Here is a 112,465-nt window from a genome sequence, read left to right as displayed (position 1 = left end):
GGCGCTGAGCGGAGCGGAGCACGGAGACCTACCGAGGGTTCAGATGTGGCCGGGGAAGCCGTGTCAGACTAGGAGCGGCCGCCCGTACGCGTGGCGGAATGGGGATTTTGCCGTCTAGTCCACCTCCGGTCCGTCCGGAGGCGCCGATTCCCCCGTGCCGGCCGGTCGTCCGTGCCAGACTCACGCCGGTGTTCATCAGCAACGTCGACTCCGGGCTGGAGCGCATGGTGCGGGCGCGCCTGCCCCTCCCCGAGGAGATCGGTGACGTGGCGTTCGACGCCCCGACCGGCAACTGGTCGGCCCAGCTGTCCCGGATCACCGTCAACTTCTTCCTGTACGACGTCCAGCGCAGCACCCAGCCGTCGCGCTCGCCGATGCACCGCACCGCCGAGGGCGGGTCGTTGCAGCGTCGAAAGCTGCAGCCGATGGTGCAGCTGAGCTACCTGGTGAGCGCCTGGGCGGGCAGCCCGCGCGACGAGCACCAGCTGCTCGGCGACCTGGTGAGCCTGTTCGCGGCGGCCGACAACCTGCCGGAGGAGTTCTTCACCGCCCCCATGTCGACCTCGGTCCTGCTGTCGCTCGGCGACGATCGGAGCCTGCCCCGGGAGCTGTGGAGCGCTGCGGGCGGGTCGCTGAAGGCCTCCACCACCCTGCAGGTGAACGTCGGCGCCGACTCGTTCGACTGGACGGCCACCCCGCCGTCGGTCGAGCGGGTCTCGGCGATGGCCGAGCGCATGGACCGGCCGCGTGAGCGTCGCCCCGCCACCCTCGAAACCGGGGCGAGCTGACCAGATGAACCTCTCGACCGGCGGCCGTGCCGCCCTGGCCGGTTTGCTGCTCCTGGCCCTCGGCGCCTGCTCGGGCGACGACGAGCAGAGCTCGGTGTTCTCGATCAAGCCGAAGGAGTGCTTCCTGGCACCCGCGGAGGTCGAGGCCCAGATCGCCGACCTCGACGAGGTGGACTGCCAGGAGGCCCACGACCACGAGGCGTACGCCGTCGTCCCCTACCTGCTCCCCGGCGAGGAGGAGCCGAGTGACGAGTACCCCGGCGACGACACGCTGACGAAGTTCGCCGACGGGACCTGCGCCGAGCAGTACCGCGGGTACGTCGGCGTCGACTACCTCGACTCCGAGCTGTTCTTCACCTACCTGCTCCCGTCGCCGCGCAGCTGGCAGGAGGACGACCGCTCGGTCGTCTGCCTCGTCACGGCCGCGGGCCGGAAGCTCGAGGGCTCGGTCAAGGGCACCAAGCAGTGACGATGCCGCACACGACCACGCCGGACACGACCACGAGGAGGACCGCATGGGCCAGTCGGTAGTGACCGGGGCGATGGCGACGTGCTCGTTCGGCGTCGCGCCGTCGACCCTGAACTTCCTGCCCATCACCCGGGTGACCATCGAGGGCCGGCCGGCCGGCACCACGATGGACATGATGCCGATGGTCAACATCCCGCCGTTCGGGATGTGCACCAGCCTCTCCAACCCGACCGTCGCCGCCGCCACCTCCGCCGCCCTCGGCGTACTCACCCCGATGCCGTGCATCCCGACCATGGCCGGCCCGTGGAAGCCGGGCGCCCTGAAGACCACCATCGGCGGCAAACCCGCGCTGGTCTCCGGCTCCACCTGCAACTGCGCCTTCGGCGGCATGGTCAGCATCACCATGACCGGCGCCATGAAGACCACCGCCGGCTGATCCCGCCGCCGGCGGTCCGGCCCGTCGTACCTCTGGGGCCTCAGCAGTCACACCGGTGTCGGCGAACTCGCTGCTGGCGCAGGATGCTTCACGACAGGGGAGTGAGTTTCTCCGCTTGGGTGGAGAAACTCATCGCAACCCGACAGCCAGCTGATCCGACTGTCGACCAGCGGGTCCCGTCGCACCTCTGGCGCCCCACGGGTCACACCGGTGTCGAGGAACTCACTGCTGGCGCATGATCCTTCACGACAGGGGAGCGAGTTTCTCCGCCTGGGTGGAGAAACTCATCTCGCCCCCTCGCCCCCTCACCCCCGCACCCCCCGGATCCGCGACGTCCACACGAACGGCGTGCGGAGCCCGCCCTCACCCTGGGCGACGCCGCGGAGCAGCTCGTCGAGCTCGGGCACGCAGCCCTCGGCGCCGCGCTGGGTGGCGGGGTGCTCGACGATCGTGAGGCAGACCTCGACCAGGTCCAGCCAGGCAGCGAGGCCGGGGACGTGGTGCCGGGCGACGCGCGGGTGGGCGGCGATCCAGGGCGCGACCTCCGGCCGGTCCAGGGTCGCGGGGTCGGCGACCACGAGGGCGAGCGTCGGGCCGCGCTGCGCGGCGGTCAGGTGCGCGCGCTCGACGACCTGGAGGAAGCGACCGAGGTCGGCGGCCGAGTGCTGGGCGTGGGCGGCGGGGTCGTCGAGGACGGCACGCAGGGCGACGTACATCTCGATCGGGCCCACGCCGGTCGCGAGCGCCGCAGCCCGCTGCACGTGCCGGCCCTGGCGCTCGGTCGGGTGCACCCGAAGCGCGAGGATCCGGGCCTCGGGGGTGAGCGCGATCCCGATCACGTCGGCGACGTGCACCACCATCTCGGGCGAGGTGGCGAAGCGGTAGGTCTCGGTGCCGTGCGGGCGCACGCCGTACGCCTGCCACGCCCGCGCGACGGTGCTGTGCCCGACGCCGAGCTGCTGTCCGAGCAGCCGGGCCGACCAGTGCGTGGCGCGCAGCATCCGCGGCGGCGGCTCGAGGGTCGCGGTGACGATGGCCCGGTCATCGAGGCGCCGTCTCCGGCCGGCGCGCTCGCGGTCGCCGAGGGCCGGCAGCCCGCCGGCGACGTACCGGTTGCGCCAGGTGACCACGGTGGGTCGGCTCACCCCGAGAGTCGCGGCGATCGTGGAGTTCCCGGTGCCGGCGGCGGCCAGCAGCACGATCCGCGCACGCACGGCGATCGACGCGTCGCTCGCCGCCACCTCCGTGAGTCGCGCGCGGTCGCCGTCGCGGAGGACGAGGGGTACGGCGGTCGGCGCGGGCACGTGAGGATCGTGCCGTGGATCGGCCGACTGTGAAGGTACTTCTGGGACAAAAGGGTGGTCACTTCGGACTACGTTGCTCCGTTCTCGCCCGCGCCGACCGGGGGGGCCCAAGGATCTGGACCGGCAGCAATCGCTAGCGCCACCACTTCCTTTCAACCAGCGGAGATCCCATGCCTACCTACACCGCCCCGGGCGTGTACATCGAGGAGGTCGCCTCCTCCCAGAAGATCCTCAGCGCGGCCCCGACGGCGATTGCCGCCTTCGTCGGCTTCACCGAGCTCGCACCGAACGACGACCCCAACGACCCGCAGGGCCTGGCCCCGCGCCTGGTCACCAGCTGGAGCCAGTTCGAGGCGCTGTACGGCGGGTTCGCGCCCGGCTGCATGCTGCCGCTCTCGGTCTACGGCTACTTCGCCAACGGCGGCTCGATCGCCTACATCTGCCGGGTCCCGAACACCGAGCCCGCCGGTGAGCCCTCGCGCACCGCGCTGCCCGCCTCCGACCGCGCGCTGGGCCTGCCCGTCGCCGTCGAGAGCGTCGAGCCCGACGCCAGCATCTCCATCGCCATCAGCACCGACGACGCCGGTGACTCCGACGACGAGGGTCCCGCGACCTTCACGCTGACCGTCCTCGAGGGCGGCAGCCCGGTCGAGGAGTACGCCGGCCTCGACTTCGGCAAGGGTGACTCGAACGTCGCCACGAAGGTCAACGCGACCTCCACCAAGGTCAAGATCGAGCTCAACCTCGACGACGACGCCGACCTGGCCGCCCAGCTGGAGCTCATCAAGCCGGGCGTCTACCCGCTGGAGAAGTCCGCGCCCGTCCCGGTCGCCGTGACCGGCCGCAAGTTCGCCGGCTCCGAGTCGGCCCGCAACGGCATCAACGGCCTCGCGGTCGCCGACGACGTCACCATCGTCCTGGTCCCCGACCTGATCACCGCCGCCACCAAGGAGGACGGCTCGATCGACCTCGGCCTCTGGAAGGCCGTGCAGACCGCCCTGATCTCGCACTGCGAGCAGAACGGCAACCGGATGGCCATCCTCGACTCGCCTCCCGGCATGAACCCGCAGCAGATCAAGGAGTGGCGCTCCGAGGTCGCGATGTACGACTCGGCCTACGCCGCGCTGTACTACCCCTGGATCAAGGTCGAGAACCCCAACCCGACCAACGGCGACACCGAGATCCTGATGCCCCCGTCCGGCCACATCGCCGGCGTGTGGGCCCGCACCGACGACACCCGCGGTGTGTGGAAGGCCCCGGCCAACGACACCATGCGCGGCGTGCTCGACATCGAGCGGAGCATCACCCAGAACGAGCAGTCGCTGCTCAACCCGATCGGCATCAACTGCATCCGCCCGTTCGGCACCCGCGGTATCCGCATCTGGGGCGCGCGCACCCTGGCCTCGGACACCGACTGGAACTACATCAACGTCCGCCGCCTGTTCAACATGGTGGAGACCGCGATCCTGTCCGGCACCCAGTGGGCCGTCTTCGAGCCCAACGACGTCACCCTGTGGGAGGGCGTCAACCGCACGGTCAGCGGCTTCCTGCGCGGCCTGTGGACCGCCGGCGCGCTGTCCGGCGCCAGCGCCGACCAGGCCTTCTACGTCAAGTGCGACGCGGAGACGAACCCCCCGGAGTCGGTCGACGCCGGCATGCTGATCGTCGAGGTCGGCATCGCCCCGGTGAAGCCCGCCGAGTTCGTGGTGTTCCGGATCGCCCAGCACAAGCAGTCCTCCTGACCCTCGTCCCTGACTTCCGAAACGGAGCACCACCCTCATGAGCCTCATCAAGTCCGACCCGATCGTTTCCCAGAACTTCTTCCTGGAGCTCGACGGCGCCGCGATCATCCTGTCCGGCGTGTCCGGCTTCGAGCAGGAGATCGACGTCGTCGAGATGCAGCAGGTCGGTGCCAAGGGCATCGCCGAGACCGTGAAGACCCGCGGCACCGCCAACAAGACGGCCGACCTCTCGATCACCCGCATGGCCCCGCTCGACGCCATGAGCGACCCGATCTGGAAGTGGTTCACCGACATCCGCGACAAGGGCATGGCCGGCGCCAACCGCGCCGACAAGCGCAAGAACGGCTCGATCGTCCTGTACGACGTCGTCGGCACCGAGGTCGGCCGGTTCAACTTCTTCAGCGGCTGGCCGAGCAAGATCGCGACCGACGGCGTCTCCGCCGACTCCAACGACGCCCTCAAGGAGACGATCACCCTGGTGATCGAGCGCCTCGAGCGAGTCAAGTGATACTGGCTTCGTGACCCTCAAGACTTCGTACGAGTTCACCCTCCCGCGCGGTTACGTCGACCAGGACGGCCGGCTGCACCGCACGGGGGCCATGCGGCTCGCGACGGCTCGCGACGAGCTGGAGCCGCTGCGCGACCCGCGCATCACCGGTCCCGACGACCCGAGGCTCACCATCTTGGTGCTGACCCGGGTGGTCGAGAAGCTGGGCGATGTCGCGATGGTGACCGCACACGAGATCGAGGGCCTCTTCGCCGTCGACCTCGCGTTCCTCCAGGACTTCTACGGAGTGATCAACTTCGGGAGCCAGGAGGAGTACGACGCCTTGATCAGTGCCCAGGAGTCGAGCGCGCTGCTCGGGACCGCTTCGGCGGACCCGGCAGCGCGCCCGGCGCCGGAGCCCGAGCCGGCCGCCGAGGCGCCGGACGGGCTCGCACCCGAGTCGGAGCCGGGGGCGGCGGCGCCGTACCAGGTCTCGCGGCCCAACCTCCGTCGCGGCGTCGAGGAGCTCCCGCGGCGGACGCAGTAGGTCGCTCGGATGCTGCGTTATCCGACCGACGCCCTGTGGCAGGAGATCGCCTACCTGGCGTACCACCTGCACTGGAGCCTCGACGAGCTGCTCGACCTCGAGCACATGGACCGCGTGCGGATGGTGCGCGCGGTCGTCTCCCTGAACGAGCGAGCATGGCAGGTGGTACGCGATCATGGCTGACCAGGCGTCCGAGCCGCTGGGTGGGGAGCTCCCCACCGCGAGCCGGTTCCTGTTCGAGCTGGACGGCGTCGAGATCGGCGTCTTCCGCGAGATCCACGGTCTCCAGGTGACCGTCAACGTGGAGGAGTTCCGCGAGGGCGGCCAGAACGGCTTCAGCCACCGCGTCCCCGGCCGGATGACCTGGCCGAACATCGTGTTCCGACGCGGCGTCACCCAGGGCAACGCGCTCTTCGAGTGGCTCAACAAGTCCTCGGGCGAGGGCTTCGCGGCCAGCAGCAACAAGCTCACCCGGTCGACCGGCGCGATCACCGCGCTCGACCACCTCGGCACCCGGCTGCGCGCCTGGGAGCTGATCGACGTCTTCCCCGTCCGCTGGAAGGGTCCCGACTTCTCGGCCGAGAGCAGGGATCCGCTCGAGGAGGAGCTCGAGGTCACGCATCACGGTTTTCGGGCAAAGACCCAAACCTGAGCCGCTGCGCGTGACACTCTGGCAGCGATCATGACCGAGACGACGATCGAGACTCCCCCCGCGACGCCCAGCGAGGAGCCCACCCACTGGCTGGGCGCTGCTGCCGTGCGCCGGATGCGGCTGCCCGGACCGCCCTTGGGCCGGCCGCTGCCGTCCCGGATCGGCAGCCTCGCCTCCGGCGTCTCCCGGTTCGCCGCGTCCACCTCGCGCCCCGTGGAGGTACGCCGAGCGCTCGCCGGCCCCGACCCCTCCGCGTCGCTCGCCGGGTACGTCCGTCCGCCGCGCTGGTGGGTGCCGATGCCGGCCTCGCCGGAGGTGGTGGCCGCTCCGGTCGTGCGCCCGGGTCGCGCCGTCGGGCTGCGCCGCGCGGTCGCCGCCTCGACGTCGACCCCGAGCTGGCTGGCCCCCTCGCGGGCGCTGCCCACCGAGCAGCTGGGTGGCCGCGAGCTGCCCCGGGCCGCCCGCTCGATCCCCAACGAGCAGAGCTGGAGCCCCGGCGGCATCGTCAACGGCCTGCAGGCCGAGGTCGCCAACGTCCGCCGGCACACGGAGACCGTCGCTGCCGGCCCGATGCTGATGGCCGCCGACCAGGCGCGGCTGCACGCCGCCACCGCCGCTCGCAAGTCGGCCGAGGCGGCCGCTGCGCCGGCGCCCACCCCGACCGTGCGCCGTACACCCGCCGCGTCCGCGCCGCCGGCTCCCGCACCCAGCCCGGCCGCGCCCGCCACCCGGCCCGCCCCCCGGGCCCCGAGCGGCTCGGGTGCGAGCAGCCCCGCCGGACCCCGCGCGAGCTCTGGTGACGCCGGCGCGGAGGGTGAGCGCGGCGGTTCGTCTGCGGCCTCCGCTCCCACGGCTGCCTCTTCGATCTCCGGTTCGACCTCCATCCCGAGAACGAGCCCGACCTCCGCCCCGACGGCCCCGACCTCGGACCCGGTCCGCCGGTCACCGAGTGCCGGGCCGTCTGGATCGCCGGCCGGCCCGGTCGCGCCGGCCGCCCCGTCCGGCGGTTCGGGGGCGACCGCCACGGCGACCGCGCGGTCGGTCTCGGCGCCGAGCCCGGGTGCCGGAGCCCCGGACGTACGCCGCTCCGCGTGGCAGCTCTCGCCCGCCCGCCCCCGGTTCAGCAGCGTCGTTCGTCGGGCACCCGTCGCCGGCCGCGGTCCGCAGGCCGTCGAGCAGCTCGCGACCGCATCGACCAGCAGCGGCGACCGGTTCCTCGCGGCCGCCGTCTCGTCGCCGGTCGCGATCCGCGCCGGTGGCTCCGACCTGATCGCCCGTTCGTACGCCGCCGCCCCCGCCTCGCGTCGCGACCTGTGGGGCGCCACCAGCGTGGTGATGCGCCAGGCGGCGACCCGCCGTGAGGCGGCCGCTGCTGCGGCATCGGCATCGGCCGCGCCCGCGCCGACCGGCACGGCCTCAGCCCCGGCGGTGCGCCGGTCGAGCATCGACAGCGCCAGCACGGGCAGCACGAGCAGCACCGCCGCCACCGAGACGGTGGCGCGATCCGGGTCGGCGTCCGCTCCGTCCGGGTCCGCGTCCCCGACCCCGGCGCCGGGCACCCGCACGTCCTCGCCCACGGCCGGCTCGTCGGCCGGCGGTGCCGCAGGTTCGGCCGGCTCGCCCGCCTCGGCATCGCAGGCCCGGACCTCCTCGCCGGCGGCGGTCGCGGCTGTCGGCCCCACCATCCATCGGCTGCCCGCCGACCCGTCCGCTCCGGTCCCGGCGGCCGAGGCCGCCCAGGCACGTCAGTCGGCCCGGGCCGCGCACCCGAGCATCTCCGGTGCGTCCGGCGCCGCCGGCTCGCCGTCCGCGGCTGCGGTCGCAACTGCGACCCGGGCGGCCGAGACCCCGACCGCACCCGCGGCATCGGCGCCCCACCTGACCGCTCGCGCGATGCTCGCGGCGCCGCTGGGCGGTGCCCCGGGCAATCTCTTCCGCACGACCGCCCGCTCGATCCGCCGGATGTGGAGCCCCGAGGTCGTCGACACCGCGATCCGACCGGCCACCGAGATCCGCCGTTCCTCGGTCGCCCCCGGGATCGCCGCCGCGGCGGCCACCTCAGCCGCCGCTTCCGGTCCCGCCGCCGTGGCACCGCCCAGCCCGAGCCGGCCCGCTCACCAAGCGCCGTCGGCGTCCACCGCGTCCAGCACGAGCACGGCGCGCCCCGGGTCCCCGGCAAGCACCCCGAGCGCCCCGGCAAGCGCCCCGACCGGCACCGCCCCGACCGAGGTCCGGCGCACACCGGCGACCTCTGCCTCCTCGGCCCCCGCGGGGTCAGCCTCCTCGTCGTCGGCGGCCCCGGCGGCCCCGCCCTCGGCACCCACGGTCTCGACCCCCGCTGCCGCTTCCTCCGCCGCGTCGGCCTCCTCATCCTCATCCTCATCGTCGTCGGCGCTGTCGATGACGACGGGATCTGCCCCGGGCGCGCAGGCACCGCAGGCAGCGCCGGCCGCTTCGGCCACGACTCCGTCGGCGCCGACACCGGTCCGACGGGTCGCGACCCAGCAGGCGGGGCAACCGCCCCGCCCGGTCGCGTCGCTGCTCTCCGGCTCGCACGCCCACACCGCGCCCACCGGCGGCGCGATCGCGATGCCCGAGCTGATGACCGTGCGCCGGCGCGCGGCGTTCGGTGTCGATGCCACCCGGTCGCTCGCGTCCGGCTTCGCCGGCTCGGAGGCGATCCGCCCGGTCACCGGGGCGACCACGTCCGGCGCCGCGGGTGGGCCCCTCGTCACCCCGACTCCGCGCGCGCACGCCGCGCCCCCGCGCGAGGCGGCTGCCTCCGCGCCTCGCGGTCGGTCCGACGGGTCCGCCCGCCCGGCCCCCTCGAGCTCGGCAGCGTCGTCCACATCGTCCACATCGCCCGTGTCGTCTGCCCCCACGTCGTCCGCTCCCGCGGCGGGAGTTCCGGTGCTGCGCCGCACCCCCGCGTCGTCGGTGACCGGCTCCGCCGCCCCGGCGGCGCCTCACCAGCGCCTGGGCGCACCGACCGCGACGGGTGGGTCCGCGCCGGTGATCGCTCGCTCGACCAACCCGCGGGCGACCCCCGGCACCCCGGCCGGGTCCGCCGTTCCGGCGGCGGGCGCTCCGACCTACCCCACCCCGGCCGCGATCCGCGAGGTCGCCACCCCGACGACCTCGCCGAGCACCGTGCTCCGCTGGGCGCGCGTCGCCCCCGCGCCTGCGGGCGGCGGCTCCGCGGCAGCGAGCGGCGGTCCCGTGACCGGGTTCGCGCGCACCGCGCCCCCGGCCCCGGGCGGCGTACCGGTCCCCGGCCTGCTCGCCCGCGCCGACCGCGGCGGTGAGCCGCTGCGGCGTACCCCCGCGGGCCCGACCCGCACCACGGCAGGCCCGATGGCAGCCTCGAGGACGAGCGCGTCGGCGAGCACCGCCGGCCCGTGGACCCCCGCCGCCCCGCCGAGCAGCACCCCGGCCGCCGCGTCATCCGCGATGCCCACCATGCCCGCGCCCACCATGCCCGGCCTGGCCGCGCAGTCCGCGCAGTCCGGGCAGTCCGGGCAGTCCATGCAGTCCGGCCCGCCCGTGCCCGTCGTCGGCCTGATCGCCCCGCCTGGCGCCGGTCCGACCGGCGGCCCCGGTGCCGCCCCCGCCGGCCGGATCAGCCGGATGACGGTCGCCCCGCCCCGGATCAGCATCAGCCCGTCTCGCGGGGACGGCCCCGCCGCGCCCCCCGTCCCGTCGGTCGCCCGCACGTCCGGGCCGACGTCGACCCCCACCAGCACCCCGGCCGGCGCGCCCCGCTCGCTGGTCGAGTCCACCGCCCACCTGTTCAGCTCGGTCCCCGAGGGCGTCGTACGACGCCTCCTCGACGAGGGAGGAACCTCCATGTCCGGTCACCAGCACGAGTCGTGGTCGCCTGGGGGGTCGGCCCCGTCCTCGCCCGGCACGGTGGTGCGCCGCTGGTCGGCCCCGTCCGGTGGGTCGCCGGCCACGACCATGGCGGGCCAGGGTCCGGCGGAGCTCGATGACGACCTGCAGCCCGGCGGTGCCCTGGAGGCCCTCGTCGACGCGGTCGTCGAGCGGGTCGAGCAGCGCGTGATCGACGAGCTGGAGCGGCGCGGCCGGCGCCAGGACTGGGCGGCGTTCTGATGTCGGAGCTCGAGAAGGCGTTCCTGGAGACCGAGGACGGCACCCGGCTCCCGTGTCTGTACAACCCCGAGACCCTCAGCATCGGCCGCCGCAACAACTGGGTGTCCAACCCGATGCCCGGCAAGGGCGTCTCGACCCTGCAGTACGCCGGCGCCGGGTCCGGCTGGATGGCTCTGGACCTCATCTTCGACACCACCGACGTCGGCACCGCGGTCACCGCGCACACGGGCAAGATCCTCGGGCTGATGGAGATCGACCCGAACCTCCCCGGCTCGGACGAGACCACCAACAACGCCCGCCCGCCGACGGTCACCTTCCACTGGGGCGACCTGCACTCCTTCAAGGCGGTCGTGCAGGACCTGCGGCTGAGCTTCACCTACTTCTCCTCCTCCGGTGTCCCGCTGCGCGCGCAGCTGCACCTGGAGCTGATGCAGTACGAGCGCTCCAACGCCTTCGGCCCGCAGAACCCCACCTCCGGCACCCCCAAACCGAGCCGTGTGCACCGCGTGCAGCCGGGGGAGACCCTGGACCGGATCAGCGCCCGCTACTACGGCGACGCCACCCGCTGGCGGGTGCTGGCCAGTGCGAACGGCCTGGAGGACCCGCTGGCGATCCGGCCCGGCGCGCTGCTCGACATCCCGAGGCTGGAGGGCTGATGCCGCCCATCGACACCGCCCCGGTCGTCAAGGTCGAGGGCAGCACGCTGCCCCTGAAGTGGCTCGAGGGCCTCACGGCGGTCCGGGTGGAGCGGGCCATCGGCCTGCCCGGTCGGGCGACCCTGCGGTTCGTCGACAACGGGTACGCCCTGGCCTCCTCGACCACCTTCAAGGTGGGCAAGGAGGTCGAGGTGCTCAGCGGGACCAAGCAGCTGATCCGCGGTGAGGTCACCGGGATCGCCCTGGAGCAGGACGGCCTGCACACGCCGGAGCTGATCGTCACGGTCGACGACCCGACGCACCGGATGGCCGGGCGGGTCAAGAGCCGCGCCTTCCTCAACCAGTCGTACTCCGACATCATCACCAAGCTCGTCGTCGGCACCGGCCTCAGCGCGTCGGTCACGGGCGCCGCGGGCTCGCACCCGTACCTCCTCCAGGCGGGCTCCGACCTGTCGTACCTCAGCGCGATCGCGGCCCGGGCGGGCCTGGTCTGGTGGGTCGAGGACAAGAGCCTGAAGGTGGTGGCGGCGGGCACGGCCGGGTCGAGCGTCGTCGAGGTCACGCTCGGTACGCCGCAGCTGCGCTCCTTCTCCGTGCGCGCCTCGGCCGCCGGACCCGACAAGGTCTCGGTGACCGGGTGGGACCAGGCCCAGCAGGCCGCCATCACGGGCGAGGCGGAGACCAAGGCGACGGCGGAGTCGAACTTCGTCACCAACGTCCCCGGCCGCTCCGGCTCGGGATCGCGCGGCTGGACCAAGGACGTCTTGGTGGCCGACCCGCCCCCGCTGGACGCCGCCGAGGCCTCCACCCTGGCGAAGTCCTTCCTCGCCGAGGCCAGCGCCGCCGGCGTCGTCGCGCGCGGTTCGGGCGACGTGAACGGCGCCATCGCGCCGGGGGTGAAGGTCAAGGTGGTCAACGCCGGCCCGACCTCGGGCTCCTACCTGGTGTCGAAGGTCGAGCACGTCTACAACCGCTCCGGCTTCACCACCCAGTTCACCGCCGGACCGCACCGGCCCTCCAGCCTGGTCGACCTGCTGGGCGGCAGCGCCCGCCGCGACCCGGGCCTGACGATGAACGGCGTGCTGCCGGCGCTGGTCACCGACCTCGCCGACCCGGACAAGATCGGCCGGGCCAAGGTGAAGTACACGACCATCTCCGGCGAGGTCGAGTCGCACTGGGCCCGCCTGGTCACCCTCGGTGGCGGCGACAAGCGCGGCATGGTCTTCACCCCGGAGGTCAACGACGAGGTGCTGATCGCCTTCGAGCAGGGCGACACCCGGCGGCCGGTGATCCTGGGCGGGCTGTTCTCGAAGAACAAGGGCCTGCCGACCAGCGACGACGTCGACCAGAACAAGGTGAAGTTCCGCCGGATCACCTCGCGCCTGGGCCACCTGATCGAGCTGGCCGACGGGGAGGCGCCCGCCGACCAGCACATCCTGCTGACCCTGAAGGGCAAGAAGCACAAGATCCGGCTCGGCGAGGACAAGCTCGAGGTGATCGTGGACAAGAAGCCGGTCACGATCACCAACGGCCAGGCCACGATCAAGTTCACCGAGCAGGGCGACATCACCATCGAGGGCAACAACATCACCCTCAAGGCCAAGCAGAAGGTCGAGATCAGCGGCGGCACCGAGGTCGGGATCAAGGGCAACACCAAGGCGTCCCTCGAGGGGGCCCAGGTGGAGGTCAAGGCGTCGGCGACCGGCAAGATCGAGGCCGGCGGGCCGTTGGCCATCAAGGGCGCGATGGTGGCGATCAACTGATGTCCGAGATCGCCCTGCCGGGCAACACCGGCGACACCAGCGCCTTCGTCGGCCGCGGGTTCGGCTGGCCGCTGGGGGTCGACCACACCGGGTCGATCCGGCTCTCCAACGGCGTACCCGAGCTGGACCGCGCGATCGAGATCGTGCTGATGACGGCGCCCGGGGAGCGGCTGATGCGCCCGCAGTTCGGGTGTCGCATCTGGGACCTGCTCTTCGAGCCGGTCACCGCCAACCTGCTCGGCCTGATCTCCCAGGCGGTCCGCGACGCGCTGGCCCAGTGGGAGCCCCGGGTCGTCGTCGAGGACGTCCACCCGGAGCCCGACGTCGAGAACCCCTCGCTGGTCCGGATCAACATCACCTTCCGGGTGCGCGCGACCAACGATCGCCGCAACCTGGTCTACCCGTTCTACGTCATCCCGCACGACGCCGAGTGAAGAAGAGCGAGCCCCCATGCCACTGCCGACCCCCGGCCTCGACGACCGGACCTTCCAGGACATCGTCGACGAGGCCAAGCGGCTGATCCCGCGCTACTGCCCCGAGTGGACCAACCACAACGTCTCCGACCCGGGCGTGGCGCTGATCGAGCTGTTCGCATGGATGAGCGAGATGGTGCTCTTCCGCGTCAACCAGGTGCCCGAGCGGCTCTACACCCACTTCCTCAACATGGTGGGCATCGAGCCGTTCCCGCCCGCGGTCGCGAGCACCGACCTGACCTTCTGGCTCTCCGCCGTCCTCGACTCGCCCGTCGTGGTGCCCGCCGACACCGAGGTGATGACGGTCGCCGGTGCCGCGGAGCGGGCCGACGCCGTCGTGTTCAGCACCGACACCGAGCTGGTCATCGCCCCGCCCGTCCTGGAGTCCGCGCAGGTCGTCACGGTCGGCGACGGCCGCACCCGCGACGTGTGGGAGGACCTGCGGTTCAACCCCGCCGGCGTACCGGTCTTCGCCTCCGAGCAGATGACCCCCGGCGACGCGTTCTGCCTGGGCTTCCGCGACTCCCTGGCCGGCATGGTGCTGCGCATCTCGGTGTCGGCCGAGGCCGAGGGCATCGGCGTGGACCCGCGGCGTCCCCCGCTGGTCTGGGAGGTCTGGAACGGCGACGCCTGGATCGCCACCGACATCTACGAGGACACCACCGGTGGCCTGAACCGGGCCGGCGAGATCGTGCTGATGGTGCCGACCGTGCACGTCCCGATGAGCGTCGGCAACCACTCGGCGTACTGGCTGCGGACCCGGCTGCTCGCGCCGGTCAGCGGCCAGCCGACGTACAAGGCCTCGCCGCGGGTGCAGAGCATCGAGGTCGCGGCCCTGGGCGGCACGGTGCGCGCCGAGCACGCGGAGACGGCGCCGCCGGAGGTCGTGGGCCGCAGCGACGGGGCGGCGGGTCAGGTGTTCGGGGTGTCCCGGGTGCCGGTCCTGCCGCGTCGGGCCGACGAGGTGGTCCGGGTCGTCGACGGCGACCACGCCCAGGAGTGGACCGAGGTCGCGGACTTCTCGGAGTCGCGCGACGGCGACCGGCACTACGTGTGGGACAGCGGCGCCGGCACCATCCACTTCGGCCCCCGGGTCCGCTACCCCGACGGGTCGGTGCGCCAGCACGGCGCGATCCCGCGGGACGGCGCGCGGATCGAGGTGACGTCGTACCGCCACGGTGGCGGCACCCGCGGCAACGTCGGCGCCCGCACCCTCAGCCTGCTCCGCTCGACGCTGCCGTTCGTGAGCGGCGTGATGAACCTGCAGCCGGCGACCGGTGGCGTGGACGCCGAGACGGTGGCGGAGGCGAAGGTCCGCGGGCCGCTGACGTTGCGCACCGGCCAGCGTGCGGTCACCGCCGGCGACTACGAGCGGCTGACCCTGGAGGCCTCGCCCCAGGTCGCGCGGGCCCGGTGCCGCTCGGCTCGTCGCGGCAACGGCACGGTCCAGCTGCTGGTCGTCCCGCACGCCCGCGGCGACGTCGGCGGGCACCAGATCGACGACTACGCGATCTCGCAGGACCTGATGGCGGAGATCTCCGAGCATCTCGACGAGCACCGGGTGATCGGGACGGCCGTGGAGGTGACCACGCCGTTCTACCAGGGCGTCTCCGTGGTCGCCCGCGTGTACGGCGCGCCGGGGCGCCCGCCGGGCATCGTCCGGCAGCGCTCGGTCGATGCGCTGAACCGCTACGTCAACCCGCTCGTCGGCGGACCCGACGGCACCGGCTGGCCCTTCGACGCCGACCTCAACATCGCGACGGTCACCCAGATCCTGGAGTCGGTCGAGGGCGTGGACCGGGTCGAGGAGGCGCTGCTCTTCGAGTACGACCTGCGCTCGGGCCGTCGCCTCGGCGCCGCCAAGGACGTGATCCGGCTGGACCGGCAGTCGCTGTTCCTGTCGGCCGTGCACCAGGTGGTGGTGCGGTGACCTCCCTGGTCCGCGCGTCCGCGGCGCTGACCAGCGGCCATCGGCAGCCGCGACGGGCCGAGGACTGGATGCTGCGCCAGCTGCCGGTGCAGATGCTGAGCCAGGACTTCTTCGTCCGGTTCGTCTCGATCTTCCAGGAGGTCGGCACCACCCTGCTGGAGGACGCCGACAGCATCGAGCACGTCGCCGACCTCTCGGTGGCGCCGGAGGACTCGATCGCCTGGCTGGGCTCGTGGATCGGGGTGGACAGTCTCGACAACTCCATGCCGGCGGTCCTCCGGAGACGTATCGTGGCCACGGCGGCCCGCACCCTCGCGACTCGGGGGACCGTGGGTGGTCTGCGTTCCTTCCTCGAGCTGCTCAGCGGCGGTCCTGCGGAGGTCCGGGAGGGTGGCGGCGTGTGGCGAGCCGGCGACGTCCCGGACGACACCGCGTGGGTCTCCATGAGGGTGGAGGACACCGGCTCCCTGGAGCGGGAGGCGTTCGTGGACATGGTCAAGGACGAGGTCCCGGCGCACGTGCGGGCAGAGTTGTACGTCGGCCCCGAGCGGGTCTGGAGCTCCGAGGAAGACGAGGACTGGTGAGGGACACGATGAGTGCGGGCAAGCACCTCGGTGACGACTCCCCGGCGGTCGAGCAGGAAGGCGCGTCCCCGGTGGTTGAGCAGGGAGGCGCGTCCCCGGTGGTTGAGCAGGGAGGCGCGCCAGCGCCGAGCGTGTCGAAACCCCCGCACCCGACCGCCGACGACAACCCGACGATCGTGATCGCCGAGACCAAGGGCGCGCGTCGCGAGGTGATCTGCCCCGAGTGCGGCACGTCGGCCACGATCACCATCAACCGTCGCGAGGCCGAGGACTTCTGCCGGCGCTGCGACTTCCCGCTGTTCTGGACCCCCGCGGCGATCGTCCTGGACACCTCCAGCGGTCCGGCCTCCGACGCGCTGCGCCGGCTGCCCGGCACCGCGGGTCGGGTCACGGTCGGCAAGCTGGACTGCCCGCACTGCCGGGAGTCCAACCCGGTCACGGAGACCCACTGCCTGCGCTGCCAGGGCGACCTGCACCCCGTCTTCGCCGCGCCGCCCGCCCCACCGGTCCTGGCCCCGCCCCCCGACCCGGAGCCCGAGCCCGACCCCGTCCAGCGCACCCCCTGGTGGGTCTGGGCCGGCATCGCCCTCACCCTCGTCCTCGCCATCGCGCTGATCGTCTACCTCATCCAGCGCTGACCCCCCGCCGGTGGTCGAGCAGGAAGGCGCGCCAGCGCCTGACGTTGTCGAGACCCCCGCAACCAACGCGTCCACCCTCACCCGTGCCTCACTCCTGCCGAGCGAGCAACCCCGTCGCCACCATCCCGATGACCCACAGCCCCAGCACAGGCAGGTCGCCGTTGTTCAACCCGTGGCCGTCGCCGAATGCCCAGATCACGTCGCCGGCCCACGGCCCGTGCCCGGCGATCAGCAGCATCATCAGCCCGGTGAGCGCTGCCGCGACGACGAAGGCGAGGTCACGGCGCATGGGCAGGATCCTAGGGAGCCGGCACCAGGGGCGGAGACCCGCGTATCGAACCCACGCGAGACCTCCTGGAATACCGATCGACCCCGGAACGCTCGACCTGACGTGACGACCGGACTGTGGACAGCCGTTGCCGCCGTCGTGGTGGCGGTGGCCTTCGGGCTCTACCGGCAGTACGCCGACGGCCGCTTCCGCGCGCGGACGGCGAACCCGACGCAGGTGGAGGCCCCGAAACCCGGCGAGCCGACGGACGGCCTCTGGGCCAGTGTCACCTCCGCCCTCCCGGACGCCGAGCGCGGCGAGCGCGCGACCCTGCTGCAGTTCTCCAGCGCCTTCTGCGCCCCGTGCCGCGCGACCCGTCGTACCCTCGCCGACATCGCGGAGGTCGTCCCCGGCGTGGTCCACGTCGAGGTGGACGCCGAGTACCACCTGGAGCTGGTCCGCGAGCTCGGCATCCTGCGTACGCCGACCACCCTGATCCTGGACGGCACCGGGACCGAGGTCACCCGCGCGGCCGGCGCGCCCCGCAAGGAGCAGGTGCTCGCGGCGCTGCCCTGACCGACTCCACCCCGACGCACCGGGGCCTCCCCGAAATGGGGGAGAAGCAGTCGCCTCCCTGGCCTCGCTCGGCACCCGGGGAGGTCAATGGATTCATGAGCCTCCTGCCGCACCGCGCGCCGAAGCTGTGCCCGACGTGCCAGCACCCGGCGCCGGGCCTCGTGGGTCGGCTGGTCGAGCCGCTCATCTGGGCGAACGACTGCTGCCACCGGTCGGTCGACGACCCGTGGTCGTACCTCGGCGACGACGAGTGCGGGTGCCGCGATGAATCCCACGCGCGGCTGCACGTGCCCGGTACGAGGCGTGCCCACGCGTCGCGGGTCGACGCCTACTGACCGAGCATCACCCCGACCCGCTCGCGCTGGAAGCCGGGGAAGACCTGGGCGGTGGACACCCCCATCCGCGAGGAGACGACCTCGGCGAGCACGCTGCGGTAGTCGGTGGTGACCGGGAGATCGGCGTCGAGGGTGTTCTGCAGGCCGGGCCAGGTGCCGTAGTACCGGCCACCTTTGACCCCCGCGCCGGCGACGAACATGACGTTGCCCCAGCCGTGGTCCAGACCCTGGTTGGCGTTCTCCTGGACCCGGCGGCCGAACTCGCTGACCGTCACGACGGTGACCCGGTCGCCGACTGCGCCGAGGTCCTTGAAGAAGGCGGCGAGGCTGCTCGCGAGGTCGGTGGCGTTGCGCACCATCCATCCGGAGCTGGCCGTCCCCACGTCCACGTGCATGTCCCAGTCGCCGGAGTCGACGGTGACGGCCCGGACGCCCACGTTCGCGCGGAGGGTCCGGGCGACCGAGGCCAGCGACAGGCCGAGGTCGGAGTGCGGGTAGAGCGCGGAGCGGTCGGACTGGGCCTGGGCCGGGCCCAGGTCGGCCGACGGCGCCCAGCGCGGTCCGGAACGCGGAGCCCATGTCGCCCGGCGCGTGCGCCCACTGCCTGCGCATGGCGGTGAAGCGCGCGCTGGCGGAGGAGGCGCGCAGGTTGACGCCCGCCACGCCGGCCGAGTCCAGGGACGAGAACGACATCACGGCTGCCGGTCCGACGAGGGAGGTGGGCAGCGTGCTGCCGAGAGCGACCGCTCCCAGGGCGCTGCGCCGACCCGAGCCGCCGACCAGCCGGTTGAGCCACCCGACCCGGGCGGGGGAGCCGGGGTCGGCGTCCTCCAGCTCCTCCATGGCGGCGAAGTGGGACCGGTTCGCGACCGGCAGGCCGGTGGCATGGACGGCGGCGAGCCGGCCCGCGTTCCACAACGGGAGAAGCGGGCCGAGCGCGGGGTGCAGGCCGAAGAACCCGTCGGCCGCGAGCAGTCGCGCCTTCGGTACGGCGATCGTGGGTCGGGCGGCGTCGTACGCCGGGTCGCCGTGCGGCACGACCAGCGACAGCCCATCGGCGGCCCCGCGCAGGGACACCACGACGAGAGCCGATTCGGAGGTGGCGGCGGTCGCTCCGGAGGGCGAGCCGCTCATGGTGACGACGGTCGAGCCGAACATGGTGGTGGCGCCGGCGAGGGCGGAGCCCCGGAGCACTCCTCGGCGGCTGGCGCGGACGACATCCGCGTCGAGGAGGCGGTCCTCGCGGCAGTCGCAGGGCGAGACGTCGGCTTCTGCGTTCGTGGTCATGGCGGTTCTCCGTGGGCTGGATGCGGCACGTGTGGGGTCGACGAAGCGCCCGCCGGCGAGGGCAGCGGCGATGGACGCGGGGCGGGATCAGTGCTGGTAGAAGGCCGGGCTGTCGAGGAAGGTCGTGATCAGCCGCTGCCACTTGCCGCGGAACAGATCGGACGTGGCGGTGACGGTGTCCTTCGGTGCGTAGCCGGTGGCGCGGCAGCCGGCCTTCAACAACGCCTCCGTCGAGGGGCGCTGGAGGAGCTGCCGCGACAGATGGTCGACGAGGTCGCGGAAGAGCATCGAGCGCTCCGGCAGGAAGTCGACCGGCCTGGTGAACCTGATCTCCGTCGCCGGCCACCGTCCGGCCAGCTCCCAGTGCAGCGAGACGGAGGCCAGCACCCGAGTGGGCGAGGCCCACGAGCGGTTGTCCAGCGGCTGACCGTCGGGGCGTGGCCAGGTGAAGGGGGAGAGGCCGAGGGCACCGGCCTGCCAGAACGCCGTGTTGGCCGCCGAGAACTCGTTCCTCGGCCTGGTCACCCGCGCTCCGAGGAGGCGGTACGTCGCGACCACGTCCCCGTCCGCGTCGCGGACCTTGCGATCGACGGCGCCGGCGAACTCGCGAGAGCGGACCAGAGCACGCAGGACGGGCTTGATCTCGGTACCGCCGGCTAGGTAGATCGCCGCCAACCGGTCCACCAGGGAGGCGGGTACGTCGTCGGAGACGAAGACCCGCACGAGCTTGGTCGCGATCCGTCGCGCGGTCTCCGGGTGATGGGCCAGGTAGCGCAGGTAGCGCACGGTGAGTGCCTGGCCGTCGGCCGCACCGTTGGGGTCGGCGAAGTCCTTCACGCGCACGGGCCCGGTCCAGTGGTCGTCGGAGCTGTAGTACGGCTCCCAGGTGCTGTAGAGCGCGACCCGCCAGCCGGTGAGGATCCGTGCGGAGCTCTTGACGTCCTCCTCGGTGTGGTGGCCGATGCCGACGGTGTGCAGCTCGAGGAGTTCTCGGCCGAGATTCTCGTTGGGGTGGGTCCGGGTGGAGCCGGCGTTGCCGAGGTACATCAGCATCGCCGGGTGCAGCACCGCTGCGACGAGCAGGTCGTCGAAGCGGCCCAACGCGCCGGCCCGGATCCGCTCGCCGTAGTCGGCGCGGAATACCGCCACGTTGTCCGCAGTGAGCGGGACGTGGAGGTGGTTCTCCCAGAACTTCGTCATCACCTCCAGCACCGGCCGGGGCGATTGCATCCGCCGGACCATGGTGCGCGAGCCGACGTCGTACCCGACCTCCAGCGAGTGCCGGACCAGGTCGCGCTGGCGCCGGAAGACAACGGCCGCGGGCAGGGCCAGGTCGGGCCACCAGCTCTGGAAGCCGTTGGCGCTGCCGTCGTACGCCGTCACCAGCTGCTGGTCGAACCAGGCCAGGTGGGAGCCGGCCTTCCGGACCTCAGCGGTGAGCGCGGGGGTGATCCCGAAGCTGAACCGGTTGACCAGGTGCCGGGCGGGTCGCGACAGCACCTGCGTCTCCCGGTAGCGGCCCGGGGCGTATCGACCCCTGCCGCGGCGGCGTGAGGGCATGGCGAGATCGCTCGACATGGGCGTGTGCCTCCCCTTGGCGTTCCACCTGTTCCCGGGGCGATCCGAGGGTGCGTCGCCTAGGAATCGACGGTAGATCCGGACAAGTGAGGCAGACCCTCGGTGACGGCGTTCTCTCCCGAAAACTGGGGAGGCCGGATTAACACGGGTGTAACACGTTCTACCATCTCGAATCGTGGTACGACCGTCCAACATTCGAGACACGGATTCAGCGTTGGCTGGGCCCGCCCTCTACCTTGGTGGCATGTCCTCGACCTGGCTGACCAAGCGACGCGCAGTGGATCACTGCCGCGTGCGCTCGTCGCTGTGTCGGACGTCCTGACGGGGTCGGCCCGCAACTGCTTTAAGTCGAGCAAGTCACTGCAGTAACATCGCAGCCCTCGACGCCGACCGATCCCGTGCTTCGCACCCGGGCCGTCCCTGCAGGAGAACATCATGAGCACTGCCATCGATCGTCACGCCGTTGCCTCGGCGCGCATCGACGCGCGCGGTCCGCAGTTCACTGCCGCGGTCACCGCGCTGGTGCTGATCGCCGTCCTGGCCCTGCCGACTCCGGCGGCGACCGTGCTCATCGGCATCCAGGCCGTCCTGTTCGCCCTCGGAGCGGGCCTGGGCGTCCAGCACGCGCCGACCGCGTGGGTCTTCCGACGCGTGGTCCGCCCCCGGCTCTCCGGGACCACCGAGTTCGAGGACCCGCGGCCGCCACGGTTCGCTCAGGCGGTCGGCCTGGTCTTCGCGGTCGTGGCCTTCGTCGGCTTCGCCTCCGGCGTGACCGCCCTCGGCGTGGTGGCGACCGGCTTCGCGCTGGTGGCCGCCCTGCTCAATGCCCTGTTCCGCTTCTGTCTGGGCTGCGAGCTCTACCTCCTCCTCAAGCGAGCGCGTCTCTCGATGGTCGAGTAGCGAGCGCCAGCGAGCGTATCGAGACCCCCGCACCCAAGAACCGACCTGAAACCCAACAGACCCCGCGTCGAGCACGACGCAACAGAAAGGTAGAAACATGACTCGCGAGAACTCCCTCGTCTCGACCCAGTGGGTCGAGGACAACCTCGGCAAGGACGGCATCGTCTTCATCGAGGTCGACGAGGACACCACGGCGTACGACAAGGGCCACATCAAGGGCGCCATCAAGCTCGACTGGACCACCGACCTCCAGGACCAGGTCCGCCGTGACTTCGTGAGCAAGGACCAGTTCTCGGCGCTGCTGTCCGAGCGCGGCGTCTCCAACGACGACACCGTCGTGCTCTACGGCGGCAACAACAACTGGTTCGCCGCCTACGCCTACTGGTACTTCAAGCTCTACGGCCACCAGGACGTCAAGCTCATGGACGGCGGCCGCAAGAAGTGGGAGCTGGACTCCCGCGAGCTGGTGTCCGAGCTGCCGACCCGCGCCGCCACGACGTACTCCGCCTCCGAGCAGGACCTCTCGATCCGCGCCTTCCGCGACGACGCGGTCGCCGCGATCGGCGTGCAGAACCTGATCGACGTGCGCAGCCCCGACGAGTTCGCCGGTCGCCTGCTCGCCCCGGCCCACCTCCCGCAGGAGCAGTCGCAGCGCGCCGGTCACGTCCCGACGTCGCTGAACGTCCCGTGGAGCAAGAACTGCAACGACGACGGCACCTTCAAGTCCGACGCCGACCTCCAGGCGCTGTACGCCGAGGTCGGCATCGACGACAGCAAGGACACCATCGCCCTGTGCCGCATCGGTGAGCGCTCGTCGCTGACCTGGTTCGTGCTCAAGGAGCTCCTCGGCCACCAGAACGTGAAGAACTACGACGGCTCGTGGACCGAGTACGGCTCCCTCGTCGGCGTTCCGATCGCCCTGGGCGACGAGCCCGGTGTCGCCTGATGTGCGGCGCGACTGAGGGCGGCCTCTCCCTGGACGGCGTCAACGTCGCCAAGGAGGCCGTGATCCAGGGCCAGGTGCTGCGCGGTGACGACCCGGTCGGCAACGCCTACGTCCGGCTCCTCGACCGCAGTGGTGAGTTCACCGCCGAGGTCCCGACCTCCGCGTCGGGCCACTTCCGGTTCTTCGCCGGCGAGGGCGACTGGACCCTGCGCACCCTCGCCCCGAAGGCCGACCCGGTCGACCGCACGGTGCAGGCAGCCATCGGCTCCGTCACCGAGGTGACCGTCAACATCTAGGCCCCTCGGTGGTCGAGTAGCGAGCGCCAGCGAGCGTATCGAGACCCGTCGGTCGAGCAGCGGCAGCCGGTGGTCGAGCAGCGAAGGGAGCCGGTGGTCGAGCAGCGAAGGACGAAGTCCTGAGCGTGTCGAGACCCCCGCACCCGACCGCTGACAGTAAGTCGACATACGCAATAAGAGCCACTCAGACGAGCGCCGCCCGGTCACCGGGCGGCGCTCGCTGTTTCCTGATCCTGTGCCTGAATTCACCCATCTGTTCACCCATTTCCCAGCAATCCAGTCCTCGGCCTGAAAGAGTAAAGAACTGTGTTGAGAATGGGGACCACGTGAGCAACAGACAGCGCAAGCGACACTCGCTCGACCCGGTGGTCGAGCGCCGGCGACGACTGGCCGTCCAGTGGGTCGGGCTGTCGATCCTGGGGCTGGTGACGGCCGTCCTGGTCGTCCGCGCCCTACAGGCGGGCTAACTACCCCTAGCCTGGGCCTTCTAGACCAGCCGGGTTCGAGGAGTGCGTCATTGCGGACCCCACGAGGACGTCAGGTAACGAATGGGTTTCGCCAACGCCCGCCAGCATTAATTCTCTCCGCCGGAGCGCCCGGATAGCGGAACCGATGTGCGGGACTCAGTCCTCGTGTGGTTTGCTGGAGCCTCGAAGTATTCACCGGGCACCACCCTCCAGTGCCTACCACGGGGAGTCTGACACCATGAAGAAGCTCATCGCCGGTCTGTTCGCGGCCATCTTGACGACGGCTGGTCTTGTGGCCGTCACCTCGACCGCACCCGCCTCCGCGGCGTGCACGCAGTATGTCTGCAACAGCACGACCTCGACTGCCAAGCCCGCGCCGAAGACGATCAAGGCCGGCAAGGCTGCCAAGGTCCGCGTCTCGGTGAAGACCCGCGGCAACATCAAGCCCAAGGGCACCGTGATCATCACGATCAAGGGCAAGGGCGTCAACAAGACCGTCCGCAAGGCCTACAGCGGCAAGACCCTCAGCATCAACCTCGGCAAGCTCCGCAAGCCGGGCAAGTACAAGGTCACGGTGACCTTCAAGGGTGCCGAGGGTTTCAAGGACTCCAAGAAGTCGACGACGATCACCGTGAAGAAGAAGCGCTGATCGCAGACTCACAGCTCGACCGGTGGCCCCGCGGACTGACCGCGGGGCCACTGGTGTTTCTTGGCACAGTGCTTGGGCATCTGGCGCTCTCGGCCCTCGCTGATCGATAGGGTCCTGCCATGCGACGGATGCCCTCCTGGCGAATCACTCTGTTCACCGTTCTGGGACTGGCCCTCGTCGCCGGTGCCTGGCTCGGTTGGCAGGTGTGGCAGGTCAACAAGGACCTCATTGCGGCCGTCAACGAGGTCGACGTCCTGCGCTCGGCGGCCGATGCCGGTGACGTCGAGGCGATGGACCGGTCTCTGGATCGCCTCGAGCAGCGCAGCGCGAGTGCCGAGGAGCGGACCTCGGGCGTCACCTGGGCTGCCCTGACCCGAGTGCCCTGGTTCGGCGATGACGCCCGAGGCGTCCGGGTGGTCAGCTCGGTGGTTCACGACCTCGCCGCCGAGGGCGCTCGCCCCCTGGTCGGCGTCTCCCAGAGCCTGAAGGAGATCCTCCCGCGCGGTGGCCAGGTCTCGATCGATGCGCTGGTCGAGCTGCAGGCACCCGTCGGCGAAGCGGAGCGCTCACTCGCCGAGGCGGAGGACGCGCTCGCCGAGGAGGACCCCGCGGACTTCGTGATGAGGCTCCGCGACAAGTATCGCGACCTCGCCGGCACCGTGCGGAGCACGCACCGGGCGATGGCCTCGGCCTCAACTGCGCTGCAGGTCATGCCCACGATGCTGGGCGGGGACGAGCAGCGGAACTACCTCCTGGTCTTCCAGAACAATGCCGAGATCCGGGCGACCGGCGGGCTGCCTGGTGCCGTGGCGCTGATCCAGGCCGCGGACGGACGGATCAAGCTGGCACGACAGGTCGGTGCGAACACTCTGAGCAGCCCTGGGCACCCCTACCTCCCCCTCAGCGAGACCGAGGAGGTGCTTTACGGCGATCTCCTCGGGACCTATTTCGTGAACGCGAACATGACCCCGGACTTCCCGCGCGCGGCGAGCCTGATGAAGGCCGGCTGGGAGCGCGAGGCCCCGGAGCGGATCGACGGGGTGCTCGCCATCGACCCGGTCGCACTGTCCTACCTGCTCGCGGTCACCGGCCCGGTCCAGGTAGGCGACACGAGCATCACCGCCGAGAACGTCGTCGACGAGCTGTTGCACGGCGTCTACCTGCGCTACGAGGACCCGGCGGACCAGGACGCCTTCTTCCAGGACGTCGCACAGGCGGCCTTCGACCAGGTGCTCGGCGGGGCCGATGACGCCCAGGGGGTGCTGCGGGCGTTGAGTCGGGGCGCGGTCGAGTCACGGATCTACGTTCACTCCTTCGAAGAGGCTGAGCAGCAGGCTCTGGGCGGCAGTGAGGTCGCCGGCGAGCTGGTGACCGAGCAGTCAGAGCGGCCGCAGGTCACCGTGGCGCTCAACGACTCGACCGGTGCCAAGATGTCCTACTTCCTGCGCTACGACGTGCGCGTGGAGGCGACCTCCTGCGGCGACCGGACCCAGAGCTACGTCGGGAGCGCGCGTCTCGAGTCGACGGCCCCGGCTGACGCGGCCACCCTGCCCGACTACATCACCGGCGGGGGGCTCCTTGGTGCCGACCCCGGCACGCAGTTCGTCAACGTCCAGATCTTCGCGCCCCCGAACGGATCGGTGACTGACCTGCGGGTGAACTCGACCCGGATCGAGTCGGCCGTCGTCGATCAGGACGGGCGGCCGGTCGACACGGTGGCTATCCAGCTGGAGCCGGGGCAGAAGGTCCGGCTCAGCTGGCGGATGACCTCGGGTCCGGATCAGGTCGGTACGACGGACGTCTCGGTCACCCCCGGCATCGAACCCCGGAGCTACTCCTCGCAGGCGCGCTCCGCCTGCTGAGGCGGTGTCCGCGGATCGTCGCCGTACGTCTCTGGGGATGGCCGACGCAGGTGTTCGCCAGGTCGGCCGATCTTGGCAGCACCTGCGGGCCCGCTTGGGCGGCAGCACCAGGTCGGTACGACGACCTCGCATCCCGGTTGGCGGATCCCGACTGGTAGCGGGTTGTTTTGCCCGAGCGCATCACGACGACTGCGTCGAGCTGGCCGACAAACTGAGCTAGCCGAGCGTCAGGCCTTTTCGGCCTGGGGCGCGTACCCGTACCCGTACCCGTACCCGTACCCGCTGGACTTCCGGTGGGACGGCACCATGTTGAGAACGACGCCCAGGGGTCGCGCACCGACCTGGTCGAGGCGCTCGAGGGCCGACCCGAATTGGTCACGGGTCGTCTTGCCCCAGCGCACCACGACCACCGCGCCGTCGGCCTGGGAGGCGAGGAGGGCGGCATCGGTGACCGGCAGCAGTGGCGGGGCGTCGATGATGACGTGGTCGTAGTCCCCGCGGAGGCTGGCCAGCATCTCGGCCATCGCGCGCGACTGGAGCAGCTCGGCCGGGTTCGGAGGTATGGCGCCGCTGCCGAGGACGTCGAGGCCGGTCGCCTCGTGACGCTGCAGGGCGTCGCCTAGGGAGACCTTGCCGACCAGGATCGTGGTGACGCCGACGGCGTTGTCGAGGCCCAGCGCTGCCGTGGCCTTCGGACGACGGAGGTCGCACTCCACCAGCAGGGTCCGACCGCCGGTCTGGGCCAGCGTGATCGCTAGGTTGACCGCGGTGGTGGTCTTCCCCTCCTCGGGGACCGCGGAGGTCACAACGAAGACCTTGGACTGCTGATCGACGTCGACGAACTGGATGTTGGTGCGTAGCACCCGGAAGGCCTCGACGCGCGGGGCATGTGACTGCAAGTCGGTCACCAGAGGATGCTCGCGGGTGTTTGGGTCATAGGCGATGCCGCCCAACAGCGGCGCGTGGGTGCGGCTGGTGAGATCCTCGGGCGTCTTCACCGTCGTGTCGAGGAACTCGCGGAGCACCGCCAAGCCGATGCCCAGCAGTAGGCCGAGCAGGAGCCCGAGGGCCAGGTTACGCACCGGCTGGGGCGAGTAGGGGCTGCCGGGGAGAGTCGCGGGGTCGACGATGGTGGCCTTCAGTACCGCGGTGGTCGCGCCGGGCGGCGTCTCCAGTTCGTCGACGAGGTCCTGCATCTGCTCGGCGTACTTCTGGGCGATCCGCTGGGCCTCGCGGCCATCGGGATCGGCGACCCGGATGAGCAGGTTGTTCGTGTCCGGCGTCACCTCCGCCGAGACCTTGGCGGCCAACTCTCCGGCTCCCAGATCGAGGTCGAGGGCGTCGATGACGCCCCGTGCCCTGGTCTCCCCCGTGACAAGGTCCGCATACGAAGAGACTCGCTGGGTCGTGAGATTGCTGCCCTGGATCGCATCTGTCGCCGAGGTTGTGGACACGAAGAGCCGAGCTGTCGACTGGTACATCGGGGTGGCGGTGAATGTGTAGATGGCGGCGAGTGCCACCACGATCAGAGTGACAGAGACAATCATGAGCCACCGGCGTCGCAGGATACGAAGGTAGTCCCGCAGTTCCACGAAGTCTCCGTTCGTTGGGTGACCGGCACAGACCCGTCGGCGTCCGCCGACGAGTCTGTGATCGGCACTCTATCGGTGCAGACGTCGAGTGATGGCACCGTAATGGAGTGACGTGTTCAACGTCCCACCCGTAACGTGTTCGCGTCACGGGTGGGCTTTACGGCTAGAAGACCGCGCGGATTTCCCCGACCGGTACGCCCCCGCCGAAAAGCGGGAGCTCGCCCGTGGCCCGCACGGCGGCGCCATCGACACCCTCCTGCCGGTCGATCCCGGCTCTGCGTAGCACGGCGGCCATGAGCACCGGACGGACTCGGGGCGCGCCGTCGTCGGTCTTCAGTGCGAAGGCCCGACCATCCGGCAGCGCGACTGCGTAGCAGGACTCGGCTCCCGCCTTGCCGATTGCGCCGGGGATCGCGGTAAGGAGCGTTCGCTCGTCGCGGTGGGTGCCCGAGACGAACTCCGGGTGATAGCGGATCGCGTCGGCCAGTCGGCGCGCCGGGCCCTCCTGGGCGCCTGCCAGTGCGCGGAACGCGCGCGCCAGGCCGACGAGGGAGGTCGACAGTAGGGGTGCCCCGCACCCGTCGATGGCGACCGCCTCCACCTGTTCGCCGGTGAGCTCAGCGAAGGTCGCCGCGATCCGTTGTTGGAGCGGGTGCGTGAACTCCAGATATGACGGGATGTCCCAGCCGTTGAGGACGCAGGTCGCCAGCATGGCGGCGTGCTTGCCGGAGCAATTCATGTGGATCCGCGAGCGGCCGCCGCCCGCACGAATCAGCTCATTGCGGGTGGCGTCGTCCAGGGGGTAGTCGGCTGGGGTCTGCAGCACATCCTCATCGAGGCCAACAGTGGCGAGGATCCGTCGCACGCCCTCGACGTGGTAGTCCTCGCCAGAGTGCGACGCGCATGCTAGCGCCAGCAGGTCGGATGGCAGGTCCAACCCTGCTCGAACCATCGCGAGGGCTTGGATCGGCTTGTTGCACGAGCGCGGCAGGATCTGGTGCACGGTATCGCCGATCGACCAGGCGACGGAGCCGTCGGAGTCCAGCGCGACCACGGATCCGTAGTGGTGTCCCTCCACGAATCCTGAGCGAACGATCTCGGCCACGACGACGGGTGGTGACATGGGAAGAGACATTATATGAACAGATGTGCTCGCTACGGGACGAGTGCGAGGCTCCAGGCTCAGCTGTGCTGGATGTCATCCACGCAGTCCTGGCTAGCGGTCTGGCCGTACGCAACGGACGGCCACGCGCTGGCGTTGGGACGCCACAGAACGGCAGCTCCCGGGTGTCTTGTCGCCGGGGTCGTGACTGAGGTCGGAGACGTGGAAGATCCGCCATCGGCCTTCTCGACCGAACTCCTGGAGGTCTTGGCCGACTCCGAGCAGGGGACTGGCCTCGGGTCCAGTTGCACAACGCATCTCGCCATCTTCACTTGTGCAGATAGAGCTTCCGGAAAGTCCAACGACGGGGTGCTCCGCCAGACGTGAATGGCCGCCTAGCAGCTGGGCTTCCCCCAGATTGGTGATGCCCGTCGTCGGGCACGCCCTGTCTCATTGGCACATGAGCTTGCGATCGATGCACCGATCCAGGAGCGCCAACGAAGCGGACCTGCGGGAGATCCTGGACATGTTCTGCGACCCACGAAAGGCCGAGCGGAGCCGCCGCCGCTGGGATCGACATGCTGCTAGGCAGGCCGTGTGGCGCAGACTAACGATCGGTCGCTGATCGAGCGTCCTCACGACAACACAGCGATTGTGACTCTTGTCGGATTGGCTCCGCGGGCCCTTTCCCCACGACTTGGAACCCGGCGTGAGGTGGAGCATGCTCAGACGCATAGGGTGCGGACGTGCCCCACGAGTCGATCCGGAGCCGAGCCGACTATCACCGTTTTCTCGCGATGGATCTCCGCGCGCACGGTGCCCGGCGGTGGCGGCCTTGGTACGTCATTACCCAGCCGGAGCTGCGGTACCAGCGGCTCCTACGTCGAGTGGAGTACGCCGCCACGTTGCGCGGGCCGCTGGGCAAGGTCGCGTGGGCGATCACCCGCGTTCATCTATCCCGGTACTCACTGAGGACGGGCATCTCGATCCCGCCCGGCGTCTTCGGACCTGGGTTGTCGATCGCTCATTACGGCTCGATCGTCGTGAACAACGAGGCTCGTGTGGGCGCCTGGTGCCGCATCCACTCGGCTACCAACATCGGGGCGTTCGGTGGCGGAGCCCCTCAGATAGGGGATTTCGCCTACCTCGCGCCTGGAGCGGTCGCTTTTGGGAGCATCGTCATTGGTGACGAAGTTACGATCGCTGCTAACTCGGTTGCTCGCACGAATCTGCCGGACCGCACGACCGTGATGGGCGTTGAGTTTCGCGATGTTCATTCCACGCCCCGCGTAATGCCGGAGTGGATTCTGCGCGAGCTGGACAGTTGAACCCGGGCGGCACCGCATCCAACCGTGCCAGTTGGCCTCGCCGAGTTCTTCGGCCGCCGACGGCCTAGACCTGGCCCGCAGTCCGGTCTGCTCGACGCGAGATCACTTCCTGCACGTCAGACGGCCGAGTGCGGCAACGAGGCACAGGTCACCAGGAGTTGTATCGCACGGCGAGGTGAGGCTCGTGCGTCGCGTCCAGACGGTGGCTAGGCGACTGTGCGGGCAGGGCGCCCCGCAGCGTGGCGATCGCGCTGGCAGAGGGTGGTTTGCCCACCTCCACATTGACTCGCTCTGCGTAGTCGGGGCCGTGCTGCACACGGTGTGACGCGCCAGCGAGTTCCTCACAACTTGAGCAGACGTAATCAACGCCCCTTAGCCTGCTCCACGTGACCTCGTCCCCGGTGACCACGATCCCGCAACCACCCACGAATCGCGCTCACAGGTATGCCCACATCGACGCGATGCGAGCTGCTGCCGTCCTCCTCGTTGTGATCGCTCACGCAGGCATGGGAGACATCGTGCCCGGCGGGAGCGGGGTGACGATCTTCTTCTCGATCTCGGGATTCATCATCGCCCACCTTCTCTTGAGAGAGCGCGAGCGGAGCGGCCAGTTCGACTTGGGCGGCTTCTACCGCCGACGACTCCGCAAGATTGGTCCACCTTTCCTGCTGATCATCGTCATTCCCACCCTGGTCTACGCCGGCTTCAAGTCCATCAACTGGTCCGATTTCGCCAGTCAGATCTTCTTCGTCTTTAACTGGACGACGCTCGATCACGAACCCCAGGTTCTCCCCGGATCCGGGGTCGTTTGGAGCCTGGCCATAGAAGAGCAGTTCTACATCGGGTTCTCGTTGGTCTGGCTCGCCATGGTCCGCGCGAGCCGACGCCCCGAACTCCCGCTGGCAGTCGTGGCAGCTGGTGTCGTTCTCTACTCCACAGTCGCCCGCTTTGTCCTGTCGGGCGAGTCCGACAGAATCTACTTCTCGACCGACACCCGCATTGATGGCATGGCGTTGGGCATCTTGACGGCCGTTCTGCTGCGCGCGGCGACACGTCGGCAGACCTCCTGGCCGGGAACAGTGCTGGAGTGGATCAGTCGCGACGCCGCATTCGTCCTGGCCGTTGGCCTCTACCTCGCCAGCCTCTTGATCCGAGACCCGCTGTTCCGGGACACCATGCGCTACTCGCTACAGAGTGTCGCGAGCTGCATCATCATTCTCTGGGGCTTCGGCGCCCAGGCAGGGTCTCTGCGCCGTTCCGTGACGCCGCTCCTCGCCTGCCGCCCTGTGCAGATTGTGGGTCTTGCGAGCTACTCCATATATCTCGTGCATCTGCCCCTGATCCACGCGATCGACGCCTTCTGGGCCCCCAGTCGTCTCGTCGGCTTGCCAGTCTCAATCGTGGTCGGGGTTGGTGCTGGGATCGCGATCTACTACTTGATCGAGCGGCCGATCGCGGACCGGCAGAAGGAGTCGAAATGACATTCAGGGAGCGGAGTTCGCTCCTCGTGAAGCCCAAGTCTTGTCCGGCTCTCGCGTTGCTTCTCGTAGACCCGGAAGAGTAGGACTTGGCGGCAGCGGTCCATGAGTTACGAACGCCCGCGTAGCTGCCCGAGAGTGCGGTCGCGAAGGTCGTAACGTCGACATAATCGATGTTGAGGTAATCGGTCTGGATTGCCGTGGTGGGCACGGCGAGTTCAACGTCGTCCCCTCGGATGCGCCGTGCCCGCAGTCGCGACGGAACCTCTTGGATCGCTCGTCCGGGACTGCTGCCACACCCTCCGGCGTTACCAACCAGACCGCGCCGTCGTGCGTCGACTGGTTTGCGCCGCGGATCACGACTCCGAGCAGGTAGCCGGACCTCCTGCGCCGAAAGTGCGCTCAGCATGGAGGTCCCAGGTCTACGAGGGGCGGAATGCCACGTCGCGGAGATGATAATGAGCGCGCGTGCCAGGATGGCGGCCGTGCCTCCTGCCGTCCCGCAGCATTGCCCTACCCCTCGCGAGCTCGACGACCTCGAGCTCCTCGTCTCGGGGGCGCTGCACCCCACGCGTCGATACGGCGAGCCCGGCAGCCTGGTGACCCTGACCCTGCCGCCGGCCATCGACGCGGTTGTTCGCGAGGCGGGGCAGGTCGAGCTGGTCGACCCCGAGGGTCTGCCGTTGGCTCGGGTGACGGTGCCCGGTGGCGAGATCGAGCCGCTGACGCACGCGCAGTTCGGTCCGTTCCGCCATCTCTATCTCTCACCAGCCGATGCCCGTGCACGCCTGGCCGGGCGTACGTTCGTGCCGGTCACCGATGCCCTGACGACGGGCCTGGTCGAGGCGCTTCGCTCCCAAGGTCCGGTCGCGCTGGTGGCGCTGGTCGGTGCCGGCACGCCCGAGCTGTCTCCGGTCGCGTTGATCCGGGCCACTCTCCGCGCTGCCGATCTGCTCGACGACGCCGCGGTGATCGCGGTCCCGCTCGCGTCACACGACGACCCCGCGGCCGACCACGAGCTGTGCGTTCGCGTTTTGTCGAACTACGCCGGACCGGACGCTGTCATCGGGCTCGTGGGGGCGGGCGAGGACGACGAGCTGCCGCCCTCGGTGGCGGAAGTGGTCGAGCAGGACCAGCCGCCTGCTGACCGGCAGGGACTGGTGCTCTTCTTCACCGGCCTGTCCGGCAGTGGCAAGTCCACCCTCGCGCGGGCGCTGATGGACCGACTTCTGGAGCAGGGTATCCGGACGGTCACCAGCCTCGACGGCGATGTCGTACGCCGGAACCTCTCGGCCGGACTGACCTTCTCCAAGGTGGACCGGGAGACCAACATCCGCCGGATCGGCTGGGTCGCCGCCGAGATCTCGCGGCACGGCGGCGTGGCCGTCTGCAGCCCGATCGCCCCGTTCGACGAGACGCGGCAGCAGGTCCGGACGATGGTCGACGAGGCCGGGGGAGCGTTCTTCCTCGTCCATGTCGCGACCCCGCTCGAGGAGTGTGAGCGCCGCGATCGCAAGGGGCTCTACGCGAAGGCGCGGCGGGGCGAGATTCCGGAGTTCACGGGAATCTCCTCGCCGTACGAGGTGCCTGCCGACGCGGATGTCGTCGTCGACACCACCGGGCGCAGCATCGAGGACGCGCTCGAGGACGTGGTCGTCGGGCTGCGGGATGCGGGATATGTCGATCTGACGGGCCCTACGGACGCTGCGGTGGTTTCGAGGCTCGTCGCTGGCGCTCCTCGCACCTCAACCAGCGTGGGTCCTGACGGCGCACCCCTCAACGTCCTCTTCGTCTGTACGGCGAACATCTGCCGCTCGCCGTTCATGGAGCGTCTGGCCCGCCACCTCGCGGGCCCGGATGCGTCGATCGTCTTCACCAGCGCCGGCACGCACGGCTTTCGCGAGCACCCGATGGATGACGTGATGGCTGCGACCATGGGCACACGGGGTGTGGCCGACGACGGCTCGTTCGCCTCGCGGCCTCTGGACCGCGACATCCTCGAGGCCGCCGATCTGGTGCTGACGGCTGAGGCGGCGCACCGCACCTTCATCCTCGACGAGCAGCCGCAGCTGTTCCGCAAGGTCTTCACGCTCGGACAGTTCGCCGAGACCGTCGGGGTCCTCGACCCGGCGCTGTCGGGCCGGGACCTCATCGCCGAGGCGGCCCGTCGGCGCGGGGCGGCCGATGCACAGCTGGACGTGCGCGACCCCTACCGGCAAGGACCCGAGGCGGCCGAGACCGCGGCGGCCGGGATCGAGACCATGCTGCGCGTGGTCGTCCCGGCGCTGACCGGAGCCCGCGAGGCCACCGCGTGAGTGACCTGGTCACGATGACCGCCCTCTCGATCCTGGTCGCGGGATTCCTCGTCGGGATCGTGGTCGGGCTGACCGGGATGGGCGGCGGCGCGCTGATGACCCCGGCGCTCATCTTCCTGGGTGTCGGCGAGACGGCGACGGTGGTGACCGCCGACCTGACCGCGGCCGCGATCTACAAGTCCGGCGGCGCCGTGGTGCACGCTCGAGAGGGCTCGCCCAACCTGAGCCTGGCGAAGTGGCTGGTCATCGGCTCAGTGCCGATGGCGCTGCTGGGACCGCATGTCCTCGCCTGGTTCACCGATCCGGACGAGCTCGACCAGGCGCTGATCATCAGCATCGGTGTCGCCCTGCTGTTGGCGGCCTCGACGTACGCCCTGCGGCTCTACCTCAACCTGCGCCGGGTGCGTGCCGGCGGACCGACCGGCGACCCTAACCCTCCCGTGCGACCGATCCCGACGCTGCTCGTCGGCGCCCTCGGCGGCCTTCTGGTTGGCATCACCAGCGTCGGCTCGGGCTCGGTGATCATGGTGGCGCTCCTGATGCTCTACCCCGGACTGTCCGCGGTGAAGCTGGTCGGCACCGACCTGGTCCAGGCCGTTCCGTTGGTGCTGGCTGCCGCCATCTCCAACATCGCCCTGAACGGCATCGACTTCGGCATCCTGATCCCGTTGGTGGCCGGCTCGGTGCCCGGCACCCTGATCGGCAGCGCGATCGCGCCGCGGGTCCCGCAGTCCTACATCCGGCGCGGCATCGTCGTCGTGCTGACGATGTCGGGCGTCGCGCTGCTCGACAAGTCCAGCTGGTCGGTCCTCGGGGCCCACGAGACGCACCCGCTGCTGATCGCAGGCGTGGGCGTCGCGACGCTCGTCCTGGTCCCGCTGGTGTGGGGATTCCTGCGCAAGGAGCAGGGGCTTCCGATGTTCGGCGCCCCGACCGTCGCCCAGTTGGAGGACCCGGACTACCAGGCCCGCGAGAGTCAGTCGCGCCCGTAGATGTCCCGGGTGTAGACCCGATCGCTAACGTCGGCGAGGACGTCGGTACGCCGGTTCGCCACGATCACGTCGGACCGCTTCTTGAACTCGTCGAGGTCGCGCACCACCTCCGAGTTGAAGAAGAGGTCGTCCTCAAGCGCCGGCTCGTAGACGAGAACCTCGACGCCCTTGGCCTTGAGTCGCTTCATGACGCCCTGGATCGACGACATCCGGAAGTTGTCCGAGCCGGCCTTCATGATCAGGCGGTGGATTCCCACCGTCTGCGGTTCGCGTCGCAGGATGTCCGCCGCGATGAAGTCCTTGCGGGTGGTGTTGGCCTCGACGATCGCGCTGATCAGGTTCTGTGGCACCTCGCTGTAGTTGGCCTTCAACTGCTTGGTGTCCTTGGGCAGGCAGTAGCCGCCGTACCCGAAGCTCGGGTTGTTGTAGTGGTTCCCGATCCGCGGGTCCAGCCCGACACCTTCGATGATCTGGGCGGTATCGAGGCCGTGGGTGAGTGCATAGGTGTCGAGCTCGTTGAAGTACGCCACGCGTAGCGCCAGGTACGTGTTGGCGAAGAGCTTGATCGCCTCGGCCTCGGTGGAGTCGGTGAGCAGCACCGGAACGTCCTTGGACTCCGCGCCCTCGACCAGGAGGTTGGCGAAGGCCCGCCCGCGCTCTCCCCGATCGCCGACCACGATCCGCGAGGGATACAGGTTGTCGTAGAGCGCCCGGCCCTCGCGGAGGAACTCCGGGCTGAAGATGATCGCCGCGTCCGGGTGCTCCTCGCGCATCCTCGCCGTGAACCCGACCGGGACCGTCGACTTGACGATCATCGTCGCGGCCGGCGCCAGTTCCAGCACGTCGGCGATCACGGCCTCGACCGACCGGGTGTCGAAGTAGTTGCTCCGGTCGTCGTAGTCGGTCGGCGTCGCGATGACGACCAGCTCCACGTCGGCGTACGCCTCGCGCTTGTCGAGGGTGGCCAGCAGGTTGAGTGGCCGCTCGGCGAGGTACTCCTCCAGCTCGGGGTCCTCCAGCGGCGACTCGTGGCGGTTGACCATCGCCACCTTGTCGGGGTCGAGGTCGATGGCTCGCACCTCGTGGCGCTGGGCGAGGACGACTGCATTGGAGAGGCCGACGTACCCGATTCCTGCGATGGCGATCTTCACCGTCCGAGCCTACGGTGCCGTTAGGGTGGCGCGTACGACGTACCGGCGACATTCACGGGAACGTCACACGGGACCGAGCACGCGGGGACCAGCCGACGAGACCGAGCCCACCCTTCGGGACTCCGTCGACGCAGTGCTAGTGAGCCAACACACTGGGAGTTGTCCGGTTTGAGGGCGCCGGCGCGCCGGCGGATACGATGACCGCTGCTGTCCCGACGAGAGGTCCCCGTCAGTCATGACCGAAACGCACGCCGACTACCGGCTGAGTCAACTCGACCAGCTGGAGGCGGAGTCGATCCACATCTTCCGTGAGGTCGCCGCCGAGTTCGAAAAGCCAGTCCTGATGTTCTCGGGTGGCAAGGACTCCATCGTGATGCTCCGACTGGCCGAGAAGGCCTTCTATCCGGCGAAGATCCCGTTCCCGGTGCTGCAGATCGACACGGGTCTCGACTTCCCCGAGGTCCTCACGACCCGCGACAACTGGGTCAACCGCCTGGGCGTCCGGCTCGTGGTGGCCAGCATCGATGACGCGATCGCCAACGGTGTCGTCGTCGACGACGGCAAGACGAGCCGTAACCGGATGCAGATCGGCACCTTGTTGAATGCGATCGAGGAGAACGGCTTCACGGCCGCCTTCGGTGGCGGGCGCCGCGACGAGGAGAAGGCCCGCGCGAAGGAGCGGGTCTACTCGCACCGCGACGAGTTCGGTCAGTGGGACCCGAAGATGCAGCGTCCGGAGCTCTGGAGCCTCTACAACGGCCGGCTCCACGCGGGCGAGCACATGCGGATCTTCCCGATCTCGAACTGGACCGAGCTCGACATCTGGGACTACATCGGCCGCGAGGGCATCGAGATCCCCGACATCTATTTCTCCCACCAGCGCCGCGTGTTCGAGCGCGACGGCATGCTGATGAGCGAGACGCCGCTCAACCCGCTCCGCGAGGGCGAGGTCGTCGAGGAGCGCACGGTGCGGTTCCGCACCTGCGGCGACATCTCTCTGACCGGCTGTGTCGAGTCCACCGCGTCGACCATCCCCGAGATCATCGACGAGATCTCCGTCGCCACGCTCACCGAGCGCGGCGCCACCCGTGGTGACGACCGGTTCTCCGAGGCCGCCATGGAGGACCGGAAGAAGGAAGGCTACTTCTGATGAGCACCATCAAGAGCGACCGGATGGACCTGCTCCGGTTCGCCACTGCCGGCTCGGTCGACGACGGCAAGTCGACCCTGATCGGGCGCCTGCTGCTGGACTCCAAGTCGATCTTCGCCGACCAGCTCGAGGCCGTCGAGGCCACCAGCCAGTCCAAGGGGTACGACTACACCGACCTCGCGCTGCTGACGGACGGGCTGCGCTCGGAGCGTGAGCAGGGCATCACCATCGACGTGGCGTACCGCTACTTCGCGACGCCCAACCGCAAGTTCATCATCGCCGACACCCCGGGCCACGTGCAGTACACCCGCAACATGGTCACCGGCGCCTCGACGGCCGATCTAGGCCTGGTGTTGGTCGACGCCCGCAACGGCCTGACCGAGCAGTCGCGTCGGCACGCGGTCATCCTGAGCCTGCTGCGGGTCCCGCACCTGGTGCTCGCGATCAACAAGATGGACCTCGTGGACTACTCCCAGGAGGTCTACGAGAAGATCCATGCCGAGTTCACCCAGTTCGCGACCAAGCTGAACATCCCCGACCTCGAGGTCATCCCGATCTCGGCCCTGGCCGGCGACAATGTCGTGAACCGCTCCGAGAACATGAGCTGGTACTCCGGTCCCACCCTCATGCACCACCTCGAGCACGTGCACGTCGCCTCCGACCGCGACCTCATCGACGCCCGCTTCCCGGTCCAGTACGTCGTGCGCCCGAAGTCGGAAGAGCACCACGACTACCGCGGCTACGGCGGCATGGTCGCCGGCGGTGTGTTCAAGCCCGGCGACGAGGTCGTCGTGCTGCCCAGCGGCATGACCTCCAAGATCGCCGGCATCGACCTCTTCGACCGCGAGATCACCGAGGCCTTCCCGCCGATGAGCGTCACCATCCGGCTCGAGGACGACGTCGACGTCTCCCGCGGCGACATGATCGCGCGCGTGCGCAACGCGCCGCAGCCCAGCCAGGACATCGACGCGATGATCTGCTGGATGACCACCACCCCGCTCAAGCCGCGGCAGAAGCTGGCCATCAAGCACACCACCCGCACCGCCCGGGCCCTGGTCAAGGACATCCAATACCGCCTGGACGTCAACACGCTGCACCGCGACCAGGAGACCAAGGAGCTCGGCGTCAACGAGATCGGCCGCGTCCAGCTGCGCACCACCGTGCCGCTTCTGTGCGACCCGTACTCGCAGAACCGCACGACGGGGTCATTTATCCTGATCGACGAGGCGACTGGTGTGACCGTCGGGGCAGGGATGATCAACAGCGGCACCTGACTCGACCTGGCGCCGCACGCACCAGAAGTATGGGGCGCCACTGGACACCGACTCCTCGGACCTAGCCAGGCACCAGTAGTCGGACCAGCCGGCCTGACTCCGGGCCACCGCTACGCTGGACGTGTCGGTTCGGATAAGAGACCGGAAGAGAGCCATAGGGGATGCCGCAGCTCGTCGTCGCCATGCCAGTTCGTAACGGTGGGCACCACTTGCGTCGCGCCCTACGCTCCACATTGCGGGCGCTGCCCGCGGACGCTCAGTTGGTCGTCTGCGATGACGGCAGCTCCGACTCGACCCCGCAATCTCTGGGCGCATTCGCGGACAGCCGGCTCGTGATTCTCCGCAACGAGCGGTCGATGGGGGTCTCGGCCACGCTCAATCGCATCATCGACGAGACGGACAGCCAGTACGTCGCTCGGATGGATGCCGACGACGTCTGCTTTCCTTGGCGGTTCAGGCTCCAGCTGCGGCAGGCCCAGGGAGCCGCAGCGGTGTTTTCGAGCGTCGTTCTGATGCGTGGCATGCTCTTCAAGCCTCAGGCGCCGATCCGCCTCAGTACTGACGTACTCCGGGTGAGCCTCCTGATGTCCAACCCGTTGTCGCACCCGACCGCGTTCCTTACACGCGCCGCCGTCGAGACAGTCGGGGGTTATCGGGACACACCAGCGGAAGACTACGACCTCTGGCTGCGATTGCTCGCCCATGGATACAAGGTTGAGCGCTTCGCCCCGCCCACCATCGCCTATCGCATTCACGATGGTCAGGTCACGCGCTCCCCGGAATGGATGGCGAAGCGGGAGCAGGATGCGATTCTGCGCGAGTCGTACGAAGAAGAGGCAGGCGAGAATGCGCCCTGGTTCGCGCAACTGCGGCGATCGCAGATCACCTCGGAATGCGACCAGGGGGGGATGGAGCGCCTTCTCCAGATCGTGGGAGAGCGAGGCTCATCGCTGAGTATCGCGGAGCGGACCTTCTTGCGGTGGCAGACCGACCGAGTTCTCTAGCGCGGGCATCGGTTCATCGAGAACCGCGACGACTGGATGGGCGAACCAGAGCGGCTCTCGTCCGGCCAGCGAGAACGCCCCACTTTCCGACTGCAGCATGTCGCTTGGACGGGTCGATCGTGGCGCGTACCAGGAACGCGAGCGATCGGACGGCGTTGACGGTCAGGTCCGACCAGGAGGACCTGATCCCGCGTTGAAGTGCGAAGGCGACGTCGTACTGGCCGTAGGTCAGGCTCTGTCGCCAGGTCGCACGGTACGAGGTTCGGAGGCGGTAGTGAACAACGGCTGCGGGGTCAAAGCCGATGTCGTTACCCAGCTCCTGCGCCCGCCAGCACAGGTCGGTGTCCTCGCAGGCGCGGAGGCCCTCGTTGAATCCGTTGAGATCCTCCAGCAGTTGGCGTGAGACGCCCAGGTTCGCCGACGGGAGGAACGGTAGATGTCCGAACTTGGTCGGGAGCCCTTTCGACCAGTCGTGGACCCAGCGCCCCCGCCCCTGACGATTGAGCAGGTCGTAATCGAGAGGACCCCCGACGATCGCATGGCTGACGGAGAGTTCGCCAAGGCGCTGCACCCACTCCGACGAGACCACGTCGTCCGCGTCGCAGAAGAGGATCACCTCTCCGGTGGCCGATCGCCACCCGGCATTGCGTGCCGCCGACGGCCCAACGACCGCCGTTGAGTCGATCACCCGGAAGCGGGGAGGCAGGTTGGTCGCTCGGAGGGATCCCAGCGCCTCGACCGTGTTGGCTGATATCACAACCTCGAAGTCAGTGTCGGTACGTTGGTGTGCCAGCGCCTCGATCTGATCCAAGAGGTCTTGATCGAAACCACCGACAGGGACAACGACCGAGATCATGTGCGCTCCGTGCTGCTCGTGCTTAGGAGCGTCGCCGCTCCGTCCCGTTGGAATCTCCGCGCACCCATAGCTAGTCCGAGGAGAGCGGCGAGAAGAAAATCGGCGGCAGTGTAACGAAGGAGATTCGACTCAGAACCGTTGAGTACCACGAACACGAGGAGACCGACGGTCAGTGGGCCGAGTGGATGCAGGGCCTTCGATAATGAGACGCCCATGCGCAGACCACTGACAAGGATCGCGGTCGCCAAGGCCAGCCCAACGACGCCCGTCTCGACCAGGATCTCGATCGGCATGCTGTGGGCGAACGTTCCAAGTGGCTGGATGTACGACGTGGTTCCGAGACCATGCCCCCAAATTGGTGACTCGCGCCAGATGTCCACCAGCTGCACCCAGTTGACGATTCGCCAGGTGAAGCTGTCGGATGCTGCCGCTGTATTCAGCGAATAGTCGATCGACACTGACCTGAACTCTGCAATCCTGCCGAACACCGACGTTCGGGTCAGCCCGGCGAGCGCGATCAATCCCGATAGCAACAGGGTGATCCAGCGCGTCGTTGCGGAGGCGCGTGCATTGAAGAGGACGATCGCGCCGACGCCGCCTGCGAGCCCGATCACGCCACCCAGAGACTGCGTGATCAGCAACCCAAACAAGTTAAGCAGGGCCACCAGCGCAGCTGATCGCGAGCGGGTGACGATCCAGAGGCCGAGACCGGCAAGCGCTGCGACCGCGAAGTAGGCACCGGCGGCGTTGGAGTGGCTGAAGGTGCCTGCGACGCGGCCCGTCGCGTTCGTTGCCCATGGCGCGGAGGCGAGACCTCCGGCAACGCTGATGAGGGCTGCTGGCAGGCAGCTGATCACATAGAAGCGTGTGATCTCCCTGGTCGTGACTGAGCGGGAGGCCGCAAGCGCGAACAAGGCGCCAAGGGCCATGTAGCGGACGAAGTCGCCGAAGAGCACGGTCGACAAACCGAACGTGACGAAGCCTTGCAGGCTCAGGAGAGCGAGGACGTACGCCGCCGGCACCAGGAGACCGGCCGTGCTGTGATCGAACTTGCGCACCATGACGATCGGGAGCGCCAGGACCGCGACGGCAATCATGATCGAGAGGAGGGAACTGGGCAGCAGCGAGCTTGTGAACCCACCGGCACCAACGTCGGACACTGATCTCGCTGCGACGGCCGCCGCGAGAACGTCCCACCTGGTGATTGTTGGCGCTGCGGTCACATCGGCCTTATGGGGCGATGTGGCGTAGACGTCCGCTCTCGGCCGCCTCGTGACAGACCGCCGAGAGGGGACGGCCGTGCGCACTGCTGCGGTCCGATCATGCGCCCCAGCATAGGCACTCACTCCCCGCCGGGAGCTCGCGTCAACCTTCTTCACGGCTCGACCACTGGCGACGTCGCACGCGTCCGGAGCGCTTGTGCGATCGATGCGACTCCAGCGAGCTCACGACGACCTCCGGGTGCAAGCACCAGGAGAAGGCCGAATATGACGGTGCTGAGCAGGGTTCCCAAGCCGATGGCGGCGAGCGCCGTAAGGGCGCTCTGGTCGAGGACCCACGAACTAGCGGCGAACGATCCTCCGGCTGCCAGCAGAAGACGAGCGCCGTTGAGGCCGAACTGCCAGGAGTAGTCGCGGGAGATGCGGAGCATCCACACCAAGTTGAACGGCCAGGTGAGTGCCCGTCCGATCGCGTAGGCCCACGCGACCGCCTCGACACTCACGAATGCGGCGCCGAAGACGAGGACGATCTGTAGGGGCTTACTGATCGCGTTGCTGAGCAGGAGCTCCTTCGACTGATTCTCGACGAGGTAGGTCCAGTAGTTGGTCTGGCTCAAGGCTCGGAACGCGCCACCGATCGCCAAGATCTGTAGCAGCGTGACCACGTTCGACCATTGTTCTCCCAACAGCGCGGGAACCAGCCACGGCGCAGTAGTGGCGGTCACCAGGAGGACCCAGATCACCAGGCCACATAGTCCGAGCTGCACACGCAGGAGGATCTGGCTCGCGCGCTTTCCCTCCTCGACAGCGCGGTTGACGGTTGGGACGATGACGCGCACCAGCGGGTTGAACGCAGTGTTCAGTGGCGCCATGAACAATTGGAACGCGCGGTTGTAGAAGCCCAGGACCGATGGTCCGAAGTGCCAGCCGATGACCAGGGTGTCGACGTTGTCTGCGGCGTATCCCAGTAGCTGGGCACCGCCGAGGTGTCCACCGGCGCGGAGGAGTTCTCTGGAGCCGCTGTTCCTCCGAGGTCTGCTTGGTAGCCACCTCGCCATGAACAGCAGAAGGAGGAGAGAAAGGACCGCGCTCCCGACGGCCTGGAGCACCAGCGCCCAGTAACTCAGGCCCGCGACCGCTCCCACGATGCCGATACACAAGCCTGCCAGTCGCGCCACCACGTTGGCGATCACGATGTCGGTGAAGCGCATTGCTCGGGCGAGCCGGACCTGGTACTGCGCTTGAAGCCCGCTCACGAGGAGTACGAGCGCCATCGTCGGGGCCACCAGGGAAAGCCTGGGCTCATCGTAGATTCCGACCAGGAGCGGGGTCGCCACGACCAGGGCCACGCCAGCCGCGGTGCTGAGCGCGGCTGACACCCAGAAGATGTTCGATGCCTGCTGGTGACTGAGCGACTTGGCCTGGAGCGCGGCGGCGGGCATTCCCATGTCACGAAGCAGCTCGCCGAAGGCCATGAAGACAAGCACGAGTGCGAACAGGCCGAAGTCATCCGGGCTGAGTAGGCGCGAGAGGGCAATGGTCCCCGCGAGCTGGATCAGGAGCAGCGCGCCCTGGCCGCCGAGGGTCACGCTCGCGCCGCGAACGCCGCGCTGCAGGGTGTCACTCATCGCGTGTGTGCGCCCGCGCGCGCTGAGAGTGTTCGATCATGAATCGCCGAACAGGCCGAGTGATCGTCCGCCATCGACGATGAAGTTCTGACCAGTGATGAAGGCAGCACGGTCACTGACCAGGAAGGAGGCGAGTTCAGCAACGTCCTCAGAGGTTCCAATTCGCCCGAGCACGTTCTTCGCCCTCTCCTTGGTGATCTCCGATTCGAGCAGGTCGCCGCGCGGGATGACTCCCGGCGACAGACAGTTGATCGTCACGCCCATCGGCCCGAGCTCAAGCGCTGCGGATCGTGTGTAGCCGAACAGTGCGGCCTTGGTAGCGGCGTAGTCGGAGAAGCGTGCCTTGCCGCCTACACCGACGGTCGATCCGATCAGCAGAATGCTGCCGGGTGAACCGCTGGCCACCATCGTGGCGCTCGCCCGCATGGTGCACATCATGGCGGCTCGGAGGTTGGTGGCGACGATCTCGTCGATGACGTCCAGGCTCTGCTCCCATAGGAGGGCGTGAGCCTCGCGTGAGCTCCCCCCGGCGTTGTTGACCAGAATGTCCAGGTTCGGGACGCCGGCGAAGAATGCGGTGACCGCTGCGTCCGAGAGCAGATCGACCTGATGGGCCTCGGCTGAACCGTCGAGCGACTCGATCTCACGGATGACGTCGGAGAGCCGGGCGGCGTCCCTCCCCAGGACATGCACGTGTGCGCCATGGGTGGCGAGACGGATACAGATGGCCCGGCCGAGGGCCCCGCTTCCGCCAGTGACGACGGCTACCTTCCCGGCGAGTGGACGCTCGGTTTCAGTCACCACCAATTCGTAGGGCCGCGCAGTTGCGACTCGACCGAACCGCCTGCGCAGGGGTGCGGTGATGCTCGACCTGAGGCGTCGAGTCGGGCTTCGTGCCATCAGTTCCTCCTTGTTCGGGGACTCAGCGAAGGCCGAGTCGTCGCAGTACCTTGCCCCCAAGGCGACGGATCTTCTGACTCGTGGAGAGCCCAGTGCTCACGCCGAAGATTGCCGCTTGATAGGCCTTGAACTGCTCGATATCAGCAACCTTCTCGGTGAAGATCTCCACTACCACGCCATCGATGCGCGTCGCATCGGTGAGCTGAGCGATGGCGGCCGCAACCTCAGCATCCGTCCGGACAGCGGAGTAGGTGATGCCCAGTGACTCGACCCACCCCTTGGCAGTCGCGGCGTGACCGGCCGAAATGTGGCGGGCTCCCTGTTCAGCACGGTCGGGCGTCAGAGGCGCGGCGTGCATCAGTGCTCCGCCACCGTTGTTGATGAGCAGGATCCGCAGGTTCCGTGCGCGATCACGGATCCAAAGTGCGTTCATGTCGTAGAAGAACGACAGGTCGCCGACCAAGAGAAAGTTGAGGCGTTCATCTGCGGCTGCGAACCCCAAGGCCGTCGACATTGAGCCGTCGATACCGTTGACTCCGCGGTTCGACAAGACAGTGATGCTCGGATCGAGGTCGTAGAGATGCGCCATTCTGATCGGAGCGCTGTTGGCGAGGTGCAGGACACAGCCCGCTGGAAGGGACTTTAGGAACGCCGAGATGACCGCCAGCTCGCCGTAGGGTTCATCGGGCTCCGGGACAGCTAGCGCTATCTCACGGACCGCACTCGCGTAGCTGCGCCCGCGGCTCGCAGCGACTTGGGCGCCGACGGCATTGGTGAAGAAATGAGCAGCCCCACACTGGAAGACGTCAGTCAACCTCTGGAACGGGTCGACGACCTCTCCGTCCGGATGCACACGCCAGTGCTCGACCGAAGCGCCGACGATGAGCCGCTTCAGCTGATCCACGAAGAACGTGTTGCCACCGACGGTGATGACAATGTCGGGGACGAGCTGCGGAGAGCGAGAGGCGCCGCTCATCAGGAGGGCGTATGGCCGGGGGATGCGCGAGTCGTGATCGACAGCCGACAGGTGGTCCACCATAACCGCGACGTCATAGGCGTCGGCGAACTGCTTGAGAGCGTCCTCGACACGAAGATCGCGCGATGCGCCCTGACCCCAGACAACCAGAACGCGCTTTCCGTCGAGCCGCTCGGCCACTGCCGCCCATTCGTCGGGCGAGGGCTCTTCGCTACGGCGGATTACCCGTACCCGAGGCAAAGTGCTGGTCGTATAGGTGACGCCCTTGGAATGGCTGGCGATCGGAATGTTCAGGTGGACCGGCCCGCCGCCTGCGTGAGTGAGAGCGAGGAGTGCCGTGTTGATGGACCGATTGTTGTACCAGCGATCCAGATCGGAACCCCCTGCCCGGAGAAGCGCCCGGCTTCGGACGGAGTTCTTGAAGAGCTCCGTCTGATCGATCATCTGGTCCTCCATCTGACCCAGTAACTGAGGCAGTCGGTCAGCCGTCATGACCAGGAGTGGGAGACGTTGGTAAAACGCCTCGACGACCGCGGATCCCAGATTGACGGCCGCTGTCCCTGAGGTGCACAGCGTGGCAACAGGGGACCTCGACGCTTGAATCAAGCCGAGCGCGAAGAATCCCGCCGACCGTTCGTCGACGACCGAATGGAGCGTGAAGTAGTCGTCGCTCTCCAGGCTCCTCGCAATCGGGTAGTGCCGTGACCCGGGGGCAATGACGACACGGCTTACGCCGTGGCTCTTCAGGAGGGCTAGGAGCTCTAGGATCAGTGGGTCGTCGGAGTACACGGGCGCATCATTCCTCGGGGCGTTCGGAAGAAGGTGGAAGATCAGCCTGAACCGGGCTCTTGAGCCCCACAGCGAGGAAGTCCAAAGCTCTCTTGCGTTCGGACTGAAGTCTGGCGTTGACATCCGGCCAGTTGATCGACCCCTCAGAGGCGATTTGCGCTGCGTGCCGGTCTGTCACCAGCCGGTTCCGTAGCCCGAACAAACGAAGGATGGTGTCGAATCGAGCGGTGCCGCGCTCGACGTTCGGAATGACCAGGAACGGCTTGTTGAATAGGATCGCGAACACGGTCCCGTGGAACGAGTCGGTGATGATGAAGTCGGCCGAGCTGAGGTCAGTCAGCCACTCCTCCACACTCGGGTACCAGTATCGCGAGGGGTCGGCCCGCACCTGACGATAACCGGGAATTGTCATCGGCAGGATCTGTCGAGCCGGAACCCCGAGACGTTGGGCGCAGTCCTCGACGATCGCACGTTTGGTCTCGTCCCAGTCGAGGACGTAGGTGACAAGCCCTCCATCGGTTCGCTCGGCCGCAGACAATTCGTCCACGTAGCGGCTTGCGGGGATCAGCATCGTGGGATCAACCATGCGGGTTGCCTCGACCCCCCACAGTTGGCGGCATGCTGCGACTCCCGAGTCCTCGCGTACCGAGACTGAGGTGAGGGACGCAGCGGCGGATCGATGGTTCTGGAGTCGGGGTGACGGCGTGTCCACGCCGAACGACGCGGCAAAGGCGATCCGGGGGCCTGGGTGATCAGCTGGGACGCCATCAAGAAGGTAGGAGGCGACATCCCCGTAGTCGGCACGCCAAATCTGATCGCTTCCGACGACGAAGGCATCGGTCGCGCGCACGAGGTCCAGGTCGATTCGGCCACCCTCGTCATATAGGTGCGCGGTTTCCAGACGGTCGAGGAACTGCAAAATTTGCTGGTGTACATAGGGGCGCAAGGCTCGCTTGGTGGCGGGCTCTGGGGCCCAACCTTTCGGCGCCCAATGTGCGACCAGCAGCTCTGCTCGGCGCCGGAAGCGCCGTCGGAGCCTCTCTGGCGGCAAGACGGTGGTTGAGAGATCGACGGCGGCCTCGTAGCCCAGGTCCCTCAGCACCTGCTGCAACGCCCAGGCCTGGAGGATCCCTCCGTAGTTGCCGGTGGACAGCGGAAGTGTGCGCACAAGCACACGCTGGCTGTGACCGCCATTCTCGGGCCGACTGATCTGCGCCGTCATAGGCTCGCCGTGCGACGACGCGAGGCAGTGTGAGTGATCATCCTTGGACTTGCTCGAGGGTCCACGTGAGGTGATTCGCAAGGCCGGCTTCGAGCGAGACGGCGCTCTTCCACCCGGTGGCTGCCTCGAATGCCTCGGTTGATCCTCCGGTTCGGCGTACGTCGCCGTCCACAGCGTCCGTTCGTTCCACATTCAGCTCGTGTCCGGAGAGCTCCTTGATGATGGCGAGCACCTCATTCACGGTGACGGAAGAGCCGCCTGCCACGTTGTACACAGCACCTGGCGGAACCCCGTCGGCGGTGGCCGCCCGCACGTTCGCGTCGACGATGTCGGCGACATACGTGAAGTCGCGCACCTGCTCGCCGTCGCCGTAGATCGTGATGATGCCGCCGGTGACTGCTGCCCGGAGGAACCGGGTGAAAGCCATGTCCGGCCGCTGTCGCGGCCCGTAGACGGTGAAGTAGCGCAGGGACACCGTCGGCACCCCGAAGTTCTTTGCATACAGCACGCACAGGTGCTCGGCGGCCAATTTGGTGACGCCGTACGGGCTGCGGGGCATCGGCCGGTCGGTCTCGAGGGTGGGGTACGTCTCGGCGTCGCCGTAGACGGATGAGGACGAGGCATACACGAGCCGCTCGAGTCGAGGCGCAGTTCGAGCAGCCTCCAACAGGCGCTGGGTGGCCGCGATGTTTGCATCGATGTATGCCGCGAAGTCCTTGCCCCAGGAAAGCCGGACCCCAGGCTGGCCCGCCTGATGGAAGACATGGGTCACATTTCTCAGGATCAGTTCCAGATCGGCAGTGTTGAGGTCGCCCTCGACAAACGTGAACCGGTCACCATGAACCTGGACCTGAGCAAGGTTCGCCGCCTTCAGGGCGTTGTCGTAGTAGTCGGTGAAGCTGTCTATCCCGACAACCTCGTGGCCGTCGATGAGCAGCCTCTCTGCCAGGTGACTGCCGACGAATCCGGCGACACCGGTGACCAGTGCTCTCACTTCACGTTCCTTTCGAGGAGGGACCGGACTACGATTGGGAGGAACCGGGGCCCCTTCACCAGATAACGGCGCCAGAGACGATGAGGTTCGAGGGCAAGTCGCCACGTCCACTCGAGACCGAGTATCTGGATGATGCGTGGTGCGCGCTTCTTGGTTCCCGCGACGAACTCGATGGTCGCACCCGCGCCGACGTAGACGGCCGGAGGTAGGTGGGCGGCCCAGGCCTCGAACCACAGTTCCTGCTTAGGCGAACCGAGGCATACGAAGACGATGCTTGGGACCAGCGTGGTTAGCTCCTCGATCGTCCTGCGAGAGGCAGGGGCGTCGGGGGTCGAGAGGAAAGGGACGGGAAGTGCTGCAAAGGTGTCATCGGCATATGCGTGGCTCGCTTGCAGCCTGTCGAGGGCCAGTTTGCAGAGGTCCGAGTCGCCGCCGATCAGCACCACGCGCCAACCGCGGGCGAGCGCGACCGAAGCGCAGATCCCGATGAGGTCGGACCCGGAGAACTTCTGGACGTTCTTGAAGCCGATCAGACGGGCCAGCCACAAGAGGGGCGCTCCGTCAATGAGCCGCAGGACCGCGCGCTCGTAGACCTTCGCGTATCGATCGTCCTCGCCCAGGTTAATCGCATGATCAACGTTCGGCGTGACCACAAGTTCTGGCGTACCGCTCCGGCTCCAGGAATCCAGGCAGTCGACGAGCTCGTCGCGTGTACCGACGAAGAGTGGTGAGCCCCCCAAGAGAAGGTCACCTTCTAGTGACCGGCGAACGCTCACGGGCCGGGCCGGATCCGATGCCATCAACTCACGTGCCCGGAAGTATAGATCCTGGCGATGACGGCCGGCGCGGCGAGCGACTCGGCGGTGTTGCGGGCAGCATCTGAGTGCAGGTCGTGGGCGCGGACAAGCCGCGAGGCGATCTCTTTCGGGTCCCGGCTAGTGACGAAGCCGTTCACTCCGTCGTCGATGAGTGACCCGGTGTCCGAACCTGCGGTGACGACCGCAGGTAGTCCCGAAGCGAGTGCCTCGACGAGAACCCTGGGGTAACCCTCGTAACCGGGGTGGGATGTCATGAGGAACAGTGAGGCCTTCGACAACCGGTCCATGACGTCTTCGGGCGCGACCCGCCCGAGAAGCTCGAAGGGCGCAGACTCCCCGAGCTTGGCTGCGAGCTGTCGAAGGTTCTCCATCTCGGTCCCGTCGCCCAGCAGGCTGAGGCGCCATGGTCGTCGAGGGTCCAGCTCGACGAGTTGCCTCATCGTCTCCACCGCGAGCATCGGGTCCTTCGGAACCTCCAGCCGTCCGACCCACACGATCGAGAACGGCTCACGGGGTCCGGATCCGAGAATCGCTGGGTCGTACCAGGTGGGCGAGAAGCGAGCTTGGGGGTACTCGGCGGTAAGCGACGAGGCGAACTCCTCGTTGAACACGACGACGTCGTCGGCGTGCTTTACGTTGCCGCGCTCCAAACGATGGTGGATCGAGCCGAGCCTTCGCCAGACGGAGTCCGACGTCTGGCCGGTCAGGCCGCTCTCCTGCGTGTGGATGAAGTAGGCAAACTTGCGGCGGAAGATCAAACGGACCGCGACCCCGGTATCCATTCGGTGCGCCTGGGTCCAGATCGACTTCGGCAGGCGACGACGGTAGCGGAGCATTCCGGCGACCAACCGTGCTGCGTGCGGAACCCGCCGTCGCTGATTGCCTGGGTCCAGACTCGCGACCGGTAGGAACCAGATCTCGCGATCGTCGAACCTGTGCTTCTCCCACCTGCCGAGGGCCCGGCCCTCAGGACCGCCGCCGGTATCGACACCCACGATTGCGATCGACATGCCCTCGGGTGCATACCGGCAGATCCCGCGCAGGCAACTGTCGATCCCGCCCGGAGACGGTCGCGCGGCGTCGAACTGATGGACGATGAGTCGATCAACCAGGAGTGGGACGGTGTCGAACCGGATGGCGTGACTCAAGTTGTGGCCTTCATGGGGGAGGTGGTCATGGCGAAGGTCGTAGAGAGGGGAGACGTCGTCTGCTATGGGCATTGGCGGACTGATCGGCGCCACGAGTCTGGCGTTCGGAATCTCGCACGGGCGAGGGCGTAGTGGTACTCGTCAATGTGGGCTCCGGTGCGATCCACTTTCGTTCTCCGCGAGGAGGCGCGTACGCGGATGCGCACGCCGAAGAGACTAGTGCGGTGGCGCTGACGTCGTCGCGGCGAACCGTGGTCTTGTGAGCAAGAACACCGGCCATCTGCTTGCGGCTGTTAGCAGTCCGGGAGACGTGTCGAAACGGAAGGTCGAACAGCCTCTCGAGGGCTTGGCGACTACCCCCAGGAGGCGGGCACGGCCACTCGGTACACATTGCCTGGATTGCCGAGCGGGCAGGTCCTACTGAGCCAGATCAATCGCGGTCTGCGACGTCCGCTTGCGGAGTTGGTTGGAAACTGCCACTGCTCGAGGTTTACATGTCTTCTTTGCTGACGGGTGCGCTCACGAGCACGTCCTTCTGGACGTCCAGAAGGACGTTCGGTCCGCGCTGTCGACCACTGAGAGTGTGTCAGTGACTTCGAACCCAAGGAGCTCCGCCGCCACGCCGCGAATGTGGTCGGCGCCCGCATCGACACGCTTCCAAGGTCGCTACGGCCCGCCGAGCTGCCACCGAGTGCGGGTCGCCGGATTCCAGCGCGACGCGAGGTTCTTCCCCAGCGAGTGTCAGCGTTGTGTTGACGACGTTGTCGCCATCGGGACCGGCGCACGGGGCAGCCACGCCAAGGTGCTCGTCGTGCGGCATCGCCGCCACTTCAGCCAAGCCGCCTACATCGCCGCCCAAGCGACCACGGATGCCGCTGCCAAGTCGGCCGGACCTCTCCGTTGTTGAGTAGGCTGAGGTCATGCCAGATGTCGACACCGGGGTGGGCCTCGTCATGCTCCTCGTGCACTTCGCGGTGATCGTCGTGTCGATCTTCGCCTTCGTGATGAGCCTGACGTATTCGGCCGAGGCCTACGATGCCGCGGGCAAGTGGTCCAAGCAGGGCTGGACGATCGTGCTGGGCCTGGGGGCTCTGTTGTCCGTGATCGGGATCGGCCTGCCGATCTTCATCAGTCTTGCGTTCCTCATCGCAGCTCTTGTGTTCTTGGCCGATGTCCGTCCCGCTCTTGCAGGGCTAAGGCGCCGCTGAACCTGCCGCCTGATGAACAGTGGGTCTTCGAGACGGCAACAATGTGACGGGGTTCGTCAACAAGTTGTTTCGTCCACGCGTGGCGCGTGCCGTCCGCCCTTAGGGTTGGTCGCACCTGAACCGAGCCGCAGGACCATCGGCTCACCTACCCAGCTGGGGGGCTGAAGGAAGAGATGATCGGCGAATCCGAAGAGCGACCATGGGGCTCGTGGCACATCCTCGACGAGGGTGACGGCTTCAAGGTCAAGCGTATCGAGGTCAAGCCTCATGCGCGGCTCTCGTACCAGACCCACGATCACCGCAGCGAGCACTGGGTGATCGTGTCCGGCAAGGCGACCTGCGTTGTCGACGGTGAGTCCATCATCGTCGGCCCTGGCGAGTGTGTCGAGGTCGAGCTCAAGCAGCCGCACCGGATCACCAACATGGAGGACGAGCTGCTCATCGTCATCGAGGTGCAGCGTGGCGAGTACTGCGGCGAGGACGACATCGTCCGCCTTGAGGACGACTACGGTCGCAACGTCTGACCGCGGCTGAGTCGGGCGGTTGAGGTCGCCGGGACGCTGCGGGGGTTTCGACACGGTCGCTGCGCGACCTGCTCAACCACCGGTGATCGGTCTTCGACACGGTCGCTGCGCGACCTGCTCAACCACCGGTGATCGGTCTTCGACACGGTCGCTGCGCGACCTGCTCAACCACCGGTGGGTCGGTCTTCGACACGGTCGCTGCGCGACCTGCTCAATCACCGTCTTTGCTTGAAGCGACTGAGTCCCGCTCCCTGGGGGAGCGGGACTCTGTGACTTGAGGTCGCCTACAGGCTGCGGGGGTTTTGACACGGTCGGTGCGCGACCTGCTCGACCACCGGGGGTCAGGTGGCGCAGTAGCGCGCCAGCGCGACCAGGGCGTCCTCGGGCTCGAAGTCGGTGGCGGTGATCTTCGCGAGGTCCAGCACGCTGTTGCTGGGCCTCGGCGCCATCGCCTTGCCTGCGGCGTACTCGTCGGTGCTGACCGGGCTGACGTCGTCGGCCGAGCGACCGCTGAGGCGGAAGACCTCCTTGGCCAGGTCGCACCACGACATCGCCGGGCCGCCGTTGCTCAGGTTGTAGGTCCCGTACGTCGCTCCGCCGTCCAACAGGTGCCGCGTGGCGCGAGATAGCTCGCCGGTGAAGGTGAGGCGTCCGACCTGGTCGTCGACGACGGTGGGGGAGACGCCCTTGCCGGCGAGCATCTGCATGGTCCGCACGAAGTTGTTGCCGTCGCCGATCACCCACGACGTCCGCAGCAGGTAGTGGCGCGGGGCCAGTCCGACCGCGATGTCGCCGGCGGCCTTGGTCTGGGCGTAGACGCCCAGCGGGCTGAGCGGCTCGTCCTCGGTGTGCAGCTCGGCGGTGCCGTCGAAGACGTACTCCGAGGAGTAGTGGACCAAGGTGAAGTGGTGCTCGGCCGCGAGTCGCGCCAGAGTTGCGGGGGCCGAGGCGTTCGCCGCCCAGGAGATGCGTCGGCCCTCGGGCGTCTCGGCGGCGTCGACCGCGGTGTAGGCGGCGGCGTTGAGAACCAGCGCGTACTCGTGCCACGGCCAGGCGGCGACGGCAGCCGCGTCGGTGAGGTCGAGGACGGTGACTCCGTCGGCTGCGACCATGTCGACCAGATCGGAGCCGGGGAACTCCTTGTTGAGCGCGCGACCGAGCTGACCGTTGGCGCCGATGATCAGGGTCTTCTTGGGCGCCATCCGAGCGGCGTCGGCCAGGGCGGGGTTGGTGCGGTCCTTGTCGGAGATCTCCGCCTCGGCGAGCGGGATCGGCCACGGGATCGCGATCGTGGCGTCGGCCAGGTCGAGCGCGGGGTACGGCGTCGCCGGTCGCCAGTGCTCGTTGACGAGGTAGGAGTAGGTCACCCCGTCCTCGAGGGTCTGATAGCTGTTGCCGACGCCCCGGGGCACGAACACCGCGGTGGCGGGGTCGAGCTCCACGGTGAACACCGCGCCGTACGAGTCGCCCTCGCGCATGTCGACCCAGGCCCCGAAGGCCCGGCCGTTGGCGACCGAGACGAACTTGTCCCACGGCTCGGTGTGGATGCCTCGGGTCGTGCCGCGCTTGGCGTTGAACGACATGTTGTTCTGGACAGGCCCGAAGTCCGGGAGGCCGAGCGCGACCATCTTCTCGCGCTGCCAGTTCTCCTTGAACCAGCCGCGGGCGTCCTCGCGCAGGTCGAGCCGGAGCACGACGAGTCCGGGGATGGAGGTCGTCTCAAGCGAGGGGAGGCTCATCGGTCTGCTTTCGTGAGAGGTTCGCGGTCGTTGTCGCCGGTGGGCTGCGGGGGTTTCGACACGCTCAGGACTCCGTCCTTCGCTGCTCAACCAACCGGCGGGGGCTACTGGCCCTTCGCGGCGTAGGAGGCCTCGGTCTGCTGCTTGGCCGGCCGCCACCAGTCGGCGTGGTCGACGTACCACTGGATGGTGTTGGCCAGGCCGGTCTCGAAGTCGGCGAACTGCGGCTGCCAGCCCAGCTCGGTGCGCAGCTTGGTCGAGTCGATCGCGTAGCGCATGTCGTGACCGGCGCGGTCGGTGACGTGGTCGAAGTCGTCCTCGGCCTTGCCGAAGTGAGTCAGGATCATCTTCACGACATCGAGGTTGTTCTGCTCGCCGTCGGCGCCGATCAGGTAGGTCTCGCCGATCGCACCCTTGTTGAGGATGGTCCAGACCGCCGAGGAGTGGTCGTCGGCGTGGATCCAGTCGCGGACGTTGAGGCCGGCGCCGTACAGCTTGGGCCGGATCCCCTCGACGACGTTGGTGATCTGGCGGGGGATGAACTTCTCGATGTGCTGCCACGGCCCGTAGTTGTTCGAGCAGTTCGAGATCGTCGCCTGCACCCCGAAGCTGCGGACCCAGGCCCGCACCAGCAGGTCGGAGCCGGCCTTGGTGGAGGAGTAGGGGCTGGAGGGGTTGTACGGCGTCTGCTCGGTGAACCGCTCCGGGTCGTCGAGCTCGAGGTCGCCGTACACCTCGTCGGTCGAGATGTGGTGGAAGCGGACCCCGGCCTTGCGGACCGCCTCGAGCAGCGTGAACGTCCCGATGATGTTGGTCTGCACGAACGGGCTGGGGTCGCTCAGCGAGTTGTCGTTGTGCGACTCGGCGGCGTAGTGCACGACCGCGTCGTGGTCGGCGACCAGGGGCTCGACCACCGAGGCGTCCGCGACGTCACCGACGACGAGCGACACCCGGGCCTCGGGGAGCCCGGCGAGCGACTCGCGGCTGGCCGCGTAGGTGAGCTTGTCGAGGACGGTGACCGTGGCGTCGGTGTGCTCCACCAGGTGATGGACGAAGTTGGAGCCGATGAAGCCGGCGCCGCCGGTGACGAGGATGCGCTGCATGGTCAGAGTCTAGGGATCGACGGCCTGAGGCCGCGGGTTGGCTAGGGTCATCCTCATGCGCGGAATCATCTTGGCCGGCGGCACGGGCTCGCGACTGCACCCGATCACCCTCGGGATCAGCAAGCAGCTGGTGCCGGTCTACGACAAGCCGATGATCTACTACCCGCTTTCGACGTTGATGCTCGCTGGCATCCAGGACATCCTCATCATCACGACCCCGCACGAGGCGTCGCTCTTCGAGCGGCTGCTCGGGGACGGATCGCAGTTCGGCATCTCGATCACCTACGCCCAGCAGCCGAGCCCGGACGGGCTGGCCCAGGCCTTCGTGATCGGCGAGGACCACATCGGCTCTGATCGGGTCGGCCTCGTGCTAGGTGACAACATCTTCCACGGCGAGGGTCTGGGCACGCGCCTGCGGCGCTTCGAGGACCTGGACGGCGCGGCGGTCTTCGGCTACCGGGTGGCTGACCCGACGTCCTACGGCGTCGTGGAGTTCGACGCGAATGGCGTCGCACTCTCCCTGGAGGAGAAGCCCGAGCACCCGAAGAGCAACTACGCCGTGCCGGGGCTCTATTTCTACGGCAACGACGTCGTCGGCTACGCCAAGGACCTGAAGCCGTCGGCCCGTGGCGAGCTGGAGATCACCGACCTCAACCGGATCTACCTCGAGGCCGGCCGGCTGCAGGTCGAGGTGCTCCCGCGCGGGTCCGCCTGGCTCGACACCGGCACGTTCGACGACATGAACGACGCCAGCAACTTCGTCCGCACCATCGAGCACCGGCAGGGCACCAAGATCGGCGCCCCCGAGGAGGTCGCCTGGCGGCTCGGCTTCATCGACGATGACGGCCTCGCCGCCCGAGCCTCGAAGCTGATGAAGAGCGGCTACGGCGCCTACCTGATGGACCTGCTCACCCACTGAGTTCCCGGGGTCGGCGTCTCAGCTCTCAATCGGCGATCGAGCAGGAGACGCGCCAGCGCCGAGGCCACCGGTGATCGAGCAGGAGGCGCGCCGGCGCCGACGTTGTCGAGATCCCCGCAGGCCGAGAACAGACGACGAGCCACCGCTGGCAGTCGAACGTGCGACGAGGTCGCTCAGTACGCCCCGCGGCTCGAGAACACAGCCCCGAACGTCCTCGCCAGGATCGAGATGTCCTGCACCATCGACCAGTTGTCGACGTAGTAGAGGTCGAGACGGATCGCCTCGCTCCACGACAGGTCCGAGCGTCCCGACACCTGCCACAGACCGGTCATGCCGGGTCGAACGTGCAGGCGCCGCGCCGTGTCGGCCTCGTAGTTCGCAACCTCGATTGGCAACGGCGGCCGAGGGCCGACCAGGCTCATCTCGCCTCGCAAGACGTTGAAGAGCTGCGGTAGCTCATCGAGGGAGAGCCGGCGGAGGATCTTGCCTGGACGCGTGATGCGCGGGTCGTCCTTCATCTTGAACAGACCGTTCTCGTAGCCCTGCTCCGTGTGCAGCTTGGCCAGCAGCTCCTCGGCGTTGGTGACCATGGTGCGGAACTTCAGGCAGTTGAACTCGACGCCGTCCTTGCCGATGCGGGTCTGGCGGAAGAGCACCGGGCCGCGGTCGTTCAGCTTGATCTGAATGGCCGCCAGGAGCATGAGCGGGCTGAAGGCCAGGATCAGGCCGAGCGAGCCGGCGAAGTCGAAGAGTCGCTTGCCCCAGCGGGAGGCGTCGCTCCAGGCCGGTCGGTCGATATGGATCAGCGGCAGGCCGCCGACCGGTCGCACGCGGACCCGCTCGCTGGAGATGTCGGTGACGCTCGGGGCGACGACGACCTGCACGTCGTGGTGCTCCAGGTCCCAGACCACCTTGCGCATCTGGTTGGCCGAGCTGAGCGCGCCTCCGGCGAAGAACACGACGTCGGCGCCTGACTCCAGCACCACGGAGGTGGCCTCGTCGGAGTTGCCGAGCACCGGCACTCCGAGCCGCGTCTCCTCAGTGAGGTCGTACGCGGGGGTCAGGCAGCCGACCACCTGGTAGCCCAGCCACGACTCGCGTCGCAGCACCCCGGCGATCTCGTCGATGTGGGACGGGGAGCCCGCGATCAGGACCCGGTGGCGCAGCGCGCCGCGTCGTCGAGCGGTGTGCAGGGCTCGCCGTTGCACGCCGCGGCCGACCAGGAGCAGGGGCAGGGCGAGGCCGAACACCAGGACGAAGAAGCCGCGGCTCAGGTCGGCCTTGGCGATGTAGCAGCCGACCCCGACCAGTGCGGCCGCGACCAACGTGCTGTTGGTGACCCGTTTGAACTCGTCGGTGCCGTCCCCGAACACGCTCTTCTCGTAGGCGCCGAAGAGCAGGAGCACGAGCAGCCAGCCCGCGGCGATGAACGGGCCGGCGATCGCGACGTCGGCGGAGACATCGGCCGAGCTGTCGAAGAAGCGGAGCTCCTTGCGCCCCAGCACCGCGATGACCGTGCAGGCGCCGATGATCGCGAAGTCGAGGACGAAGGCGGTCACCGGCAGATAGCGCAGGCTGCGGCTGGGCGTCGCCGAGATCAAGCGCGCGCGCTGCTCGGAGAGGATCGACATATATGTCCTGGTGGTTCACCCGGGCGAGGGTGGAGCCGATGAGGAAGGGGCTTCATTGCCATCCTCATTGTGGCCGAGGGGCACGAAATGCGCATCCGAATCGACGCGTAAGACGGGTGACGTTCTCCACTTGAGATCGTGAACGCAGCGCCGCCGGCGGCACCGAGTCAAGCCCGGGTCAGGTCGGCCTCGACCATCCGTCCCACGATCTCGTCGAAGCTCACGCTGGGGTGCCATCCCAGCAGCTCTCGGGCGAGAGTGGCGTCGCCCGTCAGGTCGGACGGGTCGGCGGGACGGACGAGGGCAGGATCCACCCGGACGTGTCGCTCCCAGTCGCTGATGCCGGCGTACCGGAACGCCGCGACGACGAAGTCGCGGACGGTCCGGCCCTCGCCGGTGGCGACTACATAGTCGGTGGCCTCGTCGGCGCGGGCCGCCCGGACCATGGCGTCCACGAAGTCCGGTGCCCAGCCCCAGTCCCGGCGGGCGTCCAGATTGCCCAGGGTGATGGCGTCCGCCTCGCCCCGGGCGATCGAGGCCGCCCCGGAGGTGATCTTGCGGGTCACGAACTGCGGCGGGCGGCGCGGGGACTCGTGGTTGTAGAGGATGGCACTCGCGGCGTGCAGTCCCCGGCCCCGGTAGACCCCCGTCATCAGGTGGGCGTAGGCCTTCGCCGCGCCGTACGGGTTCACCGGACGAAGTGGGGTGTCCTCGTTCTGAGGTGAGCTCGCCGGCTCGCCGAAGATCTCGGCGCTGGACGCCTGGACGAAGCGCACCGCGGTGCCGGTCGCCTCCTGCGCCTGGAGAGCGCTCTCGAGCAGTCCGACCGCCGCCAGGCCGTTCACGCGGGCGGTGAGATCGGGCTCCTGCCAGGAGCGCGCGACCGAGCTGATCGCGGCCAGGTTGTAGATCTCGTCGGGACCGATCTCCACGAGCAGGCTGCGGACTCTGTCGATGTCGGTCAGGTCGCCTCGGTGGAGGACGACGCCCGGGCAGCTGGGGGACGGCTCGCTGGAGTAGGCGAGGGCGTGCACCTCGTACCCCTCCGAGAGGAGACGCTCGGCGAGGTAGCTGCCGTCCTGTCCGCTGACCCCGGTGATGAAGGCGCGGGGCATCTCACCAACCCTGGCGAATGGCGTCGAGGTCGGCCTCGACCATCATCGCGACGAGCTCGGGGAACGACACCTTCGGCTTCCACCCGAGCACCTCCCGAGCCTTGCTCGCGTCGCCGACCAGCGTGTCGACCTCGGCCGGCCGCATGAAGCGCGCGTCTTGCCGCACATAGGGCGTCCAGTCCTCGATGCCGACATGGGCGAAGGCCACGTCGAGGAAGTCGCGGATCGAGTGGGTCTCCCCGGTCGCGACGACGTAGTCGTCCGCCGTCGGCTGCTGGAGCATCAACCACATCGCCTCGACGTAGTCACCGGCGAAGCCCCAGTCCCGTTCGGCATCCAGGTTGCCGAGCACGACGTCGTCCTGGAGTCCGAGGTGGATCCGGGCGACGGCCTGGCTGATCTTGCGGGTCACGAACTCCGGACCTCGGCGGGGCGACTCGTGGTTGAAGAGGATGCCCGAGGACGCGTGCATGCCGTACGACTCGCGGTAGTTGATCGTCATGTGGTGCCCGAAGACCTTGCTCACGCCGTACGGCGACCGCGGCCAGAGCAGGGTGCGCTCGTGCTGGGGCGACTCCTGGACCTTGCCGAACATCTCGGAGCTCGACGCCTGGTAGAAGCGGACGTGGTCGGGCCGGTCGCCGGTGTGCAGGCGCAACGCTTCGAGGAGGTTGAGAACTCCCTTCGCGGTCACGTCGGTCGTGAGGTGGGCGTTCTCCCACGAGTAGGCGACGAAGGAGACCGCGCCCAGGTTGTAGACCTCGTCGGGGTCGGACTCCCGCAGTGCACGCAGCAGGCTGGACATGTCGGTGAGGTCGCCGTGGTGGAGCTGCACCTCGGGGAGGTGCTTCTCGACGAGCCAGCCCTTGGGGTTGTTCTGTCCCCGGACAAGGCCGTGGACGGCGTACCCCTTGGAGAGCAGGAGCTCGGCGAGGTAGAGGCCGTCCTGACCGGTGATGCCGGTGATGAGCGCGGTGGGCATGGTCGGATCATGCCAGCGTGTGCGGAACGCCGCTGGGCCCTGCGTCAAACGCCTGAACTGTGATCCTCTACCTATCTCAGGTCTTCCTCACCGAACTCTGCCGATCGCTGACAGACTCGAGCACGCACGGGGGCTAAGTCTGTTGAGTGATCCTGGAGGGGGAATCACGGTGGCGGAAGCCTGCCCGAGGTGCGGTCATGACCAGGTCCACGACCTGAAGAGGAGCGAGCGCATGAAGAGGCTCCTGCCCGGCCTGAAGCCGGAGCGCGTGACCTGTGGGGTCAGCACGGGCACGTGGCCGTGCCCCTGCCGCAGCAGGTTCCACGTCGGCATCGGCGTCTCGCGAGCCGGCTGAGCCGGCGGGGCGCTGGGGGAGGGTGCCCGGGTCGCGCACACGGGGATACACGCGACCCGGGTCTGCCGTCCGAGCTCCCTCCCAAACCCAGAGCTGGGCGGCGAGGAACATCATGACTCGGCAAAGGACACGTCGCCAACCAATCACCCGTCCTTAGAGGTAAATCCCCCAGATGGGCCCCTTGGATACTGGGGTCGAGGGGTGTCGGCTCAGCCGGCGACCGGGGTCTGCGCTGCTTGAGCTGCCTCGAAGCGCGCCCAGGCGTTCCGGGACTCGGGGTGGACGCGGTGATCGCGGCACCAGTCCTCGAACGGGGTGGTGAGCGTCTCCTCGACGCGCTCGAAGAGCTGTCCGAGGAAGAGGTCGAAGGTCGCCATGAGCGCCCGATGCCCGGGGGTGACAGGCGGCAAACCCGGCGCCTCGAAAGTGTTACCTGGAGGTGAACGGCGGGTGGGTCTGGTGTGCATGAGCGGCGTTCAGACTCGAGGCATGAGCTGGTTCCTTCTCGGGTTGGTGTTGCTCGTCTGGTGCGTCGTACCGCTGCCGCTCGCTATCGCGGTGGGGCGCTCGTTCCGGCAGTCGTCGCCGGATCAGGTGCCGCCGCTGTTGGCGGAAGCGCTTTCTCGGTAGGAGCTCGGGCTGACGCTGCTTGTTGGGTGCGGGGGTTTCGACACGCTCGGCGCTGGCGCGCCTCCCTGCTCAACCACCGGGGCGCGCCTCCTGCTCAACCACCGGGGTGCGCCTCCCTGCTCAACCGCCGGGGTGCGCCTCCTGCTCGACCACCGGGTGCTGCTCGACCAGCGAATAGGGTTCGGGCATGAAGGTCCTGGTCACCGGCGGCGCCGGCTACATCGGTTCGATCACCTGCAAGGCCCTCGAGGTCGCGGGGCACACGCCCGTCGTGCTCGACTCGCTGCTCGTCGGTCCGCGGCTGTACGTCGGGGACCGGATCTTCTACGAGGGCGACATCGCCGACCGGGCACTGCTGCGGCGGATCGTCGAGGAGCACCCCGACCTGGACGCGACGATCCACATGGCCGCGCGGATCGTCGTACCCGAATCGGTCGAGAAGCCGTACGAGTACTACCGCGACAACGTGGCGAAGTCGCTGGAGATGTTCGACGAGCTGACCGCGCTCGGCCGGCCGCGGATCCTGTTCTCCTCCACGGCGTCGCTGTATGCGCTGACACTGGACTTCGAGGTGACCGAGGGGGACCCGGTCGACCCGACCTCGCCGTACGCCCGGACCAAGCGGATGATGGAGATGGTCCTGGAGGACCTGGCTCGCGCCACCGACCTGCGCGCGGTCATCCTGCGCTACTTCAACCCGATCGGTGCCGACCCGGACCTGAGCACCGGCTACCACCTGCGCGACGCGACCCACGTCGTACCCCTGATGGCGCAGGCGGCGCTGGGCCTGCGCGACACCTTCACCCTCACCGGCACCGACCACCCGACCCGCGACGGATCGGGCATCCGGGACTACATCCACGTGTGGGACCTCGCCCGGGCCCACGTGCGCGCGGTGGAGGAGTTCGACGCGGTGCTGGAGAAGGTCGGCGAGCCGTACACCTACATCAATCTCGGGTCCGGCGACGGCGTGACGGTGCGCGAGCTGCTCGCCGCCGTGGAGCGGGTCGTCGGCCGGTCGGTGCCGGTCGTCGAGGCGCCGGCGCGACCCGGCGACGCGGCCGGTGCGTTCGCGAGCGCCGACAAGGCCGCCGACCTGCTCGGCTGGCGGACCGAGCTCAGCCTCGACGAGGCCATCGCTTCCGCCCTGGCCTGGGGCGAGAAGCGGCAGGAGATCCTCGGCTACCCGTGAGGCTCCTCGGGGCGATCTCGGGGTTGATCTGCCTGACGAGCTACAGGAGCCCTCCCTGCGCGATCGCCGAGCGATGACGGCATGACACGCATCACGGCCGGAGTGCTAGCTGGCAGCTTGCATTTTGCTAGCAGTAGCTAGCATGCTGGACGTATGGCAAAGGGCAAGGTTGGCAAGACGGTCGAGTCGCTCGGCGACTACCTGCGCGAACAGCGGACGAGCGCTCAGCTCTCGCTGCGGCAGCTGGCCGAGCTGGCCGGCGTCTCCAACCCCTATCTGAGCCAGATCGAGCGCGGACTGCGGCGGCCCTCGGCCGAGGTGCTGCAGCAGATCGCGAAGGCGCTGCGGATCTCTGCTGAACAGCTCTACATCAGAGCGGGGATCGTGAGTCCTGAGGACGGTGTCGGAGGGTCGGTCGAGCTGGCCGTCCTGGCCGACACGGGCCTCACGGAGCGTCAGAAGCAATCGCTGCTCGATGTGTACGCGTCGTTCCTGGCGCTGAACGCAGCGAGTGCGTCGGACCGATCCGACGAGCCGAGCGACGAGAACTGATCCCAAGATCTGATTGAAGGAGTTCGACATGGCCAAGACCACGTTCGACATCAAGTCCACCCTCTACGCCGGTGCCGGCGTCGCGGACCTCGCGGTCGCGGCCGTGCGCGAGTACGTCGCCGACGTACAGAAGAAGCTCGCCGACGTGCAGAAGGACGTCCAGAAGTCCGTCGCCGACCTCGACCTCGCGCCCCAGGCGCTGCGCGACCAGGCGCTGACCGTCGTCAGCGTCCGCGTGGACGCGCTGGCGAAGGACGCGAAGGCCCGCCGGGCGGCGATCGAGGCACGGGTCGCCGAGTTGCAGGGCGAGGCGAAGGTCCTCCCGACGAAGGTCCAGGGCTTCGTCGACGACAACGTCGCCACCGCGACCAGCACGTACGGCGACCTGGCCAAGCGCGGCGAGGTGCTGGTGACCCGGATCCGTCGTCAGGAGGCGACGAAGGCGACCGTGAGCTCGGCGAAGACCACGACCGCGAAGGCCAAGACCACGCGGACCCAGACCGCCAAGGCGACGAAGGCGACCGCGAAGAAGACGACCTCGACGGTGAAGAAGACCGCCGCCAAGAAGGCGACCGCTCCGAAGAGCAGCGCCAACGCCACCACCACCGCTGTGAAGAAGACCGCGACCTCCGCGGTCAAGGCCACGACCGACGCCGCCGCGAAGGTCGGCGACTGACGCCGGTGCTCTGACCTGATCGCCGCGAAGGTCACGCGGAAGTAGCAACACGACGGATGTCCCCGGGCTCGCGACGAGCCCGGGGACGTTCTCGTTGGTTGAGCAGGTCGCGCTAGCGACCGTGTCGAAACCCGCGTGCCGGTGGTTGAGCAGGTCGCGCTAGCGACCGTGTCGAAACCCGGGGAGCCGACAGGCCGCGGTGGTCACCGCCCTGCGTCGGTTGCGGGGGTTTCGACACGCTCAGGACTTCGTCCTTCGCTGCTCAACCACCGGGTGGGGTTTGGACACGCTCAGGACTTCGTCCTTCGCTGCTCAACCACCGGGTCGGGTTTGGACACGCTCAGGACTTCGTCCTTCGCTGCTCAACCACCGGGTGGGGTCAGGTGCAGCCGGCGAGGACGAAGTCGACCAGGCCGGTGACCCGCTGGCGGATCTCCGCCTCGGGGAGCTGGCGGTCGGAGCCGGCGAGGGTCAGGGTCTGCATCGTGACGGCGCCGTACAGGCAGAGGATCAGGGACTCCGTGGGCAGCGCCGGCGTCGCCTCGCCGCGCCCGATCGCGCGACCCACGATCGCGATTACCGCAGCGGTGTGCTGGTCCGCGAGCCGGGCGCTGAACGTGCCGAGCGAGGACGGGGAGGTGGCGGCGTCGACCGCGAGGCGCAGGGTGGCCCAGCCCGCGGGATCGAGGTAGTGGCGGTACAGGTTGGCCGACACCTCGACCAGGTCGCCGTGGAAGCTCCCGGTGTCGACGTCCTCGATGCCCCCGGTGCGCGCGTCGACGGCGTCGATCAGCAGCGAGTCCTTGTCCTGCCAGCGCAGGTACACCGTCGACTTGCCCACCCCGGCACGGCGCGCGACGGCGTCCATCGTGAAGCCCGACCAGCCGCGCTCGCCGTACTCCTCGAGCGCGGCGTCGAGGATCCGCTGCTCGGCCCCGGGGTTGCGCGGGCGTCCGCGGGTCTTGCGTACGACGGGCTCGGGGGACGGCACCCGGGCATTCAATCACCGCCGCTAGGGTCGCGACGTGACCTGGTTCGAGAGCAACACCCATCGCTGGGACGAGTGGGCGCTCGACGACCTGCTCGCCGCCAAGGGTGAGCAGCGGGTGAGCCTGGTGGTGCCGGCCCGCAACGAGGCCGCCACCGTCGGCGACGTGGTCACCCGGGTCCGCGAAGCGCTGGTCGAGACCGTCGCGCTGGTCGACGAGATCGTGGTCATCGACTCCGACTCGACCGACGACACCTACGACGTCGCCACCGACGCGGGCGCGGTCGTGCACCGCTCCGCCGAGATCCGCCCCGACCTCGGATCGGTGCCCGGCAAGGGCGAGGCGATGTGGAAGTCGCTCTTCGTCACCAGCGGCGACGTCCTGGTCTTCATGGACGCCGACCTGCTCGACTGGGACACCCACTTCGTGCCCGGGCTGCTCGGCCCGCTGCTGACCCGCCCCGAGGTCGAGCTGGTGAAGGGGTTCTACGAGCGGCCGGGTCGCGACGAGCTCGAGGGGGACACTGCTTTCGAGGGCGGGCGGGTCACCGAGCTGGTCGCCCGGCCGCTGATCGCGCTGCTCTTCCCGCCGCTGGCCGGGCTGGTGCAGCCGCTCGCCGGCGAGTGGGCCGTACGCCGTTCGCTGTTCTCGTCGCTGTCGGTCCCCACCGGGTACGCCGTCGAGCTCGCCGCCCTCATCGACACCTGGCGCGCGCACGGGCTGGACGCGATCGCCCAGGTCGACCTCGGTCGCCGCGCGCACCGGCACCAGGCGCTGCGCGACCTCGGCGCGATGGCGACCCAGATCCTCACCGCGAGCTGGGCCCGGTCCACGCACAGCCACCACGCCGACGAGATCCCGCTGACCCAGTTCGGGCCGGGAGTCGAGCCGCGGCAGCACGCCGTACCCGTGATCGAGCGACCGGCTGCGGTGGGCGTATGACGCTCAAGCTGGGTCGCCACCGGTTCCCCGACGACGCGACGCTGATGATGGCGATCGTCAACCGCACCCCCGACTCGTTCTACGACAAGGGCGCCACCTGGGCCGAGGACAAGGCCCTCGACCGGGTCGCGCAGGTCGTCGACGAGGGGGCCGAGATCGTCGACATCGGCGGCATCAAGGCCGCACCGGGGGAGAGCATCTCCGAGGACGAGGAGAAGCGCCGGGTCGTCGACTTCGTCGCGCGGGTCCGGGCGTCGTACCCCTCGCTGGTGATCTCGGTCGACACCTGGCGCGCCTCGGTCGGACGGGCGGTCTGCGAGGCCGGCGCCGACGTGCTCAACGACGCCTGGGGCGGGGCCGACTCGGGCCTCGTCGACGTCGCGGCGGAGTACGACGCCGCCATCATCTGCACCCACACCGGCGGTGCGACGCCGCGGACCCGCCCCTACCGGGTGGAGTACGACGACGTCGTGCGCTCGGCCATTGCGGACACCGTCGGCTACGCCTACCGGGCCGTCGCCGCCGGCGTCGACTCGCGCTCGGTCGTCATCGACCCGGCCCACGACTTCGGCAAGAACACCTTCCACTCCCTCGAGCTCACCCGCCGGCTCGGTGAGCTGGTCGAGACCGGCTGGCCGGTGCTGGTCTCGCTGTCCAACAAGGACTTCGTCGGGGAGTCGCTCGACCTGCCGGTCGGGGAGCGGCTCACCGGCACCCTCGCCGCAACGGCCGTCTGCGCGCTCGCCGGCGCCCGGATCTACCGGGTCCACGAGGTCGTCGAGACCCGGCAGGTCGTCGACATGGTCAACACCATCGCCGGGCGGCGCCTGCCCGCGCGCGCGATCAGGGGGCTGCAGTGAATCTCGATACGCCCGCTCGTTCCTCGCGGGCTACTCGATCACCGAACCCGGCGACGCCCGCTCGTTCCTCGGGGGCTACTCGATCACCGAGAGTCGTGCTCGTTCCCGGGGCGCTCGCGCTGCTGCCGGAGTACGCCGGCCTCTCCGACCCGGTGCTCGACCTGCGGCTGGCGTGCCTGGACGCGGTCACGTGGCTGGGGCCGGAGGTCGTCGTACTGGGTGATCCGCAGGGAATTCGGGTGGGTGAGGCCCTGCTGTCGGCTGCGGGGGTCTCGACACGCTCGGCCCTGGGGGGCCTCGCTGCTCAACCACCGGCTCGACCACCGGGGAGCTACCTCGTCGTCGGGAACGGGTCGGCGTGCCGGTCCGAGAAGGCGCCCGGCCACCTGGACGAGCGCTCCTTCGACTTCGACGACTCGCTGCGGGCGGCCCTGGTGTCGAGTGACACCGATTGGCCCCATTTCGCGCTCGGCAGGGGCCTTCTGGCGTCACTCGACGGGATCCGCGAGCTGTTCCGGCTGCTCCCGCCCGGGACCGAGGCGCAGGTGGACTACGACGACGACCCGTTCGGGGTGCAGTACTGGGTGATGAGGTGGACATGCGAGTTCTGATGGGTCTCGACGGGCTCGACCAACGGGGACCGGCGCCCGACCTCGACGAGGTGTACGCCGTCCCGCGGACGCCGTGGCTGCGGGCCAACATGATCAGCACCCTGGACGGCGCCGCGACCGGCTCGGACGGTCGCAGCGGGTCGATCGGCAACCCGGCCGACCGGCTGGTCTACGACACCCTGCGCCGGCTGGCCGACGCGATCGTGGTGGGCGCGGGGACAGCGCGTGCGGAGGAGTACGGGCCGGCCGACGTACCGATCGTGGTGGTGAGCCGGCGGGCGGAGGTGCCCCCGCTGCTGCGTGGTGCCGCGCCCGGCCGGGTGCTGCTCGCGACCTGCGCGAGCTCCGAGGGGATCGCCGCGGCACGCGAGCTGCTCGGTGACGAGCACGTCCTCGTCTGCGGCCAGCACCGCGTCGACCTGCGTCTCCTGCGCGGCCGACTGGTCGCGCGCGGCTGGTCGAGCCTGCTCGCCGAGGGTGGCCCGCACCTGCTCCGCGACCTGCTCGACCAGGGCGTCGTCGACGAGCTCTGCGCGACGATCGTGCCGCGACTGGTCGGCGGCGAGCATCCGGGGATCACCGTGGGCCCGCCGGTCGACGTACCCCTCGTGCTGACCAGCCTCCTCGAGGCGGACGGGACGCTGCTCGGCCGCTGGCAGACTTCGTGAAAGAATTCACAAACTCGCCGGAACCCCTGGTTCCCGGCGTACGGTCGTCAAGGTGGGCACGCCAGACCTCCTGACCTCCATCCTCGCGTCCGACCTCGCCGATCCGGCCGGTCTGATGCCGGCGCGACAGCAGATGGCACTGTCCCTGGGGTGGCACATCATCCTGGCCTGCTTCGGGGTGGCCTTCCCGGCGATCATCTTCACGATGCACCTCATCGGCATCCGCCGGAACGATCCCGACGCGCTGGTCCTGGCTCGCCGATGGGCCAAGGTCTCCGCCGTGCTGTTCGCGATCGGTGCGGTCTCGGGCACGGTGCTCAGCTTCGAGATGGGCCTGCTCTGGCCCGGCCTGATGGGCACGTACGGCGACGTGCTGGGACTGCCGTTCGCGTTCGAGGGACTGGCGTTCTTCCTCGAGGCGATCTTCCTCGGCATCTACCTCTACGGCTGGGGCCGGATGCCCCCGAAGCAGCACCTGCTGATGGTGCTGCCGATGGCCGTCACGGGCGTCATCGGCACCTTCTGCGTGATCGCCGTCAACGCCTGGATGAACGCACCCGTCGGCTTCGACGTCGTCGACGGCGAGGTGACGAACATCCGCCCCTGGGCGGTGCTCCTCAACCCGGACGCGTTCTGGCAGTTCCTGCACATGTGGGTCGCGGCCTACATGGTCGCCGGCTTCTCGATCGCCGCGGTGTACGCCGTCGGCATGCTCCGCGGCCGGCGCGACCGCCGGCACCGGCTCGGCTTCACCGTGGCCTTCGCGTTCGCGAGCGTCTCCGCGGTGCTGCAGCCGTTCGTCGGCCACCTGCTGGGTGGTCGGCTCGCCGTGACCCAGCCGGCCAAGCTCGCGGCGTTCGAGCTGGCGATGGAGACCGACGACGGACCGTCGCCGCTGCGGCTCGGCGGGCTGCTCGTCGACGGCGAGGTCCGATGGGCCATCGACATCCCGCGGCTGGGCTCGCTGATCGCCCGCAACTCCTTCACCGAGCCCGTCCAGGGGCTCGACACCATCCCGGCCGCCGACCACCCGCCGATCAACATCACCCACCTCGCCTTCCAGTCGATGGTCGGGATCGGCACCCTGCTGATGGTGGCCGTGCTGCTCTTCTGGTTCGCCCGCTGGCGCGGGCACGACCTGCTCGCCGGTCGCTGGTACCTCCGGTTCGTCGCCGTCTCGGGCGTGCTGGCGATCGTGGCGATGGAGGCCGGCTGGATCGCCACCGAGGTGGGCCGGCAGCCGTGGATCGTCTACGGGTTCATGCGCACCCCCGAGGCCGCGGGTGAGAACTCCGGCCTCTGGTGGCTCTACGGCGCGACGTTCGTCGTCTACACCGCGATGACGATCGGCGCGATCGTCGTACTCCGCTCGATGGCGCGGCGCTGGCGGGCCGGTGAGGAGGACCTCCCGAGCCCCTACGGCCCGCAGCTGCAGGAGACCGACCGATGACCCTGGAGATCGCGGTCGCCGCCGCGCTGTTCGCCGGCGTACTCGCCTATGCCCTCTTCGGCGGCGCCGATTTCGGGTCCGGCTTCTACGACCTGACCGCCGGCGGGCCGTCCCGCGGTGCCGAGCTCCGGACGCTGGTCGACCACAGCATCGGACCGGTCTGGGAGGCCAACCACGTCTGGCTGATCTACGTGCTCGTCACCTGGTGGACCGCGTTTCCCGAGTCGTTCGCCTCGACCATGTCGACGCTGATCCTGCCGATGCTGTTCGCGCTGCTCGGCATCGTGCTGCGCGGCTCGAGCTTCGCGTTCCGCAAGTACGCCGCCACGCTGACGCAGGCCCGGTTCTTCGGCGCCGTCTTCGCCCTGTCGTCGGTCGTCACGCCGTTCTTCTTCGGCACGATCGCTGGCGCGATCGCCTCCGGGCGGGTCCCGGCGTCCGGCCGGGGGGAGCTGATCGGGTCCTGGGTCAACCCCACCTCGCTCTTCGGCGGCGTGATCGCCGTCGGCACCTGCGCCTTCCTCGCCGGCTGCTTCCTGACCGCCGACGCCGCACGAGGCGGGTCGACGCGGCTCGCCGAGCAGCTCCGGGTGCGGACCCTGCTCGTCGGCCTGGCCACCGGCGCGGTCGTGCTCGGTGCCCTGGTGCCCCTGGAGCGCGACGCCCCGACGCTCGCCGACGGCCTGGAGACCCAGGCGGCCCCGCTCATCGTGCTGTCCTCCGTCGCCGGCGTCGGCACCCTCGTCCTGCTGGTCCGACGGCGGTACGCCGTCGCCCGGCTCACCGCCCTCGTCGCCGTCGCAGCGGTGGTCGCCGGCTGGGGCGTCGGCCAGTACCCCTGGCTGCTCGTCGACCAGGTCACCATCGAGGACGCCGCCGGCGCCGACGCCACCCTCGCCGCGCTCCTCGTCGCCGTCGGCATCGCCGCCGTCCTGGTCGTCCCCTCCCTCGCCTACCTCTACCGACTCACCCAGACCGAGGCCTGGACCCGCCCCCACCACTGACCACCGGTGGTCGAGCAGGAGGCGCGCCAGCGCCGACGTTGTCGAGACCCCCCGCACCCGACAAGCGACCTCGACCCGAAGCGCGGCGACCGACCTCCTCCACAACCACCCGACCCCGGAGTTTCAGCACCGCCTCGACGAGGGCACGCCACCTCCATGGCCTGGACCTACATCCTCGAGTGCGCCGACGGGTCGCTCTACGTCGGCAGCACGACCGACCTCGAACGACGCCTCACCGAGCACAGCTCCGGAGAGGGCGGCGCGGCGTACACCCGGCCTCGCCGGCGGCGGCCGGTCCGCCTGGTCTGGTCCGTGGAGGTCCAACGGATCGACAGCGCGTTCGCGCTGGAGAAGCAGATCCAGGGGTGGGGCCGCGCCAAACGGCTTGCGCTGATCGACGGGCGGCTCGATCAGCTGCCCGACCTGGCACGCGGACGGGATCGGGGACCGCAGGGATGAGTCGGTGGACGTCGGCGCTCGGGTGCGGGGGTCTCGACACCGTCGGGCGCAGAGCGCCCTCCTGCTCGACCACCGGGCGGGGGTCTCGACACCGTCGGGCGCAGAGCGCCCTCCTGCTCGACCACCGGGCGGGGGTCTCGACACCGTCGGGCGCAGAGCGCCCTCCTGCTCGACCACCGGGCGGGGGTTGCTCAACCACCGGATCGCCGGGTGGTGGGTAGCCTCCTCCGTGTGAGCGACGAACTGCTGGTCCGACGGACCCCGGGCGTGGTCGAGGTGACGTTCAACCGCCCGGAGCGGCGCAACGCCTTCACACGGGCGATGTACGCCGAGCTGCGCGAGCTGTGCGACGAGCTCCGCGCCGACGCCGACGTACGCGCCCTCGTGCTGCGCGGGGCCGGTGGGAAGGCGTTCGCGGCGGGCAACGAGATCAGCGACTTCGTCGACGCCGACGCGGTCGCCTACGAGGGCTGGATCCGCGAGCTGCTGGAGGAGCTGTTCGCCCTCCCGCAGGTCACGGTCGCGGCCGTCGACGGGGTGTGCGTCGGCGGCGGGCTGGCCGTCGCGTCCCACTGCGACCTGCGGCTGGCGACGCCGGGCAGCAGGTTCGGCTACCCGATCGCGCGCACCCTGGGCAACGCGCTCTCCGCCTCGATCGTCTACCGCACCGCCGCCGTCTTCGGGGAGGCGCTGACCCGCGAGATGCTGCTCGCGTCCCGGCTCGTCGACGCCGACCGGGCGTACGCCGTCGGCGCGCTGCTCGCGGTCGTCGACGACCTGGACGCCGAGCTCGCCGTACTCCTCGACGGGATCCGGGCCGCCTCCGGCGTGACCCTGCGGACCACCAAGGCGCAGCTGCTCTCCCGGGCCCGGGTCGCCGAGGCCGCGCCGCGCGACGACGAGGCGATGCTGCGCGACGTCTACACCGGACCGGACTTCGCGGAGGGGGTGCGGGCCTTCCTCTCGAAGGAGAAGCCCGCCTTCCGATGAGCCGGGCCCGCTCGATCCTCGGCGCCCTCGAGCGGCGCTGGGACAGCGCGCGCCGGGCCCGCTGGGGCGACAAGCTCCCGCGCGACTTCCGGATCGTCGCGTACGTCGGCCACGGCCGCGCCCATCCGTTGGTCATCGGCCCCGCCATCGTCCGCGGCCGGGTGCTCGACGACGCCGAGCCCGCGGAGACCATCGTGGGCGAGAGTCCCTGGGCGGCGGTACGACGCAGCGTCGCCGGCTTCCTGACGACCGAGCTGCCGGGCGTGCACCTGCGGATCGAGGTCGGTGGCGGCGCCGTCGAGACGTTCACCGACGGGGACGGCTACTTCCAGGCCGAGCTGGACGACTCCGTGCTGGAGTCGCCGTGGACCGAGGGCACGGTGACGTTGGCCTCGCCGTACCGCGGGGTCGAGCAGGCCAGCGCCGTCGCCCGGATCCGGGTCGACGACGGACGAGCCGAGCTGGGGGTGATCTCCGACGTCGACGACACGATCCTGGTGACCGGCGTGCAGCGGACCGGGACGATGATCCGCCAGACCCTGACCGGCTCGGCGCTGACCCGGACGTCGTTCGCGGGTGCGCCCGAGCTCTACCGGGCGCTGGCCGGAGCGGACCTCCGCAACCCGTTCTTCTACATCTCCTCCAGCCCGTGGAACCTGCACGACTTCCTGCTCGGCTTCCTCGCCCACCGGGGCTTCCCGGCCGGCCCGGTGCTGCTGCGCGACCTGGTGACCGGCGGGCACAAGCGCGACCGGATCCACGAGGTGCTGACCCTCCACCCCGACCTGCAGTTCGTGCTGATCGGCGACTCCGCCGAGCACGACCCGGCGATCTACGCCGAGACGGTCCGCCGCTACCCCGGCCGGATCCTCGCTGTGTGCATCCGCGAGGTGCGCCTGGACCCCTTCGACGGACGGGTCGAGGCGGTCCTGAAGATCTGGGACGAGTCGGTCCCGTTCGTGCTCGCCCCCGACTCCGCCGCCATGGCGCGGGAGCTGGCGCGGCTGGGGCTGCTGAGCGGCCCGGACCTCGCTGCGGTCGTGGCTGCGGCGAGCGACGACTGAGCGGCGGTCGGTCCGCCTCCTGCTCGACCACCGGGAGCACCGGGGGAGGCGTAACGCGGGTGGGTCGGGGTCGTTGATCGAGGTACGAGCGTGGGCGGTGCCTCGAGGCCCGTGGGGGTGATCTCGACGCACCGCCTCGCTCGGCCAGCGTCCGTCAGTCGGCCGCGCGGGACAGCGAGGCGTGGGCCTCGACCAGCGACGGGCCGTACCAGGTCAGCAGTCGGCCGCTGACCAGCTCGGCCGGGACGGCGAAGACACCGTCGGCGGCGGAGAAGGCGTACGGCTCGTCGGGCAGCAGTACGACGTCCGCTCCGCAGGAGTCGATGTCGTCGACCGACACGTGCGGGTAGCGGTCCGCGTGCGAGCCGAAGACGTTCTCGAGACCGAGCCGGTGGGCCAGGTCGCCGGCGAACGTGCGGGAGCCGACGACCATCCACGGATCGCGCCAGATCGGGATCGCGACCCGGCGGCGTACCGGTGGGAGCGGGCCGCGCCACAGCTCGCGCGCGATCGCGAGCCAGGGCGGCCGCGGCCAGTCGAGCACGTCGTCGAAGAGCTCCTCGAAGCAGGCGATCGCCTGCGGCACGGTCTCGACCACCGTGACGTGGACGCGTACGCCGGCGTCGCGCAGCCGTCGTACGTCGAGCTCGCGGTTCTCCTCCCGGTTGGCGATCACCAGGTCGGGGGAGAGGGCGCGGATGGCGGCCAGGTCGGGGTTCTTGGTGCCCCGGACCCGGGTGAGCGGCTCCCGTCGATCGAGCTCGTCGAGATTCGCCGGGTGGGTGCACCAGTCGGTCGCGCCGACCAGCGCCTCGGGCCGGACGCTCGCCAGCGCCTCGGTGATCGAGGGCACCAGCGAGACGACGCGCCGCGCGCTCATCGCAGGAGGGTCATCGCAGGGCGATGGACCCCGACAGCATCGGCTCGAACGACAGCTTCTCGTGCTCGGCGACCCGGGCGTCGACCAGCGCGGCGACGTCCTCCGGCCACGGCGAGGTCTTGCGGGTGGTCATGTCGATGTGGAGGAAGATCTCCTCCATCACGTAGCTCAGCTGCTTGCGGGTCTCGTCGACCAGGTAGACGACCGCATGGATCGCGCGCTCCGAGCGGCCGATCAGCCGCACCCGGACCGACACGGTGTCGCCGGTGAGCAGCTCGTTGACGTAGGTCAGGTGGTGCTCGGCGGAGAAGACCGCGAAGCCCCGGTCGACCCAGTTGGTCGGGATGCCGACCTCGGTGAGCGAGTCGTCCAGGCCCTCGCTCGCGATGCCCACGTAGTGGCGCACGTTCATGTGCCCGTTGATGTCCTCGAAGGCCACCGGCACGCGGCGCTCACTGTAGGCGGGGAGGTCGGCCAGCTGGTCGTACGTCGGCAGGGTGGTCACGACCGTGAGATTAGCGGTGCCCGGCATCACACGTTGAGTCGGGCCTGCCGGCGGTTGAGTCGGGATTCCCGGCGGTTGAGTCCGCCGGCCCGCGGGGTGGTCTCGATACGCCCCGCTCGTTCCTCGCGGGGCTACTCGACCGTCGAGGTGGGTGTCGTTCCTCGCGGGGCCACTCGACCGACGAGCTGGGTGTCGTTCCTCGTGGGGCTACTCGACCGTCGAGCTGGGTGTCGTTCCTCGCGGGGCTACTCGACCGTCGAGCTGGGTGTCGTTGGTCGAGTAGCGAGCGCCAGCGAGCGTATCGAGACCCGGCGTCCAGGGGCTCAGACGTTGCGGCGGTAGGCGCCGCCGACCTCGAAGAACGCCTCCGTCACCTGACCGAGCGAGCAGACCCGCGCGGCGTCCATGAGGACGGCGAAGACGTTCTCGCCGGAGGTCGCGGCCTCCTTCAGCCGGGCCAGCGCGGCCGCCGCCTCGTCGGTGTGGGTGGCCTGGAAGTCACGGACCCGGGTCAGCTGCGACTCCTTCTCCGCCGACGTCGCGCGGGCGAGCTCGACGTGGTCGGGGGTGCCGTCGTCGCCACCGGGCTTGCGGAACGTGTTGACGCCGATGATCGGCAGCGAGCCGTCGTGCTTGCGGTGCTCGTAGAGCATCGACTCGTCCTGGATCCGGCCGCGCTGGTAGCCGGTCTCCATCGCGCCCAGTACGCCGCCGCGCGCGTTGATGGCGTCGAACTCCGCGAGCACGGCCGTCTCCACCAGGTCGGTGAGCTCGTCGATGATGAACGAGCCCTGGAGCGGGTTCTCGTTCATCGCCAGGCCCCACTCGCGGTTGATGATCAGCTGGATGGCCAGGGCGCGGCGTACCGACTCCTCACCCGGGGTGGTCACGGCCTCGTCGTAGGCGTTGGTGTGCAGGCTGTTGGCGTTGTCGTAGATCGCGATCAGCGCCTGCAGGGTGGTGCGGATGTCGTTGAAGTCCATCTCCTGTGCGTGCAGGGAGCGGCCGGACGTCTGCACGTGGTACTTCAGCTTCTGCGAGCGCTCGCCGGCGCCGTACCTGTCGCGCATCGCGACCGCCCAGATCCGGCGGGCGACGCGGCCGATGACGGAGTACTCCGGGTCCATGCCGTTGGAGAAGAAGAACGACAGGTTGGGTGCGAAGTCGTCGATGTCCATGCCGCGCGCGAGGTAGGCCTCGACGTAGGTGAAGCCGTTGGCCAGGGTGAAGGCGAGCTGGCTGATGGGGTTCGCCCCGGCCTCGGCGATGTGGTAGCCGGAGATGCTCACCGAGTAGAAGTTGCGCACCCCCTGCTCGATGAACCACTCCTGGATGTCGGCCATGCAGCGCAGACTGAACTCGGTGGAGAACAGGCAGGTGTTCTGGCCCTGGTCCTCCTTGAGGATGTCGGCCTGCACGGTGCCGCGGACGGTGCGCAGTGCTTCGGCCGGCGCGATGCCACGCTCGCGGGCCTGGTCCATCACGGTGTTGAGGTAGAAGGCGAGCACCGTCGGCGCCGGGCCGTTGATGGTCATGCTGACCGAGGTCGTCGGGGAGAGCAGGTCGAAGCCGTCGTACAGCTGCTTCATGTCGTCGAGCGTCGCGACGCTCACCCCCGACGTGCCGACCTTGCCGTAGATGTCGGGGCGCTCGTCGGGGTCGCGGCCGTAGAGCGTCACCGAGTCGAAGGCGGTGCTCAGCCGGGTCGCCTCGTTGCCCTCCGAGAGCAGCTTGAAGCGGCGGTTCGTGCGGGCCGGGTCGCCCTCGCCGGCGAACATCCGGGCCGGGTCCTCGCCCTCACGCTTGAACGGGAAGACGCCCGCGGTGAACGGGAAGAAGCCGGGCAGGTTCTCCCGGCGGAAGAACCGGACCAGCTCGCCGTGGTCGGTGAAGCGGGGTACGGCGACCCGCGGCACGACGTTGCCCGAGAGCGACTCGCGGCCGGGCTTCTCGGCGTACGCCTGGACGACGGAGGGCCACTGCTCGAGCTGCGCGCGGAGCTCGGGCGGGACGAGGGTCTCGATACGCTCGCTGGCGCTCGCTACTCGACCAGCGAGGTCGGCGAGGTCGGCGGGGTCGGCGTCGTCCTCGTTGGTCGAGTAGCCCTCGCGAGGGACGAGCGAGGGCGTATCGAGACCCGCCAGCTCGTCGGCCACCAGCCGGAACGCCTGAGCCTGGCGGGCGGCGGCGGCCAGCTCCTCGGTGCGGGCGTGGTAGCCGCGCACGGCCTCGGTGATCTCGGCCAGGTAGCGGACCCGCTCCTGCGGGACGACCGCGCGGATGCCGGAGGAGTGCTTGACGTCGACCGGCTCCAGGGTGCCCTCGCCGAGCGGCAGGCCCTGGTCGCCGAGCAGGCCGCGCAGGTGCTGGTAGAGCGCGGTGACGCCGTCGTCGTTGAAGGTCGCGGCGCTGGTGCCGAAGACCGGCATGTCGGTGGGCTGCTGGCCGAAGGCCTCGCGGTTGCGGACCAGCTGGCGCCCCACGTCGCGCAGCGCGTCCTGCGCGCCGCGGCGCTCGAACTTGTTGATCGCCACGACGTCGGCGAAGTCGAGCATGTCGATCTTCTCCAGCTGCGAGGCGGCGCCGAACTCCGGCGTCATCACGTAGAGCGCCGTGTCGACGAACGGCACGATCGCGGCGTCGCCCTGGCCGATGCCGGGGGTCTCGACGACGACCAGGTCGAAGCCGGCGGCCTTCAGGACGGTGATCACGTCGGCGAGCTGGGCGGGGATCTCGTGCGCGCCGCGGGTGGCGAGGCTGCGGAAGAAGACCCGGTCGCCGTCGAGGGCGTTCATCCGGATCCGGTCGCCGAGCAGCGCCCCGCCGCCCTTGCGCCGGGTCGGGTCGACGGCCACCACCGCGACCCGCAGCTTGTCCTGCTGGTCGACGCGGATGCGTCGTACGAGCTCGTCGGTGAGGGAGGACTTGCCGGACCCGCCGGTGCCGGTGATGCCGAGGACCGGCGCGTGGCTGCGGCCGGCGGCGTCGCTCAGCGCGGCGAGTACGTCGGCGGGCAGCCGGCCCTGCTCGGCGGCGGTGATCGCGCGGGCGATGGCGAACCGGTCGCCGCTGAGCACCTGCTCGGCGCCGACCTGCTTGGCCGCCCACAGGTCGGTGTCGCAGCTCTTCACGACCGAGTTGATCATCCCGACCAGGCCCATCCGCTGGCCGTCCTCGGGGGAGAAGATGGTGACGCCGGAGCTGCGCAGCCGCTCGATCTCGTCGTGCACGATCACGCCGCCACCGCCGCCGACGACCTGCACGTGGTCGGCGCCCTGGGCCCGCAGCGACTCGACGAGGTACTCGAAGTACTCCACGTGCCCGCCCTGGTACGACGACACCGCGACCCCCTGGACGTCCTCCTCCAGTGCGGCGTCGACGACCTCCTGCACGGAGCGGTTGTGACCGAGGTGCACGACCTCGCAGCCCTGGCTCTGGAAGATCCGCCGCATGATGTTGATCGAGGCGTCGTGGCCGTCGAACAGGCTGCTCGCGGTGACGAGCCGGACGGGGTGCTGGGGTACGTGCAGGTCGGTCATTGGCTGCCTTCGGGGAAGATTGGATGTCCAACTATTCGATGGTAGGACGTCCAGGCTTTACGGGGAAGTAGCCGGGGGTGGGAGTCACCTGAGTCCCAGGTTCATCACGGTATGCAGATCAGTTGGCAGTTCCCACGGTGGGTACGCCGTGGGGAGTGCGGGCTCGTCTGCATACCGTGATGAACCTGCGAGCGCTCCCCCACACATACTCGATTTAGATGACGACGCCGGCTGCTCGTCGCCCTACCGTCGAAGACAGGGTGTCCGACGGTCACCGGGTGTGGCGGGCAGTTCTGGAGGGAGCGGCTCGTCACGGGCGACCTGCGATCGTCGGCCCTACTGGCCGGCTCCGGGGTTCCGCGTTTCCCGTGGTACGAGCTCCGGAGCCGGCCGTTCAACGCGACCTGGCCGTCGTCGCCTCAGTCGACCAGGTCGCCGGCGTCCGCCCGAACGGCGCCGAGGAGCTCGGTCAGCGCGGCCACCTGCTCGGCGCTGATCCCGGGCCGCTCGAAGACCTGGCCGTTGAGCCCGTCGGTGGCGGTCTCGACGACCGCTCGGCCGGCGTCGGTGATCGAGGCGACGATGACCCGGCGGTCGTCGCTGCGGCGTACCCGCTCGACGTACCCCTGTCGCTCGAGGCGGTCGACGGCGCTCGTGACGCTGGTCGGGTGCACCTGGAGCAGCGACCCGAGCCGGGTCATCGGCATCCCGCCGGCCGAGGAGAACGACAGCAGCCGCAGCACCTCGTAGCGGGCGAAGGTCAGCCCGAGCGGGCGGAGCACCGCGTCGATGCGCTCCATCAGCAGCTGCTGGACCCGTACGACGGAGGTCACCATCGCCATGCCGTCGGCGGCGTCGGCCCAGCCGTGGCGGGTCCACTGCCGGTGCGCCTCACGGATCGGGTCGCGGTCGGGGCTCACGGTCGACAGCGTAGGCGGACGCGAACCCCGGTCCGACGACCTGCGCGGTGACGACCCCTGAGGTCGCCGATCCCGGTCACCGGAATGTGGGCCGGTGACGGGCCCGAGGGCCCGCGGCCCGTGCCAGGGTGACGGCGTGCAGGTGGGGATGACGCTGCCCGTGATGGAGCCGGACCTGTGGGTGACGGACGGTGTCCTGGAGACGTGGGCCCGGGCGATCGACGAGGGACCGTTCTCGTCGGTGTGCTTCGGGGAGCGGATGGCCTTCGACAACCCCGAGACGCTGACCCTGCTCGGCGCGGTCGCCGCCTGGACCCGGCGGGTGCGGATCGCGACCACCGTCGTCGTACCCCAGCTGCACGACCCGGTGCTGCTCGCCAAGGCCCTCGCGACCGGCGACCGGCTCAGCGGCGGCCGGCTCAGCGTCGGGCTGGGCGTGGGCGGCCGGGTCGAGGACTACCTCGCGGTCGGCGCGGACCCGGTGACCCAGCGGATGCGCGAGCTGGGGGAGCGGGCCGCCGAGATGCGGCGGGTCTGGAGCGGGGAGCGGGTCGGCGAGGGGGTCGGACCGGTCGGGCCGCCCCCGGTGCGGGCCGGGGGTCCGGAGCTGCTCGTCGGGACGACCGGTCCGAGGACGATCCGGTACGCCGCCGGGTGGGCCGACGGGCTCGCGGGCGTCACCCTCGACCTGTCCACGCAGGGCGTCGGTCGGCTGTTCGACCTGGCCCGGGTCTCCTGGGCCGAGGCGGGCCGGCCGGCACCCCGGCTGACGACGTCGTTCTGGTTCGCCCTGGAGGAGACCTCGGGTGGCCAGGCCCGAGCGCAGGTGCACCGGCACCTGCGCCACTACCTGAGCTGGCTGCCGGCCGACCTCGTCGACGCGATGGCCCCGACGACCGGCTTCGCCGGCACCGTGCCCGAGCTGATCGCGCTGCTGCGCCGCTTCGAGGACCTCGGCGCCGACGAGGTCCAGCTGATCCCCACCAGCGCCGACCCCGCCCAGGTGGCGATCGTCGCCGAGGCCGTGGGCAAAACTCTCGGTTGACCAAGTGCGGAGGGCGGGGTCGCCCTACCGTGTGCGGATGCGCAACGACTGGGTCCCCGCCTCCGCGGCGCTGCTCGTCACCGGGGCCATGGCGCTGGCTCTCGCCTCGCTGCTGACGCCGACCGGCTCCAGCGGCTCGGAGACGCTCCGGATGGTCCGCGAGGACGACAGCCGCTGGCTGGCCGTGTCCGCGATCTACTTCCTCGCCGCCGCGATGCTCATCATCGGTCTGCCCACCTTGCTCGTCCTGGTCCCGGACCGGGGGCGGTACGTCGGCATGGCCGCCATGGTCTCGCTTGCCGTCGGCTTCATCGGCATCGCCGGTTACGCGATGCTGCTGGCCTTCTTCCGGGCCCTGGCCGTCACCGACGCGATCCGCGACGACAGCATCGACGCCGTCTCGGAGGAGACGGGGCTGCGGGTCTTCCTCTACGGCTGGATCGTGGCGTTCTGCCTCGGCGAGCTGCTGCTCGCCGCGGCGCTGCTGCGGGCCGGTTCGGTGCCGATCTGGGTGCCGCTGCTGATGCTGCTGCACGTGGTGACGATCCCGCTCAACCCGCTGCTGCCCGACAACGTATCGAGGGCCACGATCCTGGCCTTCGCGCTGGCCCTCGCCGCCACGGGCATCCGGGGCGCGAACCCGGCCCCGGCGCTCAGACCGCGCTGAGCGCTCGGAGGGCCGTCGCCAGCTCGCCCACCTGGGCGAGCGGGGCGTCGTACCCCGGGAAGTAGCAGCAGACCCGCTCGGCCACCCCGCCGAAACGGCGGCCGATCTCGGCGGCGCACTCCTCCGGGGTGCCGCGCACGCCGATCGTCGCGACCATCTCGTCGGTGACCAGCGCCATCATCGCGGCGATGTCGCCCTGCTTGGACAGCGCGTTCAGCTCGGGCTGCAGGTCGCCCCAGCCCTCGACGTCCAGGACGGAGCGGTACGCCGGGGTCGAGCCGTAGAACGCCAGCAGCCCCCGGACCCCGAGGGTGGCCGCCTCGAGCTCGGCCGGGGTGCGACCCATCGCCAGGATCGCCTGCGGGAAGATCCCGACCGCCTCGCGCCCGGACCGCTCCAGCCCCTCCTGGACGGCCGGCAGCGTGCGCTCGACGAAGTGGCGGCGGCTGTGGAACGGCATCACCAGCAGCCCGTCGGCGACCTCCGCGGCGGTCCGGGTCATCACCGGTCCGAGTGCGCCGAGCAGTACGGGCGGGGCGCCGTACGGGTTCGGGCCGGGGACGAAGGTCGGCGGCATCAGCGTGTGCTGGGTGTGCTCGCCGCGGAACTCCAGCGGGGTGCCGTGCTGCCAGGAGCCGAGGATCGCCTTGACCGCGCCGACGATCTCCCGCATCCGCGCGGCGGGCGGCGACCAGGTGGCGCCGTACCGCTTCTCGATGTGCGGGCGGATCTGTGACCCCAGCCCGAGCCGGAAACGGCCCTTCGACATCAGCTGCAGGTCCCAGGCGGTGTGCGCCAGGTGCATGGGGGAGCGCGGCATCGCGATGGCGACGTTGGTCATCAGGTCGGTGTCGACCACGCCGGCGGCGGCCGCCAGCGGCAGGAAGACGTCGTGCGGGCCCTCGAAGGTGAACAGGCCGTCGACCCCCGCGGCGACCAGCTCGCGGGCCCGGTCGGCGGCCAGGTCGGGGCGGGCATCGAGCTGGACGTCGAGGAGCATGGCCAGATCCTTACCCGGGGTGCGGCGAAACGCGGTGAGCGTCCCGGTCAGTCGTCGTCGGCGGCCAGGTCGGCGTGCGCGTCGCGGAGCTGGCGCTTGAGGATCTTGCCGGACGGGTTCTTGGGCAGCGCGTCGGCGACGACGACGTACTTGGGGGCCTTGTAGCCGGCCAGGACGCCGCGCGCGTGGTCGAGCACGGCCGCCGGCGTGAGCTCCGCTCCCGGCCGGGGTACGACGACCGCCGCGACCGCCTCGACCCAGCGCGGGTGGCTGATGCCGAAGACGGCGACCTCGGCGACCCCGTCGAGGGTGTAGATCGCCTCCTCGACCTCGCGGCTGGCGACGTTCTCGCCGCCGGTCTTGATCATGTCCTTCTTGCGGTCGACGACGTAGAGCCGGCCGCCGTCGTCGACGTACCCGAGGTCCCCGGAGTGGAACCAGCCGCCGCGGAACGCCTCGGCGGTCTTCGCCTCGTCGCGGTGGTAGCCGAGTGTCGCGTGCGGGGAGCGGTGCACGATCTCGCCGACGGTCCCGGCCGGGACCTCGCGGTCGGTGTCGTCGACGATCCGGGTCTCGACGTTGAGCGCGGCGCGGCCCGCGGAACCCGGGTGGGTCAGCTGCTCGTCGGGGCCCAGGATCGTGGCCAGCGGCGCCATCTCGGTCTGGCCGTAGAAGTTCCACAGCGCGACGTCCGGGAGTCGCCGCTGGATCTCCTTGAGCACCTCGACCGGCATCGGCGACGCGCCGTAGTAGCCCTTGCGCAGGCTGGACAGGTCGGCGTCGTCGAAGCCTTCCGCGCGGAGCAGGGCGATCCACACGGTCGGCGGCGCGAAGAACTTGGTCACCCGGTGCTCCTCGATCGCGCGCAGGATCGCGGCCGGGTCCGGGCCGGGCAGCACGATGCTGGTCGCACCGAGGTAGACGTCGACGCCGAGGAAGCAGTCCAGCTGCGCGCAGTGGTAGAGCGGCAGGGTGTGCAGCTCGACGTCGTCGGCGCTCATCGAGCCGTCGAGCGCGCAGGAGACGTACTGCCACAGCAGCGCGCGGCTGGTCAGCACCGCGCCCTTCGGGCGCGACTCGGTGCCGGAGGTGAACATCATCCGCACCGGGTCGTCGTCGCCGACAGGGACGTACGGCGGGCGGCCGGCGTGGTCGAACCACTCCTGCGCGTCCGGCCAGTGGCCGCCCCCGATGCCGGCGCGCACCCGCACGCTGCCCTTCGTCGCCGCCGCGAGGGCCGCCTCGGCGGTGTCCAGCAGCGCCGCCTCGACGACGAACGCCGCCGCCTCGGAGTGGTCGAGGATGAACGCGATCTCGTCGCCGCCGAGCATGAAGTTGACCGGCACCAGCACCACGCCGACCCGGGCCGCGGCGAAGTTCAGCACCGCGAACTGCCAGCAGTTGTGGCTCAGCAGGGCCAGCCGGTCGCCTTTCACCAGTCCCTGCTCGACCAGCGCGGCGGCGGCCCGGTCGACCACCTCGTCGAGCTCGCGGAACGTGAACCGCTGCTCGCCGTCGACCAGTGCGAGCTTGTCGGGTGAGCGCCGCGCCGTACGACGGGGGAGGTCGCCGAGGCTGTGCTGGCGGGCGTGCTGGACGTCGCTCTCGAGGTCGGTGTGGGCCACGTCACCCACCCTAGGCGCGGCGGGCCAGCACCGTGGCCGCGGCCGCGGCCACCACCCAGACGCCGGCCACCGTCAGCAGCGCGCCGCGGAACCCCACCTCGCCCGGACCGCCGCCGTACACGGTCATCAGCGCGACGCTGCTGGCACTGCCGACCGAGAAGCCGACGTAGCGCAGCACCTGGTTGAACGCCATCGCGCTGCCGGTCTCGGCGCGCGGCACGTGCGGCACCATCAGCGCCGCCAGCGAGGAGAAGGTGAAGCCGCTGCCGAGGCCGCCGACGGCCATGCAGGCGAGCACCTGCCAGAGGTGGTCGTGCTCGAAGGCCAGCAGCACGGTCGCGGCGAGGAAGACCAGGCAACCGGTCGGGAGCAGCACCGCGTCGCCGAAGCGCCGGCCGACCGCCTGCGCGAGCCGGCTGCCGGCGACGCTCATGACCGAGTACGGGACGAGGATCAGGCCGGCGACGGTCACCGGCGCGCCGAGCCCCCAGCCGGGCACGTCGGACTGCACGATCACGATCACCAGGGTCAGCAGGCTGTACATCCCCACGCCCGCCACGAACGCCACCAGGTTCGGGCCCGCGAGACCGGGACGCACGGCGAGCCGGAGGTCGACGAGCGGATGGGTGCTGCGCAGGGTCCGGCGGACCCAGGCCGCGAGGAGGAGGACCCCGGCGGCGGCCGCGGCCGTCGTACGCCCCGACGTCCAGCCCCAGGTCTCGCCGCGGCTCACCGCGAGCAGGACGCCCACCAGGCCGAGCCCGACCAGCGCGGCCGCCGGCCAGTCGACCGGGCTCGGCTCCTCGCCCTCCGTGCGGGGCACGAAGGCCCAGGCCATCAGCACGGTGACGGCGGTCAGGGCGGTGCCGAGCCAGTACGCCGCCGCGAGCCCCCAGCTCTGCGCCACCAGTGCCGTCAGCGGGTAGCCGAGGCCGGCACCCGCCACCGTCGACACCGACAGGAACGCGAGCACGGCCGGGAGCCGGTGGCCGCTCCACACGTCGCGGGCGACGGCGAACGCCAGCGGCACCAGCGCGAGCCCGACCCCCTGCAGGGTCCTGCCCACGAGGAGGGACGGCAGGCCGAACGGCAGTGCCGCGAGCGTCGTCCCCGCGCTGACCGCGAGCAGGCCCGCGAGGATCGTCGGGCGCCGCAGCCGCCCGCTCCCGAACCGGCCCACGACGGGCGTGCTGACCGCCCCCGCGACCAGGGTCGCGGTGAGCGTCCACTGCGCGTCCTCGAGGGGTACGTCGAGGTCGGCCGCGATCTCCGGCACCAGCGGGGCGCCGAGGCTGCTGACCACGGCCGTGACCGTCGTGATCAGGACCAGGGTCACGAACGTGAGTCGCCTGGTCACTCCGCGACGCTAGCCGCCCGGGTCCGGCCTCAGGTGAGCAGGGTGGCCAGCTTGTCGACCGCGCGGTAGCCCGTCGGGACGCCGGTGAGGACGGCCGCGCGCGAGTCGCTGTGCTCGGTGCGCAGCGGCAGGATGGCCTGGTAGGCGGGGGAGTCGTACCAGGCGAGGGCGGCCTCCCGGTCGGGGAAGGCGATGATGACGACGTCGTCCGGCCACTCGCCCTCGACCGCGTCGATGCGGCCCCCGTGGACGATGAAGTGGCCGCCGTACGGCGCCAGGGTGGCGTCGATCTGCTCGAGGTAGGTGACGATCTCGGGTCCGAGGTCGACGTCGCGGAGGTGGGCGATGGCGTAAGCGGGTGTGGTCATGCGTCGAGTCCACCCCGGTGGGGTCAGGACGTCGATGACCTCGGAGGTAGTCGGCGTCGGGCGCGAGCACGTCGTACCGTCGGCGCATGACGGAGAGCGCCCAGCAGGCGGGCGAGATGATCCGGGGCTGGCGCCGGCGTCGACACCTGTCCCAGCTGGAGCTGGCCCACCGCGCCGGGGTCTCGGGCCGGCACCTGAGCTTCGTGGAGACCGGCCGGTCCCAACCGACGCCGGCGATGATCCTGCGGCTGTGCGACCAGCTCGCGGTGCCGCTGCGCGAGCAGAACCGGGTGCTGCTCGCGGGCGGGTTCGCCCCCGCGCACCCCGAGCTCGACCTGGCCGACCCACCGATGACCGACGTCGCCGCCGCCATCGAGGGCATCCTCTCGGCGCACCTGCCGTTCCCCGCCCTGGTCGTCGACCCGGGCTGGGACCTGGTGTCGGCCAACGACGCGATCTACGCGCTCCTCGACGGCGTCGCGCCGCAGCTGCTCGAGCCGCCCGTCAACGTCATCCGGCTGACCCTGGCCCCCGACGGGCTGGCGCCGCGCATCGTCAACCTCGACGAGTGGCGCGAGCACCTGCTCGCCCGGCTGGCCCACGAGCACGACCTCTCGGGCGACCCCCGCCTCGTCGCCCTCCTCGAGGAGCTCGGTCCGGCCGGGACGGCAGCCTCGCGCTCGCCCGGCCTGGTGGTCCCCCTGCGGCTGCGCGGCGACGGTGGCGAGCTCGCGTTCCTCTCCACCACCACCGTGTTCGGTACGCCGCGCGAGGTCACGCTCTCCGAGCTCGCCATCGAGGCGTTCTACCCCGCGGACGCGGCGACGCGTGCGGCGCTGGTCGCCGACGGTGGTTGAGGAGGTCGCGCAGCGACCGTCGTCCCGGTGGTCGAGCAGGTTGCGCAGCAACCGTGTCGAAACCCGGTGAGCCGAGGTACGGCGGTGGGTTGCCGTCACCTGTCGGCATCAGGCTGGTTCGAGGACTTTCAATGAAATAGGGGGCTCGTCGTCTGCTCGGGTCGTCGTACCTGGTCGCGGCTGCTTCTCGGCTCACGGTTCCTTCGGGTCGACCGTTGTGGTCACCGCTGTGGAAGAAGAACCTGGACTGTCGGTGGCTCCGATTACATTACTGGTATGGCCAACGGTGAGCTGCTCGACTGCGACGACGCATCCGCGTTGCTCGCGTTCGTGCGCGCTGAGCGGCAGGCCGAGGCCCGGGCCGCTGCGAATCTGATGGCGTCGGCGGTTGCCTGGGCGGCGATGCACTCCACCGAGTCCCTCGACGAGGCCGCGAGCCTGGTCCCGGGCAGTCAGGAGCCGGTCGCGATCGCCGGCGAGGGTGCCCCGTTGGTGGCGGAGTTCAGTGTGTTCGAGTTCGCCGCCGCCCTCGGTCTGTCCACCGATGCCGGACGGATCTACCTCGGTGATGCGGTCGAGCTGGCGCACCGGCTGCCGAGGCTCTACGGCCGGGTCCAGGCGCTGGACCTGCCGGCGTGGAAGGCGCGGCGGATCGCCAAAGCCACCAGTGACCTGCCGATGGAGGGTGCGGCCTACGTGGACGCGCACCTGCACACGGTGGCGCACAAGGTCTCGATCGCCCAGCTCGACCGGACTGTCGAGGAAGCCCGGGTGACCTTCGACCCGGCTGAGGCGCAGGCTCGCCAGGTCGCGGCGCACGAGGCCCGGCACTTCGACATCGAGTCCCAGCAGGTCTCCTTCGACGGCACCGTCGACGTCCACGGCACCCTCGACCTGGCCGACGCCCTCGACCTCGAAGACGCCGTCGCCCGCCGCGCCCGCGAGTTCGGCCAGCTCGGTCTCGACGTGGCGCTCGACATCCGCCGCTCGATCGCGGTCGGCGACCTGGCCCGGCGCCAGCTGTCGCTGGAGCTCAACGCTGAGGATCCGCGGCGGAAGCGGCCGCGGCAGGTGGTGCTGCACGTGCACCTCTCCGAGGCCGCCCTCGGCGACCCCACCGGCGACGACCTGCACCTGGCCCGGGTCGAGGAGACCCGTTCGTTCGTGTCGGCCGAGCAGGTGAAGACGTGGTGCGCCAACGGCGACACCCAGGTGATCGTGAAGCCGGTCATCGACCTGGCCGGTCACGTCCACGTCGACGCCTACGAGACCCCGGACCGGCTCCGCGAACGCCAGGTCCTGCTCCAACACTCGTGTGTGTTCCCGTGGTGTCGCAAGCCGGCCCGTCGGTGCGACTGCGACCACATCGACCCCGCCGCGCGGGGCGGACCTACCTGCGACTGCAACATCGCCCCGCTCTGCCGCCGACACCACCGAGCGAAGACCCACACCCGGTGGCGCTACGACAAGCTCGACGACACCACCTTCGTATGGCGAAGCCCCAACGGTCTGCTGTTCAAACGCGACCACACCGGCACCATCCCGCTCGACACCCTGCAGCCCTGACCGGCACCGCCCGCCCGTCAGGGCTACAGGCGCGCCCCGTGACAGATGGCGATGCTGCGCGGGTCACCAGGCGGCAGTAAAGCGCCCCACCTCGACCGGCATCACGCACCCGCATCGCCAGGTCGACAAGCCATCCGCGACGGTGACCACGAGGGTCGACCCGAAGGGATCGTGAGCAGACAAGCAGCCGCGACCAGGTACGACGACCCGAGCGGACGACGAGCCCCTTACTTCACTGAAAATCTTCGAACCAGCCTGGTGTCGAGCGGATGACCGCCACCCACCGCGTACTCGGCGCTGTCCCTTGGCTCACCGGATCTCGACAACGTCAGGCGCTGGCGCGCCTTCCTGCTCGATCACCGGGGGCCAGGGGCCGGCGTCAGGCGGTGCCTCGGCGGACGAGCGAGGGCGGGAAGATCACCCGCATGGCGGCGGCGGGACGCTCGCCGTCGACCTGCTCGAGCAGCAGGCGGGTGGCCTGCTCGGCCATCTCGCGGATCGGGTTCCGGATGGTGGTGAGGGGCGGGTCGGTGCGCTCGTGGACGCCGAGGTCGTCGTACCCGATCACGGCGACGTCGTCGGGCACTCGGCGGCCGAGGGCCTTGAGGGTCTTCAGGGTGCCGGCGGCCATCAGGTCGGAGGCGACGACGATGCCGTCGAGGTCGGGGTGCCGGGCGAGCAGCGCGGCGGCCGCGCGCTCGCCGCCGGCCTCGGTGAAGTCGCCGTGCTCGACCGCGTCGTCGGCGAGACCGGCGTGGCGCATGGCGGCGTACCAGCCGTCGAGGCGGTCGACGCTGGCGGTCATGTCGGCGGGCCCGGCCACGGTGCCGATCCGGATGCAGCCGCGGTCGATGAGCGCCTGGGTGGCGGTGCGGCCGCCGGCGACGTTGTCGGTGTCGACGTAGGCGACCTTGTCGGCGCTGGTCCACGGCCGACCGACGAACGCGCACGGCAGGTCGAGGGCGGCGAGGTGGTCGGCGAGGCTGTCGCTCTGGTGGTGGGAGACCACGAGGGCGCCGTCGATGTGGCGGTTGCGCAGGTAGCGCAGCATCCGCTGCTCCTCCTCGCCCGGGCGCGCCAGCAGGAGCACCAGCTGTACGTCGCGCTCCGCCAGGACCCGGGTAGCCCCGCGCAGGGTGTGGGCGAAGAACGGGTCGGTGAAGACCCGCTCGTCGGGCTCGGGGACGACGAGCGCGACGGAGTCGGTACGCCGGGTCACCAGGCTGCGGGCCGCCGGGTTGGGGGTGTAGCCGAGGGTGCGCACCGCGGCGTCGACCGCGTTCTGCGCGGTGGCGCTGACCCGGTTGCCGCCATTGATGGCCCGCGAGGCCGTCGCCCGGGAGACGCCGGCCAGCCGGGCGACCTCGTCGAGGGTGGGCGAGCCCCCGGGTCCGTGGCCGCCGCGGGAGTTCACCCGCGCCACGCTACCGACCTCACGGGGTCCCCTCGCGCAGCTGTCCGGTCCGGGCGGCCTCGGCGTAGAAGCGAGCACTGGCCTTCGGCGTGCGCACCTGGGTGTCGTAGTCGACGTGCACGATGCCGAACCGCTGCCGGTATCCGTAGGCCCACTCGTAGTTGTCGAGCAGCGACCACGCGAAGTACCCGCGCACGTCGACGCCCTGCTCGATGGCGTCGTACGTCGCCCGCAGGTGCGCGTCGATGAACCCGAGCCGCCCCTGGTCGTCGACCGTCCCGTCGGGACCGACCTCGTCGTCGTACGCCGCGCCGTTCTCGGTGATGTAGAGCGGCGGCACGTCGTAGTCGTCGCGGAGCCGCACCAGCAGGCGGGTCAGCCCCTCGGGCTGCACCTCCCAGTCCATCCCGGTGACCGGCAGTCCGCGCCGCGGGAAGCTGATGTCGTCGCCGCCCGGGAACGGTGGCCGGACCGGCCGCGGCGCGTGCTCGATGCGCGACCCGAGCAGCTGCGTCCGGTCCTCCACCGGGCGCCCGCTCGCGGCGTCGCCGTGGTAGTAGTTCACGCCGAGTACGTCGAGCGGCGTGCTGATGAGCGCGAGGTCGCCGTCCTGGACGAAGTCCTGCCACTGCTTGCCCTCGAACGTCAGCCCCTCGGTGTCGCCGGCCAGGTCGTCGGCGTAGCGGCCGCGGAGGATCGGGTCGAGGAAGACCCGGTTCCAGAAGCCGTCGATGCGGCGGGCCGCGTCGACGTCCGCGGGCTCGGTGGTGTCGAAGGGCTCCGCCACGGTGAGGTTGAGCGTGATCCCGAGCTGCGCCGTCGTCTCGCGTCGGCGGAGCTCGTCGACGACCAGCCCGTGCCCGAGCATCAGGTGGTGGGCGGCGACCACCCCGGCCACGCCCTCCTGGCGACCCGGGGCGTGCTGGCCGCCGGTGTAGCCGAGGAACGCGGAGCACCAGGGCTCGTTCATCGTGGTCCAGTACGGCACGCGGTCGCCCAGGGCGTCGTGCAGGGTCAGCGCGTAGTCGGCGAAGCGGTAGGCCGTGTCGCGGTTGGTCCAGCCGCCGACCTCCTCGAGCGCCTGCGGGAGATCCCAGTGGTACAGCGTGAGCCACGGCGTGATGCCGCTGCCGAGCAGCTCGTCGACGAGGCGGGCGTAGAAGTCGATGCCGGCCTGGTTGGGCGCGCCGCCGTCGGGGCGGATCCGCGGCCACGCGGTGGAGAACCGGTAGGCGTTGAGGTGGAGCGAGCGCATCAGCGCGACGTCCTCGGGGACCCGGTGGTAGTGGTCGCACGCCACGTCGCCGCTGTCGCCGCCGAGCACCGCGCCGGGGACGCGCGAGAAGGTGTCCCAGATCGACGGCGTACGGCCGTCCTCAGCCGTGGCGCCCTCGATCTGGTACGCCGCGGTCGCAGCTCCCCAGAGGAAGTCGGGGGGGAAGACCAGCAGCCCGGGGGTGGTGGGCGTGGTCGTGGGGGAAGTCATCCCTTCACTGCTCCTTGCATGATGCCGGCGACCAGCTGACGGCCGGAGAGGACGAACAGGACCAGCAGCGGGATCGTGGCGAGCCCGGTGCCGCAGAGGACGAGCGCGTAGTCGGTGGTCTGGCCCTGGCCGCTGATGGCCAGCTCGTCCAGCGCGACCTGGAGGGTCTGGTTGTCCTTCAGCGCGACGAGTGGCCACATGTAGTCGGTCCAGACGGTCATGAAGGTGAAGAGGAACAGGATCGCCATCGCCGGGCGTGCGGCCGGGACGGCCACCGTCCAGAAGGTGCGGATCATCGAGGCGCCGTCGACCCGTGCCGCCTCGATCAGCTCGTCGGGGATCGCGTCGAGGAGGTACTGCCGCATGAAGAACACGCCGAACGCCGTGACCAGGGTGGGGAGGGCGACCGCGAGCAGCGTGTCGTACAGGCCGTAGTCGGTGATGATGATGAACAGCGGCACGATCGCGAGCTGGGTCGGGACCGCCATCGTCAGGATGACGAAGCCCATCAGGGCGTTGCTGCCGCGGAACCGCAGCTTGGCGAAGCTGTAGCCGGCCAGCGTCGCGAAGAGTACGACGGATGCCGCGCAGGCGGTCGAGACGATGATGCTGTTGACCATCGCCTGCCAGAAGTCGATGGTGTCGAAGACCCGGCGGGCGTTGTCGAGGAAGTGCCCGCCCGGGACGAGCGGCGGGGGCATCTCCATCGCCTCGGCCTTGGTGTGCGAGCCGATCACGAACGACCAGTAGAGCGGCAGCGCCGAACCGACGACGAAGGCGGCGAGCAGCCCGTAGACCACCCAGCCCGGACGGTCGACCAGCCTGCTGCGCGCGCTCATGCGGGGGAGGCTCATGCGTTCCTCCTGGTGAGGTAGCGAGTCAGGGCGAAGTTGAGCAGCGCGATCCCCACGATGATCAAGAAGAGGATCCATGCGGCCGCGGAGGCCCGGCCGTAGAAGCCGTCGACGATGCCGCGGTCGTAGATGTAGAGCGCCGCGGTCATGTACTGGTGGTCCGCGCCGCCCTCGCGGCTCATCGAGTCGTCGAAGAGGCGGGGCTCGGTGAAGATCTGCAGGCCGCCGATGGTGCTGGTGACGATGACGAAGATCATCGTCGGGCGGATCATCGGCAGCGTGATCGACCGGAACTGGCGGACCCGACCGGCACCGTCGAGCGCGGCGGACTCGTAGAGGTCGCGGGGCACGGCCTGCATGGCCGCCAGGAAGATCAGGGTGTTGTAGCCGGTCCAGCGCCAGTTGACCATGCTCGAGATGGCGAAGTGGCTCCACAGGCGGTCGACGTGCCAGCGGATGGGCTCGAGACCGATCTCGCGGAGCGTGGCGTTGATCAGCCCGGACTGGTCGGCGAAGAGGCTGCCGAAGATGAGGGCGGCGGCGGCCGGCGCGACGACGAACGGCAGCAGCACGCTCATCCGCCAGAAGGTGCTGGCGCGGAGCCGGTTGTCGAGGAGCGCCGCGATCGAGACGGCGACGACGATCTGCGGCACCGACGACATCAGGAAGATGCTGAAGGTGTTGACCAGCGCCTTGCGGAAGATCGGGTCGGTGAGGACGAACTCGAAGTTCTCCAGGCCGGTGAAGTCGCCGCGCTGGCGGTAGATCTTGTCCCAGTCGTGCACCGACAGGTAGCCGGTGTAGAGCAGCGGGAACAGCCCGACCAGGGCGAACAGGAGGAAGAACGGCGAGATGTAGAGGTAGGGGGAGAACTTCAGGTCCCAGCGCGACAGACGCCGGCGGCGGATCAGCCGGCCGTCGGGCGGCTCGGTCGCGGTCGTCGTACTCCCGGACTCGGTGCCGGCGCCGGGGCCTGGTCGGTCATCGGTGAGCATCGGCGTCCTTCCTGGGTGGTTCCGCTGGTGCACGGGTTCGTGCGGGGTGTGTCGGGCCGCCCGGGGGAGAGCCCCGGGCGGGCCGACGGTCCGGTCACTCCAGCATCGTGATCACTGGAGCGAGGCGACGTCCTGCTCGAAGGTCGCCCACGACTTGTCGGGAGCGACGCCCTGGTCGACGCGGTTGATGGCGTCCTGGAACTTCTGCAGGACGTCGGAGTAGAGCGGACCGTGGTACGGCTGGACGGTGATCGCCGCGGCCCGGTTGGAGAAGATCTCGCCGGCCGGAGCCCCGTTGAAGTAGTCGTCCGTGGCCGTCAGGACCGCCTCGGACGTCAGCGCCTCGACCTGCGACGGGAAGTTGCCGGTCACCTCGAAGACCTTGGTCTGCTGCTCGGGAGCGGTGATCCAGGTGATGAACTCCTTCGCCTCGGCCTGGTGGGTCGAGACCTTCGGGACGGTGAGGTAGGAGCCGCCCCAGTTGCCGCCACCGCCCGGGAAGACGTCGGCGATGTCCCAGACGACACCCGCGGGTGCCGGCTCACCGGTGTTCTCCTTGATGTTGGCGCGCATCCAGCCGGGGCAGGCGACGGTGGCGTTCCCCGGCTCCTTGAAGGCGGCCGTCCAGTCGGGGCTCCACTGCACGGCCTTGCTGCCGAGGTCGGTGTGCGAGGTGACGGTGTCCCAGACGTTCTTCAGCTCGTCCGACCCGATGTCGATGGTGTTGTCGGCCTGCTCGAAGGGGAACTCGACCTGGTTGAGCATCGCCTGGGCGATCGAGCCGCTGGCGTCGTAGAAGTTGGCGTCCGAGCTCTTCTTGAACTCCTCACCCAGGGCGAAGTAGTCGTCCCAGGTGCCCATGCGGGCGGCCACCTCCTCGCGGTCGCTCGGCAGACCGGCGGCCTCGAACAGGTCCTTGCGGTAGCAGATCGCCTGGGGGCCGGCGTCGGTCGCGTAGCCGAGCAGCTGTCCGTCCTCGGTGGTGGCTCCGGCGGACTTGAAGTCCAGCCAGCGGCCCTCGACCTCGGACGAGGACAGGTCGACCCAGACGTCGGGCGCGGCCACCACGGCCGGCATGTAGTCGCCCTCCACGGCGACGACGTCCGGGAGACCCTTGCCGCCGGCCTGCAGGCTGGTGGTGATCTCGGCCTTCCAGTCGTCCCACTTCGACACCTTGGTCTGCTCGACCTGGGTGTCGGGGTGGTCCTTGTTCCACTGCTCGATCAGCGCGTCGTAGCCGAACTCGCCGAAGGTGGTGATGGTGAGGGAATCGCCGGCGGCGAGGTCCTCCTGGTCTGCGGACTCCTTCGGATCACTGTCGCCACCGCACGCGGCGGTCAGTCCGAGGACGAGGACGCCGACAGCGGCGGCCGCGAGGGACCGGCGGGCCGGTCGAGGGATTCTGTTGCGCACGGTGACACTCCTGACTTGCACGAATCATTGGCAGTGTCGATCGGAGGTCCCGGGTCGGACGTGGAAGGGTGTGAGAGCGCTTCCACTGATCGACAGTCGTCACGATGACATGGGTCACATTTGATGTCAATAGGAGCCCCGAATTGCGGCGTAGAGGGTCGGTTAGGTGTGGAAACGCTTCCACTAGACGTGTTCGCGCTGGCGTCGTACGGTGCTTTCACCCATTCACGACGGATCGTCCGGCACGTGCCTGCCGGTGAAGGGAAGTCCAGTCATGTCGTCTGTGACCTTTCAGCATGCGGAGCGGATCTATCCCGGCTCCGAGACCCCGGCGGTGGCGGATCTGAACCTGGAGATCGGGGCCGGGGAGTTCATGGTCCTCGTCGGTCCCTCGGGTTGTGGGAAGTCGACCTCGTTGCGGATGCTCGCGGGTCTGGAGGAGGTCACGGCCGGCGAGATCCTGATCGGGAACAGGGCGGTGACGCACCTGCCGCCCAAGGACCGCGACATCGCGATGGTCTTCCAGAACTACGCCCTCTATCCGCACATGTCGGTGGCCGAGAACATGGCGTTCGCGTTGAAGATGGCCGGAGTCTCCAAGGACGAGCGGCGGGTCCGGGTGGCCGAGGCGGCGCGGCTGCTCGACCTGGAGGCCTTCCTCGACCGCAAGCCCAAGGCGCTCTCCGGTGGTCAGCGCCAGCGGGTCGCGATGGGGCGCGCGATCGTGCGTCAGCCGCAGGTGTTCTGCATGGACGAGCCGCTGTCGAACCTCGACGCCAAGCTCCGGGTCTCGACGAGGACCCAGATCGCGGCGTTGCAGCAGCGGCTGGGGATCACCACCGTCTACGTCACGCACGACCAGGTCGAGGCGATGACGATGGGCGATCGGGTCGCAGTGCTCAAGGACGGGATCCTGCAGCAGGTCGACACCCCGCTCGCGCTCTACGACCGGCCGGCCAACCTGTTCGTCGCGGGCTTCATCGGCTCACCCTCGATGAACCTGCTCTCGGCCAAGACCTCCGGGGCGGGGGTCGCCACCGTCGACGGGTTCTCGATCCCGATCGACCGGGACGCGGCCGCACGTGCCTCGGGGGCGATCACCCTCGGCGTACGCCCCGAGTCGTGGCGCCTCGCCGCCGACGGTGAGGAGGGCTACCCGGTCAGGGTCGCGGTCGTCGAGGAGCTCGGTGCCGATGCGTTCCTCTACGCCACCCCGGCAGAACCGGCCCCCGACGCCGCCGGCGAGGGCGGGCTGCTCGCCCAGGTCGTGGCCCGCATCGACGCCCGGATGTCACTGAGCAAGGGCGAGGTCGTCCGCCTCGCCACCAGCCCCGAGAAGGTGCACGTCTTCGACACCACCACCGGCGCCCGCCTCACCCCCTGACCCCGCTCCATCAGGCAGCCGCGGGCGGTGGGGCCGGCGCGGCACCCGGTGGCCGGCGCGGTCGCTAGGGTGCGCGACATGGTGAGAGTGCGGCGGCTGGTTCACACAACGTGGCTGCGCCTCGTCGACCTCCTCGACCACGCGCGCTGGGTCGTGCTCAGCCTGGTGCTCGCCTGCGTCGGGCTGCTGGGCGTCTGGACGGAGGTGCCCCGCGTCGTCAACATCGGACTCGCACTGACCTCGTTCGGGCTGCTGTGGGGCGAGTGGCAGCGGCACCTGCAGAGCGTGCGCTCGCTGACGTTCATCGACCGGGTCGGGGACGGCTACGACGATCTCGCCGCGACGTACCGGGGCTCGACGAGGTACAGCCTGGTGAAGGCCAACCAGCACCACGTCGTCCTCGATCGCGTCGCGAGCGCCGCGATCGCCGCCGACGGGGTCACCGGCACCGTGGCCAGTGAACGGTACGTCCTGCCGCACGAGCTCAGGGCCGGGGTGCAGTACCGGCGCATGCGGATCAAGCGCCGCGACACCTACAACGGCCCCCTGCTCGGGCTGGACAGCGATCTCGGCAGCGCCGAGGTGCTCGCCACCGATCGCTGGAAGCTGCTCCCGGCGCGGTACTGGGACCACCTCGCCTCCGACATCATGGCCAGCAAGATCGCGCTCCGCTCCGGTCGGGTCGTCCCCCAGCTGGGTCGCTCGCTGTACGTCGACCGGGCCGGCCGACTGCGCGATCTCGGCGAGAGCTGGCTGCTGAACGGGATCGGTACGTCGCTGCTCGCCATCACCAGCGACCGGCGAGTCGTGGTCGTGTCCCAGTCGGAGCTCAACGAGTCGAGCGGGGGACTGCTGGCGCCCTCGGGCAGCGGCTCGCTGGAGCCACGCGACCTGCACGGCGCGAGCTCGGCCGGGCTCGCGGCGATCGTGGCCAACGGGGCGCTCCGGGAGCTGAGCGAGGAGACCGGCATCGTCGCGTCGGAGGTCGTCGAGACCGCCTTCCTCGGCTTCGGTCGCTGGGTCGAGAAGGCCGGCAAGCCCGAGCTGTGGAGTGTGGCGTGGCTCGCCATCGACTCGCACCAGGTCCGCCGCAAGCGGATCCTGAACCAGGAGCGGCCGTTCACGACCAGCGTCGAGGCGCTCCGGGTGTCGGACCCGGTCTCCTGGGATGCGGACCGTCCGGAGGAGGTGCTCCGCGAGGCCGAGAGCCTGCTGCTCTCCGTGCCGTTGCTGATCGGCCTGCGGCTCCTGGTCGAGGCGTACCAGGACCCCGACTCGGTCGCGGGAGACCTGGTCCGCCGGGCCATGGCAACCGCTCCCTGAGCCACCGGCCACCCCGCCCACCTCGCCGAGTCAGCAGAAACAGCCGGCCGAGTCGGGGGTGACCTCGACGCACTCGTCGTCGCGGCAGAACTCCAGGCACTGCTCCAGCGACAGCTTGCGCGGCGGGATCAGCTTCTCGAAGTTGTCGGAGGTGGCGGACCGGATGTTGGTCTGCTGCTTCTCCTTGGTGATGTTGACGTCCATGTCGTCGGCGCGGGAGTTCTCGCCGACGATCATGCCCTCGTAGACCTCGGTCGTCGGCTCGACGAACATGGTCCCGCGCTCCTGCAGGTTGGTCATGGCGTACGCCGTGGCAGCGCCCTTGCGGTCCGCCACCAGGGAGCCGTTGGTCCGCGAGCGGATCTCGCCGGCCCACGGCTCGTAGCCCTCGGAGATGCCGTGCGCGATGCCGGTGCCGCGGGTGTCGGTGAGGAACTGGGTCCGGAAGCCGATCAGGCCTCGGGCCGGGACCAGGAACTCCATGCGCACCCAGCCGGTGCCGTGGTTGGTCATCTGCTCCATCCGGCCCTTGCGGGCGGCGAGCAGCTCGGTGATCGTGCCGAGGTACTCCTCCGGCGCGTCGATGGTCAGGCGCTCGAACGGCTCGTGGACCTTGCCGTTGACCTCCTTGGTGACCACCTGCGGCTTGCCGACCGTGAGCTCGAAGCCCTCGCGGCGCATCTGCTCGACGAGGATGGCCAGCGCGAGCTCGCCGCGGCCCTGGACCTCCCAGGCGTCCGGGCGCTCGGTCGGGAGGATGCGCAGCGACACGTTGCCGATCAGCTCGGAGTCGAGGCGGTCCTTGACCAGGCGAGCGGTGACCTTGCCGCCCTTGACCCGGCCGACGAGCGGCGAGGTGTTGGTGCCGATGGTCATCGAGATCGCGGGCTCGTCGACGTGGATGAGCGGCAGCGCGATCGGGTTCTCCGGGTCGGCGAGGGTCTCGCCGATGGTGATCTCGGGGATGCCCGCGATGGCGACGATGTCGCCGGGTCCGGCGGACTCGCCGGGCTTGCGCTCGAGGCCCTCGGTGATCAGGAGCTCGGTGATCTTGACGTTCTTGACCTCGCCGTCGCGACGCATCCAGGCGACGGTCTGGCCCTTCTTAAGGGTGCCCTGGTGGACCCGGACCAGCGCGAGCCGGCCGAGGAACGGCGAGGCGTCGAGGTTGGTGACGTGGGCCTGCAGCGGCGCGCCCTCGTCGTACGTCGGCGCCGGGATCGTCTCCAGGATGGTCTTGAACAGCGGCTCGAGGTCGCTGCCCTCCGGCATGGTGCCGTTCTCCGGGCGCTCCAGGCTGGCGATGCCGGCGCGGCCCGAGGCGTAGACGACCGGGAAGTCGAGGGCGTCCTGGCTGTGGGACTCGTCGAGCAGGTCCATGAACAGCTCGTAGGTCTCGTCGACGACCTCGGCGATCCGGGCGTCCCCGCGGTCGGTCTTGTTGACCACCAGGATCACCGGCATGTCGGCGTTGAGGGCCTTGCGGAGCACGAAGCGGGTCTGGGGGAGCGGGCCCTCGGAGGCGTCGACCAGCAGCACGATGCCGTCGACCATGGACAGCCCGCGCTCGACCTCGCCACCGAAGTCGGCGTGGCCGGGGGTGTCGATGATGTTGATGACCATCGGCTGGCCGCCGCCGGCGGGACCCTCGTAGTGGACCGCGGTGTTCTTCGCGAGGATCGTGATGCCCTTCTCGCGCTCCAGGTCACCGGAGTCCATGACCCGCTCGGCGACGCTCTCGGCCTGGTGGGCGGTGAAGGCGCCGGCCTGGCGCAGCATCGCGTCGACGAGGGTGGTCTTGCCGTGGTCGACGTGCGCGACGATGGCTACGTTGCGCAGGTCGGTGCGCTGAGTGTTTCCAGACATGGCGGTACGACGTCACTTCCGGTGGGGTGCGAGGACCCGAACGGGCCTCGTCGAGTCTACCGGCGCGCGCCGCTCCCGCCGATTCAGCGGACGGCGCCCTCGGCGAACAGGGCCGTGATCTCCGGCACTCCGAGCCGGGCGTACGGCGCGAAGGCGGCCGCGAGCGAGCCGTCCGGCCAGTACCTGCCCTCGCGGAGCTCGCCCCTCTCGGTCCAGCTCCACCGCCAGATGCCGGCGCTGCGTCGTACCTCGTTGCGGTGCCGGGGCGGCTCGACGGGAGGCAGGTCGTTGAGCTCGCGCCAGGTCGTGCCGAGCATCGCCACCAGGGTCGTCTCCGCGAGCGGGCCGGGCGGCTGGAAGGTCGCGATCTGGTGCTGGTCGCCCTCGTCGTCGAGGCGGGAGATCCGGGTCCAGAACTGATCGCTTCGCACGACGTACGCCGTGCCGTCCGCCGCGGCCAGCCGGCAGTACGACGGCGCGTGCACCTCGATCCGCCCGCCCAGCTCGGCGACCGCGGCGACGGCGTCGGGGGTCAGGAGCCGCTTGGAGGTGGTCGCCTCCTTCTCCTGGGCCCGCTCGTCCTCGACCTGCCACTGCTGACGCCAACCCTCGTGACGCAGCGCCGTCTTGTCGGGCAGCCGGCCCGCGGCGAGCGACGCGAACAACAGCTCCGGGGGCGCGCTCGACCAGTAGTCGAAGAACACCGCGGTGACCCCCAGCTCGGCCAGCGTGCGGTCCGCGAGGCGCAGGACCCGCGCCTCGCCGTCGGCGTACATCCCCACCCAGTCGCCGCGGCGATCGCCGATCCAGATCACCCAGCTGCCGGTGCCGCCCGCGACGGACACGCCGGGGGAGAGGTGGGCGAGGAACGTCCCGAGCGTCGTCTCGCCCGGCACGTCGACCACCCGCTCGTGGGACTCCGTGTCGTCGCCCATCGCCACGCTGTCGCGATCCACCGTCACCTGCATGCGACCTAGTCTGCCTACTCTGGACGTATGCCTCGGATCGCCACGAAGGACCGCGTCGGCCTCGACCAGCTGCTGGAGTTCGTCCGGCCACGCCACCGGATGCTGCTGGTCACGACGAAGGCCGACGGCTCGCCCCAGATCTCGCCGGTCACGGGCGGCGTCGACGACGGCGGGCGGATCGTGATCTCGACCTATCCCGACCGGGCGAAGGTGACCAACCTGCGCCGGCGTCCGGCCGCGACCGTGCTCGTCCTCTCCGACGAGTGGGACGACGCGTGGGTCCAGGTCGACGGCACGACCGAGGTGCTCGACATGCCGGACCGGGCGGCCGAGGACGGACTGGTCGAGTACTTCCGCTGCATCTCCGGCGAGCACCCCGACTGGGACGACTACCGCGCGGCGATGGGGCGCCAGGGCAAGACCCTGCTCCGGATCACCCCCGAGTCGTGGGGCCCGATCGCCACCGGCGGGTTCCCGCCGGACCGCGCGCCCGCCTGAGCCTTGTCGCTGTCGGCGCTCGGGCGGAGGCTGGGGGCATGAGGTGCTCGTTCCTGCCGCCGTACCTGATCCGCCGGCTCGCCGTCACGCTCGGCCCGGCGGCGTACGACCTGACCCTGATCGAGGACGACCGGATCCGCTCGCTGCGCGCACGGGGGCCGGCGTCGACCGTGGTCGGCGCGGCCGCCTGGACGGTGCACGACGCCGGCGGGTCGACCGACCTCCCCGGCCGGGCCGTGCGTGCGGCGGGAGAGCCGGCCACCGGTGACCCCGCCGTCGACGAGGCGGCGACCGGAGGGGCGGGCGCGCTGGACCTGTTCGCCGAGGTCTACGGCCGCTCGTCGTACGACGACGCGGGGGCGCCGGTGTCGATGAGCGTGCACTACGGCCAGCGCTACGCCAACGCGTTCTGGGACGGCACCCAGCTGGTCTTCGGCGACGGGGACGGCCGGGTCTTCGACCGGTTCACCAAGCCGGTCGACGTGCTCGGGCACGAGCTGACGCACGCCGTGACCGAGCACTCCGCGGGCCTGGTCTACGAGGGCCAGTCCGGCGCGCTCAACGAGTCCGTCTCCGACGTCTTCGCCTCCTGCCTCAAGCAGCGGCTGCTCGACCAGAGCGCCGACCAGGCCGACTGGCTGATCGGGGCCGGGCTCTTCCTCCCCGGCATCGACGCGCGCGGCCTGCGCGACCTGGCCGCGCCCGGCACGGCGTACGACGACCCGCTGCTCGGCCGCGACCCGCAGCCGGGTCACCTCGACGACTTCGTCGACACCGAGGACGACAACGGTGGCGTGCACATCAACTCCGGCATCCCCAACCGGGCCTTCCACCTCGCCGCGACCGCGATCGGCGGGCGGGCCTGGGAGGGGGCGGGCCGGATCTGGTACGCCGCGCTGACCGGTGGCCGGGTCGGGCCGCGGACCGACTTCGCCGCCTTCGCCTCCGCCACCGTGGCGGTCGCCGGTGAGCACACCGAGGCGGTCCGGGCCGCGTGGTCGGGCGTCGGGGTGAGCCCGGGCAGCGGGGTGGCGGCGGTCCGTCGTACCGGCGGGTTCGCGGGCCTGGTCGCCACCGGCCGGGTCGACCTGGACTCGGCCGACGACCGGTGCGCAGAGGTGCGCGACCTGCTCGACCGGGTCGAGCTGGGTGCGGTCCGGGCCGCCGACCCGCGACCGGACATGTTCGTCTACGACTTCGACCTGCCGGCCGGCGGCGCCCGGGTCCCCGAGCAGGCGCTCACCCCCGAGCTGCGCCGGCTCGCCGAGCTGCTGCTCCGCGACGACGGGTGAGCGTCAGGCGAGCGCGCGGTCCAGTGCGGCGGCGACGTGCAGCGTGGTGCTCGGGAAGACCGGCACGTCGACGTCGGCCTGCCGGATGAGCAGCTCCAGCTCGGTGCAGCCGAGCACGACCCCGCCGGCGCCGGCGTCCCACAGCTCCTCGATGACCGAGACGACGGTACGACGCGAGTCGCTCTCGACCCGGCCGTGCACCAGCTCGTCGTAGATGATCCGGTTGACCTCGTCGTGACGCGCGGGATCGGGGACGTGGACGCTCAGCCCGTGCGAGGCGAGCCGGTCGGTGAAGTACGGCCGCGACATGGCGAACGTGGTTCCGACGAAGCCGATCGAGTGCACGCCCGCGGCCACAGCCGCGTCGGCGACCACGTCGCCGAGGTGCAGCAGCGGGATGCCGACCGCGTCGGCCACCTGGTCGGCGACCAGGTGGAAGGTCGTGGTGCACAGCAGCAGGAAGTCGGCGCCGGCGCGCTCGACGCCCTGCGCCGCCGTGGTGAGGACGGCGGCGACGTCGTCCCAGCGCTCGGCCTCCTGAAACGCGGTCACCTCCGCGAAGTCGACCGAGCTGAGCACCGTCCTGGCCGAGCTGAGCGCGCCCACGCGCGCCTCGACCCCCCGGTTGAGCGCTTCGTAGTACGCCGCCGAGCTCTCCCAGCTCAGCCCGCCCACGAGTCCGATGGTCTGCACGGGCTCAGTCTGTCAGCTCGAGGACGGCTCGGTTGAGCAACCACAGACTCCGGGCCAGCTCCTCGGGGGTGGGGCGGTCGGAGTCGGTGGCGAGCCAGCGACCCATCACCCGGGCGATCCCGCCCGCGGCGTAGGAGGCCGCGACCGGGTCCGCGTGCGGGAACGCCTCCTGGACCCTCCCGACCAGCCAGTCCTCGAAGGCGGCCTGCACCTGGACGTACGCCGTCGGCTCCGCGGAGAGACAGGCGTACTGCCCCCGCTCGGCGTGCAGCCGCACCAGGGCCGCGGCGAGGACCTCGGGTCCGTCGGCGGGGACGCACATCTCGGCCCGTGTCTGGTCGAGCCGGTGCCGGATGGTGGCCCCGAGCAGGTCGGCCATGGACGGGAAGTGCTGGTAGAAGGTCGGCCGGCTGATCCGCGCCCGGGTGCACAGCGCACCGATCGTCAGCTCGGCCCAGGACCCCTGCTCGAGCACCTCCTCGACGGCCGTCACGAGGGCGGCGCGGGTTCGCGAGACCCGGACGTCGGCGGACGTGGTCGACATGGCGTCACCCTATTCGCTCGGCCGGAGGTCACTGTCGACCTCCATCTTACAAATGTAAGATAAGTCCCGTGCTGAACGTCCTGCTGCCGCCCACGGCCGCGCCGCCAGCCGGACGTCGGCACCGCGCTCGGCTCGCCTCCGCGCTCAGGGAGACGGCGCTCGTGCTCGCGCTGTTCGGGCTCTACAACCTCGGCCGGCTGGTCGCCACGAGCCGGCTCGACGGCGCCGACGAGCACGCCCGGGCGCTGCTGGACGTGCAGGCGACCCTGCGACTGCCGTCGGAGGCGGCGGTGCAGGAACGGGCGCTGGCGGTGCCGCACCTGATCGGCCTGGCCGATCACTACTACCTGCTCCACTTCCCACTCACGATCGGCGTCCTGGTCTGGCTCTACGTGCGGCACCGGCCGGGCTACCTCTGGGCGCGCCGCTCCCTGGCGCTCGCCACCGGCGTCGCGATGCTGGTGCACATCTGGCTGCCGACGACGCCGCCTCGGCTGCTGGCCGGACTGGGCATGGTCGACACCGGCCGGGTCGGCGGCAACAGCGCGTACGTCGGGACGCCGGTCTCGGAGCTCGCGAACGAGTACGCCGCCATGCCCAGCCTGCACGTCGGCTGGGCCGTGCTGCTGGCCGTCGTCCTGGTGCAGGTCGGCCGGAGCCGATGGCGCTGGCTGTGGGTGCTGCACCCGCTGACCACCCTGCTGGTGGTCGTGGTGACGGCCAACCACTACTGGCTGGACGCCGCCGTCGGGACGGCGCTGGTGCTCGGTGCGCTGGCGCTGATCGCTCGGGTCAGAGTTCCCGGTGGATTTTATGCTGCGCGGCTTGGGCGCGGGGGCGGAGGACCAGCTCGTCGATGTTCACGTGCGGAGGCCGGGTGACCATCCAGGTGATCGCGTCCGCCACGTCCTCGGCGGTCAGCGGCTCGGCGACGCCGGCGTACACCGCGTCGGCCTTCTCCCGGTCGCCCTCGAAGCGGACCAGCGCGAACTCGTCGGTCTTCACCATGCCGGGGGCGATCTCCATGACCCGGACCGGCTGGTCCCACAGCTCCAGGCGCAGGGTCTCGGTGACGACCTGGGTGCCGTGCTTGGCGGCCGTGTAGCCGGCGCCGCCCTCGTAGGCGATCCGGCCGGCGGTCGACCCGACGTTGAGGATCGCGCCCGCGCCGCTGGCGATCAGGGCGGGCAGCAGCGCCCGGGTGACCTGCATCAGGCCGATGACGTTGACCTCGTACATCCGCCGCCACTCGTCGCCGTCCGCCGCGGCAACCGGCGAGGAGCCGAAGGCGCCGCCGGCGTTGTTGACCAGGACGTCGAGGCGGTCGCCGACCAGGTCGGCGAGGGCGGCGACGGAGGCCTCGTCGGTCACGTCGCACACCACCGGCGTACCCCCGATCTCGGCGGCCAGCTCGGCCACCCGGTCCGCGCGGCGCGCGGCGCAGTAGACGTGGAAGCCCTGGCCGGCCAGGCCACGGGCGGTGGCCGCTCCGATCCCGCTGCTGGCCCCGGTCACGACGGCGGTACGACGAGTGCTCACCCCGCCATTCTGGTCGGTGTCCCCGCCCGGTGGCACACTGACCCGTCGTCACGACCGGACCAGATCGGAGGCACCCCATGGCCCCACGGACCCTCGCCGACCTCTGCGGAGCGCTGGGCGGCCTTGTCTGGGTGGTGCGCTGGATCCTCGCGGCGAACGGTGCCGGCGACGCCGTCCTGGGCGCGACGTACGGCGCCGGTCTGGCGCTGCTGGCGATCGGCGTGGCCGGGGCGGGCGCTCGGCTGGCCGGTGTCGCGTGGCTGAGCGGGGTGGTGGCGGTCTGCTTCCCCGTCCTCGCCTGGTCGGTGCTGATGGTGCTCCACGAGTCGGGCGACCACGCCCGAATCGACGGGCTCCTCGGAGTGCTCGCGCTGGTGGCCTGGGTGCCCCTGTTGCGGAGGTCGCGCCACCGGGCACGGCTCGGGGCGCACGCCGCCTGAGACGGCGGGAATCGTGGGCTGCCTCTCGTGGTTGCGCTCTGGAGGACGAGGATGTGGCCCGGCACGGGCGGGTCGAGGACACGGTGAGGAGCACGGTGGAGCGCATCAGGCGACTGGCCATGATCAGCCTGCACACCTCGCCGCTCGATCAGCCCGGCACGGGCGATGCGGGCGGCATGAACGTCTACGTCATCGAGCTGGCCAAGCGGCTCGCCGCGCAGGACATCGAGGTCGACATCTTCACGCGGGCGACCAGCTCGGCGCTGCCCCCTGTGGTGGCTGCCGGCGACGGCATCGCCGTCCACCACGTCCACGCCGGACCGTTCGAGGGGCTGACCAAGATCGAGCTGCCGGGCCAGCTGTGCGTCTTCGCCCGGGAGGTGCTGCGCGCCGAGGCGGCCCAGCCGGTCGGGCACTACGACGCGGTGCACTCCCACTACTGGCTCTCCGGCCAGGTCGGGGCGCTCGCCCGCGACCGGTGGGGGGTGCCGCTCGTGCACTCCATGCACACGATGGCCAAGGTGAAGAACGACGCCCTCGCCGCCGACGACACCCCCGAGCCGGCTGCCCGGATCATCGGCGAGGAGCAGGTCGTCGAGGCCGCCGACATGCTGATCGCCAACACGGCTCTCGAGGCCCAGCAGCTGATCCAGCTGTACGACGCCGACCCGTCCCGCGTCGACGTGGTGCACCCCGGCGTCGACCTGACCGTCTTCCAGCCCCTGGACCGGGCGGCGACCCGCGTCGAGCTGGGGCTGCCCGTCGACGCGCACGTGCTGCTCTTCGCGGGCCGGATCCAGCCGCTCAAGGCGCCCGACGTGCTGCTGCGTGCGGTCGCCGTACTCCTGCAGCGCTCGCCCGGCCTGCGCGGGCACCTGGTGGTGCCCGTGGTCGGCGGTCCCTCCGGCACCGGCCTCGAGCGGCCCGAGTCCCTGGCGGCCCTGGCCGCGGAGCTCGGTCTCAACGACGTCGTCCGCTTCGTGCCGCCGGTGAGCCAGGGCCAGCTCGCCCGCTGGTACGCCGCCGCGACCGCGGTCGCCGTCCCCTCCTACAACGAGTCGTTCGGGCTGGTCGCCGCCGAGGCGCAGGCGACCGGGACCCCCGTCGTCGCCGCGGCGGTCGGCGGCCTCACGACGATCGTGCGCGACCGGCACAGCGGGCTGCTGGTCGACGGCCACGACCCCGAGGACTGGGCCACGGCCCTGGGGCAGGTCGTCACCGACCCCGACCTCCGGGTCCGGCTGGAGGCGGGTGCGCTGGAGCAGGCGCGGCAGTTCTCCTGGGAGGCGACCGCCGAGCGGACCCTGGCGGTCTACGAGCGGGCGCGCTCGGCGATGCGGGAGTCGGTCGGATGACCACCCCGACGAACGACCTCGCCCAGGTCGTCCGCGACCACCTCGCCGCGAACGAGATCGAGTACGACGAGATCGGCCCCGGCGTCTTCTCCCTGACCCTGCCGGGTGAGAAGAAGCTGCAGACCGCCGTCCGCCTCGACCTCGGCGAGCACGCCCTCGGGGTGCACGCCTTCGTGTGCCGCAACCCCGACGAGAACCACGAGCGGGTCTACCGCTGGCTGCTCGAGCGGAACCTGAAGATGTACGCCGTCTCCTTCGCCGTCGACCGGCTCGGGGACATCTACCTCGACGCCCGGCTCCCGCTCACGTCCGTCACCCCCGACGAGCTCGACCGGCTGCTCGGCTCGGTGCTGACCTACGCCGACGAGTCGTTCAACGCGATCCTCGAGCTCGGCTTCGCCTCCTCGATCCGCAAGGAGTGGGAGTGGCGCAAGCTGCGCGGCGAGCCGACCAAGAACCTCGAGGCGTTCCGCGGGTGGCTGGAGTCGGGCGAGGAGCCCGCCTCCTCCGAGCACTAGGCCGGTGCCGGCCGGTCCTCGGCCACCGGGCGGGGCTTGCGCCGCGCGACCGCCACGCCCACCAGGGCGAGCGCGCCACCGGCGTAGGCCATCGTCGGGGGCGCCTCGTCGAGGAAGATCAGCCCCATCACGATGGTCAGCGGCGGCACCAGGTAGGTGGTGATGCCGAGGCTGCTGGCGCTCATGTGCTGCAGGGCGAAGGCGTACGTCGTGAACGCGATCGCCGTCGGGAACACCCCGAGGTAGACCACCCACAGGATCGAGGAGGCGGACGCTTCGCCGGCCTCCTCGACCAGCTGGCCGGCGAACGGGAGGCAGACGATCGCCCCGACGGTGCAGGCCAGCCAGGTGACCTGGAGGGCGGGCAGCCGGGCGACCAGCGGCTTCTGCAGCACCAGGCTGACGGAGTAGACGACCGCGGCGACCAGGCAGAGCACGACGCCGAGCAGGTCGCGGTCGCCGCCGTCCGACGTCGACAGCCCGATCAGGGCGACCCCGCCGAAGGCGAGCGCGAGGCCCAGCCCGAGCCAGACGGTGAAGCGCTCGTCGAGGAACACGGTCGCCAGCAGGGCGATCAGCACCGGGGAGACCTGGATCAGCATCGCCGCCGTGCCGGCGTCGACGCGCTGCTCACCCTCGTTGAGGGCGACGTTGTAGATGCCGAACCAGAGCACGCCGATCGTGACGATCGAGACCCACTGGCGCCCGGTCGGCCGCGGCAGTCCCTGCGGCAGCGCGACCGCCGCCAGGCACACCGCCCCGACCAGCAACCGGCCGAGCGAGAGCGCGCCCGGGGAGAAGTCGTGGCCCAGGTGCCGGATCGCGACGAAGGCCGAGGCCCAGAAAACCAGGGTCACGGCCACCGCCCCGACCGGCAGCCACGCGGGCGGTCCACCCGGGGTGGCGGGGCCGGCGGGCGTCGCGGAGGTCGTCGTACTGGTCACCGGGACAGCCTAGGAACCGGCACCGACAGTGGACACGCGGTTTTCGGACGGCGTACCGCGAGATCCCGCCAGCCCTGAACGCCTGGACGCTCAGAGATCCAATTTGTAGCCCAGCCCGCGCACGGTGACCAGGAACTTCGGCTCGCCCGGGTCGGGCTCGAGCTTGGCCCGCAGCCGCTTCACGTGCACGTCGAGGGTCTTGGTGTCGCCGACGTAGTCGGAGCCCCAGACCCGGTCGATGAGCTGGCCGCGCGTGAGCACCCGGCCCGGGTTGCGCAGGAACATCTCCAGCAGCTCGAACTCCTTCAGCGGGAGCCGCTGCTCGGTCCCGCCGACGGTCACCACGTGCCGCTCGACGTCCATCCGCACCGGGCCGGCCTCAAGCGTGGCCGGTGCGAGGTCGGGCTCCTGGCCGCGGCGGAGCACCGCGCGGATCCGGGCCACCAGCTCGCGCGGGGAGTACGGCTTGGTGACGTAGTCGTCGGCGCCCAGCTCGAGGCCGACCACCTTGTCGACCTCGTCGTCCTTGGCGCTGACCATGATCACCGGCACGCTGGAGGTCTGGCGGATCTGCCGGCACACCTCGGTCCCGGGCAGCCCGGGCAGCATCAGGTCGAGCAGCACGATGTCGGCGCCGTTGCGGTCGAACTCGGTCAGCGCGGAGTTGCCGTCGGCCGCGATGGCGACCTCGAAGCCCTCCTTGCGCAGCATGTAGGCGAGCGCCTCGCTGTAGCTCTCTTCATCCTCGACGACGAGTACCCGGGTCACGGGAGTTCCTCCTGGTTGATGTCTTCCTTCGAGGTGGCCCCGAAGTACTGGGGGAGAGTCAAGGTGAACGTAGACCCTTGGCCCTCGACCGACCACACCCGGACTTCTCCGCCGTGCGTGGCCGCGACGTGCTTGACGATGGACAGGCCGAGCCCGGTGCCGCCGGTGGAGCGGTGGCGGGCGGGGTCGACCCGGTAGAACCGCTCGAAGATCCGGTCGATCTCGTCGGGCGGGATGCCGATGCCCTGGTCGACGACCGAGATCTCCACCGAGCCCTCGTCGACCTTGGTGGTGACCAGCACGGTGGCGTCGGGCTCGGAGTACGACACGGCGTTCGCGACCAGGTTGCTCACCGCCGCGGTGACCTGCTCCTCGTTGCCGAAGACCTGCAACCCCGACGTGCCGGCGGTGAGGATCTGGATCCGCTTGGAGTCGGCGTCGATGGCGCTGGTGTCGACCGCGACCGCGATGACGTCGTCGAGGCCGACCGCGGACGGCGCCTCGAGCGGGTCGTCGGCCTGCAGCCGGGAGAGCTCGATGATCTGCTGGACGAGCTGAGCGAGCCGGTCGCTCTCGATGAGCATCCGGGCGGCGAACCGCTTGACCGCGGTCGGGTCCTCGGCCGCCTCGTGCATCGCCTCGGCGAGCAGCCGGATCGCGCCGACCGGGGTCTTCAGCTCGTGACTCACGTTGGCCACGAAGTCGCGGCGTACCTCCTCGACGCGACGCTCGCGGGTGCGGTCCTCGACCAGGGCCAGCACCAGCCGCGAGCCGAGGGGCGCGACCCGCGCGGTGACGTGCCGCGCTGGGACCCCGGCGCGGCTCATCACCAGCTCGGTCTCGCGGATCTGGCCGTCGCGCCGGACCTGGCGGACCAGCTCGGCGAGGTCGTCGGCGACCAGGCGGGTGCCGCGTACCAGGCCCAGCGCGTACGCCGGCGCCGAGGCCTTCAGGACCACGTCGGCGTCGTCGACCACGACCGCGCTGCTGCGCAGGACCGACAGGACGGTGGCGACGCCCGCGGGCACGACCGGCTCCTCGTGGGTCGGGAGCTGGTGCTGCTGGCGGTCGCTGATCGCCCAGGCAAGGACGGCGCCGCCTGCGACCACGGCCCCGATGACCGCAGCGAGGAACGCCTGTGTCGTCGGGTCCACGGCGGCAACAGTACGGTGGGATTCACCTGGAGTTCGCCCCCTGGGCGCCGGCTTCCGACTGTTCACCACCCGTTCACGCGACCACCCCGTGTCGTCACTTCGGCCCCGTACGGTCCCGTTCATGCGCCAGGTGTTCCACGACCAGCTCGATGCCGTCTTCCGTGACCTCGCCGCCATCTGCGGCGATGTCGAGCAGGCGGTCCGGCTCGCGACCGAGTCGCTGCTGACCGGTGACGCCGAGATCGCCGAGCGCGTCATCAGCGCCGACGTCGAGATCGACCGGGCCCGCGAGCGCGTCGAGGAGACCGCCTTCGAGCTGCTGTCGCTCCAGCAGCCGGTCGCCGGCGACCTGCGCGTCGTCGTCGCCGCGCTGCGGATGGTGACCGAGCTGGAGCGGATGGGCGACCTGTCGGTGCACGTCGCGAAGATCGCCCGGCTGCGCACGCCGTTCGTCGCCGTACCCGACGAGGTCCGGCCCACCGTCGCCCGGATGGCCGAGGTCGCCGAGGAGATGGTCTCCAAGGTCTCCAAGATCATCACCGACCGCGACGTCCAGGCCGCGATCGCCCTCGGTCGCGCCGACGAGGAGATGGACCGCCTGCGTCGTACCTCCTTCGCCGAGCTGCTCGGCGACGAGTGGACCCACGGCGTGGAGGCGGCCGTCGACGTCGCCCTGCTCGGCCGCTACTACGAGCGGATCGCCGACCACGCCGTCTCCGTCGCCAACCGGGTCGTCTTCGTCGTCACCGGCGAGAACCCGCGGACCGTCGGCGCCTGATCGCACCCGCCCGCGGGGGAGTTTCATCGGTTAGCCGATGGAACTCCTTCTGGGACGACGAAGCTTCATCGTCCAGGCGTGAGGTTCGTCGGCTAACCGATGAAACTTGCGCGCCAGCCCTGCCTCAGCCGTCCCTCGGGTCACACCCATGTCGAGGAACTCATGCTGGTGTCGTGAAGCTTCATGGGCCAGGAGCGAGTTTCTCCGCCCAGGCGGAGAAACTCGCAAAGCGCCCCCGCGCGCTCAGCGACCCTGGTTGGCCACGGCAGCAGCGGCAGCGGCAGCGGCCTCGGGGTCGAGGTAGGTGCCGCCCTTGACGACCGGCTGCAGGTCGTCGTCGAGCTCGTAGCGCAGCGGCATGCCGGTGGGGATGTTCAGGCCGGCGATGTCCTCGTCGCTGATGCCGTCGAGGTGCTTGACCAGCGCGCGGAGGCTGTTGCCGTGGGCGGCGACGAGCACGACCTTGCCGGACTGCAGGTCAGGGACGATGTCGGACGTCCAGTACGGCAGGAACCGCGTGATGACGTCCTTCAGGCACTCGGTGCGGGGCAGGTCGTCGCCGAGGTCGGCGTACTGCGGCAGCCCGACCTGCGAGAACTCGTCGTCGTCGGCGAGCGGCGGCGGGGGTACGTCGAAGGAGCGGCGCCAGAGCATGAACTGCTCGTCGCCGTACTCCTCCAGCGTCTGCTTCTTGTCCTTGCCCTGCAGTGCGCCGTAGTGCCGCTCGTTGAGGCGCCACGAGCGCTTGACCGGGATCCAGTGCCGGTCGGCGGCGTCGAGTGCGAGCGCGGCGGTGTTGATCGCCCGGCGCTGCAGCGAGGTGTGGACGACGTCGGGCAGCAGGCCCGCGTCCAGCATCAGCTGGCCACCGCGGGCGGCCTCGGCGCGACCCTTCTCGGTCAGCGCGACGTCCACCCAGCCGGTGAAGAGGTTCTTGGCGTTCCACTCGCTCTCGCCGTGGCGGAGCAGGACCAGGGTCGACGTCATCAGTGACCACCCTCGGACTCGGCGTACTCGCAGCTGTACGCCGCGTCCTCGCCGGCAGCCTCAGTCTCGGCCGAGGCGGAGGTGTCGTAGCCCTCGAACTCGTCGCAGTTCGTGACGACCGGGACCTCCAGCTCGACCTCCTCGCCGTTGTCGAGCACGACGCGCAGGTCCAGCACCTCCCCGGCCTCGAACTCGCCGGCGACGTGGAGGTCGGAGTCGGCGAGGTTGACGAACCCGCCGGCCGGGATCTCGACCGGCTCGACCTCGATCGTCAGACCCTCCCCGACCACGTCGGTGAGGGAGGCCGCCTCGCTGCCGGAGTTCGACAGGCCCGCGACGAAGGTGCCGCTGCCGGACTGCCCGGAGACGATGACCGCGTTCAGGACCTTGACCGTGGCCGAGTGGTCGTTCGTGCCGGCGGCCGGCGTGTACGGCTGGTCGGTCGCGTAGTTGAAGCCGCAGGAGCTCAGGACGGGGGCGGTGAGCGCGGTGGCGCACACGGCGAACGCAAACTTGCGACGGAGCAGCATCTGGAAGGCCTCACGGGAGAGCGGCGCGAACGGGCCACAGCCTAGCGTTGTGCTATTTCGACAGCCCCACGTAGGTGCCCGCCACGACCAGGGCGACGACGACCAGCGCGACGTAGACCGACGCGACGACCAGGAGCCGACTGGCGCCCAGCTTCAGGCCCAGCCGCAGCGGCAGGTAGGTCCAGCCGTCGGCGTGGTCGGGGACCAGACCCCAGAGGGCGCGCAGGACGTGTACGCCGATCCCGAGCAGCGCCGCGAGGACGACGATCACCGGCTCCGGCGGTTGGCCGACGGCCTCGCCGCCCCAGCCGCCGTACGACAGGTAGCCCGGGAGCAGGGCGTACGACGCCGCCCACGGCAGCCAGGAGAGCAGCCCCTGCCGCAGCACCACGTTGCCGAGCAGCCCGATGGCGACGGAGGCGAGGTACAGGCAGCCGGCCGTGATCCCGGTGGCGATCGAGAGCGGCACCAGGACCAGGACGGCGCAGGTGAGCGCGAACCACACGGTCCCGGGGTCGAGCCGGCCCTGCGCGATCGGCTTGCCGGGGAGGTCGTGGCGCCGGTCGCGCTCCCGGTCGACGAGGTCGTTGTGCCAGCCGAGCACGGTCTGGCCGACGAGGACGGTCGCGAGCACGACCAGCACCTCCCGGGTGGGCCGGTCGGCGAGGGCGCCGGCGGCGGCGACGCCGACGGCGGTCAGCACGGCCTGTCGGGGGTGCGCGGCGCGGACCAGCAGCACGGGCGTGAGGTACGCCGGGGTGGTGGGCGCCTCCTCGGGCGGCGGGACCTCCTCCGGGAGGGTCGCGGGCTCGTCGGCGGGGTCGCTCGCGGGCTCGATCGGCATGGGCTGCAGTATCGACCACCGAGGTCGCGGAACGGTGTGAACCCCCCCGTTCACCAGCGGTTTTCCGGTTCGGACCGATCCGACCGACCCTGCTTCCAGCACGGCCCCTCGACATCTGTCAAGACCCCATTGTGGCGCTGACCTGCGGAAACGCGGGTCGGGCCCGCTCTGACACGTGTTAGACTGGCTTCCTAGGAAGGGGTACCTGACATATGACTTTCACCGTCGGCGAAACGGTTGTTTACCCGAATCACGGGGCCGCTGTCATCGAGGACATCGAGATGCGGACCATCAAGGGCGAGGACCGGCAGTACCTCGTCCTGCGGATCGTCGCCCAGCAGGACCTGGTCGTTCGTGTGCCCGCCATGAACCTGGACCTCGTCGGTGTGCGCGACGTTGTCGACAAGGAAGGCCTCGACCGCGTCTTCGACGTACTGCGTGCCGCGCACGTCGAGGAGCCGACCAACTGGTCGCGGCGTTACAAGGCCAACCTGGAGAAGCTGCACAGCGGCGACGTCATGAAGGTCGCCGAGGTCGTGCGTGACCTGTGGCGCCGCGAGCGCGACCGCGGACTGTCGGCCGGCGAGAAGCGGATGCTCGCCAAGGCCCGCCAGATCCTGGTCTCCGAGCTCGCCCTGGCCGAGCGCACCAACGAGGACAAGGCCGAGGCCCTCCTCGACGAGGTGCTCGCCTCCTGATCCACCCGCCGAGGCCCTCCGGACGATGTCCGGGGGGCCTCGACGTCTTGGGGGAGCCGGGACGTCATACGGTGGGGTCGCCATGACGACCGACCTGTATGACGACGACGTCCCGCCCGCTCTCGGGACGGTGGTCGAGCAGGACCGCGGCTCGCTGCCGTTCGCGCTGATCCACGGCGAGGCGCTGGTCGCCTGCGCCGGCTGGGCGCTGGGGGAGTCCGGGGTCACGCCGGTGGACGTCGGCACCAACTGGGCCGGCCTCGTCGACGCCGCCGAGCCGTTCGTGCTGCACGACGCCCTGTGCCCGCTGACGCCGCCGGAGTTCATCGCGGCCTGCGTGGCGGAGGCGATCGAGCACGAGGCGGTCGTCGTCGGCGTCCGCCCGGTCACCGACACCGTCAAGCACGTCGAGGGCGGCCTGGTCGGGGAGACCGTCGACCGGGCGGGCCTGCTCGCCGTCGCCTCCCCGGTGGTGCTGCCGGGCTCCGTGGTCGTCGATCTCGAGGCCCTGCCCAGCACCGACTTCGCCGTCCTGGTCGCGGCGCTGGCCGAGCGCTACCCGGTGCGGACGCTCGAGGCGCCCCCGTCCGGGCGTCGCGTCGCGAGCGAGGAGGACGTCCGGGTGCTGGAGGCGCTCACCTCACCCGAGGGCGTCCTCGACCGGTCCGGCGAGGAGTGACTCGGCCAGCCCGAGGTCCTCGGGGAAGGTGATCTTCAGGTTGCCCGGCCCGCTGCGGACCGCGGCGATGCGGACGTCGGCGTACCTGGCCAGGCAGCCTGCCGTGTCGGTCGCCTCGAACCCCTCGGCGTCGGCGGCGCGGTAGGCCGCCAGCAGCTCGCGGGCCGCGAACGCCTGCGGGGTCTGCACGCCGGCGAGCTCGCCGGGCACCGCTCGCAGGTCGGTGGTCACCAGCCCGCTCAGCGGCGCCACGGGGATCGCGCCGCCGTGCTCGCGGGCCGCGCCGAGCACCGCCTCCCACAGCCCACGCCCCGCCAGGGGTCGGGCGCCGTCGTGGACGGCGACCAGGTCGACCTCGCCCGCGTCGATGGCGGGCGCGAGCACCCGCACCGCCTGCCACTCCGACGCGTGCCGGGTCGCGCCGCCGTCGACGACGTGCACCTCGCGGTCGCCGAGGTACGGCGCCACCGCCTGGCCCACCGAGGCGGCCTCGCCCGGACGGACCACCAGCACCACGCGTCGTACGTCGGGCAGCGCGAGCACGTCGGTCAGCGACCAGGCCAGCACCGGCCGGTCGCGCAGGGTCAGCAGGACCTTGTTCCGGTCCGCGCCGACCCGGGAGCCGGACCCGGCTGCGAGGACGACGACGGCGGTGGCGGGTTCGGTCACGTGCGCACGCTACCGACCGGGTCGGCCGATCGTTTTCCTGCCCGTTACATCCGGAAACAGCCCCCGAACACGCGGCCCCTAGCGTCGGAGCAGCCGAGAGGAGGCGCGGGATGTCGGGTTCCCACGTGAAGTCGCTCAACCGGTCGTCCTGGAGGTGCCG

The 112,465-nt window shown here is 70.0% G+C and carries 113 protein-coding genes; 62 read left to right on the top strand and 51 right to left on the bottom strand.

Going from position 1 to position 112,465, the window contains the following annotated elements; genetic code table 11:
* The first annotated feature begins 188 nt into the window (after positions 1-188).
* Genes MUB56_RS01730 through MUB56_RS01720 form a run of 3 tightly spaced genes read left to right on the top strand, consistent with a single transcriptional unit; the run spans position 189 to position 1,693 of the window.
* Complete coding sequence (locus tag MUB56_RS01730; RefSeq protein WP_244930196.1) at positions 189-788, top strand: DUF4255 domain-containing protein; 600 nt, start codon at positions 189-191, stop codon at positions 786-788.
* Between the two features lie 4 nt (positions 789-792).
* Positions 793-1,257 carry a septum formation family protein gene (locus tag MUB56_RS01725; RefSeq protein WP_244930195.1) on the top strand — a complete coding sequence of 155 codons (465 nt, stop codon included), beginning with the start codon at positions 793-795 and terminating at the stop codon, positions 1,255-1,257.
* A 46-nt stretch (positions 1,258-1,303) separates the two neighbouring features.
* Positions 1,304-1,693, top strand: coding sequence for a DUF4280 domain-containing protein (locus MUB56_RS01720; protein ID WP_244930194.1), 390 nt, complete (start codon positions 1,304-1,306; stop codon positions 1,691-1,693).
* A 305-nt stretch (positions 1,694-1,998) separates the two neighbouring features.
* On the opposite strand, the gene MUB56_RS01715 is transcribed toward MUB56_RS01720, so the two are convergent.
* Entirely contained in the window at positions 1,999-2,997 is a 999-nt protein-coding gene (locus MUB56_RS01715; protein ID WP_244930193.1) for a helix-turn-helix domain-containing protein, read from the bottom strand.
* A gap of 170 nt (positions 2,998-3,167) precedes the next feature.
* Between MUB56_RS01715 and MUB56_RS01710 the strand changes: the two genes are divergently transcribed.
* From MUB56_RS01710 to MUB56_RS01690, 5 genes are read left to right on the top strand one after another with little or no spacing between them, the layout of a single operon-like run.
* Positions 3,168-4,739 carry a phage tail sheath subtilisin-like domain-containing protein gene (locus MUB56_RS01710; protein ID WP_244930192.1) on the top strand — a complete coding sequence of 524 codons (1,572 nt, stop codon included), beginning with the start codon at positions 3,168-3,170 and terminating at the stop codon, positions 4,737-4,739.
* A 37-nt stretch (positions 4,740-4,776) separates the two neighbouring features.
* Positions 4,777-5,247 (top strand): phage tail protein, encoded by a 471-nt coding sequence (locus MUB56_RS01705; RefSeq protein WP_244930191.1) that lies wholly within the window; start codon positions 4,777-4,779, stop codon positions 5,245-5,247.
* A 10-nt stretch (positions 5,248-5,257) separates the two neighbouring features.
* On the top strand, positions 5,258-5,773 hold the full coding sequence (locus MUB56_RS01700; RefSeq protein ID WP_244930190.1) for a hypothetical protein: 516 nt from the start codon (positions 5,258-5,260) through the stop codon (positions 5,771-5,773).
* A gap of 9 nt (positions 5,774-5,782) precedes the next feature.
* Complete coding sequence (locus MUB56_RS01695) at positions 5,783-5,956, top strand: DUF6760 family protein (RefSeq protein ID WP_170867144.1); 174 nt, start codon at positions 5,783-5,785, stop codon at positions 5,954-5,956.
* A complete protein-coding gene (locus tag MUB56_RS01690) occupies positions 5,949-6,425 on the top strand; it encodes a phage tail protein (protein ID WP_244930189.1) in 477 nt (158 codons plus the stop codon). Before MUB56_RS01695 ends, MUB56_RS01690 begins: the two co-directional genes overlap by 8 nt.
* Here the strand turns inward: MUB56_RS01690 and MUB56_RS01685 are convergent.
* Genes MUB56_RS01685 through MUB56_RS01675 form a run of 3 tightly spaced genes read right to left on the bottom strand, consistent with a single transcriptional unit; the run spans position 6,395 to position 9,160 of the window.
* The gene (locus MUB56_RS01685; RefSeq protein ID WP_244930188.1) at positions 6,395-8,110 is read right to left on the bottom strand and encodes a hypothetical protein; all 1,716 of its coding nucleotides are present in this window, start codon (positions 8,108-8,110) and stop codon (positions 6,395-6,397) included. The genes MUB56_RS01690 and MUB56_RS01685 overlap by 31 nt on opposite strands.
* A 60-nt stretch (positions 8,111-8,170) precedes the next feature.
* Positions 8,171-8,482 carry a hypothetical protein gene (locus MUB56_RS01680; RefSeq protein ID WP_244930187.1) on the bottom strand — a complete coding sequence of 104 codons (312 nt, stop codon included), beginning with the start codon at positions 8,480-8,482 and terminating at the stop codon, positions 8,171-8,173.
* A gap of 57 nt (positions 8,483-8,539) precedes the next feature.
* Positions 8,540-9,160 carry a hypothetical protein gene (locus MUB56_RS01675; protein ID WP_244930186.1) on the bottom strand — a complete coding sequence of 207 codons (621 nt, stop codon included), beginning with the start codon at positions 9,158-9,160 and terminating at the stop codon, positions 8,540-8,542.
* A 130-nt stretch (positions 9,161-9,290) separates the two neighbouring features.
* On the opposite strand from MUB56_RS01675, the gene MUB56_RS01670 reads away from it, so the two are divergent.
* The 7 genes from MUB56_RS01670 (at position 9,291) to MUB56_RS01640 (ending at position 16,579) form a co-directional block, all read left to right on the top strand.
* A complete protein-coding gene (locus MUB56_RS01670) occupies positions 9,291-10,535 on the top strand; it encodes a hypothetical protein (protein WP_244930185.1) in 1,245 nt (414 codons plus the stop codon).
* Positions 10,535-11,191: a LysM peptidoglycan-binding domain-containing protein gene (locus MUB56_RS01665; RefSeq protein ID WP_244930184.1), complete on the top strand. Its 657-nt coding sequence runs from the start codon at positions 10,535-10,537 to the stop codon at positions 11,189-11,191. Before MUB56_RS01670 ends, MUB56_RS01665 begins: the two co-directional genes overlap by 1 nt.
* On the top strand, positions 11,191-12,954 hold the full coding sequence (locus MUB56_RS01660) for a phage baseplate assembly protein V (RefSeq protein WP_244930183.1): 1,764 nt from the start codon (positions 11,191-11,193) through the stop codon (positions 12,952-12,954). Before MUB56_RS01665 ends, MUB56_RS01660 begins: the two co-directional genes overlap by 1 nt.
* Complete coding sequence (locus MUB56_RS01655; protein WP_244930182.1) at positions 12,954-13,388, top strand: GPW/gp25 family protein; 435 nt, start codon at positions 12,954-12,956, stop codon at positions 13,386-13,388. Before MUB56_RS01660 ends, MUB56_RS01655 begins: the two co-directional genes overlap by 1 nt.
* Before the next feature lie 16 nt (positions 13,389-13,404).
* A complete protein-coding gene (locus MUB56_RS01650; RefSeq protein ID WP_244930181.1) occupies positions 13,405-15,357 on the top strand; it encodes a putative baseplate assembly protein in 1,953 nt (650 codons plus the stop codon).
* Entirely contained in the window at positions 15,354-15,941 is a 588-nt protein-coding gene (locus MUB56_RS01645) for a phage tail protein (RefSeq protein WP_244930180.1), read from the top strand. The genes MUB56_RS01650 and MUB56_RS01645 overlap by 4 nt, the downstream gene beginning before the upstream one ends.
* Before the next feature lie 131 nt (positions 15,942-16,072).
* Complete coding sequence (locus tag MUB56_RS01640) at positions 16,073-16,579, top strand: hypothetical protein (RefSeq protein ID WP_244930179.1); 507 nt, start codon at positions 16,073-16,075, stop codon at positions 16,577-16,579.
* Between the two features lie 88 nt (positions 16,580-16,667).
* On the opposite strand, the gene MUB56_RS01635 is transcribed toward MUB56_RS01640, so the two are convergent.
* Positions 16,668-16,868 (bottom strand): hypothetical protein, encoded by a 201-nt coding sequence (locus tag MUB56_RS01635; protein ID WP_244930178.1) that lies wholly within the window; start codon positions 16,866-16,868, stop codon positions 16,668-16,670.
* A 102-nt stretch (positions 16,869-16,970) separates the two neighbouring features.
* Here MUB56_RS01635 and MUB56_RS01630 point away from each other — a divergent pair, with 102 nt between their 5' ends.
* Both MUB56_RS01630 and MUB56_RS01625 read left to right on the top strand, forming a co-directional pair.
* Entirely contained in the window at positions 16,971-17,423 is a 453-nt protein-coding gene (locus MUB56_RS01630; protein WP_244930177.1) for a thioredoxin family protein, read from the top strand.
* Positions 17,424-17,518: 95 nt separating this feature from the next.
* Positions 17,519-17,758, top strand: coding sequence for a hypothetical protein (locus tag MUB56_RS01625; protein WP_244930176.1), 240 nt, complete (start codon positions 17,519-17,521; stop codon positions 17,756-17,758).
* Here the strand turns inward: MUB56_RS01625 and MUB56_RS01620 are convergent.
* Both MUB56_RS01620 and MUB56_RS01615 read right to left on the bottom strand, forming a co-directional pair.
* Positions 17,752-18,195 (bottom strand): DUF1501 domain-containing protein, encoded by a 444-nt coding sequence (locus tag MUB56_RS01620; protein ID WP_244930175.1) that lies wholly within the window; start codon positions 18,193-18,195, stop codon positions 17,752-17,754. The two genes, MUB56_RS01625 and MUB56_RS01620, sit on opposite strands and share 7 nt — an antisense overlap.
* 937 nt (positions 18,196-19,132) lie before the next feature.
* Positions 19,133-20,605, bottom strand: coding sequence for a DUF1800 domain-containing protein (locus MUB56_RS01615; protein ID WP_244930174.1), 1,473 nt, complete (start codon positions 20,603-20,605; stop codon positions 19,133-19,135).
* Between the two features lie 453 nt (positions 20,606-21,058).
* Here MUB56_RS01615 and MUB56_RS01610 point away from each other — a divergent pair, with 453 nt between their 5' ends.
* From MUB56_RS01610 to MUB56_RS01585, 6 genes are all read left to right on the top strand, one after another.
* Positions 21,059-21,523 carry a DUF4395 domain-containing protein gene (locus tag MUB56_RS01610; protein ID WP_244930173.1) on the top strand — a complete coding sequence of 155 codons (465 nt, stop codon included), beginning with the start codon at positions 21,059-21,061 and terminating at the stop codon, positions 21,521-21,523.
* Between the two features lie 97 nt (positions 21,524-21,620).
* Entirely contained in the window at positions 21,621-22,469 is an 849-nt protein-coding gene (locus MUB56_RS01605; RefSeq protein WP_244930172.1) for a sulfurtransferase, read from the top strand.
* Positions 22,469-22,765: a DUF1416 domain-containing protein gene (locus MUB56_RS01600; protein WP_244930171.1), complete on the top strand. Its 297-nt coding sequence runs from the start codon at positions 22,469-22,471 to the stop codon at positions 22,763-22,765. Before MUB56_RS01605 ends, MUB56_RS01600 begins: the two co-directional genes overlap by 1 nt.
* Positions 22,766-23,091: 326 nt before the next feature.
* Entirely contained in the window at positions 23,092-23,232 is a 141-nt protein-coding gene (locus tag MUB56_RS01595) for a hypothetical protein (protein WP_244930170.1), read from the top strand.
* Positions 23,233-23,470: 238 nt separating this feature from the next.
* Positions 23,471-23,881 carry an Ig-like domain repeat protein gene (locus MUB56_RS01590; protein WP_244930169.1) on the top strand — a complete coding sequence of 137 codons (411 nt, stop codon included), beginning with the start codon at positions 23,471-23,473 and terminating at the stop codon, positions 23,879-23,881.
* 119 nt (positions 23,882-24,000) lie between these two features.
* Positions 24,001-25,743, top strand: coding sequence for a DUF4012 domain-containing protein (locus MUB56_RS01585; protein ID WP_244930168.1), 1,743 nt, complete (start codon positions 24,001-24,003; stop codon positions 25,741-25,743).
* A gap of 227 nt (positions 25,744-25,970) precedes the next feature.
* On the opposite strand, the gene MUB56_RS01580 is transcribed toward MUB56_RS01585, so the two are convergent.
* Both MUB56_RS01580 and MUB56_RS01575 read right to left on the bottom strand, forming a co-directional pair.
* Entirely contained in the window at positions 25,971-27,335 is a 1,365-nt protein-coding gene (locus MUB56_RS01580) for a polysaccharide biosynthesis tyrosine autokinase (protein WP_244930167.1), read from the bottom strand.
* A gap of 163 nt (positions 27,336-27,498) precedes the next feature.
* Positions 27,499-28,458: an asparaginase gene (locus MUB56_RS01575; RefSeq protein WP_244930166.1), complete on the bottom strand. Its 960-nt coding sequence runs from the start codon at positions 28,456-28,458 to the stop codon at positions 27,499-27,501.
* Positions 28,459-29,183: 725 nt separating this feature from the next.
* Between MUB56_RS01575 and MUB56_RS01570 the strand changes: the two genes are divergently transcribed.
* The 4 genes from MUB56_RS01570 (at position 29,184) to MUB56_RS01555 (ending at position 34,550) form a co-directional block, all read left to right on the top strand.
* Entirely contained in the window at positions 29,184-29,765 is a 582-nt protein-coding gene (locus MUB56_RS01570; protein WP_244930165.1) for a hypothetical protein, read from the top strand.
* Positions 29,766-30,151: 386 nt separating this feature from the next.
* Positions 30,152-31,246, top strand: a complete 1,095-nt coding sequence (locus MUB56_RS01565) for an acyltransferase (protein ID WP_244930164.1) — start codon at positions 30,152-30,154, stop codon at positions 31,244-31,246.
* A gap of 482 nt (positions 31,247-31,728) precedes the next feature.
* Positions 31,729-33,558: an adenylyl-sulfate kinase gene (gene cysC, locus MUB56_RS01560; RefSeq protein ID WP_244930163.1), complete on the top strand. Its 1,830-nt coding sequence runs from the start codon at positions 31,729-31,731 to the stop codon at positions 33,556-33,558.
* Positions 33,555-34,550: a sulfite exporter TauE/SafE family protein gene (locus MUB56_RS01555; RefSeq protein ID WP_244930162.1), complete on the top strand. Its 996-nt coding sequence runs from the start codon at positions 33,555-33,557 to the stop codon at positions 34,548-34,550. The genes cysC and MUB56_RS01555 overlap by 4 nt, the downstream gene beginning before the upstream one ends.
* On the opposite strand, the gene MUB56_RS01550 is transcribed toward MUB56_RS01555, so the two are convergent.
* Positions 34,535-35,701, bottom strand: a complete 1,167-nt coding sequence (locus MUB56_RS01550; protein WP_244930161.1) for a nucleotide sugar dehydrogenase — start codon at positions 35,699-35,701, stop codon at positions 34,535-34,537. The genes MUB56_RS01555 and MUB56_RS01550 overlap by 16 nt on opposite strands.
* A gap of 235 nt (positions 35,702-35,936) precedes the next feature.
* Between MUB56_RS01550 and cysD the strand changes: the two genes are divergently transcribed.
* The 3 genes from cysD to MUB56_RS01535 all read left to right on the top strand — a co-directional run bounded on the left by cysD (position 35,937) and on the right by MUB56_RS01535 (position 39,129).
* The gene (gene cysD / locus MUB56_RS01545) at positions 35,937-36,851 is read left to right on the top strand and encodes a sulfate adenylyltransferase subunit CysD (RefSeq protein ID WP_244930160.1); all 915 of its coding nucleotides are present in this window, start codon (positions 35,937-35,939) and stop codon (positions 36,849-36,851) included.
* The gene (locus MUB56_RS01540) at positions 36,851-38,125 is read left to right on the top strand and encodes a GTP-binding protein (protein WP_244930159.1); all 1,275 of its coding nucleotides are present in this window, start codon (positions 36,851-36,853) and stop codon (positions 38,123-38,125) included. Before cysD ends, MUB56_RS01540 begins: the two co-directional genes overlap by 1 nt.
* A 161-nt stretch (positions 38,126-38,286) precedes the next feature.
* Positions 38,287-39,129, top strand: a complete 843-nt coding sequence (locus MUB56_RS01535; protein ID WP_244930158.1) for a glycosyltransferase — start codon at positions 38,287-38,289, stop codon at positions 39,127-39,129.
* A gap of 13 nt (positions 39,130-39,142) precedes the next feature.
* Here the strand turns inward: MUB56_RS01535 and MUB56_RS01530 are convergent, their stop codons facing one another.
* The 9 genes from MUB56_RS01530 to MUB56_RS01490 form a co-directional block, all read right to left on the bottom strand.
* Complete coding sequence (locus tag MUB56_RS01530; protein WP_244930157.1) at positions 39,143-39,985, bottom strand: glycosyltransferase; 843 nt, start codon at positions 39,983-39,985, stop codon at positions 39,143-39,145.
* Positions 39,982-41,082, bottom strand: coding sequence for an O-antigen ligase family protein (locus tag MUB56_RS01525; RefSeq protein WP_244930156.1), 1,101 nt, complete (start codon positions 41,080-41,082; stop codon positions 39,982-39,984). Before MUB56_RS01525 ends, MUB56_RS01530 begins: the two co-directional genes overlap by 4 nt.
* Before the next feature lie 278 nt (positions 41,083-41,360).
* Positions 41,361-42,833, bottom strand: a complete 1,473-nt coding sequence (locus tag MUB56_RS01520; RefSeq protein ID WP_244930155.1) for a lipopolysaccharide biosynthesis protein — start codon at positions 42,831-42,833, stop codon at positions 41,361-41,363.
* Positions 42,834-42,869: 36 nt separating this feature from the next.
* Positions 42,870-43,634 (bottom strand): SDR family NAD(P)-dependent oxidoreductase, encoded by a 765-nt coding sequence (locus tag MUB56_RS01515; protein WP_244930154.1) that lies wholly within the window; start codon positions 43,632-43,634, stop codon positions 42,870-42,872.
* Positions 43,635-43,755: 121 nt separating this feature from the next.
* Positions 43,756-45,498, bottom strand: coding sequence for a 2-succinyl-5-enolpyruvyl-6-hydroxy-3-cyclohexene-1-carboxylic-acid synthase (menD, locus tag MUB56_RS01510; RefSeq protein ID WP_244930153.1), 1,743 nt, complete (start codon positions 45,496-45,498; stop codon positions 43,756-43,758).
* A 7-nt stretch (positions 45,499-45,505) separates the two neighbouring features.
* Positions 45,506-46,720, bottom strand: a complete 1,215-nt coding sequence (locus MUB56_RS01505; RefSeq protein WP_244930152.1) for a polysaccharide pyruvyl transferase family protein — start codon at positions 46,718-46,720, stop codon at positions 45,506-45,508.
* Positions 46,721-46,757: 37 nt separating this feature from the next.
* On the bottom strand, positions 46,758-47,714 hold the full coding sequence (locus MUB56_RS01500; protein ID WP_244930151.1) for an NAD-dependent epimerase/dehydratase family protein: 957 nt from the start codon (positions 47,712-47,714) through the stop codon (positions 46,758-46,760).
* A complete protein-coding gene (locus tag MUB56_RS01495; RefSeq protein ID WP_244930150.1) occupies positions 47,711-48,490 on the bottom strand; it encodes a WecB/TagA/CpsF family glycosyltransferase in 780 nt (259 codons plus the stop codon). Before MUB56_RS01495 ends, MUB56_RS01500 begins: the two co-directional genes overlap by 4 nt.
* Positions 48,491-48,513: 23 nt before the next feature.
* Entirely contained in the window at positions 48,514-49,680 is a 1,167-nt protein-coding gene (locus MUB56_RS01490) for a glycosyltransferase (protein ID WP_244930149.1), read from the bottom strand.
* 920 nt (positions 49,681-50,600) lie between these two features.
* Between MUB56_RS01490 and MUB56_RS01485 the strand changes: the two genes are divergently transcribed.
* Entirely contained in the window at positions 50,601-50,888 is a 288-nt protein-coding gene (locus MUB56_RS01485) for a DUF2516 family protein (RefSeq protein WP_244930148.1), read from the top strand.
* A gap of 173 nt (positions 50,889-51,061) precedes the next feature.
* The gene (locus MUB56_RS01480) at positions 51,062-51,412 is read left to right on the top strand and encodes a phosphomannose isomerase type II C-terminal cupin domain (protein WP_244930147.1); all 351 of its coding nucleotides are present in this window, start codon (positions 51,062-51,064) and stop codon (positions 51,410-51,412) included.
* A 341-nt stretch (positions 51,413-51,753) separates the two neighbouring features.
* Here the strand turns inward: MUB56_RS01480 and MUB56_RS01475 are convergent, their stop codons facing one another.
* Together MUB56_RS01475 and rfbB are read right to left on the bottom strand one after the other, a co-directional pair.
* Positions 51,754-53,151: a bifunctional dTDP-4-dehydrorhamnose 3,5-epimerase family protein/NAD(P)-dependent oxidoreductase gene (locus MUB56_RS01475; protein ID WP_244930146.1), complete on the bottom strand. Its 1,398-nt coding sequence runs from the start codon at positions 53,149-53,151 to the stop codon at positions 51,754-51,756.
* Positions 53,152-53,255: 104 nt separating this feature from the next.
* Positions 53,256-54,254, bottom strand: coding sequence for a dTDP-glucose 4,6-dehydratase (rfbB, locus tag MUB56_RS01470; RefSeq protein ID WP_244930145.1), 999 nt, complete (start codon positions 54,252-54,254; stop codon positions 53,256-53,258).
* Positions 54,255-54,309: 55 nt separating this feature from the next.
* Here rfbB and rfbA point away from each other — a divergent pair, with 55 nt between their 5' ends.
* A complete protein-coding gene (gene rfbA, locus MUB56_RS01465) occupies positions 54,310-55,173 on the top strand; it encodes a glucose-1-phosphate thymidylyltransferase RfbA (RefSeq protein ID WP_244930144.1) in 864 nt (287 codons plus the stop codon).
* 173 nt (positions 55,174-55,346) lie between these two features.
* On the opposite strand, the gene MUB56_RS01460 is transcribed toward rfbA, so the two are convergent.
* The 3 genes from MUB56_RS01460 to gmd form a co-directional block, all read right to left on the bottom strand.
* Entirely contained in the window at positions 55,347-56,804 is a 1,458-nt protein-coding gene (locus MUB56_RS01460; RefSeq protein WP_244930143.1) for a sugar transferase, read from the bottom strand.
* A 167-nt stretch (positions 56,805-56,971) separates the two neighbouring features.
* Positions 56,972-57,919, bottom strand: coding sequence for a GDP-mannose 4,6-dehydratase (locus MUB56_RS01455; protein ID WP_244930142.1), 948 nt, complete (start codon positions 57,917-57,919; stop codon positions 56,972-56,974).
* Position 57,920: 1 nt separating this feature from the next.
* A complete protein-coding gene (gmd, locus tag MUB56_RS01450; protein ID WP_244930141.1) occupies positions 57,921-58,901 on the bottom strand; it encodes a GDP-mannose 4,6-dehydratase in 981 nt (326 codons plus the stop codon).
* A 232-nt stretch (positions 58,902-59,133) separates the two neighbouring features.
* On the opposite strand from gmd, the gene MUB56_RS25825 reads away from it, so the two are divergent.
* The gene (locus tag MUB56_RS25825; protein WP_280637348.1) at positions 59,134-59,256 is read left to right on the top strand and encodes a hypothetical protein; all 123 of its coding nucleotides are present in this window, start codon (positions 59,134-59,136) and stop codon (positions 59,254-59,256) included.
* A gap of 209 nt (positions 59,257-59,465) precedes the next feature.
* Here the strand turns inward: MUB56_RS25825 and MUB56_RS01445 are convergent, their stop codons facing one another.
* Entirely contained in the window at positions 59,466-59,633 is a 168-nt protein-coding gene (locus MUB56_RS01445; protein ID WP_244930140.1) for a hypothetical protein, read from the bottom strand.
* 112 nt (positions 59,634-59,745) lie between these two features.
* Here MUB56_RS01445 and MUB56_RS01440 point away from each other — a divergent pair, with 112 nt between their 5' ends.
* From MUB56_RS01440 to MUB56_RS01425, 4 genes are all read left to right on the top strand, one after another.
* Positions 59,746-59,886, top strand: coding sequence for a hypothetical protein (locus MUB56_RS01440; RefSeq protein ID WP_244930139.1), 141 nt, complete (start codon positions 59,746-59,748; stop codon positions 59,884-59,886).
* Between the two features lie 187 nt (positions 59,887-60,073).
* Positions 60,074-61,078 carry a UDP-glucose 4-epimerase GalE gene (gene galE / locus MUB56_RS01435; protein WP_244930138.1) on the top strand — a complete coding sequence of 335 codons (1,005 nt, stop codon included), beginning with the start codon at positions 60,074-60,076 and terminating at the stop codon, positions 61,076-61,078.
* A gap of 153 nt (positions 61,079-61,231) precedes the next feature.
* Positions 61,232-61,630: a helix-turn-helix transcriptional regulator gene (locus tag MUB56_RS01430; protein WP_244930137.1), complete on the top strand. Its 399-nt coding sequence runs from the start codon at positions 61,232-61,234 to the stop codon at positions 61,628-61,630.
* 28 nt (positions 61,631-61,658) lie between these two features.
* Positions 61,659-62,306, top strand: a complete 648-nt coding sequence (locus MUB56_RS01425; protein ID WP_244930136.1) for a hypothetical protein — start codon at positions 61,659-61,661, stop codon at positions 62,304-62,306.
* 379 nt (positions 62,307-62,685) lie between these two features.
* Here MUB56_RS01425 and MUB56_RS01420 read toward each other — a convergent pair whose 3' ends face one another.
* Positions 62,686-63,297, bottom strand: coding sequence for a TetR/AcrR family transcriptional regulator (locus MUB56_RS01420; RefSeq protein WP_244930135.1), 612 nt, complete (start codon positions 63,295-63,297; stop codon positions 62,686-62,688).
* 34 nt (positions 63,298-63,331) lie between these two features.
* Between MUB56_RS01420 and MUB56_RS01415 the strand changes: the two genes are divergently transcribed.
* The 9 genes from MUB56_RS01415 (at position 63,332) to MUB56_RS01375 (ending at position 71,343) form a co-directional block, all read left to right on the top strand.
* Positions 63,332-64,237, top strand: coding sequence for a glucosyl-3-phosphoglycerate synthase (locus MUB56_RS01415; protein WP_244930134.1), 906 nt, complete (start codon positions 63,332-63,334; stop codon positions 64,235-64,237).
* Positions 64,234-65,097 carry a dihydropteroate synthase gene (gene folP, locus MUB56_RS01410; protein WP_244930133.1) on the top strand — a complete coding sequence of 288 codons (864 nt, stop codon included), beginning with the start codon at positions 64,234-64,236 and terminating at the stop codon, positions 65,095-65,097. The genes MUB56_RS01415 and folP overlap by 4 nt, the downstream gene beginning before the upstream one ends.
* 95 nt (positions 65,098-65,192) lie before the next feature.
* Positions 65,193-65,708, top strand: coding sequence for a hypothetical protein (locus MUB56_RS01405; RefSeq protein WP_244930132.1), 516 nt, complete (start codon positions 65,193-65,195; stop codon positions 65,706-65,708).
* Positions 65,696-66,376 (top strand): dihydrofolate reductase family protein, encoded by a 681-nt coding sequence (locus MUB56_RS01400; RefSeq protein ID WP_244930131.1) that lies wholly within the window; start codon positions 65,696-65,698, stop codon positions 66,374-66,376. Before MUB56_RS01405 ends, MUB56_RS01400 begins: the two co-directional genes overlap by 13 nt.
* Before the next feature lie 52 nt (positions 66,377-66,428).
* Entirely contained in the window at positions 66,429-67,826 is a 1,398-nt protein-coding gene (locus tag MUB56_RS01395) for a cytochrome ubiquinol oxidase subunit I (protein WP_244930130.1), read from the top strand.
* On the top strand, positions 67,823-68,830 hold the full coding sequence (locus tag MUB56_RS01390) for a cytochrome d ubiquinol oxidase subunit II (protein WP_244930129.1): 1,008 nt from the start codon (positions 67,823-67,825) through the stop codon (positions 68,828-68,830). Before MUB56_RS01395 ends, MUB56_RS01390 begins: the two co-directional genes overlap by 4 nt.
* Positions 68,831-68,986: 156 nt before the next feature.
* Positions 68,987-69,289 carry a GIY-YIG nuclease family protein gene (locus tag MUB56_RS01385; protein WP_244930128.1) on the top strand — a complete coding sequence of 101 codons (303 nt, stop codon included), beginning with the start codon at positions 68,987-68,989 and terminating at the stop codon, positions 69,287-69,289.
* 231 nt (positions 69,290-69,520) lie between these two features.
* Complete coding sequence (locus MUB56_RS01380) at positions 69,521-70,279, top strand: enoyl-CoA hydratase-related protein (protein ID WP_244930127.1); 759 nt, start codon at positions 69,521-69,523, stop codon at positions 70,277-70,279.
* Complete coding sequence (locus MUB56_RS01375) at positions 70,276-71,343, top strand: phosphatase domain-containing protein (protein ID WP_244930126.1); 1,068 nt, start codon at positions 70,276-70,278, stop codon at positions 71,341-71,343. The genes MUB56_RS01380 and MUB56_RS01375 overlap by 4 nt, the downstream gene beginning before the upstream one ends.
* Before the next feature lie 154 nt (positions 71,344-71,497).
* Here the strand turns inward: MUB56_RS01375 and MUB56_RS01370 are convergent, their stop codons facing one another.
* The 4 genes from MUB56_RS01370 to MUB56_RS01355 all read right to left on the bottom strand — a co-directional run bounded on the left by MUB56_RS01370 (position 71,498) and on the right by MUB56_RS01355 (position 77,187).
* Complete coding sequence (locus tag MUB56_RS01370) at positions 71,498-72,223, bottom strand: helical backbone metal receptor (RefSeq protein WP_244930125.1); 726 nt, start codon at positions 72,221-72,223, stop codon at positions 71,498-71,500.
* A 10-nt stretch (positions 72,224-72,233) separates the two neighbouring features.
* On the bottom strand, positions 72,234-72,728 hold the full coding sequence (locus tag MUB56_RS01365; protein ID WP_244930124.1) for a thioesterase family protein: 495 nt from the start codon (positions 72,726-72,728) through the stop codon (positions 72,234-72,236).
* Between the two features lie 323 nt (positions 72,729-73,051).
* Positions 73,052-76,267, bottom strand: coding sequence for a fused isobutyryl-CoA mutase/GTPase IcmF (gene icmF, locus MUB56_RS01360; RefSeq protein ID WP_244930123.1), 3,216 nt, complete (start codon positions 76,265-76,267; stop codon positions 73,052-73,054).
* A 419-nt stretch (positions 76,268-76,686) separates the two neighbouring features.
* Complete coding sequence (locus MUB56_RS01355; RefSeq protein ID WP_244930122.1) at positions 76,687-77,187, bottom strand: MarR family transcriptional regulator; 501 nt, start codon at positions 77,185-77,187, stop codon at positions 76,687-76,689.
* 94 nt (positions 77,188-77,281) lie between these two features.
* On the opposite strand from MUB56_RS01355, the gene MUB56_RS01350 reads away from it, so the two are divergent.
* The gene (locus tag MUB56_RS01350) at positions 77,282-78,232 is read left to right on the top strand and encodes an LLM class flavin-dependent oxidoreductase (protein ID WP_244930121.1); all 951 of its coding nucleotides are present in this window, start codon (positions 77,282-77,284) and stop codon (positions 78,230-78,232) included.
* Positions 78,233-78,269: 37 nt separating this feature from the next.
* Positions 78,270-78,899, top strand: a complete 630-nt coding sequence (locus MUB56_RS01345) for a hypothetical protein (RefSeq protein ID WP_244930120.1) — start codon at positions 78,270-78,272, stop codon at positions 78,897-78,899.
* Here MUB56_RS01345 and MUB56_RS01340 read toward each other — a convergent pair.
* Genes MUB56_RS01340 through MUB56_RS01325 form a run of 4 tightly spaced genes read right to left on the bottom strand, consistent with a single transcriptional unit; the run spans position 78,886 to position 83,249 of the window.
* Positions 78,886-79,899, bottom strand: coding sequence for a TIGR03617 family F420-dependent LLM class oxidoreductase (locus MUB56_RS01340; protein WP_244930119.1), 1,014 nt, complete (start codon positions 79,897-79,899; stop codon positions 78,886-78,888). The genes MUB56_RS01345 and MUB56_RS01340 overlap by 14 nt on opposite strands.
* A gap of 47 nt (positions 79,900-79,946) precedes the next feature.
* Entirely contained in the window at positions 79,947-81,524 is a 1,578-nt protein-coding gene (locus MUB56_RS01335) for a fatty acyl-CoA synthetase (protein WP_244930118.1), read from the bottom strand.
* A gap of 10 nt (positions 81,525-81,534) precedes the next feature.
* Positions 81,535-82,881 (bottom strand): MFS transporter, encoded by a 1,347-nt coding sequence (locus MUB56_RS01330; RefSeq protein ID WP_244930117.1) that lies wholly within the window; start codon positions 82,879-82,881, stop codon positions 81,535-81,537.
* Positions 82,882-82,910: 29 nt separating this feature from the next.
* A complete protein-coding gene (locus tag MUB56_RS01325; protein ID WP_244930116.1) occupies positions 82,911-83,249 on the bottom strand; it encodes a DUF1330 domain-containing protein in 339 nt (112 codons plus the stop codon).
* A gap of 86 nt (positions 83,250-83,335) precedes the next feature.
* On the opposite strand from MUB56_RS01325, the gene MUB56_RS01320 reads away from it, so the two are divergent.
* Entirely contained in the window at positions 83,336-84,106 is a 771-nt protein-coding gene (locus MUB56_RS01320) for a helix-turn-helix transcriptional regulator (protein ID WP_244930115.1), read from the top strand.
* Positions 84,107-84,382: 276 nt separating this feature from the next.
* Positions 84,383-85,672 carry an HNH endonuclease signature motif containing protein gene (locus MUB56_RS01315; protein WP_244930114.1) on the top strand — a complete coding sequence of 430 codons (1,290 nt, stop codon included), beginning with the start codon at positions 84,383-84,385 and terminating at the stop codon, positions 85,670-85,672.
* A 379-nt stretch (positions 85,673-86,051) separates the two neighbouring features.
* On the opposite strand, the gene MUB56_RS01310 is transcribed toward MUB56_RS01315, so the two are convergent.
* The 5 genes from MUB56_RS01310 to MUB56_RS01290 form a co-directional block, all read right to left on the bottom strand.
* Entirely contained in the window at positions 86,052-87,086 is a 1,035-nt protein-coding gene (locus MUB56_RS01310; RefSeq protein WP_244930113.1) for a LacI family DNA-binding transcriptional regulator, read from the bottom strand.
* A gap of 19 nt (positions 87,087-87,105) precedes the next feature.
* Positions 87,106-88,572, bottom strand: a complete 1,467-nt coding sequence (locus tag MUB56_RS01305; RefSeq protein WP_244930112.1) for a family 1 glycosylhydrolase — start codon at positions 88,570-88,572, stop codon at positions 87,106-87,108.
* Positions 88,569-89,426 (bottom strand): carbohydrate ABC transporter permease, encoded by an 858-nt coding sequence (locus MUB56_RS25820; RefSeq protein ID WP_280637347.1) that lies wholly within the window; start codon positions 89,424-89,426, stop codon positions 88,569-88,571. Before MUB56_RS25820 ends, MUB56_RS01305 begins: the two co-directional genes overlap by 4 nt.
* Positions 89,423-90,421: a sugar ABC transporter permease gene (locus MUB56_RS01295; RefSeq protein ID WP_244930111.1), complete on the bottom strand. Its 999-nt coding sequence runs from the start codon at positions 90,419-90,421 to the stop codon at positions 89,423-89,425. Before MUB56_RS01295 ends, MUB56_RS25820 begins: the two co-directional genes overlap by 4 nt.
* A gap of 111 nt (positions 90,422-90,532) precedes the next feature.
* Positions 90,533-91,834: an ABC transporter substrate-binding protein gene (locus MUB56_RS01290; protein ID WP_244930110.1), complete on the bottom strand. Its 1,302-nt coding sequence runs from the start codon at positions 91,832-91,834 to the stop codon at positions 90,533-90,535.
* Positions 91,835-92,108: 274 nt separating this feature from the next.
* Between MUB56_RS01290 and ugpC the strand changes: the two genes are divergently transcribed.
* Together ugpC and MUB56_RS01280 are read left to right on the top strand one after the other, a co-directional pair.
* A complete protein-coding gene (gene ugpC, locus MUB56_RS01285; protein ID WP_244930109.1) occupies positions 92,109-93,218 on the top strand; it encodes a sn-glycerol-3-phosphate ABC transporter ATP-binding protein UgpC in 1,110 nt (369 codons plus the stop codon).
* Positions 93,219-93,296: 78 nt separating this feature from the next.
* A complete protein-coding gene (locus MUB56_RS01280) occupies positions 93,297-94,541 on the top strand; it encodes a hypothetical protein (RefSeq protein ID WP_244930108.1) in 1,245 nt (414 codons plus the stop codon).
* Between the two features lie 30 nt (positions 94,542-94,571).
* On the opposite strand, the gene typA is transcribed toward MUB56_RS01280, so the two are convergent.
* Both typA and MUB56_RS01270 read right to left on the bottom strand, forming a co-directional pair.
* Positions 94,572-96,407, bottom strand: coding sequence for a translational GTPase TypA (gene typA, locus MUB56_RS01275; protein ID WP_244930107.1), 1,836 nt, complete (start codon positions 96,405-96,407; stop codon positions 94,572-94,574).
* Between the two features lie 83 nt (positions 96,408-96,490).
* Positions 96,491-97,375 (bottom strand): hypothetical protein, encoded by an 885-nt coding sequence (locus MUB56_RS01270; RefSeq protein ID WP_244930106.1) that lies wholly within the window; start codon positions 97,373-97,375, stop codon positions 96,491-96,493.
* A 27-nt stretch (positions 97,376-97,402) separates the two neighbouring features.
* Here MUB56_RS01270 and MUB56_RS01265 point away from each other — a divergent pair, with 27 nt between their 5' ends.
* Both MUB56_RS01265 and MUB56_RS01260 read left to right on the top strand, forming a co-directional pair.
* Positions 97,403-97,873, top strand: coding sequence for a PPOX class F420-dependent oxidoreductase (locus MUB56_RS01265; protein ID WP_244930105.1), 471 nt, complete (start codon positions 97,403-97,405; stop codon positions 97,871-97,873).
* Between the two features lie 38 nt (positions 97,874-97,911).
* Positions 97,912-99,165, top strand: a complete 1,254-nt coding sequence (locus tag MUB56_RS01260; RefSeq protein WP_244930104.1) for a protealysin inhibitor emfourin — start codon at positions 97,912-97,914, stop codon at positions 99,163-99,165.
* Between the two features lie 3 nt (positions 99,166-99,168).
* Here MUB56_RS01260 and MUB56_RS01255 read toward each other — a convergent pair whose 3' ends face one another.
* Together MUB56_RS01255 and MUB56_RS01250 are read right to left on the bottom strand one after the other, a co-directional pair.
* Entirely contained in the window at positions 99,169-99,858 is a 690-nt protein-coding gene (locus MUB56_RS01255) for an amino acid racemase (protein ID WP_244930103.1), read from the bottom strand.
* Between the two features lie 4 nt (positions 99,859-99,862).
* Positions 99,863-100,402 (bottom strand): TetR/AcrR family transcriptional regulator, encoded by a 540-nt coding sequence (locus MUB56_RS01250; protein ID WP_244930102.1) that lies wholly within the window; start codon positions 100,400-100,402, stop codon positions 99,863-99,865.
* 68 nt (positions 100,403-100,470) lie between these two features.
* On the opposite strand from MUB56_RS01250, the gene MUB56_RS01245 reads away from it, so the two are divergent.
* On the top strand, positions 100,471-101,283 hold the full coding sequence (locus tag MUB56_RS01245) for a phosphatase PAP2 family protein (RefSeq protein WP_244930101.1): 813 nt from the start codon (positions 100,471-100,473) through the stop codon (positions 101,281-101,283).
* Here the strand turns inward: MUB56_RS01245 and MUB56_RS01240 are convergent.
* Positions 101,195-101,941 (bottom strand): SDR family NAD(P)-dependent oxidoreductase, encoded by a 747-nt coding sequence (locus MUB56_RS01240; protein ID WP_244930100.1) that lies wholly within the window; start codon positions 101,939-101,941, stop codon positions 101,195-101,197. The two genes, MUB56_RS01245 and MUB56_RS01240, sit on opposite strands and share 89 nt — an antisense overlap.
* Before the next feature lie 77 nt (positions 101,942-102,018).
* Here MUB56_RS01240 and MUB56_RS01235 point away from each other — a divergent pair, with 77 nt between their 5' ends.
* The 3 genes from MUB56_RS01235 (at position 102,019) to MUB56_RS01225 (ending at position 104,254) form a co-directional block, all read left to right on the top strand.
* Entirely contained in the window at positions 102,019-102,381 is a 363-nt protein-coding gene (locus MUB56_RS01235) for a hypothetical protein (RefSeq protein ID WP_244930099.1), read from the top strand.
* Between the two features lie 119 nt (positions 102,382-102,500).
* Positions 102,501-103,736 (top strand): D-inositol-3-phosphate glycosyltransferase, encoded by a 1,236-nt coding sequence (gene mshA, locus MUB56_RS01230; RefSeq protein WP_244932332.1) that lies wholly within the window; start codon positions 102,501-102,503, stop codon positions 103,734-103,736.
* Positions 103,733-104,254: a YbjN domain-containing protein gene (locus MUB56_RS01225; protein ID WP_244930098.1), complete on the top strand. Its 522-nt coding sequence runs from the start codon at positions 103,733-103,735 to the stop codon at positions 104,252-104,254. The genes mshA and MUB56_RS01225 overlap by 4 nt, the downstream gene beginning before the upstream one ends.
* Here the strand turns inward: MUB56_RS01225 and MUB56_RS01220 are convergent.
* The 3 genes from MUB56_RS01220 to MUB56_RS01210 all read right to left on the bottom strand — a co-directional run bounded on the left by MUB56_RS01220 (position 104,251) and on the right by MUB56_RS01210 (position 107,120).
* Positions 104,251-105,198 carry a DMT family transporter gene (locus MUB56_RS01220; RefSeq protein ID WP_244930097.1) on the bottom strand — a complete coding sequence of 316 codons (948 nt, stop codon included), beginning with the start codon at positions 105,196-105,198 and terminating at the stop codon, positions 104,251-104,253. The genes MUB56_RS01225 and MUB56_RS01220 overlap by 4 nt on opposite strands.
* A gap of 90 nt (positions 105,199-105,288) precedes the next feature.
* Positions 105,289-105,966, bottom strand: a complete 678-nt coding sequence (locus tag MUB56_RS01215; protein ID WP_244930096.1) for a response regulator transcription factor — start codon at positions 105,964-105,966, stop codon at positions 105,289-105,291.
* Positions 105,963-107,120 carry an ATP-binding protein gene (locus MUB56_RS01210; RefSeq protein ID WP_244930095.1) on the bottom strand — a complete coding sequence of 386 codons (1,158 nt, stop codon included), beginning with the start codon at positions 107,118-107,120 and terminating at the stop codon, positions 105,963-105,965. Before MUB56_RS01210 ends, MUB56_RS01215 begins: the two co-directional genes overlap by 4 nt.
* A gap of 121 nt (positions 107,121-107,241) precedes the next feature.
* Here MUB56_RS01210 and phoU point away from each other — a divergent pair, with 121 nt between their 5' ends.
* Positions 107,242-107,898 (top strand): phosphate signaling complex protein PhoU, encoded by a 657-nt coding sequence (phoU, locus tag MUB56_RS01205; RefSeq protein WP_244930094.1) that lies wholly within the window; start codon positions 107,242-107,244, stop codon positions 107,896-107,898.
* A gap of 243 nt (positions 107,899-108,141) precedes the next feature.
* Here phoU and MUB56_RS01200 read toward each other — a convergent pair whose 3' ends face one another.
* Genes MUB56_RS01200 through MUB56_RS01190 form a run of 3 tightly spaced genes read right to left on the bottom strand, consistent with a single transcriptional unit; the run spans position 108,142 to position 110,259 of the window.
* Positions 108,142-108,885 carry a phosphoglyceromutase gene (locus tag MUB56_RS01200; RefSeq protein WP_244930093.1) on the bottom strand — a complete coding sequence of 248 codons (744 nt, stop codon included), beginning with the start codon at positions 108,883-108,885 and terminating at the stop codon, positions 108,142-108,144.
* Entirely contained in the window at positions 108,885-109,415 is a 531-nt protein-coding gene (locus MUB56_RS01195; RefSeq protein ID WP_244930092.1) for a hypothetical protein, read from the bottom strand. Before MUB56_RS01195 ends, MUB56_RS01200 begins: the two co-directional genes overlap by 1 nt.
* A 52-nt stretch (positions 109,416-109,467) precedes the next feature.
* Positions 109,468-110,259, bottom strand: a complete 792-nt coding sequence (locus MUB56_RS01190) for a UbiA family prenyltransferase (protein ID WP_244930091.1) — start codon at positions 110,257-110,259, stop codon at positions 109,468-109,470.
* Positions 110,260-110,471: 212 nt separating this feature from the next.
* Between MUB56_RS01190 and MUB56_RS01185 the strand changes: the two genes are divergently transcribed.
* Together MUB56_RS01185 and MUB56_RS01180 are read left to right on the top strand one after the other, a co-directional pair.
* Positions 110,472-110,957, top strand: a complete 486-nt coding sequence (locus MUB56_RS01185; protein WP_090860676.1) for a CarD family transcriptional regulator — start codon at positions 110,472-110,474, stop codon at positions 110,955-110,957.
* An 82-nt stretch (positions 110,958-111,039) separates the two neighbouring features.
* A complete protein-coding gene (locus tag MUB56_RS01180; RefSeq protein WP_244930090.1) occupies positions 111,040-111,636 on the top strand; it encodes a 2-C-methyl-D-erythritol 4-phosphate cytidylyltransferase in 597 nt (198 codons plus the stop codon).
* Here the strand turns inward: MUB56_RS01180 and MUB56_RS01175 are convergent.
* The gene (locus tag MUB56_RS01175) at positions 111,598-112,305 is read right to left on the bottom strand and encodes a 2-C-methyl-D-erythritol 4-phosphate cytidylyltransferase (protein WP_244930089.1); all 708 of its coding nucleotides are present in this window, start codon (positions 112,303-112,305) and stop codon (positions 111,598-111,600) included. The two genes, MUB56_RS01180 and MUB56_RS01175, sit on opposite strands and share 39 nt — an antisense overlap.
* Positions 112,306-112,465: the final 160 nt, after the last annotated feature.

It is taken from the genome of Nocardioides sp. W7 (assembly GCF_022919075.1).
GTDB lineage: Bacteria > Actinomycetota > Actinomycetes > Propionibacteriales > Nocardioidaceae > Nocardioides.
Note: the sequence above shows the minus strand (reverse complement) of the source record. Positions and strands in the feature narration are given on the sequence as shown.

Excerpts from the sequence above, each read along its gene's own strand:
- MUB56_RS01690 (WP_244930189.1), top strand. The coding sequence starts at position 5,949 with ATGGCTGACCAGGCGTCCGAGCCGCTGGGTGGGGAGCTCCCCACCGCG.
- MUB56_RS01265 (WP_244930105.1), top strand. The coding sequence starts at position 97,403 with ATGCCTCGGATCGCCACGAAGGACCGCGTCGGCCTCGACCAGCTGCTG.
- MUB56_RS01590 (WP_244930169.1), top strand. The coding sequence starts at position 23,471 with ATGAAGAAGCTCATCGCCGGTCTGTTCGCGGCCATCTTGACGACGGCT.
- MUB56_RS01655 (WP_244930182.1), top strand. The coding sequence starts at position 12,954 with ATGTCCGAGATCGCCCTGCCGGGCAACACCGGCGACACCAGCGCCTTC.
- MUB56_RS01370 (WP_244930125.1), bottom strand. The coding sequence starts at position 72,223 with ATGAGCGCGCGGCGCGTCGTCTCGCTGGTGCCCTCGATCACCGAGGCG.
- MUB56_RS01710 (WP_244930192.1), top strand. The coding sequence starts at position 3,168 with ATGCCTACCTACACCGCCCCGGGCGTGTACATCGAGGAGGTCGCCTCC.
- MUB56_RS01190 (WP_244930091.1), bottom strand. The coding sequence starts at position 110,259 with ATGCCGATCGAGCCCGCGAGCGACCCCGCCGACGAGCCCGCGACCCTC.
- MUB56_RS01505 (WP_244930152.1), bottom strand. The coding sequence starts at position 46,720 with ATGACGGCGCAGATCAGTCGGCCCGAGAATGGCGGTCACAGCCAGCGT.
- rfbA (WP_244930144.1), top strand. The coding sequence starts at position 54,310 with ATGCGCGGAATCATCTTGGCCGGCGGCACGGGCTCGCGACTGCACCCG.
- MUB56_RS01425 (WP_244930136.1), top strand. The coding sequence starts at position 61,659 with ATGGCCAAGACCACGTTCGACATCAAGTCCACCCTCTACGCCGGTGCC.
- MUB56_RS01260 (WP_244930104.1), top strand. The coding sequence starts at position 97,912 with ATGAGGTGCTCGTTCCTGCCGCCGTACCTGATCCGCCGGCTCGCCGTC.
- cysD (WP_244930160.1), top strand. The coding sequence starts at position 35,937 with ATGACCGAAACGCACGCCGACTACCGGCTGAGTCAACTCGACCAGCTG.
- ugpC (WP_244930109.1), top strand. The coding sequence starts at position 92,109 with ATGTCGTCTGTGACCTTTCAGCATGCGGAGCGGATCTATCCCGGCTCC.
- MUB56_RS01250 (WP_244930102.1), bottom strand. The coding sequence starts at position 100,402 with ATGTCGACCACGTCCGCCGACGTCCGGGTCTCGCGAACCCGCGCCGCC.
- MUB56_RS01625 (WP_244930176.1), top strand. The coding sequence starts at position 17,519 with ATGAGCCTCCTGCCGCACCGCGCGCCGAAGCTGTGCCCGACGTGCCAG.
- MUB56_RS01725 (WP_244930195.1), top strand. The coding sequence starts at position 793 with ATGAACCTCTCGACCGGCGGCCGTGCCGCCCTGGCCGGTTTGCTGCTC.
- MUB56_RS01635 (WP_244930178.1), bottom strand. The coding sequence starts at position 16,868 with ATGCGCCGTGACCTCGCCTTCGTCGTCGCGGCAGCGCTCACCGGGCTG.
- MUB56_RS01660 (WP_244930183.1), top strand. The coding sequence starts at position 11,191 with ATGCCGCCCATCGACACCGCCCCGGTCGTCAAGGTCGAGGGCAGCACG.
- MUB56_RS01235 (WP_244930099.1), top strand. The coding sequence starts at position 102,019 with ATGGCCCCACGGACCCTCGCCGACCTCTGCGGAGCGCTGGGCGGCCTT.
- MUB56_RS01185 (WP_090860676.1), top strand. The coding sequence starts at position 110,472 with ATGACTTTCACCGTCGGCGAAACGGTTGTTTACCCGAATCACGGGGCC.
- MUB56_RS01695 (WP_170867144.1), top strand. The coding sequence starts at position 5,783 with ATGCTGCGTTATCCGACCGACGCCCTGTGGCAGGAGATCGCCTACCTG.
- MUB56_RS01195 (WP_244930092.1), bottom strand. The coding sequence starts at position 109,415 with ATGCTGCTCCGTCGCAAGTTTGCGTTCGCCGTGTGCGCCACCGCGCTC.
- MUB56_RS01315 (WP_244930114.1), top strand. The coding sequence starts at position 84,383 with ATGGCCAACGGTGAGCTGCTCGACTGCGACGACGCATCCGCGTTGCTC.
- MUB56_RS01600 (WP_244930171.1), top strand. The coding sequence starts at position 22,469 with ATGTGCGGCGCGACTGAGGGCGGCCTCTCCCTGGACGGCGTCAACGTC.
- MUB56_RS25825 (WP_280637348.1), top strand. The coding sequence starts at position 59,134 with ATGAAGAGGCTCCTGCCCGGCCTGAAGCCGGAGCGCGTGACCTGTGGG.
- MUB56_RS01530 (WP_244930157.1), bottom strand. The coding sequence starts at position 39,985 with ATGATCTCGGTCGTTGTCCCTGTCGGTGGTTTCGATCAAGACCTCTTG.
- MUB56_RS01455 (WP_244930142.1), bottom strand. The coding sequence starts at position 57,919 with ATGCCCCGCGCCTTCATCACCGGGGTCAGCGGACAGGACGGCAGCTAC.
- MUB56_RS01400 (WP_244930131.1), top strand. The coding sequence starts at position 65,696 with ATGCGAGTTCTGATGGGTCTCGACGGGCTCGACCAACGGGGACCGGCG.
- MUB56_RS01375 (WP_244930126.1), top strand. The coding sequence starts at position 70,276 with ATGAGCCGGGCCCGCTCGATCCTCGGCGCCCTCGAGCGGCGCTGGGAC.
- MUB56_RS25820 (WP_280637347.1), bottom strand. The coding sequence starts at position 89,426 with ATGAGCCTCCCCCGCATGAGCGCGCGCAGCAGGCTGGTCGACCGTCCG.
- MUB56_RS01705 (WP_244930191.1), top strand. The coding sequence starts at position 4,777 with ATGAGCCTCATCAAGTCCGACCCGATCGTTTCCCAGAACTTCTTCCTG.
- MUB56_RS01720 (WP_244930194.1), top strand. The coding sequence starts at position 1,304 with ATGGGCCAGTCGGTAGTGACCGGGGCGATGGCGACGTGCTCGTTCGGC.
- MUB56_RS01340 (WP_244930119.1), bottom strand. The coding sequence starts at position 79,899 with ATGCTCCTCGACGTCCAGCTCGATGCCCGCCCCGACCTGGCCGCCGAC.
- MUB56_RS01225 (WP_244930098.1), top strand. The coding sequence starts at position 103,733 with ATGACCACCCCGACGAACGACCTCGCCCAGGTCGTCCGCGACCACCTC.
- MUB56_RS01520 (WP_244930155.1), bottom strand. The coding sequence starts at position 42,833 with ATGAGTGACACCCTGCAGCGCGGCGTTCGCGGCGCGAGCGTGACCCTC.
- typA (WP_244930107.1), bottom strand. The coding sequence starts at position 96,407 with ATGTCTGGAAACACTCAGCGCACCGACCTGCGCAACGTAGCCATCGTC.
- MUB56_RS01575 (WP_244930166.1), bottom strand. The coding sequence starts at position 28,458 with ATGTCACCACCCGTCGTCGTGGCCGAGATCGTTCGCTCAGGATTCGTG.
- MUB56_RS01320 (WP_244930115.1), top strand. The coding sequence starts at position 83,336 with ATGACGGAGAGCGCCCAGCAGGCGGGCGAGATGATCCGGGGCTGGCGC.
- MUB56_RS01460 (WP_244930143.1), bottom strand. The coding sequence starts at position 56,804 with ATGTCGATCCTCTCCGAGCAGCGCGCGCGCTTGATCTCGGCGACGCCC.
- MUB56_RS01585 (WP_244930168.1), top strand. The coding sequence starts at position 24,001 with ATGCGACGGATGCCCTCCTGGCGAATCACTCTGTTCACCGTTCTGGGA.
- phoU (WP_244930094.1), top strand. The coding sequence starts at position 107,242 with ATGCGCCAGGTGTTCCACGACCAGCTCGATGCCGTCTTCCGTGACCTC.
- folP (WP_244930133.1), top strand. The coding sequence starts at position 64,234 with ATGACGCTCAAGCTGGGTCGCCACCGGTTCCCCGACGACGCGACGCTG.
- MUB56_RS01650 (WP_244930181.1), top strand. The coding sequence starts at position 13,405 with ATGCCACTGCCGACCCCCGGCCTCGACGACCGGACCTTCCAGGACATC.
- MUB56_RS01345 (WP_244930120.1), top strand. The coding sequence starts at position 78,270 with ATGCGCAACGACTGGGTCCCCGCCTCCGCGGCGCTGCTCGTCACCGGG.
- MUB56_RS01445 (WP_244930140.1), bottom strand. The coding sequence starts at position 59,633 with ATGGCGACCTTCGACCTCTTCCTCGGACAGCTCTTCGAGCGCGTCGAG.
- MUB56_RS01305 (WP_244930112.1), bottom strand. The coding sequence starts at position 88,572 with ATGACTTCCCCCACGACCACGCCCACCACCCCCGGGCTGCTGGTCTTC.
- MUB56_RS01480 (WP_244930147.1), top strand. The coding sequence starts at position 51,062 with ATGATCGGCGAATCCGAAGAGCGACCATGGGGCTCGTGGCACATCCTC.
- MUB56_RS01485 (WP_244930148.1), top strand. The coding sequence starts at position 50,601 with ATGCCAGATGTCGACACCGGGGTGGGCCTCGTCATGCTCCTCGTGCAC.
- MUB56_RS01390 (WP_244930129.1), top strand. The coding sequence starts at position 67,823 with ATGACCCTGGAGATCGCGGTCGCCGCCGCGCTGTTCGCCGGCGTACTC.
- gmd (WP_244930141.1), bottom strand. The coding sequence starts at position 58,901 with ATGCCCACCGCGCTCATCACCGGCATCACCGGTCAGGACGGCCTCTAC.
- MUB56_RS01430 (WP_244930137.1), top strand. The coding sequence starts at position 61,232 with ATGGCAAAGGGCAAGGTTGGCAAGACGGTCGAGTCGCTCGGCGACTAC.
- MUB56_RS01385 (WP_244930128.1), top strand. The coding sequence starts at position 68,987 with ATGGCCTGGACCTACATCCTCGAGTGCGCCGACGGGTCGCTCTACGTC.
- MUB56_RS01200 (WP_244930093.1), bottom strand. The coding sequence starts at position 108,885 with ATGACGTCGACCCTGGTCCTGCTCCGCCACGGCGAGAGCGAGTGGAAC.
- MUB56_RS01605 (WP_244930172.1), top strand. The coding sequence starts at position 21,621 with ATGACTCGCGAGAACTCCCTCGTCTCGACCCAGTGGGTCGAGGACAAC.
- MUB56_RS01685 (WP_244930188.1), bottom strand. The coding sequence starts at position 8,110 with ATGGTGGGGCCGACAGCCGCGACCGCCGCCGGCGAGGAGGTCCGGGCC.
- MUB56_RS01475 (WP_244930146.1), bottom strand. The coding sequence starts at position 53,151 with ATGAGCCTCCCCTCGCTTGAGACGACCTCCATCCCCGGACTCGTCGTG.
- MUB56_RS01270 (WP_244930106.1), bottom strand. The coding sequence starts at position 97,375 with ATGCAGGTGACGGTGGATCGCGACAGCGTGGCGATGGGCGACGACACG.
- icmF (WP_244930123.1), bottom strand. The coding sequence starts at position 76,267 with ATGACCGACCTGCACGTACCCCAGCACCCCGTCCGGCTCGTCACCGCG.
- MUB56_RS01540 (WP_244930159.1), top strand. The coding sequence starts at position 36,851 with ATGAGCACCATCAAGAGCGACCGGATGGACCTGCTCCGGTTCGCCACT.
- MUB56_RS01325 (WP_244930116.1), bottom strand. The coding sequence starts at position 83,249 with ATGACCACACCCGCTTACGCCATCGCCCACCTCCGCGACGTCGACCTC.
- MUB56_RS01610 (WP_244930173.1), top strand. The coding sequence starts at position 21,059 with ATGAGCACTGCCATCGATCGTCACGCCGTTGCCTCGGCGCGCATCGAC.
- mshA (WP_244932332.1), top strand. The coding sequence starts at position 102,501 with ATGATCAGCCTGCACACCTCGCCGCTCGATCAGCCCGGCACGGGCGAT.
- MUB56_RS01280 (WP_244930108.1), top strand. The coding sequence starts at position 93,297 with ATGGTGAGAGTGCGGCGGCTGGTTCACACAACGTGGCTGCGCCTCGTC.
- MUB56_RS01615 (WP_244930174.1), bottom strand. The coding sequence starts at position 20,605 with ATGCCCTCACGCCGCCGCGGCAGGGGTCGATACGCCCCGGGCCGCTAC.
- MUB56_RS01535 (WP_244930158.1), top strand. The coding sequence starts at position 38,287 with ATGCCGCAGCTCGTCGTCGCCATGCCAGTTCGTAACGGTGGGCACCAC.
- MUB56_RS01525 (WP_244930156.1), bottom strand. The coding sequence starts at position 41,082 with ATGATTGCCGTCGCGGTCCTGGCGCTCCCGATCGTCATGGTGCGCAAG.
- MUB56_RS01665 (WP_244930184.1), top strand. The coding sequence starts at position 10,535 with ATGTCGGAGCTCGAGAAGGCGTTCCTGGAGACCGAGGACGGCACCCGG.
- rfbB (WP_244930145.1), bottom strand. The coding sequence starts at position 54,254 with ATGCAGCGCATCCTCGTCACCGGCGGCGCCGGCTTCATCGGCTCCAAC.
- galE (WP_244930138.1), top strand. The coding sequence starts at position 60,074 with ATGAAGGTCCTGGTCACCGGCGGCGCCGGCTACATCGGTTCGATCACC.
- MUB56_RS01295 (WP_244930111.1), bottom strand. The coding sequence starts at position 90,421 with ATGCTCACCGATGACCGACCAGGCCCCGGCGCCGGCACCGAGTCCGGG.
- MUB56_RS01180 (WP_244930090.1), top strand. The coding sequence starts at position 111,040 with ATGACGACCGACCTGTATGACGACGACGTCCCGCCCGCTCTCGGGACG.
- MUB56_RS01440 (WP_244930139.1), top strand. The coding sequence starts at position 59,746 with ATGAGCTGGTTCCTTCTCGGGTTGGTGTTGCTCGTCTGGTGCGTCGTA.